Origin of the sequence: Streptomyces sp. NPDC026092 (assembly GCF_040638605.1) — a bacterium.
Lineage (GTDB): Bacteria > Actinomycetota > Actinomycetes > Streptomycetales > Streptomycetaceae > Streptomyces.
On sequence record NZ_JBEZYN010000004.1, the window covers coordinates 112,599 to 226,848 of the forward strand.

Consider the following 114,250-nt stretch of genomic DNA (forward strand, 5'->3'; position numbering starts at 1 on the left):
ACGGCTCGGCCCCTTCGGCTGGATGACCGCCTGCGCGGCCTCGGCAGCCGTTCTGGAGCCGGCGCTGGGGCTGCCGTTCGCGCAGACCCCTCTGCTGATCGCGGCCTTCCTCCTCGGGCTCGTCACCCAAGGCGCCAAGATCGCCACGGACACGGTCGTCCAGATGTCCGTCGACGACGCCTACCGCGGTCGGGTCTTCGCTCTCTACGACACGCTCTTCAACGTCGCCTTCGTGGGCGCGGCCGCCGTAGCGGCACTCATGCTGCCCCCCGACGGCCGGTCGGTCCCCGTCGTCGTGATGGTCGCCGTGGTGTACGCCTCGATCGCTCTGATGCTGGGCCGCCGACTGAAGAAGGGGTGATGTTTCACGTGAAACATCACCCCTCCCTCGCTCGGCCTCGTCGATGTTTCACGTGAAACATCGACGGCGCGACTCAGCTCTGAGTCGCCCACCACTCCTTGAGCGCCGCGACGGCCGCCTCGTGCTCCATCGGCCCGTTCTCCAGACGCAGCTCCAGCAGGAACTTGTACGCCTGCCCGACAGCCGGGCCGGGACGGATACCGAGGATCTCCTGAATCTGGTTGCCGTCCAGGTCGGGGCGGATCGAGTCCAGCTCCTCCTGCTCCTGGAGCTGCGCGATCCGCTCTTCCAGTCCGTCATAGGCACGCGACAGCGCACCCGCCTTGCGCTTGTTCCGCGTGGTGCAGTCCGAGCGGGTCAGCTTGTGGAGACGCGAGAGAAGAGGGCCGGCGTCCCGCACATAGCGGCGGACAGCGGAGTCGGTCCACTCGCCGGTCCCGTATCCGTGGAAGCGCAGGTGCAGCTCCACCAGGCGCGAAACGTCCTTGATCATCTCGTTCGAGTACTTCAGGGCCGTCATGCGCTTCTTCGTCATCTTCGCTCCGACCACCTCGTGGTGGTGGAACGAGACACGGCCGTCCTTCTCGAAGCGACGAGTACGCGGCTTGCCGATGTCGTGCAGGAGCGCGGCAAGGCGCAGCACCAGGTCCGGCCCGTCCTCCTCCAGGTCGATCGCCTGGTCGAGGACGGTCAGGGAGTGCTCGTAGACGTCCTTGTGCCGGTGGTGCTCGTCACTCTCGAGCCGCAGCCCCGGCAGTTCCGGCAGCACGTAGGCAGCGAGGCCGGTGTCGACGAGCAGGCCCAGTCCCTTGCGGGGGTGGGCGGAGAGCAGCAGCTTGTTGAGTTCCTCACGGATCCGCTCGGCCGAGACGATCTCCAGCCGGCCGGCCATCTCCGTCATCGCGGTGACGACCTCGGGGGCCACCTCGAAGTCGAGCTGGGCCGCGAAGCGGGCGGCGCGCATCATGCGCAGCGGGTCGTCCGAGAACGACTCCTCGGGCGTCCCAGGGGTACGCAGGACCCGTGCGGCGAGGTCGTCGAGGCCGCCGTGCGGGTCGATGAAGTCCTTCTCCGGCAGGGCCACGGCCATGGCGTTGACGGTGAAGTCACGCCGGACGAGGTCTTCCTCGATGGAGTCGCCGTAGGACACCTCGGGCTTGCGCGAGGTGCGGTCGTACGCCTCCGAGCGGTACGTCGTCACCTCGATCTGGTAGCCGCTCTTCTGGCAGCCGACCGTACCGAAGGCGATCCCGACCTCCCAGACCGCGTCGGCCCAGGGGCGGACGATCTTGAGGACGTCCTCCGGCCGGGCGTCCGTCGTGAAGTCGAGATCATTGCCGAGCCGTCCGAGCAACGCGTCCCGCACCGAGCCGCCGACCAGCGCGAGGCTGAACCCTGCCTCCTGGAATCGGACGGCGAGGTCGTCGGCGACAGGGGAGACGCGCAGCAGTTCACTGACCGCGCGGCGTTGCACCTGGCTCAGTGCAGTCGGGGTGTCTTCGTTGGCGTTCGGCACAACAGAAAAGGGTACGTGCCCCGGCCCAGGGCAGCGTCCCCGTTTTCCCACGGACCGACCGCCTTGTCCCCATCGGCTGGAGCAGTCCCCGGCACTTGCCCCCGGCGTGCCTCGTTACCATGCCTGGACACAGCAACGGGGAACCACCGACACCACTGATACGACGAGGACGGGCGAACGCGTGGCCGAGGCGGCAGACATCCAGGGGACCCTTCCCTCACCTGCCCGTCGGTGGCTGCGGCGGACGGCGTCCTTCCTTGCCGGGGCACCGCTGCTCGCCGGGCTCCTTCAGGGTGCCGTCGCCCCGCCGGCCGTCGCCGCCGAGGACGCCACCGGCTCACGAACCGTCGATGTGTCTCTCGACACGCTCTCCCCGACCGCACCGGTGGAGGGTGACACGGTCACGCTCTCCGGGACGGTCACCAACGAGGGCAAGCAGACCGTGACCGACGCCACGGTGAACGTGCGGGTCGGCCCCCGGATGACCAGCCGGAGCGAGATCGAGCAGGTCTCCGGCCGTACCGGCTACCGGCCCGGGAGCGACCCCGCCGCCCTCGGCGGTGCCTACACGGTCAAGATCCCCCGGCTGGCGGCCGGGCTCAGCAAGGAGTTCAAGCTCTCCGTCCCCGTCGACAAGCTCGGCCTCGACGACGACGGCGTCTACCAGCTGGGCGTCTCCCTCTCCGGTCAGACCTCCTCACAGCCCGGGCAGCACGTGCTCGGTATCGAACGCACCTTCCTGCCCTACCAGCCCGAGGCCACCGAGAAGAAGACCCAGCTCACCTACCTCTGGCCGCTGATCTCCTCGGCCCATGTGTCGGCCGAGACCGGCACTGACGACCAGCAGACGCCGGTCTTCGAGAACGACGATCTGGCCGCCGAGCTCGCCCCCGGTGGACGCCTGGACCACATGGTCACGCTGGGCAAGGAACTCCCCGTGACCTGGGTGATCGACCCAGACCTACTGGCCACAGTCGACGCCATGACGAAGAGCTACGAGGTCAAGAACGGCACGGCCACGGTGCCCGGCAAGAACCAGGCCGTCGCCAAGCGGTGGCTGGACGCGCTGCAGAAGGCCGTCGTGGGACGCAAGGTCGTCGCCCTGCCGTTCGCCGACCCGGACATCGCCTCGCTCGCCCACCGCGGCAAGGACGTCCCCGGCTCGCTGAGCCACCTCCAGCCGGCGACGGAGCTGGCCGGGACGACGGTGGAGACCGTCCTCCACGTCAAGCCGTCCACCGACTTCTCCTGGCCCGTGGACGGGGCCGTCGACCCCTCGATCATGGATGTCGCGACCTCGGCAGGCGCCCACAAGGTGATCGCCCGCAGCGACAGCTTCCAGGACGACCTCCCGTACACACCGACGGCGGCCCGCCCCATCGGCGGTGGCACCACGGCCGTCGTCAGCGACGCCTACCTCTCGACGGCCTTCGAGGGCGACATGCTCCCCGCCGGGAACGCCACCCTCGCCGTCCAGGAGTTCCTCGCCCAGTCGCTCGCGGTCACCCTGGAACAGCCCGAGCAGCAGCGCAGCATCGTGGTCGCCCCCCAGCGGATCCCGACCACGTCGCAGGCGCAGACCATGGCGACCGCGCTGCGCGGACTGGCGGCCAAGCGCTGGACGGAGCCCCTCGATCTGATCGCGGCAGCCTCGGTCAAGCCGGACCCCGATGCCAGCACCAAGGTGCCGAGCACGTCCCGCTATCCGCAGCAGCTGCGGAAGCAGGAGCTTCCCGTCGAGGCCTTCCGCGACATGAAGGACACCCGGGCGGATCTGGACGACTTCAAGGTCATCCTCACCCAGCCCGACCGCGTGGTGACCCCCTTCGGCAACGCGATCAGCCGCGAGATGTCCACCTCCTGGCGTGGCCAGGCCCCCGCGGCCTCGCTGTACCGGATCAGGGTGCACGAGTACCTCGAGAGCCTCACGCGCGAGGTGCAGCTGGTCGAGAAGTCGGACCTCACGCTCTCCGGCCGCAGCGCCACCATCCCGGTGACCGTCCAGAACAAGCTGCTGCAGGGCGTGGACGACCTCGTGCTGAGGCTGACGTCCGAGAACAAGGCCCGCCTGAAGTTCGAAGGCGGCAAGGAGGTCTCCGAGCTCCCGGTCAAGATCGGCGCCGGGCACAGCCAGTCCGTGAAGTTCGACGCCTCGGCCAACGCCAACGGGCCGGTGCCCATGACGGCCCAGCTGTTCACCAAGGACGGCACGCCGTACGGCCAGCCCATGCGGTTCACCGTGAAGGTCTCCGAGATCACCCCGACCGTGATGCTCGTCATCGCCGGCGGAGTGCTGCTCCTGGTCCTCGCCGGAGCCAGGATGTACACCCAGCGCAAGCGCGCGGCCGCGAAGAACACCGAAGCGGAGGCCGCGGAGGAGGACGATCCCGGGCAGCCGAGTGACCCGGCGCCGGACACCGCCCACGAAAGCGGCGACCCGTCCGGCCCGGGTGAGAAAGTGGACCGTTGAGCGATGTCGTGGCCGGTCGGCCGGGGACGATGAGGTGGGGTAACCATGAACGCGCCGTACGACGGTGACCGCGGGCAGGGCCTGGGTGGCACCGAGCCGTCCGGTGGAACGCCCGCGGCGGCCCCAGGACCCGGCCAGACGCCGGTTCCGCCACCGCAGCAGCCCGCCTCCGACCCGCATGCCCAGAACCCGTACGCCCAGGACCCCTACGTCCAGGACGCCTACGCCCACGATCCCTTCCAGGCACGGGACCTGTCGGCACAGGACCCGGTGACCGAGGCGCTCTACGACCGCGCCGCGCACCCCCCGCCTCCGCCGGGCACCTACCAGGAGCCGCAGCCGCTCTACCAGCAGCCCGCGGCGCCCCTGCACGCCCCGGACCCTCGGGTGTGGGCGCAGACCCCGGCCCCCGAGCCGGACGGCCCCTCGCGTCATCTGCCCTACGGGGACGACGCCCGCACGGTCCAGTTCACCGGCGTGGACGACCTCGTGACCCGGGCCGGCGACGACAAGCCCGAACCGGACGCCTTCGCCCACCTCTACCGGGACCAGCAGACGCCCGGCCAGGTTCCCCCGCCCGCTCCGGAGCCGAACCCGATGCCCGCCCCCGCCCCGAAGAAGTCAGGCCGTGCCTCCGGGCTGCTGAAGTCCAGCGCGGTGATGGCGGCCGGCACCCTCGTCTCCCGCCTCACCGGCTTCGTCCGCAGCCTGGTCATCACCGGCGCGCTCGGCGCCGCGCTGCTCGGTGACACCTTCACCATCGCCTACACGCTGCCGACGATGATCTACATCCTCACCGTCGGCGGCGGCCTCAACTCGGTCTTCGTCCCGCAGCTCGTCCGCTCGATGAAGAACGACGAGGACGGCGGCGAGGCCTACGCAAACCGGCTGCTGACCCTGGTCATGGTGGCACTCGGCGCGATCGTGGTCGTCGCGGTCTTCGCCGCCCCGCTGTTGATCCGGCTGATGTCGAACACCATCGCCGACAACGCAGCGGCCAACAGCGTCGCGGTGACCTTCGCCCGCTACTGCCTGCCCACGATCTTCTTCATGGGCGTGCATGTGGTGATGGGTCAGATCCTCAACGCCCGGGGCAAGTTCGGCGCGATGATGTGGACCCCGGTCCTCAACAACATCGTCATGATCGTCACCTTCGGCCTGTTCATCTGGGTCTACGGCACCTCCGCCGAATCCCAGATGGGTGTGCAGACCATCCCGGACGACGGCATCCGTCTGCTCGGCATCGGTACCCTGCTCGGCCTGGTCGTCCAGGCCCTGGCGATGATCCCCTACCTCCGCGAGACGGGCTTCCGCTTCCGCCCGCGCTTCGACTGGAAGGGCCACGGCCTCGGCAAGACGGTCAAACTCGCCAAGTGGACCGTGCTGTTCGTGCTCGCCAACCAGGCGGGTGTCCTGGTCGTCACCCAGCTCGCCACGGCCGCCGGTGAGGCGTCCGGCAAGAACGGCGCCGGCTTCCTCGCGTACTCCAACGCCCAGTTGATCTGGGGCATGCCGCAGGCCATCATCACCGTCTCGGTCATGGCCGCCCTGCTGCCCCGCATCTCCCGCGCCGCACACGACAACGACCCCGGCGCCGTGCGCGACGACATCTCGCAGGGTCTGCGGAACTCCGCCGTGGCGATCGTCCCGGTCGCCTTCGCGTTCCTGGCGCTCGGCGTGCCGATGTGCACCCTGCTCTACGCCTCCAGCGGCGTCCAGGCCGCCCAGGGCATGGGCTTCATCCTGATGGCCTTCGGCCTCGGCCTCATCCCGTACTCGGTCCAGTACGTCGTCCTGCGCGGCTTCTACGCCTACGAGGACACCCGGACGCCGTTCTACAACACGGTCATCGTCGCCGCCGTCAACGCGGCTGCCTCGGCGGCCTGTTACTTCGTGCTCCCGGCCCAGTGGGCCGTCGTCGGCATGGCCGCCTCCTACGGTCTGGCCTACGCGGTCGGTGTCGGCGTCGCCTGGCGCCGGCTGCGCAACCGGCTCGGCGGCGACCTGGACGGCGCCCACATCATGCGGACCTACGCCCGTCTCTGCCTTGCCTCGCTGCCTGCCGCGATCGTGGCCGGCGCCGTCGGTTTCGGTCTGTTGAAGCTCCTCGGCGAGGGTGCTCTCGGCTCGCTCGTGGCCCTGCTCGTCGGCGGCGTCGTCCTGCTCGGCGTCTTCTTCGTGGCCGCCAAGCGCATGCGGATCGCGGAGCTGAACTCCATGGTCGGTATGGTCCGTGGGCGCCTCGGACGGTAGGAATCCGTCCCCGCACAACCATCGTCGGCCGCCGCGTGTCGTGCATAGCGGCCGACTGTGGGCACAATTGGCATGGCTGCTGGATGTGGCGCAACGGATGGGGAGGCAGGAACGACGGTGGCGGAACGTAGCACGGCTGCCGTCGACGTGGCCGACAACAGCGGTGACGACCCGCTGACCGCCAAGGCGGACACGGCCGCGAGCGACGGGGTGGCGGAAGCGCAGGACACGGCGGAGCAGTCCGCCGAGGTCGCAGAGGACAAGGCCGCGAAGCGGCAGAACGGCGAACAGCCCTCCATCGAGACTCCCGAACTGCACAGCGGGCACAAACTGGCCAGGCGGTACCGGCTGGAGGAGTGCGTCACTCGTCTGGACGGTTTCAGCAGTTGGCGTGCCGTCGACGAGAAACTTCGGCGTGCCGTCGGCGTCCACCTGTTGCCGGCCGACCACCCCAGGGCCCGTTCGGTCCTCGCGGCGGCCCGCTCGGCGGCGCTGCTCGGCGACCCCCGGTTCGTCCAGGTCCTCGACGCCGTCGAGGAGAACGACCTCGTGTACGTGGTGCACGAGTGGCTTCCCGACTCCACCGAGCTGACGACGCTGCTCGCCGCCGGCCCGCTGGAGCCGCACGACGCGTACCAGCTCGTCAGCCAGGTCTCCCAGGCCATGGCCGCCGCGCACCGCGAAGGCCTGGCCCATCTCCGACTGACGCCCAGCGCTGTCCTGCGCAGTTCCACGGGCCAGTACCGGATTCGCGGCCTGGCCGTGAACGCCGCGCTGCGGGGCATCAGCGCCGAGCGCCCTCAGCGCACGGACACCGAGGCGATCGGCGCCCTGCTCTACGCGGCGCTGACCCAGCGCTGGCCGTACGACAGCGACGCCTACGGCCTCTCCGGCCTCCCCAAGGGTGTAGGGCTGCTCGCTCCCGACCAGGTGCGGGCCGGGGTCCACCGCGGTCTGTCCGAGATCGCGATGCGCGCTCTGGCCAACGACGGGGCCACCGCCTCACGGCAGGAGCCGCCCTGCACCACCCCGGACGAGCTCGCCAAGGCCGTGGCCGGGATGCCCCGCATCCGCCCGCCGGAGCCCGAGTTCCCCACCCCGCCCGACTATCAGCGCACCACCTACCAGCAGGGCACCTACGGGCGCCCGCAGCCCCGCCCGGGCGCCCCGGCGACGCAGCCCGTGATGGTTCCTCCGGCGCCGCTGGAGAGCCGCACCGGCCGGGCCCTGAAGTGGGCCGTGTCGGCGCTCCTGATCGCCGCCCTGGGCCTGGGCAGCTGGCAGATCGCGGACCGGCTGCTCGACCAGGGCAAGAACAACAAGGAAACCCCGCAGACCACTCAGCCGCAGGACACGGAGGACGAGAAGCAGCCCGAGACGGGCAAGCCAGTCACGATCGCCGGTGCGAGCGACTTCGACCCGCAGGGCGACGGCGCCGAGACCCCGTCGGAGATAGGGAATGCCTTCGACGGCAGCCCCACCACCTCCTGGCAGACGTCCATCTACTACGGGTACTCGAACTTCGGCAGACTGAAGGAAGGCGTGGGCCTCGTCCTGGACCTCGGCAGGGTCCAGGAGATCTCCCAGGTGGAGGTGACCTTCGAAGGGAAGACCTCCGTCGAGCTGCGGACAGCGCCCGAGAACGCCTCGTCCCAGCCCACGTCGGCCTCGGCCTTCACCACCGTGACCTCAGGCTCCGGTGAGCAGGTCGCACTCAAGGCCGACAAGCCCGTGAAGACGCGCTACGTTCTGGTCTGGCTGACCGACCTGCCCGGCAGCGGCCAGGGCTACCGCGGCAAGATCTCGGACATCAAGATCACCAGCTGACGGCATCGGGGGAGGGGGCTCACCGTTGGAAGAAGCCATAGGCAGCGGCATCAGCGACCAGGATCTCCTGGCACGCCATGTCGCCGGCGATCCCGACGCCTTCGGTGAGCTCGTACGGCGCCACCGCGATCGGTTGTGGGCGGTGGCCCTGCGGACCCTGGGGGACCGCGAGGAGGCCGCTGACGCCCTCCAGGACGCCCTTGTGTCGGCCTTCCGGGCCGCCCATACCTTCCGGGGTCAGTCGGCCGTCACGACCTGGCTGCACCGGATCACGGTGAACGCCTGTCTCGACCGTGCCCGCAAGGCCGCCTCCCGCAAGACCTCCCCCATGGACGACACCGCGCGGTTCGAGCAGCTCCTCGAACCCGCCGAGTCGGCCGAGGCCCCCGCCGAGCGCCAGGACCTCCACCGAGAGCTGCTGGCCGCCCTCGCCACTCTCCCCGCGGACCAACGGGCCGCCCTGGTCCTCGTGGACATGCAGGGCTACCCGGTGGCCGAAGCCGCGCGCATCCTCGACGTCCCCACCGGGACGGTGAAGAGCCGCTGTTCACGCGGACGGGCGAGGCTGCTCCCGATGCTCAGCCATCTGCGCGCCGACACCGTGGGTAACGAGGGCCCCGACCGGGGAAGGAACCGGACGCCGGGGACATCCGTCCCACCGGTGTCGGGGCCATCGGATACCGGACCGAATGGGCCGGCTGCTGTGAAGGGCGGAGGTGGGCGCGCGTGACTGCCACGACCGGCAAGGCCGACACAACACAGCACCCGGACGTCTCGGAGATCTCCGACCTGGCCGAGGGACTGCTCTCCCCGTCCCGTACGGCAGCTGTCCGTCGGCACATTGAAGGCTGCTCCCTCTGCGCGGACGTCCGGACCTCCTTGGCGGAGATCCGCGGGCTGCTCGGAACCCTTCCCGGCCCGCCACGGATCCCCGCGGACATCGCCGGTCGTATCGATGCCGCGCTGGCCGCCGAGGCGCTGCTGAACGCCACCGCCCCCGAAATCGACCCGCATGTTTCACGTGAAACAGCGAGCGTCCACTCCGCAGCCCCTCCTCCCACGGTCACGGAGCCCACGCCGGCCGCACGGCGTCCTGGCGGCCACCCTCGCGCCACCACCGGTCCCGGCCGCCCGCGACCCCGGCGTCGCCGGATCGCGGCGCTCGGTGCCGTCCTCGGCGCCGCAGCCCTCGGCATGAGCCTCTTCTTCATCCAAGGCGGCATGCAGACGCTCGGCGGGGACAACGCCGCCGACAAGACCAGCACCGCCGCGAGCGGCGTCGCCCCCGACCACTTCGATGGCCGGCCGATGGAAGCCCAGGTTCAGGAACTGCTCCGGCCGGACACCCTCAAGGCTCCCGGGGAGACCCAGCCGGAGTCGCTCTCCGCCGAGGGTGGTGACACCCCGCAGCAACGGAATGTGGCCGAGCCCCTGCCCGAGTGCGTCAAGGCCGGTACGGGCCGCCCCGAGGCCGTGCTCGCCTTCCAGCGCGGTGACTACAAGGGAACGCCGGCCTATCTCCTGCTGCTGCCGCAGGGAACCGACGCCACTCACGTGCAGGCCTACGTCCTCGACGCCTCCTGCGCCGACAGTGGCGGACAGGGCAAGGCCGAGGTTCTGCTGACGCACACCTACCCGCGCTCCTGACTCCGCGCCGTGCCGCGCGGCGCTCTCGGGAATGCTGGCCCCGTAGGATCCGTTGGGTGGGGTGAGAGTCACCGATCTGGCCGCCCCGTAGGCAGTAGGCAGTCTGCAGAGACGAGGAAGAAACCCGTGAGCGACGTCCGTAACGTGATCATCATCGGCTCCGGGCCCGCGGGTTACACCGCTGCGCTCTACACAGCGCGTGCGTCGCTGAAGCCCCTGGTCTTCGAGGGTGCCGTCACCGCTGGTGGCGCCCTGATGAACACGACCGACGTGGAAAACTTCCCCGGCTTCCGTGACGGCATCATGGGCCCCGACCTGATGGACAACATGCGCGCCCAGGCCGAGCGCTTCGGCGCGGAGCTGGTCCCGGACGACATCGTCGCCGTGGACCTGACCGGCGAGATCAAGACCGTCACCGACACCGCCGGCACGGTGCACCAGGCGAAGGCCGTCATCGTCACGACCGGCTCCCAGCACCGCAAGCTCGGTCTCCCGCGTGAGGACGTGCTCTCCGGTCGCGGCGTCTCCTGGTGCGCGACCTGCGACGGGTTCTTCTTCAAGGACCAGGACATCGCCGTCGTCGGTGGTGGCGACACCGCGATGGAGGAGGCGACCTTCCTGTCGCGCTTCGCCAAGTCGGTCACGATCGTCCACCGCCGGGACTCCCTGCGCGCCTCCAAGGCGATGCAGGACCGTGCGTTCGCCGACCCGAAGATCAAGTTCGCCTGGGACAGCGAGGTCGCCGAGATCCACGGCGACCAGAAGCTCTCCGGTCTGACCCTGCGCAACACCAAGACGGGCGAGACCAGCGAGCTGGCGGCCACCGGTCTGTTCATCGCCGTGGGCCACGACCCCCGTACGGAGCTCTTCAAGGGCCAGCTCGAGCTGGACGACGAGGGCTACCTCAAGGTCGATGCCCCGTCGACGCGGACGAACCTCTCCGGTGTCTTCGGAGCTGGTGACGTCGTCGACCACACCTACCGCCAGGCGATCACCGCCGCCGGCACCGGTTGCTCCGCCGCGCTCGACGCCGAGCGCTTCCTCGCGGCCCTCGCCGACAGCGAGAAGCTCGCCGAGACCCCTGCGGTCTGACCCCACCACTCACACCCCGCATAGTTAAGGGAGGTTGCCGTGGCCGGCACCTTGAAGAATGTGACCGACGCCGACTTCGACGAGGTCGTCCTCAACAGCGACAAGCCCGTCCTGGTGGACTTCTGGGCTGCGTGGTGCGGGCCGTGCCGCCAGATCGCCCCGTCGCTGGAGGCCATCGCGGCCGAGCACGGCGAGATCGAGGTCGTGAAGCTCAACATCGACGAGAACCCGGGTACGGCCGCCAAGTACGGCGTCATGTCCATCCCGACGCTCAACGTCTACCAGGGTGGCGAGGTCGTGAAGACGATCGTCGGCGCGAAGCCGAAGGCCGCGATCCTCCGCGACCTTGAAGGCTTCGTCAAGGAATCCGCCTGACATCCCTGTTTCACGTGAAACACGAACGGCCCGCCTCCGGACTTCGGAGGCGGGCCGTTCGTCGTCCACCACAACAGAACTACAGGGGCCGCAGCGCCGGCTCCTTCTGGACGGCGCCCAGGAGCCGGTCGAGCGCAAGCTCCACGTCTTCCTTCCACGACAGCGTCGTCCGGAGCTCCAGCCTCAGCCGTGGATGGGTGGGGTGCGGCCGTACGGTCTTGAACCCGACCGCCGTGAGATGGTCGGCCGGCAGCACACAGGCCGGCTCCTTCCAGCGGGCGTCCCCGAAGGCCTCGATCGCTCGGAAGCCGCGCCGCAGAAGATCCTTGGCGACGGTCTGCACCATCATCCGGCCGAGCCCCTGCCCCTGATAGCCCGGCATGATCCAGGCCGTCATCAACTGAACCGAGTCTGCGGAGACCGGGCTCGTGGGAAACGCCATGGAGCGTGGCACATAGGCGGGTGGCGCGTAGAGAACGAAGCCGACGGGCACCTCGTCGACATAGACCACGCGCCCGCAGGATCCCCACTCGAGCAGAACGGCGGAGATCCACGCCTCCTTCTCCAGCTCCGGGCGGCCGGCTTTCACCGCGGCCTCGCCGCTCACCGGGTCGAGCTCCCAGAACACGCAGGAACGACATCGCTTGGGGAGGTCCGGAAGGTTGTCGAGAGTGAGCGGTACAAGCCGACGCCCCACGGCTGTTGCCTCGCTTCCCACGGCCATCGCAGCACGGATACGCGCTCCCAGAATCGTATCGATGGGGCGATCAGGGCGATACCGCTCGCAGGCAAAGGGCGGGCCGTGTCCCGGTTCTCACCGGATCACGGCCCGCCCTGAAGTCGCGGAGACACCGACCGAGGGTCAGCTCTCGCTGTCGTCCTCGCTCTGCTCAGAGTTCCCCTGATCCATCACGCGCCCCTCACCGGGCGCCAGGGTTCCGAGGATCCGGTCCAGATCCTCTATCGAGGCGAACTCGACGACGATCTTGCCTTTCTTCTGCCCCAGGTCGACCTTCACGCGGGTCTCGAAGCGATCCGAGAGCCGCGAGGCCAGGTCCGTGAGCGCCGGCGAGACGCGTGCTCCGGCCCGCGGCCCCTTCGGCTTGACCGAGGAGCTGGGCTCCGAGCCCATCAGCGTCACGATCTCTTCGACCGCGCGCACCGAGAGCCCCTCGGCCACGATCCGGTACGCCAGCTTGTCCTGTGCCTCCGGGTCCTCCACGGAGAGCAGGGCACGCGCATGACCGGCGGAGAGCACACCTGCGGCGACACGACGCTGGACCGGCGGCGACAGACGCAGCAGACGCAGCGTGTTGGAGACCTGCGGGCGCGAGCGCCCGATGCGATCCGCCAGCTGGTCGTGCGTGCAGTTGAAGTCCTTGAGCAGCTGGTCGTAGGCGGCGGCCTCTTCCAGCGGGTTCAGCTGCGCCCGGTGGAGGTTCTCCAGGAGCGCGTCCAGGAGAAGCTTCTCGTCCTCCGTGGCCCGGACGATGGCGGGGATCCGCTCCAGACCGGCCTCACGGCAGGCCCTCCAACGACGCTCACCCATGATGAGCTCGTAGCGCTCGGCACCCAGCTGGCGTACGACGACCGGCTGCAGCAGACCGACCTCCTTGATGGAGGTGACCAGCTCCGCCAGCGCGTCCTCGTCGAAGACCTCACGCGGCTGCTTCGGGTTGGGCGTGATGAAGTCCAGCGGCAGCTCGGCGAAGTGCGCGCCGGCGGGGGACTCCGTCTCCACCACCACATCGACCTCGGGCTCCGGCACCACGGAGTCCGGGGACTGCGGGCTCTGCGGAAGGGTCGTCACCTTCGCAGCGGCCACTCCCCGGTCCGAGGTGTGGGCCGGGATGGCGCCGGGCGGAGTGGACCCCGCCCCCACGCCGACAGCGGGTGGCTGCCGCTCCTGGGGAGCAGCGGGGATCAGCGCACCGAGCCCACGCCCCAACCCCCTACGTCGATCGCTCACTGGATCCCCTCCGAGATGCTGTGCTGGTTGTTCTGAAGGCCCACAGGGGCGTGCTGCGGGTCGTAGTGGATGCCGACGCCCCGCAGCGCGATCTCACGGGCCGCCTCCAGATAGGAGAGCGAACCGCTGGAGCCCGGATCGTACGTGAGGACCGTCTGGCCGTAGCTCGGCGCCTCCGAGATCCGCACGGACCTCGGGATGCTGGTCCGCAGCACCTCCTCGGCGAAGTGGCTGCGCACCTCGTCGGCGACCTGAGAGGCAAGCCTGGTCCGGCCGTCGTACATGGTGAGCAGGATCGTCGAGACATGCAGCGCAGGGTTGAGGTGCCCGCGCACCAGGTCGACGTTCCGCAGGAGCTGCCCCAGGCCCTCCAGCGCGTAGTACTCGCACTGGATCGGGATCAGCACCTCGGCACCCGCCACCATGGCGTTGACCGTGAGCAGACCCAGCGAGGGCGGGCAATCGATCAGGATGTAGTCCAGCGGCTGCTCGTATGCCTGGATCGCTCGCTGAAGCCGGCTCTCCCGCGCCACCAGCGACACGAGCTCGATCTCCGCACCGGCGAGATCGATGGTGGCCGGCGCGCAGAAGAGGCCTTCGACGTCCTGGACGGGCTGGACCACGTCGGAGAGCGGCTTGCTCTCCACGAGGACGTCGTAGATCGAGGGAACTTCGGCGTGGTGGTCGATTCCGAGGGCCGTCGAGGCGTTGCCCTGCGGGTCGAGGTCGATGACCAGGACTCGGGCGCCGTGGAGCGCCAGGGAAGCGGCAAGGTTGACCGTCGTGGTCGTCTTGCCCACTCCGCCCTTCTGGTTCGCCACCACCATCACGCGTGTCTGGGCGGGCCGGGGAAGACCCTCACCGGCACGCCCGAGCGCCTCTACTGCCAGTTGGGCAGCACGACCAATGGGGGTGTCGTCCATCGGGGGCGGTGTTTCACGTGAAACATCCTCCCCCGCCGATTCGGTTCGGGGACCGGGGACCGGATCGGTCATCGGTCCCGCGATGTTGGCGTTGGACCGCAAGGATTCACTCTCCTCGGCTTCAGGCTCGCGATGAACAGAGCCTGCCATGCTTTCGGGGTCGTGAACCAGCGAGGCCCGTGGTTCTGTGGATGAATCCACCTCTGTGGACAATCCCGCCCCCCTCGCGAGGGGTTTCGCGAGAGGTTTGCGGTCCCGGGGCGTGGCAGCCGCGCGGCCGCGGCTGATGATCCCCTGCAGCAGTGAGCGACGTTTCACGTGAAACACGATGCACTCGCTGCCGACGCAGGACCGCTCGACACTCCGAAATACGTACGTATGGCAGCTTGTACGGATCAACGGCGCAGCGTTGACGCTTCATATCCGCCGCGTTGACGACTCAGCGGCGGCGACGGGTCCTGCTCGGACGGGCAGCCTTGGCGCGCTTGGCGGCGAACCTCACACCGCCCGGGCTCTCGCCGACCTCCACCCGTACGACGGTCGACAGCGGGTCCACGATGCCCTCGCCGACCTGGAGCACGGAGGTACCCACCACACCGAGCTTGGAGAGCGCGGCACGGGCGCCGTCGATCTCCTCCTCGGCCGTGTCGCCCTTGAGGGCCAGCATCTCCCCGTACGGACGGAGCAGCGGGACGCCCCAGCCGGCCAGCCGGTCCAGCGGTGCCACGGCACGCGCCGTCACCACATGCACCGGAGGGACCTTTCCGAGCATCTCCTCGGCGCGGCCCCGGACCACGGTCACATGGTCCAGGCCCAGCAGCTCCACGACCTCCTGGAGGAAGTTCGTACGGCGGAGCAGCGGCTCCAGGAGCGTGATTTTCAAGTCCGGGCGCACCAGGGCAAGAGGGATGCCCGGCAGTCCGGCCCCCGAGCCGACATCGCAGACGGTGACGCCCTCGGGCACCACCTCGGAGAGCACCGCGCAGTTCAGCAGGTGCCGCTCCCACAGACGGGGAACCTCACGGGGGCCGATCAGCCCCCGCTTGACGCCGGCGTCCGCGAGAAGCTCCGCGTACCGGACGGCCTCCGGGAAGTACTCACCGAATACCGTCCGCGCCTGTTCGGGCGCAGGGGGGAGTTCCGCTGCCTCCGTCACGGGAACCGTCCTTCCGCACCGCACCCGTGGGTGCGCGCGCACTGTGGTGGCTGACTATCAGGCTGACAAGATCGGCCCCGCCTGCGAGCAGACGGGGCCGACACTGCGAGAGGGATCAGGCAGGGAGTACGACGACGAAGCGCTGCGGCTCCTCGCCCTCGGACTCGCTGCGCAGACCGGCGGCGGCGACCGCGTCGTGCACGACCTTGCGCTCGAACGGGGTCATCGGGTCCAGCTTGACCGGGGCCCCGGTCGACTTCACCTCGGACGCGGCCTTGGCGCCGATCTCGGCGAGCTCGGCGCGCTTCTTGGCGCGGAACCCGGCGATGTCGAGCATCAGGCGGCTGCGGTCGCCGGTCTCCCGGTGCACGGCCAGCCGGGTCAGCTCCTGGAGCGCCTCCAGCACCTCGCCGTCACGGCCGACGAGCTTCTGCAGTTCGCGGGCGCTCGAGTCACTGATGATCGAGACCGCCGCCCGGTCCGCCTCGACGTCCATGTCGATGTCGCCATCCAGGTCGGCGATGTCGAGCAGACCCTCGAGGTAGTCGGCCGCGATCTCACCCTCCTGCTCCAGGCGGGTCAGGGTGTCGCCACCCTCGGCGGCGGAGATGGTGTCTTCCGTCACGGATGGACTCCTTCTACTTCTTGGACGACGGGTGCTTCGGGCGCTGCTGGCCCTTGCGCTGACCGGACTTGGCCTGACGGGAACCCCCGGAGTTGGCCCTCGGGCGCGCGGGCTTGTCGCCCTGCTCCGAGTCCTTGGTCACGTCCTGGGACGCGTCCTTGGCCTCATCCTGCGGCTTCTTCTCCAGCGAGGGCTTGGGCTTCTCGTCCGAGACCTCGGACTCAGCCGTGTCCTCGGACGCGTCCTTGACCGCGGAGTGCTGGGCCGCGGCCTGCCGCTTCGCCTTGGTCTGGCGCTTGGGCTGCTGACGCTTGGCCGCCGTACCGCCGCCCTCCACCTCGGCCGCGACCGTGTCGCTCTTGATCACGGTGCCGTCGGCCTGGGCGGCGAAGCCGGCCTTGGCGAGACCGGAGAAGAAGCGGCGCTCGTTCTCGTTGCGGTCGGAGCCCTTGGCGACGATGGCCTTGACGACGCTCTTCCGGCGACGGCCGCGCACCTCACCGTGTGCCCCGACGCTCTTCAGCAGGCGCTGCAGGTAGGCGTCCTGGGCCTTGCTTCCCGGGGTGGGGTTCTGGTTGATCACGTACATCTGCTGGCCCATGGTCCACACGTTGGTGGTCAGCCAGTAGACGAGGACACCGACGGGGAAGTTGATGCCCATGACGGCGAAGATCAACGGGAAGATGTACATGAGCATCTTCTGCTGCTGCATGTACGGCGTCTTCACCGAGAGGTCGACGTTCTTCATCATCAGCTGGCGCTGCGTGTAGAACTGCGAGGCCGACATCAGGACGATCATGACCGCGGTGACGATGCGGACCGAGGTCAGCGAGGCGTCGAGAGCGGCGACGTCGGCGGCGCTGTCCGTGAAGGTGGACGCCAGCGGGGCGCCAAAGATGTGCGCCTGCCGCGCGCTGTCGAGCAGCGACTGGTTGATGACGCCGATCGTCTTGCCCTCGGCGATGTGCGAGAGCACCGCGTACAGAGCGAAGAAGAACGGGGACTGCGCCAGGATGGGAAGGCACGAGGAGAGCGGGTTGGTACCCGTCTCCTTGTACAGCTTCATCATCTCTTCGGACTGACGCTGCTTGTCGCTCTTGTAGCGCTCCTGGATCGCCTTCATCTTCGGCTGGAGCGCCTGCATGTTCCGCGTCGACTTGATCTGCTTCACGAAGAGCGGGATCAGACAGATACGGATCAGCACCACGAGGGACACGATCGACAGGCCCCAGGCCCAGCCCGTGTCAGGGCCGAAGATCGCCCCGTACAGCTTGTGGAACTGGACGATCACCCATGAGACAGGGGTGGTGATGAAGCTGAAAAAATTGGCAATCGTGTCCACTAATCAGGCTCCTTGAGCATTGGGCGGGGTCTCTGCGGCCGGGCTCGTCTCGGCGGGGGACCCGCCCTTGTCGCCACGCAGTGCGTTCCGCAGCAGTTCATGCCAGCGCGGACGCTTGCGCGCGGGTACGTGGTCCACACCGCCGGGCGACCACGGGTTGCACCGCAGAATGCGCCAGGCGGTCAGGGCTGTGCCCTTGATCGCGCCATGCCGGTCGATGGCCGTGAATCCATAGTGGGAACACGACGGGTAGTACCTGCAGACGGGCCCGAGAAGCGGGCTGATCGTCCACTGGTACAGCTTGATGAGAGCCAGCAGCGGGTACTTCATCGCGCGCCCCCTCCCAGGAGCCGCTGAAGAGCGGCGTCGAGGTCTCGGGCCAGCTGTGCGTGATCGGCGTCACCGGCTCCGGGCAACGCCCGTACGACCACCAGGCTACCGGGGGGCAGCTCGGACAGTCGTTCGCGGACAAGATGGCGCAGGCGTCGCTTCACCTGGTTGCGTACCACCGCACCGCCGACGGCCTTGCTCACGACGAAACCCGCACGCGTCTGGGAAGCGCTCTCCCCAGGCGCGTGCGGGTCCGTTGCACCGCTGCGTAGGTGGACGACGAGGAGCGGGCGACCGGCCCGGCGACCTCGGCGTACCGCGGTTGCGAAGTCCTCGCGCCGCCTCAGCCGATTCTCGGTAGGCAGCACGTCATGACCTGTTAAAGCAGATCAGGCGGACAGGCTCGAGCGACCCTTGGAACGGCGGTTCGCCAGGATGGCGCGACCGGCGCGCGTACGCATCCGCAGGCGGAAGCCGTGGGTCTTGGCGCGACGACGGTTGTTCGGCTGGAAGGTGCGCTTGCTCACTCGGGGGCTCCAGAAATGATTCGTTGATGGCGGGACATCGCCTGGCTGTCACCGTGCGCCCACGAGTAGCTCGCAATACGCCCGAGTGCACCGCTTCACGATCACAGACCGTGATCTTTGCCCATCGGAGGCAGGCGGCAGCAGCCATCGACAACTCGACCACGTTACGGTACGCGCGGCTACGCCATCCGGTCAAACCGACCGGTCACCGGGGTCCATTGTGCACAGGCTGTGGACAACGACTTGAACGAGGTCAGCCGCCACGACTACCGTGGCTGGACCCTTCTCAATCTTTTTTCCGTTCTGTCCTTACCTGTCCTGATGGACTTCGACCAACCGTCCCGAGAACCACACATTCGTGGGACCTGCGAGGAAGCGTGCCCTGTGGCTGACGTACCTGCCGATCTTGCCGCAGTGTGGCCACGCGTGCTCGAGCAACTCCTCGGCGAAGGCCAGCAGGGCATCGAGCCCAAGGACAAGCAGTGGATCGAGCGCTGCCAGCCTCTCGCACTGGTGGCCGACACCGCACTCCTCGCCGTCCCCAACGAATGGGGCAAGCGAGTCCTCGAAGGCCGGCTTGCGCCGCTCATCAGCGAGACGCTCAGCCATGAGTGCGGCCGCCCGATCCGGATCGCGATCACCGTCGACGACTCCGTCGGCGAGCCGACCCCGCCGGCGCCCCCGATCCAGCAGCCGCGCTACGACGAGCGGCCGCCGACGGACTCGTACGACAAGTACGACGGCTACGGGCACCGCCCGATGCCGGACGACGGGCTGCCCACCGCCCGGCCGGCCTACCCGGACTACCAGCAGCAGCGCCCCGACCCGGGCGCCTGGCCGCGCACCCAGGACGACCTCTCCTGGCAGCAGCCGCGCCTCGGGGGCTACCAGGAGCGCGACCCGTACACCGGCCCGCGCCCGCAGCAGCCGCAGCAGCCCCGCTACGACGAGCGGCCGTCCGCCTACGACCAGCCGCAGCGGCCCGAGCGGGGCGAGCTGCCCGACACGCAGCGGCCGGGCACCGGTCACGGCCCGCGACCGGGTGGCCCCGGCGGCCCCGGTGGGCACGGTGGTCCGGTCCCGGGTCACACCGGAGGCGGCACCGGGTCCGCGCCCGGCCAGGGCTCCGGCGCGCCCGGCGAACAGCACGCGCGGCTGAACCCGAAGTACCTCTTCGACACCTTCGTCATCGGTTCCTCGAACCGCTTCGCGCACGCCGCCGCGGTCGCGGTGGCCGAGGCGCCGGCGAAGGCCTACAACCCGCTCTTCATCTACGGCGAGTCGGGCCTCGGCAAGACCCACCTGCTGCACGCCATCGGGCACTACGCGCGGAGCCTCTACCCGGGCACGCGTGTGCGGTACGTGAGCTCGGAGGAGTTCACCAACGAGTTCATCAACTCGATCCGCGACGGCAAGGGCGACACCTTCCGCAAGCGCTACCGCGACGTGGACATCCTGCTCGTCGACGACATCCAGTTCCTCGCGAGCAAGGAGTCGACGCAGGAGGAGTTCTTCCATACGTTCAACACGCTCCACAACGCGAACAAGCAGATCGTGCTCTCCTCGGACCGGCCGCCCAAGCAGCTGATGACCCTGGAGGACCGGCTCCGCAACCGCTTCGAGTGGGGCCTGACCACCGATGTGCAGCCGCCCGAGCTGGAGACGCGGATCGCGATCCTCCGCAAGAAGGCGGTGCAGGAGCAGCTCAACGCCCCGCCGGAGGTACTGGAATTCATCGCCTCCCGGATCTCGCGGAACATCCGTGAGTTGGAGGGCGCGCTGATCCGGGTGACGGCCTTCGCGAGCCTCAACCGGCAGCCGGTGGACCTCGGGCTCACCGAGATCGTCCTCAAGGACCTGATCCCCGGCGGCGAGGACTCGGCGCCCGAGATCACGGCCGGCGCGATCATGGCGGCCACCGCCGACTACTTCGGCCTGACGGTCGAGGACCTCTGTGGATCCTCGCGCAGTCGCGTCCTGGTGACGGCCCGGCAGATCGCCATGTACCTGTGCCGCGAGCTGACCGACCTGTCCCTGCCGAAGATCGGCGCGCAGTTCGGCGGCCGCGACCACACGACCGTGATGCACGCGGACCGGAAGATCCGCGCGCTGATGGCCGAGCGCCGCTCCATCTACAACCAGGTCACCGAGCTCACCAACCGCATCAAGAACGGCTGAGAGAGACGCTCCGCAGCTTCTGAGGGCGCCCCGGGAACGCTTCCGGGGCGCCCTTCGCCGTCTCCGCGGACGGTCCGGCCCGTCGTCCACACGCCTGTGCACGGCCGCGCTGTTCGATTCCGCCGCAGCGGTGGCGCGTTCTCCACAGATTGCGGGATGATCTTCCGTCCACAGGGTGGGGACTCAGGAGTTATCCGAATAGCGTCCACAGGCACGTCGGCCATCAGGGCAACACCCCAGGTCAGAGGGGTGTGGATTTGTTGGCAACCTTGATCCACAGCTTGTGGATGAATTTTTCGTCCACAGGGCCTCCTGTCGGTTGTCCACGGGCAACCCACAGGGCCGGGTCCGTTGCCCACAGGTTCTCCACACCGCTGTCCACTGTTCGGCAACGAAACGCCCGGCGTCACCGCGTCGAGTGAAAGCGGTCACACCAAGGAGGACGGTTGGGCTGTGGGGAACGTGGGTAAAGCTGGGGACAGCGCTGGGGAGAAGTCCCCGTGGCCTGTGTACCGGGTGTGCAGAACTTTCGGGTGTCCACAGAACACCCCGGTTGTCCACCGGCTCCACCCACAGGGGCAGTGGACAAAAAACCGCGGCTGACCTGCGAAGACGACGTTATCCACGGTTTCCACAGGCCCTACTACTACTGCCCCCTAGAGTTAGCCCGGAATCCGCTTCGAAGTGGGTCCTGTGCACAACTCGGCGCCGGAGCCTCCTCGACCTCTTGTCGCGACTTGACCCCGAGCCGCACCGAGTGTCGGCGGCGTACGTCAGACTGGGTCCCGCAGTCGACGAAGAGCCAGCAACAGCAGGAGGCGGTTCCGGTGAAGATCCGGGTGGAGCGCGATGTACTCGCGGAGGCGGTGGCCTGGGTGGCCCGCAGCCTTCCGGCCCGTCCGCCGGCGCCCGTACTCGCGGGCCTTCTGCTGAAGGCCGAGGACGGCGCGCTGAGCTTCTCGAGCTTCGACTACGAGGTCTCGGCCCGTGTCTCCGTCGAGGCGGAGGTCGAGGAGGACGGCACCGTCCTGGTCTCCGGCCGGCTGCTCGCCGACATCTGCCGCGCCCTCCCCAACCGTCCCGTCGAGATCTCCACAGACGGTGTACGGGCGACCGTGGTCTGCGGCTCCTCCCGCTTCACCCTCCACACCCTGCCTGTGGAGGAGTACCCGGCCCTGCCGGAGATGCCCACCGCGACCGGCACCGTGCCCGGTGAGGTCTTCGCCTCCGCCGCCGCGCAGGTCGCCATCGCCGCCGGCCGCGACGACACGCTGCCCGTGCTCACCGGTGTGCGCATCGAGATCGAGGGCGACACGGTCACCCTGGCCTCCACCGACCGCTACCGCTTCGCGGTCCGCGAGTTCCTGTGGAAGCCGGAGTCCCCCGACGCCTCCGCGGTCGCCCTGGTGCCCGCGAAGACCCTCCTGGACACCGCCAAGGCGCTCACCAGCGGCGACACCGTCACGCTTGCGCTCTCGGGCTCCGGCCAGGGCGAGGGCCTCATCGGCTTCGAGGGTGCGGGCCGCCGCACCACCACCCGGCTGCTCGAAGGCGACCTGCCGAAGTACCGGACGCTCTTCCCGACCGAGTTCAACTCGATCGCGGTGATCGAGACCGCCCCGTTCGTCGAGGCCGTCAAGCGTGTGGCCCTGGTGGCCGAGCGCAACACCCCGGTCCGGCTCAGCTTCGAGCAGGGTGTGCTGATCCTGGAGGCCGGCTCCAGCGACGACGCACAGGCTGTGGAGCGTGTGGACGCGCAGCTGGACGGCGACGACATCTCGATCGCCTTCAACCCGACGTTCCTGCTGGACGGTCTGAGCGCGATCGACTCCCCGGTCGCCCAGCTCTCCTTCACCACCTCCACCAAGCCCGCGCTGCTGAGCGGCAAGCCGGCCGTGGACGCGGAGGCGGACGAGGCGTACAAGTACCTGATCATGCCGGTGCGGCTCTCTGGATGACCCTTGGGGACGGCTGTCGACTGAGCGGCTGACCCCACAGGTGTGCACCCGGGTCCGGGCGTAGGCTCGGACCCGGGTAAACCGCACACGACGCTTAAGGAATCTCTGATGGAGCTCGGTCTCGTCGGTCTCGGCAAGATGGGCGGCAACATGCGTGAGCGCATCCGCCGCGCAGGTCACACCGTCATCGGATACGACCGCAACCCGGACCTCGCCGATGTCCACAGCCTCGAAGAGCTTGTGGGCAAGCTGAAGGGTCCGCGCGTCGTGTGGGTCATGGTCCCGGCCGGTGCCGCGACCCAGTCCACCGTCGACGAGCTGGCGAACCTGCTCTCCCCCGGCGACATCGTCGTGGACGGCGGAAACTCCCGCTGGACCGACGACGAGAAGCACGCCGAGGAGCTCGCCGCCAAGGGCATCGGGTTCGTCGACTGCGGCGTCTCCGGCGGTGTGTGGGGCCTGGAGAACGGCTACGCGCTGATGTACGGCGGCTCCGCCGAGGACGTGGCGAAGGTCCAGCCGATCTTCGACGCCCTGAAGCCCGAGGGCGAGTTCGGCTCGGTCCACGCGGGCAAGGTCGGCGCCGGCCACTTCGCGAAGATGGTCCACAACGGCATCGAGTACGCGATGATGCAGGCGTACGCCGAGGGCTGGGAGCTCCTGGAGAAGGTCGACTCCGTCACCGACGTGCGCGAGGTCTTCCGCTCCTGGCAGGAGGGCACGGTCATCCGTTCCTGGCTGCTCGACCTCGCGGTCAACGCGCTGGACGAGGACGAGCACCTGGACCAGCTCCGTGGCTTCGCGCAGGACTCCGGCGAGGGCCGCTGGACGGTGGAGGCCGCGATCGACAACGCGGTTCCGCTGCCCGCGATCACCGCCTCGCTGTTCGCGCGGTTCGCGTCCCGTCAGGACGACTCCCCGCAGATGAAGATGATCGCCGCGCTGCGCAACCAGTTCGGTGGCCACGCGGTCGAGTCCAAGAAGTAATCCACAGGCTGTGCACCCCTCGGTGCACAGCAGCCGGGGGAAGGTCGGCGCACACCATGCATGTCACGCATCTGTCGCTGGCCGACTTCCGCTCCTACGCCCGGGTCGAGGTCCCGCTCGACCCGGGCGTCACCGCTTTCGTGGGCGCCAACGGCCAGGGGAAGACCAACCTGGTCGAGGCCGTCGGCTATCTCGCCACCCTCGGCAGCCACCGCGTCGCCTCGGACGCCCCGCTCGTACGGATGGGGGCGGACCGGGCGATCATTCGTGCCGCCGTCACCCAGGGCGAGCGCTCCCAGCTGGTCGAGCTGGAGCTGAACCCGGGGCGCGCGAACCGCGCCCGTATCAACAGGTCCTCGCAGGTCAAACCGCGTGACGTGCTGGGGATCGTACGGACCGTGCTCTTCGCGCCGGAGGACCTGGCCCTGGTGAAGGGCGACCCCGGCGAGCGCCGGCGCTTCCTCGACGAGCTGATCACGGCGCGCGCGCCGCGCATGGCGGGCGTGCGCTCCGACTACGAGCGGGTGCTCAAGCAGCGCAACACCCTGCTGAAGTCCGCGGCCATGGCGCGCCGCCACGGCGGTCGTGGCATGGACCTGTCGACGCTCGACGTCTGGGACCAGCATCTGGCCCGGGCGGGCGCCGAGCTGCTCGCGCAGCGGCTGGATCTGATCGGTGTCCTGCAGCCGCTCGCCGACAAGGCGTACGAGCAGCTGGCACCGGGCGGCGGACCGATTCTGCTGGAGTACCGGCCGTCCGCGCCGGGCCCCGGGCACACCCGCGAGGAGCTCTACGAGCAGCTGATCGCCGCGCTCGCGGAGGTCCGCAAGCAGGAGATCGAGCGCGGGGTCACGCTGGTCGGGCCGCACCGGGACGAACTGCTGCTCAAGCTGGGCGACCTGCCGGCGAAGGGATACGCGAGCCACGGGGAGTCCTGGTCGTACGCGCTGGCGCTGCGACTCGCCTCGTACGACCTGCTGCGGGCGGAGGGCAACGAGCCGGTCCTGGTCCTCGACGACGTCTTCGCCGAGCTGGACGCGCGCCGCCGGGAGCGGCTGGCCGAGCTGGTGGCCCCGGGCGAGCAGGTCCTGGTGACGGCGGCGGTGGACGACGACGTGCCGGGCGTGCTCGCGGGGGTTCGGTACGCGGTCGCGGGGGGTTCGGTGGACAGGCTGTGAGGAGCGTGCGCGCGTGAGCGAGAACCAGCTTCCCCAGGGCGGTCAGGACCCCCAGGCCGCCAAGGCGGCCCCCGAGTCCTCGGGTGTCGACCTGGCCCGCGTCGCGCTGCGCGCCGCCAAGGAGCAGGCGAAGGCGCGGGGCGCCGCGGCCCAGCAGAAGAAGCAGGCGCGGCGCGGTGGCGGCCTGCGCTCGGGCGCGCACGCCGACGGGCGGGATCCGGTCGGCCTGGGCGCCGCGATCAACCGGCTCATCACCGAGCGCGGCTGGGAGACGCCGGCGGCGGTGGGCGGCGTCATGGGGCGCTGGCCGCAGATCGTCGGCGAGGACCTGGCGAAGCACTGTGTGCCGCTGCGGTACGACGACGCTCCGGAGGAGCGGGTGCTGACCGTTCAGTGCGACTCGACGGCGTGGGCGACGCAGCTGCGGCTGTTGGCGCCGAGGCTGGTGGCGCGGTTGAACGAGGACCTGGGGCACGGGACGGTACGGGTCATCAAGGTGCTGGGGCCGGGTTCCGGGCCGCGACGGGGGTACGGGCCGCTGCGGGCGCCCGGGTCCGTGGGGCCCGGGGACACATACGGCTGACGGAGCCGCGGGCCTCGGGCGCCCGTGGTGCCCCGTGGTGCGGGGCCATGGCGCGGTGAGCGCGTCCGTGGGGCTGTGCCCACCCGTTCCGCCCTGCGGAACGATTGCCCACAGCCACGCCCCCACAGCGCCCGGACGTCACCGCCCACAGCCTGGCACGCCCCTTCCACAGCCACGCCCCCACAGCGCCCGGACGTCACCCCCCACAGCGGGTCCCACCACCATGCCCACACCCGGTCACCGCTCGAAGCGCTAGGTGGCCGTCAGAGCCCTTTGGAGCCCCTCCCCGGATATGGGGAGTCGTCTCGCTCCCGCGCAGGGCGGCACATGCGGACTCAGGTACCGGCAAACCCCCATTCATGTCGGCGCTACCGGTAGACTGGTGGGTAATCCCGCCACCCTGCGGAACAAGTCGAACGACGCAGCCGCTCCCGTATGCCCGGAGAACGGCTTGTGCTGTGCCAGAAAGGGCGCTTCGTGGCCGATTCCGGCAACCCCAACGAGAACACTCCGTCCGCCAACGCTGCGTCGTACGACGCCAGCGCGATCACCGTCCTCGAGGGTCTGGACGCGGTCCGCAAGCGACCCGGCATGTACATCGGCTCGACCGGTGAGCGCGGACTCCACCACCTCGTGCAGGAGGTCGTCGACAACTCCGTCGACGAGGCCCTCGCCGGGCACGCGGACACGATCGACGTCACGATCCTGGCCGACGGCGGCGTGCGCGTCGTCGACAACGGCCGCGGTATCCCCGTCGACATGCACCCTGTGGAGAAGAAGCCGGCCGTCGAGGTCGTGCTGACGGTCCTGCACGCGGGCGGCAAGTTCGGCGGCGGTGGCTACGCAGTCTCCGGCGGTCTCCACGGTGTCGGTGTCTCCGTGGTCAACGCGCTGTCCACCAAGGTCTCCGTGGAGATCAAGCGGGACGGCTACCGCTGGACGCAGGACTACAAGCTCGGTGTGCCCACCGCGCCCCTCGCCAAGCACGAGGAGGTCTCGGACTCCGGTACGACCGTGACGTTCTGGGCCGACCCGGACGTCTTCGAGACCACCGAGTACTCCTTCGAGACCCTCGCTCGCCGCTTCCAGGAGATGGCCTTCCTCAACAAGGGCCTCACCCTGAACCTGACGGACGAGCGCGAGTCCGCGAAGGCCACCGTCGGCGCCGACGACCCGGACGCGGAGGCCGCCGAGCCGACCGCGCGCACGGTGACGTACCACTACGAGGGCGGCATCGTCGACTTCGTGAAGTACCTCAACTCGCGCAAGGGCGAGCTGATCCACCCGACCGTCATCGACGTCGAGGCCGAGGACAAGGAGCGCATGCTCTCGGTCGAGATCGCGATGCAGTGGAACTCGCAGTACAGCGAGGGTGTGTACTCCTTCGCCAACACGATCCACACGCACGAGGGCGGTACGCACGAAGAGGGCTTCCGCGCCGCGCTGACGGGTCTGGTGAACCGGTACGCGCGCGACAAGAAGCTGCTGCGCGAGAAGGACGACAACCTCACCGGTGAGGACATCCGCGAGGGTCTGACGGCGATCATCTCGGTCAAGCTGGGCGAGCCGCAGTTCGAGGGCCAGACCAAGACCAAGCTGGGCAACACGGAGGCCAAGACCTTCGTCCAGAAGATCGTCCACGAGCACCTCAACGACTGGTTCGACCGCAACCCGGTCGAGGCCGCGGACATCATCCGCAAGTCGATCCAGGCGGCCACCGCGCGCGTGGCGGCCCGCAAGGCGCGCGACCTGACCCGCCGCAAGGGTCTGCTGGAGTCGGCGTCCCTCCCGGGCAAGCTGAGCGACTGCCAGTCGAACGACCCCACCAAGTGCGAGATCTTCATCGTCGAGGGTGACTCCGCCGGCGGCTCGGCCAAGTCCGGCCGCAACCCGATGTACCAGGCCATCCTGCCGATCCGCGGCAAGATCCTGAACGTCGAGAAGGCGCGCATCGACAAGATCCTGCAGAACACCGAGGTCCAGGCGCTGATCTCGGCCTTCGGCACCGGAGTCCACGAGGACTTCGACATCGAGAAGCTCCGCTATCACAAGATCATCCTGATGGCGGACGCCGACGTCGACGGCCAGCACATCAACACCCTGCTGCTGACCTTCCTCTTCCGCTTCATGCGTCCGCTGGTCGAGGCCGGTCACGTCTACCTCTCCCGCCCGCCGCTCTACAAGATCAAGTGGGGCCGGGAGGACTTCGAGTACGCGTACTCGGACCGTGAGCGCGACGCCCTGGTCGAGCTGGGCAAGCAGAACGGCAAGCGGATCAAGGAAGACTCGATCCAGCGCTTCAAGGGTCTGGGCGAGATGAACGCCGAGGAGCTGCGCGTCACCACGATGGACCAGGACCACCGTGTCCTCGGCCAGGTGACGCTGGACGACGCGGCCCAGGCGGACGACCTGTTCTCGGTGCTGATGGGTGAGGACGTCGAGGCCCGGCGCTCCTTCATCCAGCGCAACGCCAAGGACGTTCGCTTCCTCGACATCTGAGTCGGTCTCAGCTGACCGTACGAAAGGACTGACGACCAGCAATGGCCGACGAGAACCCCCCTGTGACCACCGACGAAGAAGAGATGCAGGTGCTGCGGATCGAGCCCGTCGGGCTCGAGACCGAGATGCAGCGCTCGTACCTCGACTACGCGATGTCCGTCATCGTGTCGCGTGCGCTGCCCGACGTCCGGGACGGCCTCAAGCCCGTCCACCGTCGCGTGCTGTACGCGATGTACGACGGCGGCTACCGGCCCGAGAAGGGCTTCTACAAGTGCGCCCGCGTCGTCGGTGACGTCATGGGTACGTACCACCCGCACGGCGACTCCTCCATCTACGACGCGCTCGTCCGCCTCGCCCAGCCCTGGTCGATGCGGATGCCGCTGGTGGACTCCAACGGCAACTTCGGTTCTCCGGGCAACGACCCGGCCGCCGCCATGCGGTACACCGAGTGCAAGATGATGCCGCTGGCCATGGAGATGCTCCGGGACATCGACGAGGAGACCGTCGACTTCCAGGACAACTACGACGGCCGCAACCAGGAGCCGACGGTCCTGCCGGCGCGCTTCCCGAACCTGCTGGTCAACGGCTCCGCGGGCATCGCGGTCGGCATGGCGACCAACATCCCGCCGCACAACCTGCGTGAGGTCGCGGCCGGCGCCCAGTGGGCACTCGAGCACCCCGAGGCCACCCACGAGGAGCTCCTCGACGCGCTCATCGAGCGGATCAAGGGCCCGGACTTCCCGACCGGCGCGCTGGTCGTGGGCCGCAAGGGCATCGAGGAGGCGTACCGCACCGGTCGCGGCTCCATCACGATGCGCGCGGTCGTCGAGGTCGAGGAGATCCAGAACCGCCAGTGCCTGGTGGTCACGGAGCTTCCGTACCAGACCAACCCGGACAACCTCGCGCAGAAGATCGCCGACCTGGTGAAGGACGGCAAGATCGGCGGCATCGCCGACGTCCGCGACGAGACCTCGTCCCGTACCGGCCAGCGCCTCGTCATCGTGCTCAAGCGCGACGCCGTCGCCAAGGTCGTGCTCAACAACCTCTACAAGCACACCGACCTGCAGACGAACTTCGGCGCGAACATGCTGGCGCTCGTCGACGGTGTGCCGCGCACGCTCTCGCTCGACGCGTTCATCCGCCACTGGGTGACGCACCAGATCGAGGTCATCGTGCGCCGGACCCGCTTCCGGCTGCGCAAGGCCGAGGAGCGCGCCCACATCCTGCGCGGTCTGCTCAAGGCGCTGGACGCGATCGACGAGGTCATCGCGCTCATCCGGCGCAGCGACACCGTCGAGGTCGCGCGCGAGGGCCTGATGGGCCTGCTGCAGATCGACGAGATCCAGGCCAACGCCATCCTCGAGATGCAGCTGCGCCGGCTCGCCGCCCTGGAGCGCCAGAAGATCGTCGCCGAGCACGACGAGCTCCAGGCGAAGATCAACGAGTACAACGCGATCCTCGCCTCCGAGGAGCGTCAGCGGCAGATCGTCAGCGAGGAGCTGGCGCTGCTCGTCGAGAAGTTCGGCGACGACCGCCGCTCCAAGCTGGTGCCCTTCGACGGTGACATGTCCATCGAGGACCTGATCGCCGAGGAGGACATCGTCGTCACCATCACGCGTGGCGGCTATGTGAAGCGGACCAAGACCGAGGACTACCGCTCCCAGAAGCGCGGCGGCAAGGGCGTGCGCGGTACGAAGCTGAAGCAGGACGACATCGTCGACCACTTCTTCGTCTCCACGACCCACCACTGGCTGCTCTTCTTCACCAACAAGGGCCGGGTCTACCGGGCGAAGGCGTACGAGCTCCCGGACGCCGGCCGGGACGCGCGCGGCCAGCACGTCGCCAACCTGCTGGCCTTCCAGCCGGACGAGCAGATCGCCGAGATCCTCGCGATCCGCGACTACGAGGCCGCGCCGTACCTGGTGCTCGCCACGAAGGCCGGTCTGGTGAAGAAGACCGCGCTGAAGGACTACGACTCCCCGCGTGCCGGCGGCGTCATCGCGATCAACCTCCGTGAGGCGGAGGACGGCAGCGACGACGAGCTGATCGGCGCCGAGCTGGTCTCGGCGGAGGACGACCTGCTGCTCATCAGCAAGAAGGCGCAGTCGATCCGCTTCACCGCGACCGACGACGCGCTGCGTCCGATGGGACGAGCCACCTCGGGCGTCAAGGGGATGAGTTTCCGCGAGGGCGACGAGCTGCTCTCGATGAATGTCGTCCGGCCCGGTACGTTCGTCTTCACCGCCACCGACGGTGGGTACGCGAAGCGGACCAACGTCGACGAATACCGCGTCCAGGGTCGCGGTGGCCTCGGAATCAAGGCCGCCAAGATCGTGGAGGACCGCGGTTCGCTCGTGGGCGCGCTGGTGGTCGAGGAGACGGATGAGATCCTCGCCATCACGCTGTCCGGCGGTGTGATTCGTACGCGAGTCAACGAAGTCAGGGAGACCGGCCGTGACACCATGGGCGTCCAGCTGATCAACCTGGGGAAGCGGGATGCCGTCGTCGGCATCGCGCGCAACGCCGAGGCGGGCAGCGAGGTCGACGAGGTCGATGCCGAGGCCGAGATCGGCGAAGGCGTCGAGGTCGCGACCGCGGCCGAGGCCGAGGCAGCCGAGGGCAACGAGTCCTCGGCCGGGGAGCACGAGGAGTAGAGCGTGAGTGGAGCCACGGGCGCCGGTTCGGCCGGAGCTTCCGCTGGGGCCGGAGCGAACGGTGCCCGTGGCTCCGCCACGGACTCCCAGGGGGTTGCGGTGACGGACACCCGAGGGCCCAAGCCCTCGTACGAGACGTACAACGGGCCGCTGCCCGGCGAACGCGCGGGCGCGCAGCAGCCGAGCGGGCCGTACCACCCGCCGCAGGCGTACGGCGCGCAGGCGCCGGGCACCGGCGGTGGCGGTACGACGGCGGCCGGCGTGGCAGACGGCGGCACGGGAGGCGGGGTGGCAGGCGGCGTGATCGGCGGCGTGTCGGGCGGTGTGGGCGGTCAGAACACGGGCGCCGTGCGCCGGCCGCGCACCGGGGCGCGTACGACGCCCCGTACGCGCAAGGCGCGGCTGCGGGTGGCCAAGGCCGACCCGTGGTCGGTGATGAAGGTGAGCTTCCTGCTCTCCATCGCGCTCGGCGTCTGCACGGTCGTGGCCGCTTCGGTGCTGTGGATGGTCATGGACGCCATGGGCGTCTTCTCGACCGTCGGCGGCACGATCAGCGAGGCGACGGGCTCGAACGAGTCCAACGGCTTCGACCTGCAGTCGTTCCTGTCGCTGCCGCGCGTGCTGATGTTCACGTCGGTCATCGCCGTGATCGACGTGGTCCTGATGACCGCCCTGGCGACGCTGGGCGCGTTCATCTACAACCTGTCGGCCGGATTCGTGGGCGGTGTGGAGCTGACGCTCGCCGAGGACGAGTAGCGCCGGGACGGGGGCCGGGGAACCGATTTTGGGACTGGCCCCCACGTGCGCTAATCTTCAGGAGTCAGCGCGCGGGACACACTCCGCAGAGCGCGGCGGGGCTATAGCTCAGTTGGTTAGAGCGCATCCCTGATAAGGATGAGGCCACAGGTTCAAATCCTGTTAGCCCCACAGCGACGATCGGCCCGAACGGTTCACCCGTTCGGGCCGATTGCTTTTGGTGAGACCTGCCCGGCCGAGGTCACCGATCGGTATCGGTCGGTGTGTAGAGTGGGCGTCAGAAGTCTCCTACGTCAACGAAAGACGAGGTCGCGCGGTGAAGAAGCTTCTCCTGGTCGCACTGGCCGCCATCGGCGGGCTCCTCGTGTACCGCCAGATCCAGGCGGATCGCGCCGAGCAGGATCTGTGGACGGAGGCGACCGACTCCGTGCCCGCGGGTTCGGGTGTCTGAGTCGCACACAGTCTGAGGGCGAAGCCCCGGCCGCGTTCGAGCGGCCGGGGCTTCGCGCTGTTTCGGGCACGGTCGGCGGTGCCTGTCCCACCGCTGTCGCCGGCGCCCGCGCGCTGTTTCAGGACCGTGACGGCAAGCCCCTTGAGTTCACCTGAGCAAATCACTACGTTGCTAGAGCAAAGTTGATTGATCGCGGTCAAGGGGGATGGCGTGAGAGCGCTGAGCGTACGAAGGACTGTGGCGGTCGGCTGGGTGGTGGGGGCGTTGCTCGCCCTGCTGATCGCGCCGGCATCGGGAGCGGCCGCGGCCGACGGGGAGGCCGGCGGGGCCGGGAGCCTCGTGATGGTGCTGGATTCCTCGGGCTCCATGGGCGACGACGACGGCTCCGGGCGTACGCGGATGGAGGCGGCCCGCACCGCCGTCGGCACCGTCGTCGACGGCCTCCCCGACGGCCACCCCACCGGCCTGCGGGTCTACGGCGCCGACCGGCTCCGGGGCTGCACGGACACCCGGCTCGTCCGCCCGGTCGCACCGCTGGACCGGGCGGGTCTCAAGGCCGCCGTCGCGGCCCTGAAGCCCACCGGGGACACGCCCATCGGGCTCTCTCTCCAGAAGGCCGCCCAGGACCTGCCCCGGCCCGCCGACGGGGCTGTCGGGGCGGGCCGCACGATCCTGCTGATCTCCGACGGCGAGGACAACTGCGGTGACCCCGCGCCCTGCGCGGTGGCCGCACAGCTCGCCAAGGGCGGGATCGGGCTGCGGATCGACACCGTCGGCTTCCAGGTGAAGGGCGCGGCGCGCGAGCAGCTGGAGTGCATCGCCGAGGCGGGGAACGGCCGTTACTACGACGCGCCCGACGCCGACGCACTGGCCCGGCAGCTCCAGCGGGCCGCGCAGCTCTCGGCCGACGGCTACCGGCTGCGGGGCGAGCGGATCACCGGCACCGTGACGAGCGACCGGGCGCCCGCGCTCGTACCGGGGCAGTACCTGGACACCATCGGACCGGGTGAGAAGCGGTACTACGCGGCCGACCTGGACGACGTGTCCACGGTGGACTTCTCGGCGACGGCCGTGCCGCAGGCGGGCGCGGCCGTGGACACGGTCGACGCGTTGGCCACCAGCCTCGTGTACGCCTCCGCCGGCGGCGAGGGCGCCTGCGCGACCAACAGCGAGATGTTCCACCAGAACGAGGGCGCGGTGCCGCTGACCTCGGCCGTCGCCCGCGTACCGACCGAGAAGCGGTACTCGACCTGCGACAGGGCGGGCCGCTACTGGTTCGTGGTCGAGCGCCGCAGCAAGCCCGCCTCGGACGCGGCCCGCTGGCCGCTGGAGCTGCTCCTCGGCGTCGAGGCGCCGCTGCCCGCAGGGGCGGTCCCGGCGCAGTCCCGGCCGGAGTACGGAAGCGGCGGCAAGGACGCCGTCCTGCCCACCGGCGACCCCCGCGAGGTCAGGGGCGGCACCGGCTTCAACGACGCCCGTGAGCTGGGGCGGGGCGTGTGGCGGGACCGTCTGCTGCCCTCCCAGACGCTCTGGTACAAGGTGCCGGTGGGCTGGGGACAACAGCTCCGTTACGGCGTCGAGTTCGCCAACGAACCGACCGTCGACGGCTCCGCGTCGGTGAACTCGTACGGCGGCACGCAGGTCTACACCCCGGCCCGGCACCCGGTCGGCGGCGGTACGGGCGAGTTCAGCTCCCGGACCACGTACAACGGCCGTCCTGCCGCACTCGGTATGGGGACGGTGCCGGTCGCCTGGACCAACCGGTACGAGCACCACCCCAACGTCGTTCCCGTGCACACCACGGGCGGCTTCTACATCGCCGTGAACCTGGGCGCGCGGGCGGCGGAGATCGCCGAGAACCCGCGGATCGCGATGGTCCTGCGGATCGCGGTCCTCGGCGAGGAACTGTCGGGGCCCGAACACGGCGCGGCGCCGGTGGCCGCGGCGGGAATGCCCGACAAGCGGGGCGAAAGCTCCGTGCGCGCAGACAGCGGAGGGACGGGCGGGGCAGGATGGACCGTCACCCGGGCTGCCGCGGCGGGCGGCGCGGCCGTCGTCCTGATCGCGGGGGCGGTGTTCCTCGTGAGGCGGATACGGGGCGGCGGGAGCGGGACAGCGACGGACACGAGGAGAGGCGCGTGAAGACGCAGCGCGTGAGGGTGGGTGCGGGCCGGGGCCTGGTGGGGGCGGTGTGCGCGGCCGTGTTCACGGCGGCGGTGCTGCCCTCGGGGACCGCGTGGGCGGCCGGGGACGGCCCGTACGGCTTCGACGGCGGTGCCCAGCCGATCAAGGGCGCCGCCACCAGCCTGGACGCACGGCAGTTGAAGGCGGGCCAGAGCTACCGGGACAGCATCAAGAAGGACGGCAAGCTCTACTACCGGGTCGACCTCGACGACAAGCAGAACGCGTACGTCTCGGTGGTCGCGGTGCCCAAGCCCGGCGGCAAGGCGGAGTACGGCGACGGGGTCAAGGTGACCCTGCAGGACGGCTCAGGCGCGCAGTGCGGCTACCAGGACTCCTCCTTCGAGTCGGCCGCGTTCCCCCGGCCCATCACCGCGTACGCCCACCGCACGATCGAGCCCGACAGCTCCACCTGCCAGCAGGCGGGCGCCTACTACGTGCTGGTCGAGCGGACCTCGAAGGCCGTCTCCACGCCCGACGACTGGGAACTGGAGATCCGGTACGTCCCCGAGCCGGGCGTGAAGCAGACCGGCCCCACCGAACTGCCCGAGAACTGGCCCTCCTCCACGCCGGCGCCGCCGGCCGGCGGGCCCCAGAAGCGGCAGGGCGGGGCGGGCTTCCACGGCGCCACCTCGCTGCGGCAGGGCGAGTGGCGCGCCGACATCAAGCCCGGGCAGACGCTGTTCTACCGGGTGCCCGTCGACTGGGGGCAGCAGGTCTTCGCCAGCGCGGAGCTGGGCAGCAGCCCCACCGGCGCCACCGGGTACGTCCCGAACGCGCTGGTGCTCTCGCTCGACAACCCGGCGCGCGGCCATGTCGACCAGGACACCGTCAGCTACGACGGCAAGCCGGCGACGGTGGCGCTCGACCCGCACCGGCCGGTCGCCTTCGAGAACCGTTACTCCTCCAACAGCTACACCAACGCCCTGCGCTTCGCGGGCTGGTACCACCTGACGGCGACGCTCTCCCCGGAGATCGTCAAGGAGTACGGGGACAAGCCGGTGCCGCTGACGCTGCGGGTGAACGTCACCGGCACGGCGAAGCCGGGGCCCGCGTACGACGGGGACGCCGGGCCCTTCAAGGTCACCGACGACGACCGGGACGCGGCCGCCAACGGCGCGAGCGGGGCCGAGGCGCAGCGGGACGAGAGCATGGTCCTGGTCGCGGCGGCCGGGCTCGGCGCGGGCACGGTGCTGCTCGTGGGGCTCGGTGTGTGGACCCTTGCGGGGCGGCGCCGGGCGGCGAGGGACGCGGCGGGGCAGGGCGGTCCGCAGGGCGGTCCGCCGGGTGGTCCGCCGCAGTTCGGGCCGCCCGCGGCCTGGTAGGCGGGCGCGGCCGGTAGGGCGGGCGGGGGCCGGTCAGGCCTGGGTCAGCGCCCAGATGCCGACGGCGAAGCAGACCAGCGCGAGGAACAGCACCGGGACCGCGACCTTCGGGGGCGGTCCCGGTCGCTTTGCCGGGACGGGAGCCGAAGCCGGCCGCGGGGTGGGAACCTGTCCGGCCTGAGCGGTGTATTGAACAGTAGAAGCGTGGGGGAACGGCACCGCGGCCGTCGGGGTTCGAGCGAAGTCCGGGGCGGCGGCGGGAAGGGGGGAGGCCGCGTGCGCGGAGGATGTGGGGACCGGCTGTGGGGGCGGCGGGGGCAGATGGAAGCTGCCCGTCTCGGAGGGGCTCGGCAGGGGCGGCTGTGGTTGTTGTGGCTGTGCCTGGTCCTGGAGAGGGGGCTGCGGCTGTGGCGGTACGTCCACGGGGGCGGCCTGCGTCTGGGCGGCCTGGGACTCGGCGGTCGGGGACTGGGTGGCCGTGGTCTGGGCGGTCGGGGTCTCGGGGCCGTGGGGGCCGAAGCCCGTGGGCAGGGGGCCGATCTGGTCGAAGACCTCGACCGGCTCCTCCTCCTTGCTGGACTCGGGCAGCATCTCGACGGCCGTGGTCAGCGCCTTGCGCACGCCCGTGGCCGTCTTGAAGCGGGCCTCCGGATCCGGCTGGAGCAGGCCGGCCAGGACCTGCCACAGCGGCTCGGGGATCCCCGCCGGGGCTCCCGGTGTCCCGTGCGCCATGAAGTACTCGATCAGGGCGCGGGAGTCGGGCTTCTGGCCCTGGAGCAGATAGAGCGCGACCAGGCCGACGGCGAAGAGGTCGGCCGGGAAGTCCGGCTCGGCGCCGAGCATCTGCTCGGGCGCGAAGTAACCGGGCGTCCCCACCACGTAGTTGGTCTCCGTGAGGCGGGGCTCGCCCTTGCGCATCGAGATGCCGAAGTCGGACAGCCGCAGATGCGGCCGCCCGGTTCCGGTGACGTCGAGCAGGATGTTCGCCGGCTTGATGTCGCGGTGCACGACCCCCTCCGCGTGCACCGCGGCAAGTCCGGCGAGCAGTTGGTCCAGCAGGGTGCAGACGAAGCGCGGCGGCAGCGGACCGTAGTCGCCGATGACATGGGCCAGAGACCCGCCGGCCACCAGGTCCATGGTGAACAGCACCTTGTCGTCGTCGGCGGCCCAGCTGGCCGGGGCGAGGACGTGCGGGTGGTCGATCCGGAGCGCCTGCTCGCGGACGAAGCGGAGCAGCGTGTGGGCGTCGCTCTGCTGGAGCACCTTGGCCGCCACATAGCGGCGGCGCCGGTGGTCCCATGCCCGCCAGACCGCTCCTACACCACCCCGTCCGATCGGGTCGACCAGTTCGTACCGACCAGCGAAGACCTCACCCATCGCGCTGCGCCCGCTCCCCGTCGTGCCTCGTCGGCCCGGTATCAACTGCCGGACCGGCTGCTCTGCGTCAGTTCTGGTGCGACTCGTAGTGGGCGACCGCGTCGGCGGTGCGCCCGGCGCCGTACACCCGGAGGAACTCTGCCAGTTCGGGGTGGGCGGGGGCGAGAGAGTCGGCCGCATCGATGATGTCGCCGGCCGCCGCGACCGAGCGCAGCAGCGACTGGATCTCGCGGACCACCCGGCGCACGGTCGGCGCGCCCGAGCTGGTCGTGGTCTGGCTGGTGCCGGTGAGCACGGAGCCGCCCTGGGACTTCTTGATCTCGTCCATGCGGTCGGTGGCCTCGGCCGCGCTGACACTGCCGTCGGCGACCTGGCCGGCGAGCTCCTGCAGGGCCTGGACGCGCTGGACGACGGCCGGGTTGCCGATCTTGGCGCGCTGGCCGCTCATGAGTTGGGAGAGCATGGGTGCCGAGAGGCCGAGTACAGCCGCGAGCCGGGCCTGGTTGAGTCCGAGATCGTCGATCAGCCGACGGAAGAGCGCCCCCAGCGGCTCTCCGTACCAACTGCGCTGAAGCTCGCGGGCTCTAGCCGTGGCTTCTTGCTGCACTGCGTCCATTACTTCTCCCCATCCCTTAGGTTCGCCACTGCGAACCTCGATCAGCATCTTACGGAGCGTGGTCGCCGACCGGGAGTCCCAATCCTTTTGCGGGAATGAGGGGGTGACCCGGTACTCTGTTCTCGTTCCGGGGCCTTAGCTCAGTTGGTAGAGCGCTGTCTTTGCATGGCAGATGTCAGGGGTTCGACTCCCCTAGGCTCCACTTCTCACACCCCTCCTGAACTGCGGAAACGCGGTCCGGGAGGGGTGTTTTGCATGTGGCCGCGACCCTCCTCGCAGGGGTGTGCTGCATCGGCCCCGACGGCCGGCCATGTCACGGTCCACGTCCGCTGCGACCGGAGCGGGGAACCGCACATCCGGCCCTCCGCGGCCCCTCGCCGACGTAGTGGAGGAGGAAGAGGCGCGCCCCCCGCCGGCAGCAACCGACCCCAAGTGGCCCACGATCAGCGGCCCCCATTGGACCTGCCCGGCTGGGCCACCGGACCGTAACGTCGTGTCCATGGCGAACACCAACTCCCCGGTACAGCGGGCCTCCAGGGCTCCTCGCGCGCTGCTCCTCGCCCAGCTGAGCAACGCGATCGGCGACGGCGCCTTCTACGTCACCTCCGCCCTCTACTTCAGCCAGATCGTCGGCCTGTCCGCCGCCCGGATCGGCATCGGCCTCACCCTCGCCTGGGCCGTCGGCTCGGTCGCCGGAGTCTGGCTGGGGCACCTCGCCGACCGGCGCGGGCCCCGCACGACCGCCGTCCTGCTCGCCCTCGCCACGGCGGCGGCCGTCGGCTCGTTCCTCTTCATCCGCTCCTTCGTGCCGTTCCTGGTCGCCGCCGCCGTGTACGCCACCGCCCAGAGCGGCCTCGCCGCCGCCCGCCAGGCGCTGCTCGCAGGCCTCGTCGAGCCCGCGGCCCGTACGGAGGTACTGGCCAGGCTGCAGTCCACCCTCAACGCGGGGCTCGCCGTCGGCGCGGGCCTCGGCGGGCTCGCCCTGCACGCCGGCACCCGTACCGCGTACCTCTCCGTCTTCGCCCTGGACGCGGTCGGCTTCCTGGTCTGCGCCCTGCTGCTGCGCGGACTGCCCGCCGTCGCCCCCGCCCCGCCGGCCGCCGCCGGCGAGCCGCGCCTCGCGGTGCTCCGCGACCGCCCGTACGCGCTGCTCACCCTCCTCAACGCGCTGATGCTGCTGCGGCTGCCGCTGCTCAGCCTCGCCCTGCCGCTGTGGATCGTGCAGCGCACCTCCGCGCCCGGCTGGATCGTCTCGGCGCTGTTCGTCCTCAACACCGGGGTCGTGATGCTCTTCCAGGTGCGGACGGCACGGAAGGTCACCGGCCTTGCCCAGGCCACGCGCGCGGTGGGCCTGGCCGGGGTGGTCATGCTCGCCTCGTGCGCCGTGTTCGCGGTGACGGCCGCAGGGCTCGGACCGTGGACGACGGTCGCCGTCCTCGTCGTCGGCGCGGCGCTGCAGGTGGTCGCCGAGATGCGCCACTCCGCGGGCTCCTGGCAGATCGGCTTCGCCCTCGCGCCCGCCGGCCGGATCGGCCAGTACCAGGGCTTCTACGGAACCGGTGTCCCCGTCGCCCGCACCCTCGGCCCGTTCCTGGTCACGGCGCTCCTGGTCACCTGGGGCGCGCCCGGCTGGCTGGTGCTCGGCGGGATCTTCCTGCTGGCCGGAGCGGTCACCGGGCCCGCCGTGCGCTGGGCGGAGCGGGCCCGCACGCAGGCGCCTGCCGGGCGCGGCACGGCGGAACTGCTCGGCGTGCGTTGAGCCGGACGTGTGGTGTTCATCGGAAGAACTGCGCGGCGACGGCGTCGCTCCGGGCAATCCGGAGCCGCGTCCCCATCATGAGGAATGTACGAAAAGCGCGCAATTCGAAATGAACCATCCGAGAACCTGACGAACAGCACGAACGTCACCACGAACATCTCGAGCACCACACGACGAAAGCGAGGGGCCATGGCCACCGCCAAGGTCAAGCAGTTCTGGACCGCCTTCATCTCCGTACTCTTCGCCCTGCTCGCCTCCGTCGGCCTGGCGTCCACCGCCACCGCCGCGCAGGCTCCCGCCGTCCAGCAGCCGGAGGAGCCGGCCGCCGCGCCCGCCCCCGCAGCCGGAGCGCGCACCACAACCGCCGTACCGGCGCAGAGGTCGGCCTATTCGTGGCCCACCACGGTCCGCGAGCGCTCGCTGCCGCCCACGATCAAGCAGCGCATCGGCGCCGAGGCCCACAACTCCTCTCCCTCCGTACGCCACCTGCGCGGCGACGCCCCGACCGACACGACGCTCGCCGACCAGACGGAGCTGTCGGGCCTGGCGCTCGCCGCGGCGGCGTAGGCGCGGGGAGTCGAGTGGTTCACTCCTCCCCACGTCCACCGCCGCACGCCACCCGAACGTTCCGAAAGCCTGAACGTTCCGAAGGCCCGAACGCGGAGGCAGCCCACGGTCAGCGACGCTCGTCGCGCTCCGTGTCCCCCTCCACCTCGGCCTCGGCCTCGGCTTCGGCCTGTGCTTCGGCCTCCTTGGCCTCCACCTCAGGATCGAGAGCTCCTCGGGACGACGGTTCCGAGAGACCCTCATCGACCTCGGTGGGAGCGGGCGGTTCGACCAGCCAGTCAGGGTTGGCCTGCTTGTCCCACCACTTCCACGCACAGAAGACGCCGGCGGCCACCACGCCCAGGACGACCAGTCCCTTGGCGAGACGTCCGGCCCTGGCACGGCGCTCGTGCTTGCGCACGAGCCTCTCGATCTCCTTCGGTGTCACCTGACCGCGCAGCGCGGCCCAGGCGGCCACCGAGCGCGATCCGGCCTCGTCGAGAACGGGACCGGTAGCGGCGACCGCGTGCTCCACACGTGGTTTGGTGTAGTCGGCCGCCTGACGGGCGGCCTTGCGGGTCACCAGCGCGGCGCGTTGCGCGGCGTCGTCGACCCGCGGCGGTACATGCGGTGCGACATGGGAGTCGTACTGCACACGAGCTTGTACGCGGGCCTGATGAGCGGCCTTCGAGACTTTCGGCGCGAGCCGGACACGTGCGTCGTGCGCATAGCGCGCGGCCTGGTCCTTGGCCGTGCCGGCGTACTGAGCGGCCTGCTCCTTGGCCGACTCCGCATAGGGCGCCACCACTTCCGCGGCGTGCAGGTAGCTTTCCTTGGCCGAATCGGCCGCGGCGCGCACGCTGTCCATCCGGGTCACGGGATCCTCCTACTCGGTGGTGGTGTCGGTTTTTCGCCTTTCCACCCTTTTCGAAATCATGCCTGCCGGATCGCGGTCCGGCATGTGGGGCTGGCATCCGGGGCATACCCCGACCACCCACGACGCTTCCGTGCTTCCGTGCGAGGATGCGATGCGCGTCAAGTGGGCAGACTTACGGGAAGGCGGACCGTGGCCGAGCAGCTCTACGCCACTCTGAGGACCAGTCGGGGTGACATCGAGATCCGGCTGCTGCCGGAGCACGCCCCCAACACGGTCAGGAACTTCACCGAACTCGCCCGGGGCGAGCGGGAGTGGACGCACCCGGCGACCGGCAGAGTGGTCGCGGACCCGCTGTACGACGGCACCGTCTTCCACCAGGTCATCGAGGGTTTCATGATCCAGGGCGGGGACCCGCTGGGGAACGGCACCGGCGGTCCCGGCTACGAGTTCGCCGACGAGTTCCACCCCGAGCTCTGGTTCGACCGGCCCTATCTGCTGGCCATGGCCAACGCGGGCCCCGGCACCAACGGCTCGCAGTTCTTCATCACCGTCGGCGCGACGACCTGGCTGAACCACAAGCGCACGATCTTCGGCGAGGTCGTCGGCGCGAAGAGCCGGAACGTCGTCGACGTGATCTCCTCGGTGCCGGTCAACCCGAACACCAAGCGGCCGCTGAACGACGTGGTCCTGGAGTCGGTCCTCATCGAGACCCGCTGACCCACTGACCTGGGCAGCGACCCCGCCCTCGTTCAGGGAACCTTTCCGCCCCGTCCGTCCGTACAGGAAAGGCGGGGCGCTTCCTCGCCGCGCCGCCCCCATCTCCTCGGGAGGGACCTCCATGGAGCCGCAGTCCGGCCTGCCGCGCTGTTACCGCCACCCTGACGTCGAGACAGGCATCCGCTGCACCCGCTGCGACAAGCCGATCTGCCCGCAGTGCATGGTCTCGGCGTCCGTCGGCTTCCAGTGCCCGGACTGTGTGCGCAACGGCTCCGGCACGGGCCACGCGCCCGACGCCAACCAGCCCCGTACGCTCGCCGGCGGCCGGGTCGCCTCGGACGGGCGGCTCGTCACCAAGATCCTCATCGCGATCAACCTGGCCCTCTTCCTCGCCGTCCAGGCGGCCGGCGACCGGGTCGTGGACGAGCTGGCGCTGATCGGCTACGCGTACAGCCCGCCGCTCGGCGAGGTCGTCGGGGTCGCGGACGGCGAGTGGTACCGGCTGCTGACCTCGACCTTCCTCCACCAGGAGGTCGCGCACTTCGTCTTCAACATGCTGGGACTCTGGGTGATCGGCGGCATCGTCGAACCGGAGCTCGGCCGGATCCGGTACGCCGCGCTCTGTCTGCTCTCCGGACTCTCCGGCTCCGCCCTCGCCTATGTGATCGCGCCGTCGAACCAGCCCTCCCTGGGCGCCTCCGGCGTCGTCTTCGGCCTGATCGGCGCCTGGGCGGTGCTCACCCGGCGGCAGCGGTACGACATGCGGCCGGTGGCCCTCTTCGTCGCCCTCTCGCTGCTGCTCACCTTCACGCGACCCGGGATCTCCTGGGAGGCGCACATCGGCGGCCTCGTCGGCGGCGCGCTCGTGACCTACGGTCTGCTGCACGCCCCGAAGGACCGGCGGAACCTCGTGCAGTACGGGGCCTGTGGACTGGTGCTCCTGATCGATCTGGGCATGGTCCTGGTCCGCTCGGCCGTGCTCACCTGAGCGACGAGGGCTGTGGACGAGCTTCTCGCAAAGCTTTCCCCAGAGTTATCCACAGTGCGTGGTGGATCTTGTGCACCTCGTGGAGAACGACCGCGCCCCCCGCTCCTGAGCTGGTCTTTTCCAGCGGGAGCGAGGGGCGTGTCAGGTGCGGGGCGGCGCTGCCGCAGTCACACCGGCGTCAACCCGGCCTGAGTTATCCACAGATCTTCGTAAGTTATCCAGTGCTGTGCACAACGCTGTGGATAAGTTCAGGGCAAGGCTTGACGGGCGCGTCGGGCGCCCGCTACTTCCACTGCGTGGAGACGCCGAAACCGGCCGCGATGAAGCCGAAGCCCACCACGATGTTCCAGTTGTTGAGGGACTTCACCGGCAGCGAGCCGTCGGTGACGTAGAAGACGACGATCCACACGAGCCCGATCAGGAACAGCGCCAGCATCACCGGTGCCACCCAGCTGCGGTTGGTCAGCTTGATGTTGGTGGCCTGCTTGGCGGGCGGGGGCGTGAAGTCGGCCTTCTTGCGGATACGTGACTTCGGCACGAGGGACTCTCCTGTCGATGCGCTGCGTGACCGCGCAGGGAACTGTGGCTGGCGCCGGGGTGGGACGGCTGGGTGACGTAGGAGACCACTGCGTCCCCCGGGCGTCCGTTAGCGTAGTGCTTCCACGGCACCGAAGGGGATCAGGGTACGTTGAGCAATTCTGCCGACTCTTCCTCCGGGCCGGGCCGACCCACCAGGTGGCGCCCCGTCCGAGTGCTGACCGCTGCCGTCTTCGCCCTTGCCGGGCTGATCTTCGTGACCAGCTTCAACACTGCCAAGGGTACGAACATCCGGACGGACGCCTCGCTCCTCAGGCTCTCCGACCTGATCCAGGAACGCAGCCACAAGAACGCCGGCCTGGACGAGTCCACCGCCGCCCTGCGCGACCAGGTCGACTCCCTCGCCGCCCGCGACGACGGCTCCACGAGCGCCGAGGACGCCCGGCTGCGGGCCCTGGAGAACGCGGCGGGGACCACGGAGACCTCGGGCCCCGGCCTCACCGTCACCCTGAACGACGCCCCGCCGAACGCCCAGGCCGCTCCCGGCTACCCCGAGCCGGGCGCCAACGACCTCGTCATCCACCAGCAGGACCTCCAGGCGGTCGTGAACGCGCTCTGGCAGGGCGGCGCCCAGGGCATCAAGGTCATGGACCAGCGGCTCATCTCCACCAGCGCCGTCCGCTGCGTGGGCAACACCCTGATCCTCCAGGGCCGGGTCTACTCACCGCCGTACAAGATCACCGCAGTGGGTGACCGGGGAAAGCTCGCCAAGTCGCTCGCCGACTCGCCGGCCGTGCAGAACTACCGGCTGTACGTGAAGGCCTACGGGCTCGGCTGGAAAGTGGACGAGCACAAGGCGGTGACTCTTCCCGGCTACTCGGGCACAGTGGATCTCCACTACGCGAAGCCTGTGAGCTGACTGCGCTGACTGCGGGGAGGTCCGGCCGGTGGCGCTGCGACTGATCGTCCGGACGTTCAGCGAGCTGTGCCTCACCGTCGGGACCGTGATCGTCCTCTTCGTGGTGTACGTCATGTTCTGGACCGGCGTACAGGCCGAGAGCGCGACGGCCGGGCAGATCGACAGCCTGGAGCGGGAGTGGGTGGACCGGCCGGTCGCCGAGACCGTCACCGCGGCGCCGCCCCCCGAGCCGTACCGGGCCGGCCGGGGCATCGCCGTCATGTACGTCCCGCGGCTCGGCAAGGACTGGGAGTGGCCCGTCCTGGAGGGAACCTCCCCCGGAGTCCTCAAGAAGGGCCTCGGCCACTACGCCGCCACCGCCCGCCTCGGCCGGACCGGCAACTTCTCCGTGGCGGGCCACCGGCGCACGTACGGAGATCCGTTCAAGGACTTCCCCCGGCTGCGGCCGGGTGACGCGGTCGTCCTGACCGACGGCACCACCTGGTACACGTACCGGATCGAGCGCGCCCCGTACCGCACCGTCCCCACCGACGTCGGCGTGATCGACCCCGTGCCGCGCAAGTCAGGTTTCGACGGTCCGGGCCGCTATCTCACCCTCACCACCTGCGAGCCGGAGTGGGGCAGCAGCCACCGGCTGATCGTCTGGGCGCACCTGGACGCCACCCAGCCTGTGACGCAGGGCAAGCCACCGGCTTTGGCGGGCTGACCCCTCAACGATCCATCGCCCCGTACTCTGGTGCCCGTAACGAACGGAAGGGGCAGCGGACGTCATGTACGGCTGGATCTGGCGGCATCTGCCGGGCAACGCGTGGGTACGGGCCCTCATCTCACTCGTTCTCGTCCTGGGGGTCGTCTACGCCCTCTTCCAGTACGTGTTCCCCTGGGCGGAGCCTCTGCTTCCGTTCAACGATGTGACGGTGGACGGCCAGTGAGCGCGCGGATTCTCGTCGTCGACAACTACGACAGCTTCGTCTTCAACCTCGTTCAGTACCTGTACCAGCTCGGCGCCGAGTGCGAAGTGCTGCGCAACGACGAGGTCGAGCTGAGCCACGCCCAGGACGGCTTCGACGGCGTCCTGCTCTCGCCCGGCCCTGGCGCGCCCGAACAGGCCGGTGTCTGTGTCGACATGGTGCGCCACTGCGCCGAGACCGGGGTGCCCGTCTTCGGCGTCTGCCTGGGCATGCAGTCGATGGCCGTGGCGTACGGCGGTGTCGTGGACCGCGCCCCCGAACTGCTGCACGGCAAGACCTCGCTCGTCACGCACGAGGGCCAGGGCGTCTTCGCGGGCCTGCCGTCGCCGTTCACGGCGACCCGGTACCACTCGCTGGCCGCCGAACCCGCGACGCTGCCGGCCGAGCTCGAGGTCACGGCCCGCACGGAGGACGGCATCATCATGGGCCTGCGCCACCGCGAACGGGACGTCGAGGGCGTCCAGTTCCACCCCGAGTCGGTGCTCACGGAGCACGGCCACCTGATGCTCGCCAACTGGCTGGAGCGGTGCGGCGACAAGGGGGCGGTGGGCCGGTCGGCGGGGCTCGCGCCGGTGGTGGGCAAGGCCGTCGCGTGACGACGGGGTCGCCGTGGTTCCGGGCGACGAACGTGCCGGAGAACGAGCAGGAGCCCGTGCCTCCGCAGCCGGAGGCGATACCGGCGTACGAGCAGTCGGCGTACCCGTACCAGCAGCAGTACCCGTACCAGCAGCAGTACCCGGATCAGCAGCCGTACCCGGACGCGCAGGAGTATCCGGACGCGCAGGAGTACCCGGATCAGCAGCCGTACGCGTACGAGCCGATACCGGAGCCCGTGCCGACGAGCCCGGCCCCCGTCTCGGAGACTCCGTACGAGGCACCGGAGGAGCCCTACGAGGCCGCCTACGAGCCTCGGGACGAGACGATGGGTCTGCGGACCGTGGAGCCCGCCGGAACGCCTGAGACGGCCGTGACGCCGCTTGCCGGCCCCGGCAGGGCGGAACGCAGGCGCGCGGCCAAGGGCAAGGGCCGTAGGGGCGGCGGTCCGGCGTCCGAGCCGGACTCCGAGACGCCCGCCGCTCCGATGTCCCGCGTCGAGGCGCGGCGCGCGGCGCGGGCGGCGAAGGAGAGCGTCGGCGTCGTCGCCAGCCGGGTCGTGGGCGAGCTGTTCATCACCTTCGGCGTCGTGATGCTGCTCTTCGTCACGTACCAGCTGTGGTGGACGAACGTCCGGGCCGATCAGCAGGCGAACCAGGCCAAGGGACAGATCGAGGACGCCTGGTCCAAGGGCAGGGCGCCGGGCGCGTTCGAGCCCGGACAGGGCTTCGCCATCATGTACATCCCCAAACTGGACGTGGTCGTCCCCGTCGCCGAGGGCATCAGCAAGCCCAAGGTCCTGGACCGGGGCATGGTCGGCCACTACAGCGAGGGCACCCTGAAGACGGCGATGCCCGGCGACAGGCAGGGCAACTTCGCGGTGGCGGGGCACCGCAACACCCACGGCGAACCCTTCCGGTACATCAACCAGTTGGAGCCCGGGGACCCGATCGTCGTGGAGACGCAGGACGCGTACTACACGTACGAGATGGCGAGCATCCTGCCGCAGACGGCGCCGTCGAACGTCTCGGTGATCGACCCGGTGCCGAAGCAGTCCGGCTTCAAGCAGCCCGGTCGCTACATCACGCTGACGACCTGTACGCCCGAATTCACCAGTACGTACCGGATGATCGTGTGGGGCAAGATGGTCGAGGAACGCCCGCGCAGCAAGGGAAAGCCGGACGCGCTCCTAGGCTGAGAGCCGACGGACTTACGACCCCACACCTCAGGACGGGACGACGCAGTGTCACGTGCGCGCAACCGGATCGCCGGAGCCATCAGTGTCTTCGGTGAACTCCTCATCACCGCGGGCCTGGTGCTCGGTCTCTTCGTCGTCTACTCGCTGTGGTGGACGAACGTCCTCGCCGACCGCGCCGCCGACAAGGACGGCACCCAGGTCCGCGACAACTGGGCGGCCGGCCCCGGCGCCCTGGACACCAAGGACGGCATCGGCTTCCTGCACGTCCCGAAGATGGGCGGCGGCGAGATACTCGTGAAGAAGGGCACCGACAGCAAGACGCTGAACAACGGTGTCGCCGGGTACTACACCGACCCCGTGAAGTCGGCCCTCCCGCAGGACAAGCAGGGCAACTTCACGCTGGCCGCGCACCGCGACGGGCACGGGGCGAAGTTCCACAACATCCACAAGTTGAAGAACGGCGACTCGATCGTCTTCGAGTCCAAGGACACGTGGTTCGTCTACAAGGTCTACAAGAGCCTGCCGGAGACGACGAAGTACAACGTGGACGTCCTCCAGCCGGTCCCGAAGGAATCGGGCAAGGCGAAGCCGGGCCGCTACATCACGCTGACGACCTGCACACCGATGTACACCTCGGACTTCCGCTACATCGTCTGGGGCGAACTGGTCCGCACGGAGAAGGTCGACGCGGACCGCACCCCGCCGGCGGAGCTTCGCTGACGGGACCGCATGCGTTCCGGGTACGCGGAGAGCCCCGGCATCCTTCCGGATGCCGGGGCTCTCTCGTGCGCTGGTGCGTCGGTGGGGCTGCTAGTCGAAGAAGCCGCCGCCGTTGTTGCCACCGTTGTTGTTACCGCCACCGCCCGTCGAGAAGACGGTGATCGTCTGGCCGGTGGTGACCTGGCTGCCCTCCGGCGGGTTCGTGCCGAAGACCCTGGCGTCACCCTTGTCCGAGCCCTGCTGCTGCACGACCAGGCCGAGAGCCTCCAGCTGCGCCTTCACCTCGTCGAACGTCCTGCCCGTCAGACCCGTCGGGATCGTCGTCGCCGTCTGCTGCGGGCCCTTGGAGACCTTCAGCGTGATCTGGACGTTCTTCGGCTGGTCGGTGTTGCCGCTCGGGGTCATCCCGGTGACCGTGCCGGCCGGCTGCTGCGAGTCCTCGTCCTGGCGGGCGACGTTCTCGAAGCCGAGCGTCTTGAGGTCCTGGACGGCCTGGTCGTAGCTCCGACCCGTGACGTCCGGCAGCTGCGACTTCTCCTGCTTCGCGACCGTGATCGTGACCTCGGAGTTCTGCTCCGCCTTGGCGCCGCCGTCCGGGCTCTGCTTCAGGACCTTGCCCGGGTCCTCGTCGGACTCCTCCTGCTTGACGACGACCTTGAAGCCCTTGTCCTTCAGGAGCTGCTCAGCGCTCTCCTGGGACTTCTCGAGAACGTCCGGGACCTCGATCTGCGGCGCGCCCTCGGAGACGACGACCGAGATCGTCTCGCCGACGGTCATCTTCGCCGTGCCGTCCGCCACGGGCGTCTGGCTGCAGATCTTGCCCTTCGGCTGCTCGCACCGCTCGGTGCTCGCCTGGGCGACCTTGACCTGGGCGTTCTTCGCCGAGGACTCGGCCTCCTGGAGGGTGTGGCCGACCAGGGACGGGATCGTCACCTGCTGCGGGTCTTCCTTGGTGTCGAAGATCGAGCGACCGATGAGGATCGCGCCGACCAGGACCAGGATGCCCGCGAGCACCAGCAGGATCGTCGAGGTGTTCGACTTCTTCTGGCGACGGCGGTCCGGGCGGTCGTCGTAGCCGTAGCCACCGTCGTCCGGGTTGATCGGCGGAAGCATGGAGGTCTGGCCGGCCGGGTCGGCCTGGCGCAGGGCGGTCGTCGGCTGGTCCTCCGGGGCGTAGCCGCCGTAGCCGTTGCCGTAACCGCCGCCGTACGCCGCCGCGCCCATCGCCGCCGCGGCCGCGACGGGCTGGCCGTCGAGGCAGGCCTCGATGTCGGCGCGCATCTCGTCGGCGGACTGGTAGCGGTAGTCGGGGTCCTTGACCAGCGCCTTCAGGACGATGGCGTCCATGTTGGGCGTGATCTCGGGGTCGAAGTTGCTCGGCGGCTGCGGCTCTTCCCGTACGTGCTGGTAGGCGACCGCGACCGGGGAGTCGCCGATGAACGGCGGCCGGACGGTCAGGAGCTCGTACAGCAGGCAGCCGGTGGAGTACAGGTCGGAGCGGGCGTCGACCTGCTCGCCCTTGGCCTGCTCCGGGGAGAGGTACTGGGCCGTGCCGATGACCGCGGCGGTCTGCGTCATGGTCATGCCCGCGTCGCCCATGGCGCGCGCGATGCCGAAGTCCATGACCTTGACCTGGCCGGTGCGCGTCAGCATGACGTTCGCCGGCTTGATGTCACGGTGCACGATGCCGGCGCGGTGCGAGTACTCCAGCGCCTGGAGGATGCCGACCGTCATCTCGAGCGTGCGCTCGGGCAGCAGTTTGCGCCCGGAGTGCAGCAGCTCGCGGAGGGTCGAGCCGTCGACGTACTCCATCACGATGTACGGGATGGAGACCCCGTCGACGTAGTCCTCGCCGGTGTCGTAGACCGCGACGATCGCCGGGTGGTTGAGCGAGGCGGCCGACTGGGCCTCACGGCGGAACCGGGCCTGGAAGGACGGGTCGCGGGCGAGGTCGGCCCGCAGCGTCTTCACGGCGACGGTGCGGCCGAGCCGGGTGTCGTGGGCGAGGTAGACCTCTGCCATGCCACCACGGCCGAGCACCGAGCCCAGCTCGTACCGGCCGCCGAGGCGACGCGGCTCTTCCATAACTGATCCAGCCCTCTCCGTCTGTCCCGACCGCACCCGTGTGTGGTCCGGCGGTGTGCTGTTCGCGCAAAGGCTACCGGCCACGAGAAGGGGATCCGCCCGTGGCCGCATCCTGATACCTGACCGGTACCTGGCCGGTGCCAGGCCGCAAGGTCAGCTCCTGCTCTTCAGTACCGCCTTCATCACGTCCCTGGCGATCGGGCCGGCGAGACCGCCACCGGAGATGTCCTCGCGGTTCGTGCCTGCGGAGTCCTCGACGATGACCGCGACCGCGACCGGGGAGCCCTGGTCGGTCTTGGCGTAGGAGATGAACCAGGCGTAGGGGCGCTTGGCGTTCTTCTCGCCGTGCTGGGCCGTACCCGTCTTGCCGCCGACCTTCACGCCGTTCATATTGACGTCGGCCTTGCCGCCGGTGCCCTCGCTGACGACGGTCTCCATCATCTGCTGGAGCTTCTGCGCGGTCTCCGCGGAGACCGGGCGGCTCATCTCCTCCGGCTCGTTCTGCTTGATGACGTCGACGTTCGGGGACTCCAGCTTGTCGATCATGTACGGCTTCATCAGCTTGCCGTCGTTGGCGATCGCGGCGGTGACCATGGCCATCTGGAGCGGCGAGGTCGCGGTGTTGAACTGGCCGATCGAGGACAGCGCGTTACCGGGACGGTCGGCCTTCTTGTCGTAGACCGAGGCGGCCGAGCGGACCGGAGTGAACTGCTCGGCGTTGAAACCGAACTTCTCGGCCATTTCGACCATCTTGTCCCGGCCGACCTCGTCGCCGAGCTTCGCGAAGACCGAGTTGCAGGAGACCTTCATGGCCTGGTTCAGGCTGGCGTTCTCACACCCGGACGCGTGGTTCTTCATCGGCACGCGGGTGGTCGGCAGGTTGTACGGCTCCGGCGTGGTCGTCTGCGCGTTGATGTCCGTGACCTTGCCGTTCTCCAGCGCCGCGGCCGCCGTGACGACCTTGAAGACGGAGCCGGGCGGGTAGATCTCGCGCAGCGCGCGGTTCAGCTTCGGCTTGTTCTTGTCCTCCTCCAGCGCGACCCACGCCTTCTCGTCCTTCGCGGAGTAGCCGGCGAAGGTCGAGGGGTCGTACGAGGGGGTGGAGGCGAGCGCGAGGATCTTGCCGGTCTTCGGCTCGATCGCGACGACGGCGCCCGTCTTGTTGCCGAGGCCCTCGAAGGCGGCCTTCTGGGCGGCGCCGTTCAGCGTCGTGACGACGTTGCCGCCCTTCTTCTTGCCACCCGTGAACATCGACAGGGTGCGGTCGAAGAAGAGCCGGTCGTCGTTGCCGGTGAGGATGCCGTCCTCGATCTTCTCGATCTGGTTGGCGTCGTACGCCTGCGAGGCGTAGCCGGTCACCGGTGCCCACATCGGGCCGTCGGTGTAGGTGCGCTTGAAGCGGTAGTACGGGTCCTGGGAGTCGACCGAGCCCGTGATCGGCTTGCCGTCCACGATGATGTTGCCGCGCTCGTTGGCGTACCGCTCGATCTGCACCCGCTTGTTGCTCGGGTGCGCGTTCAGCTCGTCCGCGCGGACGTACTGCAGCCAGTTGTCCCGGATCAGCAGGGCGAGGACCAGCAGGCCGCAGAAGATCGCGACCCGGCGCAGGGGCTTGTTCACGGACGGACCACCTGGGTCATCTCGGCGTCGGGGGACGGTGCGGGGGCGGGCGCCGGGCGGCGCGCGGTGTCGCTGATCCGGATCAGGATGCCGATCAGGGCCCAGTTGGCGATCACGGAGGATCCGCCGTACGCGAGGAACGGCATCGTCATACCGGTCAGCGGGATGAGCCCCATCACACCGCCGGCGACGACGAAGATCTGCAGCGCGAACGCGCCGGAGAGGCCCATCGCGAGCAGCTTGCCGAACGGGTCGCGGGCCGCCAGGGCGGTGCGGACACCGCGCTCGATGATCAGGCCGTAGAAGAGCAGGAAGACCATCACGCCGGTCAGGCCGAGCTCTTCGCCGACGGTCGCGAAGATGAAGTCGGAGTTGGCGGCGAAGCCGATGAGGTCGGAGTTGCCCTGGCCGAGGCCGGTGCCGAGGATGCCGCCGGAGCCGAAGGACATCAGCACCTGCGTCATCTGGTCGCAGGCCGCGACCTCCTTGGCGCAGGCGAAGGGGTCCGCCCAGGCGTCCACACGGGCCTGGACGTGTCCGGCGAACGAGGCCACACCGACGGCACCGGCGACGGACATCGCCAGACCCATGACGATCCAGCTGGTCCGCTCCGTCGCCACGTACAGCATGATCACGAACATGCCGAAGAACAGCAGCGACGTACCGAGGTCGTTCTCGAAGATCAGGATGAGGAGGCTGACGGCCCAGATCGTCAGGATCGGGCCGAGGTCACGGCCACGGGGCAGGTAGAGGCCCATGAAGCGGCGACTGGCGAGAGCCAGCGCATCGCGTTTCACCATGAGATAGCCGGAGAAGAACACCGCCAGGACGATCTTGGCGAACTCACCGGGCTGGATGGAGAATCCGCCGACCCTGATCCAGATCTTGGCGCCGAAGACGTCCGCGCCGAGGCCCGGCACCAGCGGCAGCAGCAGCAGGACGAGCGCCGCGACCATCGAGATGTACGTGTAGCGCTGCAGGACCCGGTGGTCCTTCAGGAGCATCAGCACACCCACGAACATGGCGATGGCGATCGCCGAGTACAGCATCTGGTTCGGGGCGTCCGGGCTGAACGTCTTGTACCGCGCGATGATGCGCGGCGACTGGTCGAGGCGCCAGATCAGCACCAGGCCCATGCCGTTCAGCAGCGTCGCGAGCGGCAGCAGCAGCGGGTCCGCGTAGGGCGCGAACTTGCGCACCACGAGGTGCGCGACGGTGGCGAGCAGGCCGAGGCCGAGGCCGTAGCCGAGCATGCCGGACGGCACCTCGCCGTCGATCGCCAGACCGACGTTGAGGTACGCGAAGACCGGGATGACGACGGCGAACGCGAGCAGCGCGAGCTCGGTGTTCCGGCGGCTCGGCGCCTCGATCGCGCCGATGGTGGTCGTGTTGGTGACAACGCTCATGGTGGTGAAAGGCCCCCTACGGGTGCTTACTGCTTGCCGCAGTTCGAGGCCAGCTTCTGCTCGTCCGCCGTGAGGGTCGGGCCCGGGGAGGGAGCGGCTGTGCTGGGCTTGGAGTCGGGGGACGAGCCGTCGGCGGGCGGCTTGCTCGCCTGGTCGGCGGCCTTCTCGGCGGCCTCACGGCGCTGCTCGGTCTTCTTGCACGCCGAGGCCTGCGCGGCGAGCTCCGCGATCTTCGTCTCGGCCTTGCCGAGGCTGCCGCCCGCGATGGTCTCCTCGACCTGCTTGCGCTGGTACTCCGGCAGGTACTTGAGTTCGATCTCGGGGTGGTCCTTCTCCACCTCCGACAGCGAGACCCACGCCAGGTCCTGGCTGATGCCCTGGTACAGCGCGACGTGCTGGTCCTTGGAACCGACGTAGTACTGCGTCTGCGTCCAGCGCCAGCCGCCGTACAGACCGCCGCCGACGACGCCGACCGCGAGGCCCAGGAAGAAGATCCGCTTCAGCCACTTCAGGCCGGTCCGCGGCTTCTCGAACTTCTCGAAGTCCTCGTCCGTGTACGTCCCGAAGGAGCCCTGCGGCGGCATCCCGCCGTAGCCGTGGTCGTCGCCGCTGCCGGGCGGGCCGAAGCCCTGGGGCGGCTGCCCGCCGGAGGGCTGCTGGTGCGGCGCCGTGCGGCCCAGGCCGGAGGCCCGGCCGGCCGGGGTCTGCATCGCCCCGCCGTCGGCCTGCTGCACCTGGTTCTCGGCGACCGCGCCGACGATGACCGGGGTGTCGCTGAGCTGACCGGCGAGGGTGTCGCCGCCGTCGACGTCGAGGACGTCGGCGACGATCACGGTGATGTTGTCGGGGCCGCCGCCGCGCAGCGCGAGCTGGATCAGCTCCTGCACGGTCTCCTGCGGGCCCTGGTAGCTGGCGAGGGTGTCCTCCATCGTCTGGTGAGAGACGACTCCGGACAGCCCGTCGGAGCAGATCAGATACCGGTCGCCGGCCCGGACCTCACGGATCGACAGATCCGGCTCGACATGGTCACCGCTGCCGAGCGCACGCATCAGGAGCGAGCGCTGCGGGTGGGTCGTGGCCTCTTCCTCGGTGATCCGGCCCTCGTCGACGAGCCGCTGCACCCACGTGTGGTCCTGGGTGATCTGCGTGAGCACCCCTTCCCGCAGCAGGTACGCCCGGGAGTCGCCGACGTGCACGAGGCCGAGGCGCTGGCCCGTCCACAGCAGGGCGGTGAGCGTGGTGCCCATGCCCTCCAGCTGGGGGTCCTCCTCGACCATCATCCGCAGCTGGTCGTTGGCGCGCTGCACCGCGGCGCCGAGCGACGTGAGGATGTCGGAGCTCGGGACGTCGTCGTCGAGGGTGACCAGGGTCGAGATCACCTCGGAGGAGGCGACCTCGCCGGCGGCCTGGCCGCCCATGCCGTCGGCGATGGCGAGCAGCCGCGGACCGGCGTAGCCGGAGTCCTCGTTGCCCTCGCGGATCATGCCCTTGTGCGACCCGGCGGCGAAGCGCAGTGACAGGCTCATGCGCACCTGCCCTGTCGGCGTCGCCTCGGGGTACAGCCGGTCTCGAGCCACACTGCCCACCCTCCGGTCGGGAGCCGGTACGCGGTACGGACCCGACGGTCCGCCGCGCGGTCCGTCGTGGGGACCGCCCCGGCCCGCTCGCTCCGCTCGCACTCATACATGACGTAGCACTACTTCCGCAGCTCGATGACGGTCTTGCCGATGCGGATCGGCGCGCCCAGCGGAATCGGCGTGGCGGTGGTGAGCCGGTTCCGGTCGAGATACGTGCCGTTGGTGGACCCGAGATCCTCGACGATCCACTGGCCGTCCCGGTCCGGGTAGATCCTCGCGTGCCTGCTGGAGGCGTAGTCGTCGTCCAGCACGATCGTCGAGTCGTGGGCGCGGCCCAGCGTGATGGTCTGCCCCTGCAGGGCGACCGTCGTGCCGGTCAGCGTCCCCTCGGAGACGACGAGTTTGGTCGGGGCGCCGCGGCGCTGTCGGCCGCCACCCCCGCTCTGCTGGCCACGCTGCTGCGGCGGCTGGGCCGCCTGGCGCGTGTTCTGCTGCGGACGGGCGTCCTGGCGGCGCGAACCGCGCTGCGTGACACGCGTGCCGAACAGGTCGCTCCGAATGACCTGGACGGCCACGATCACGAACAGCCACAGAACGGCCAGGAAACCCAGCCGCATGACCGTCAGGGTCAGCTCTGACATTGCCCCCGCTTCACCCTTCGGCTTGCCGGTAAACGATGGTGGTGCTGCCCACGACGATCCGCGAGCCGTCGCGGAGCGTAGCGCGGGTGGTGTGCTGCCCGTCCACCACGATGCCGTTGGTGGATCCGAGATCCTGGATCGTCGAGGGCGTTCCGGTCCGGATCTCGCAGTGCCGGCGGGAGACGCCGGGATCGTCGATCCTCACGTCCGCGTCGGTGCTGCGGCCAAGGACCAGAGTCGGGCGGGAGATCTGATGGCGGGTGCCGTTGATCTCGATCCACCGGCGCACCTGGGCGCCGGAGGAAGGCATGGGGCCGGGGCCACCGGCCGTGGGACGGCCGGCGGACGCCTGGCCGGGTGCGTGACCCGGAGCGTGCCCTGCCTGGCCGGGCGCGTGGCCGGGGCGCTGGGCGCCGCCCGCGCCCGGCGGCGGGGCCGCGGGCATCGGCGGAGCGCCGGCCGGGGGGTAGCCGTAGCCGCCCGGTGCCTGGCCGCCCTGCTGGGGGCCCGCGGCGGGCGCCTGCTGCTGTGACGAACTCGACGCGAGCGTGCGGCTGCGCACGCGGTACAGACCGGTGTCGAGGTCGTCGGCCTTCTCCAGGTGGACCTTGATCGGGCCCATGAAGGTGTACCGCTGCTGCTTGGCGTAGTCGCGGACCAGGCCGGCGAGCTCGTCGCCGAGCTGGCCCGAGTACGGGCTGAGACGCTCGAAGTCGGGCGTGCTCAGCTCGACGATGAAGTCGTTGGGGACGACGGTCCGCTCGCGGTTCCAGATCGTCGCGTTGTTGTCGCACTCGCGCTGGAGAGCGCCCGCGATCTCGACGGGCTGGACCTCGGACTTGAAGACCTTGGCGAAGGTGCCGTTGACCAGACCTTCGAGCCGCTGTTCGAAACGCTTCAGGACTCCCATGGGGCACCTCCTCCGTCGTTGTCGTCCTGGTACTGCTTACTGATCGTATCCACGCGTCGGGAAATCGGCTGGTTCCCCTTCTCTGCCCTGTGGACGAGTGTCACCTCTCACAGGCTTTCCCCACGGATCGTAGAGGCGGCCCCTGGACAGTGTCCCGCACCCGGCGAGCGAGCAGGAGGAGTGGGGCCGCGCGGTGGGTGCGGTCCGTCCCGTTCCTCCCGTTACCCGTCCACTCTTCGTCTCTTCTTCTCCCCGCCCTGGGGCGTCCGTCTTCTCCTCGCCCCGGGCTGCCCGTCGCTTCCTCCTTCTCCCGCCGGCTTCTCTCGGCCGGTCTGCCCGCCGGGCCTCCCGTGGGGTCCGTCGGCCCGTCTCCCACTGTCCCTGTTCGCTCGGGCGGGGGGTCAAACAACGGATGTGAATCCACCGTCCGCGACGTGCTAATCTTCAGATGTCGCCAGGCGATCGCACCGAAAACAGCGGTGAGGGAGCCCGGAGCACACCCAATGCGCGGGTGGCGGAATAGGCAGACGCGCTGGATTCAGGTTCCAGTGCCCGCAAGGGCGTGGGGGTTCAACTCCCCCCTCGCGCACCAGTACGGAAGCCCCGTAGGTCATCGACCTACGGGGCTTCCGCGTTGTCGCATCGCGCGGTGTGAGGTATGCGACGTTCGTCGATGCGGGGCGCGACGAAAGAGGGCCGCGGGCGGCACGGGCCGCTGCCTAAGGTGCGAGCGTGGACGCGACTTCGAAGATCAGGGCGAAGACCAGGGCGGGGGCCGGCGCCGCGTGGGACTGGTTCGCGGCGCCCGGGATGTGGTCGAGGCGCAGGACCGCCGGCGAGGTGGTGCTCGCCCTCGTGATGGGGCTGCTCGCCGCCGGGACCGAGGAACTGCTGGGCGGCGAGGGATGGCGGCTGGCGTGGGTGGGCCTGGGGGCCGCCGTGCTGTCGCTGCTGCGCCGAAGGCTGCCCGGGACTGTGCTCATCGTCACCGCGGCCCTGGCACCCGTCGTGCCCGGCTACCTCGTCCTGCTGATACTCGTCGGCTGGTCCTCGGGCCGGTACATCGCCGGCGCCGGGCGGGCGCTGATCGCCTACACCGTCGCGTACGTACTGAACATCTCGACGAGCCTGATCGACATCTGGGACCTGCACCGGACGCTGACCGTCGTCTTCATGTCGACGCTCTACTTCCTCGCGACGACCCTGGCGCCCGGCCTCGCCAACCGGTACTGGACACAGCGCAGGACCCTGCTGCACGCCCTGCAGGAGGGCAACGCCCAGCTGCTGCGCGAGCGCGCCATGGTGGTCGGGCAGGCGCGGCTCCTCGAACGGCAGCGGATCGCCCAGGACATGCACGACAGCCTCGGGCACCAGCTCGCGCTGATCGCGGTCCACACCGGCGCCCTGGAGGTCGACCGGGAGCTGACCGACCGCCAGCGGGAGGCCGTGGGCGTGCTGCGCAACGCGTCGGTGACCGCGATGCACGAGCTGCGTGAGGTCGTCGGCATCCTGCGCGACGGCGTCCACGCCGGTGCGGAGACCGCGGCCCTGCCCGCGGGGGCGGGCGACAGCTCGGGACGGGCGGCACGGGGGACCGCCGGTATCGAGGGGCTCGTCGAGACGGCCCGGGCCGCGGGGAACCGGGTGGAGCTGCGGTGGAGCGGGGACCACCGGCCGCTGCCGCCGGCCGCGGACCACGCCGCGTACCGGATCGTGCAGGAGGCGCTGACCAACGCCTACAAGCACGCGCCGGGCGCGCTCATCGACGTGGAACTGCGGTACGAGCCGGACTCCCTGGTCGTGGAGATCGTCAACGAGTCGGCCGAGAAGGCCCCGGAGGACGTGGTCAGCGGCGGCCAGGGGCTGACCGGGCTGCACGAGCGGGCCCGGCTCGTCGGCGGCATCGTCCACGCGGGGCCGGCGGACGGCGGGGGGTTCCGGGTCGCCGGGATGCTGCCCTATGGGGTGGTGGAAGCAGCGCCTTTGGTCGATGCGGCCGACGACTTCCGGCAGCAGTCGCCGTATCTCCGCGTGGGCCACCGTGGTGCCGTCCAGGTCGGACAGGCCGACTGGACCTTCACGGAACGGGAGCTGGCGATGGCGGTGCACGGGGGAAGGAACAGGAGCACGGGCAGCGGGGTCGCGCTGGGATGCGGCATCGCGTTCGCGGCCCTGGTGCTGCTGCTCGTCGCGGGCGGCTTCGGCCTCTACTTCCTGGTCGGATCGCTGGAGAAGGGCATGATCGACCCGGCCGAGTACGACGCGATAAAGGTCGGGGCGGCGGAGAAGGACGTCCGCGACCAGCTGCCGTCCGGCGACACCATCACGACCACCGGCCTGCACGGCAAGGGACCCGAGGAGCCCGAGGGATCGAAGTGCCTGGTGCTCATGTCGTCGGAGGTGGGGGAACAGGTGGAGACCGAGCCGGTTTTCCGGTTCTGCTTCAAGGACGGCAAGCTGATCGAGAAGAAGTCGTACGAGGTCAAGCGCTAACGCTGACCCGCCCGAACCGGTAGCCGTTGGGGAGTAGCTGTGGCAGGGCAGCGCATCAGGGTCGTGGTCGCCGACGACGAGCCGCTGATCAGGGCCGGGATCAGGATGATCCTCACCTCGGACGAGGACATCGAGGTGGTCGCGGAGGCGGCGAACGGCCGGGAGGCCATCGAGCACGTGCGCGCGCACGCGGCCGACGTGGTGCTGCTCGACATCCAGATGCCCGTGCTCGACGGACTGTCCGCACTGCCGGAGCTGCGCCGGGTGGCGCCCTCGACGCGGGTCATCGTGCTGACGACCTTCGGCGAGCGGGAGAACGTGCTGCGGGCCCTGGAGCACGGGGGCGCCGGGTTCCTGCTCAAGGACACGGCACCGGCCGAGCTGATCCGCGCCGTACGGGCCGCGGCGGCGGGTGACGCGTATCTCTCGCCCGCCGCCACCCGGCACGTGGTGGAACAGCTGGCCTCGGGCCGTGAGGTGGCGCGCGCCGAGCAGGCCAGGGGGCGGGTGGCGGCGCTCAGCGAGAAGGAGCGCGAGGTCCTCGCGCTTCTCGGCGAGGGGCTGTCCAACGCGGACGCGGGACGGCGCCTGCACATGAGCGAGGCCACCGTGAAGACGTACGTCAGCCGGATCCTGGCGAAGCTGGGCTGCGAGAACCGCGTCCAGGCGGCGCTGCTGGCGCGCGACGCCGGGCTTTAGGGGCTGGGTCTGGGGGGCTGGGGCCTAGGCGCCGGGCTCTTGGCGCCGGGCTTCAGCGGCCTGCGGTGCCGGCGGCGTTGTAGCGGAGGAGGTACGAGGCGAAGCGGGCGAGGTCCTCGGCCGGCCAGTCCTTCAGGCGCTCCTGGTAGGCGGCGTGCCGGCTCGCCTGGGTGGCGGCCAGGACGCGGCTGCCCGCCTCGGTGGGATGGAGGACCTGGACCCGGTGGTCGTCCGGGTCAGGCCGGCGCTCGACCAGGCCGAGCTTCTCCAGGCCGCCGATCTGGCGGCTGACGGTCGACTTGTCCAGCAGGTAGTGGGCGGCGAGGTCGGTGGCCCGGCAGCCCTGCTGGTCGTCGATGTGGGCGAGCAGGGTGTACGAGACGAGCGGCAGATCCGGGTGGAGCCGGGCGGCCGCGGCGCGGGCGCGGCGGGCGAAGGCCGTGAGCTCGCGCTGGATGGTGTCGACGGAGGCCTCGCGCGGGTCGTCGCCGTCGGTCATGGTGCGCTCCGGGGATCGTTCACAGCTTCTGCCAGGGGTTCAGTTGTAGAGTACAACCGCCATTTAGGTGTACGATGCACGCGTTATTCAGTTGTAAAAGCCAACCATGGAGGTGCTCGGTGTCCGCAGGACTCCCATCCGCGCCCGGGACTGCGTCCGCGCCCGCGGGATCGGCGCCGGCGGGCGCGCTGCGCCATGTGCTCGGACATCTGCTCACCCCGCTGCTGATGTGCGTCGGCATGGGCCTCGCCTACCTCGGCGCGTTCCACGCCCCCCAGCCCCACGACCTGCGCGTCGACGTCGTCGGATCGGGACCCAGCGCCCAGGTCCTCGCCCAGACCCTCCACGACAAGGGCGACGGCGCCCTCGACGTCCGTACCGTCCCTGACCGCGAGACCGCCGTCACCGCACTGCGCGAGCAGACCTCCTTCGGCGCCTACCTCCCCGGTGACCGCCCCGAACTGCTCGTCGCCTCCGCATCCTCCGACACCAGCGCCATGGCCGTCGAGAAGGTCTTCACCAAGGTCGCCGCCGGACAGGACGCACCCCTGAAGGTCACCGACGCCGCCCCCGTCTCCGACGGCGACCCCACCGGACAGGGCGTCTTCTTCCTCCTGGTGGCGCTCAGCATCGGCTCGTACGCCTCCGTCGCCGTCATCGGCGGCGCCGGAGCCGTCCTGCCCCTGCGCATCCGCGCCCTGCTCGCCGCCGGCATGTCCCTCGCCGTCAGCCTCGTCGGCACGGTCTTCGCCGGACCGATGTTCCACCTCGTCGACCGCGGGCTCGGCGGAGTCTGGGCGATGTCCTGGCTCTACTCGGCCGGCATCCTGCTGATCGGCGTCGGACTCCACACCTTCCTGCGCCGCTGGACCACCCTCGGCGTGATGGTCCTGTTCGTCATGCTCAACTTCACCAGCTCCGGCGGGATCTACCGCCCCGAGCTGCAGCCCGGATTCTTCGGCGCCCTGCACGCCTTCTGGAACGGCGCCGGCTTCGTCGAGGGCGTCCGCAGCCACGTCTACTTCGACGGCCACGCCCTGGGCGGACACCTCCTCACCCTCGCGCTCTGGCTCCTCGCCGGAGTCGCCGTCATGGCGTGCGCGGGTCTGGCCGAAGCGCGCCGCCGCCCGGCCGCACCCGCCGTGCCTGCGGCACCCGCCGCGGCCGAGGAGGAGATGGAGGAGACGGTCGGGGTCTGAGGAAGATCTACGGGCCGAGGAAGACCTGAGGGACCGAGGAAGACCTACGGGCCCGAAGCAGATCCACGGGCCCGAGGGAGATCCACGGGCCGAAGAAGATCTTCGGGCCCGAAGACGTCCAGGTGATCGGTTGTCCACAGGCCGTTGTCCACAGGGGAAGACGGTTCGTCGAACCCGGCGGTACCGTCATCCCGTTGATGTTGAACGCAAGGACAGCACGAAAGTCGGGGGAGGACGTCCCATGGGCGAGATCCGGGCAGCGGTACCGGGACAGCGAGACACGGACGGCGGGCGCGTTCCGCACGTGCCGGGGTTCGCCCTGCGATCCGCCGCGGGGGTCACCGACTCCCCGAAGGAACAGGGCAAGGCCCTGCGCACACGCGTCCCCCGCACCAGCCACGACACGTTCGTCCTCTCCTCCGACCGGCCCGACGCCGTCAGCGCCGTCGAGGACTCCAGCCGCGACCGCGTGCCGGAACTGGCACCCATACGGGTCGGCCGCATGGCCGCCAGCCCGTTCGCGTTCCTGCGCGGCTCCGCCGGACTCATGGCCCACGACCTGGCCGGCTCCCCCGTCACCGGAGTCGCCGCCCAGATCTGCGGCGACGCGCACGCGGCCAACTTCGGCCTCTACGGCGACGCCCGCGGCCGTCTCGTCATCGACCTCAACGACTTCGACGAGACCGTCGTCGGCCCCTGGGAATGGGACCTCAAGCGACTCGCCACCTCACTCGTGCTCGCCGGACGGGAAGCGGGCGCGAGCGAGGACACCTGCCGCGCCGCCGCCTTCGACACCGTCGGCGCCTACCGGCGGACCATGCGCCTGCTGGCCAAGCTCCCCGCCCTCGACGCCTGGAACGCCATCGCCGACGAGGAACTCGTCTCCCACACCGACGCCCGCGACCTGCTCGGCACCCTCGAACGCGTCTCGGCCAAGGCCCGCAACAACACCAGCGCACGCTTCGCCGCCAAGTCGACCGAGTCCGTGACCGACGCCGACGGCGGAGGCCGGCGGTTCGTCGAGGCCCTGCCGGTACTGCGGCGGGTCCCGGACGAGGAGGCGGCGGCCGTCGCCGCCGCGCTCGGCTCCTACCTGGAGACCGTCTCCGAGGACCGGCTCCCCCTGCTCGCGCGGTACGCCGTCCACGACGTGGCCTTCCGCGTCGTCGGCACCGGCAGCGTCGGCACCCGCTCCTACGTGGTGCTGCTGCTCGACCACCGGGGCGAGCCGCTCGTCCTCCAGGTGAAGGAGGCCCGGCCGTCCGCGCTGCTGCCGCACCTGCCGGCCGTCGGCTTCACCGTCCCGGACGCGGGACACGAAGGACGGCGCGTGGTGCTCGGACAGAAGCGGATGCAGGTCGTCAGCGACATCCTGCTCGGCTGGACCACGGTGCAGGGGCGACCGTTCCAGGTGCGCCAGTTCCGCAACCGCAAGGGCAGCGTCGACCCGGCCGCGCTCACCCCCGACCAGGTCGACGACTACGGCCGCATGACCGGCGCGCTCCTGGCCCGCGCCCACGCCCACAGCGCCGACCCGCGCCTGATAGCCGGCTACTGCGGCAAGAGCGAGGAGCTCGACGAGTCCGTCGCGTCCTTCGCCGTCGCCTACGCCGACCGCACCACGGCGGACCACACCGACCTGGTGACGGCGGTACGCGACGGCCGGATCGCGGCCGAACTCGGAGTGTGACGGCCCACGCCTGCCCGAATCACGGGCTGCCACGGGCCACGGGGGACCGGGGGGACGGGGCGGGGGGAGGGAGGGGGGGGAGGGGCCCCCGGGGATCGTAGGCTGGTGGGGTGACGGACCGGAGCGAGGACGTGGGCGTGGACCAGGACGTGGATCCGGCCGCAGGCGCGGGTACGGGCGAGGGCCCGGACCTGGGCGCGGGCGCCGGTGCGAGTGAAGGCGCGGACCTGGGTGCCGGTGCGGGCGAGGGCTCGGACTCCGGTGTCGGTGTCGGTGTGGGCGAGGGTTCGGACCTCGGTGCCGGTGCGGGCCAACGCTCTGACCTCGGTGCCGGTGCGGGCGAGGGCTCGGACTCGGGTGCCGGGGTTGGTGCCGGTGTGGGTGAGAGTGCTGGGGCCGAGGCCGGTGTCGGCGGAGAGTCCGGTGCTGAGCGGCCCGAGGCTCGGTTGGCGAAGGCTGTTCGGGTGGCCGAGCAGGCGTTGATCGAGTTCGAGATCGCGGTGGAGACCTTCCGCGTCGAGGTCGACAACTTCTCCCGGCTGCATCACCAGAAGCTCGGGCCGATGTACGCGCGGCTCGACGAGCTGGACGCGCAGATCGCCGAGGCGCACGCTGCGCGGACCGGGGATCCCGAGGATCTGCGGCGGGCGCAGGAGGCGCGGGCCGTCGTCATGCCGATGCCCGGTGTCGACGAGCTCTTCCACGACTGGATCGACTCCGACGGGCTCTCCCCCGAGGCCGCCGCGATGCTGACCGAGCAGCCCGTGCAGCCGCCGAAGCGGGTCCGGCCCGGTGAGGAGGCCCGGAAGCTGTATCGCGAGCTGGCCCGGCAGGCCCACCCGGACCTGGCACGTGAGGAGGACGAGCGCCGGCGGCGTGAGGAGTTCATCACCCGGGTCAACGCGGCCTACGCGCGCGGTGACGTGGCGCTGCTGCGCGAGCTGTCCGCCGAGTGGGCGGCCGGTCCGGTGCCCGAGCCGGAGCAGCTCAGCGAGAGCGAGGAGCTGTACGCGCGCCTCGAGTGGCTGTCGCACCGCAAGGAGTTGCTGACCCTGGTCGCCCGGGAGCTGGAGGACAGCGCGATCGGCGCGATGCTGCGGATGGCGCCCGACGACCCCGATCGGCTTCTCGAGGAGATCGCCGAGCAGCTGCTGGCGCAGGTCTCCGCGCGGGAGGCCGAGCTTGCCGCGTTGGTGCGGCAGGTGCAGTAGGTTTCCAACGGGCTCGATCCCTTCGAGCCGTTCGTACGAGAGAAGGCCTGTCCCATGAATTTCGCCCCGCTCCCCTCGGTGGACGTGGCTTCCGTGCCGGCCGACGCCCTGGTGCTGGACGTCCGTGAGGACGACGAGTGGGTGGCCGGTCATGCCGAGGGTGCTCTGCATGTGCCGATGAGCGACTTCGTAGCCCGCTTCGGCGAGGTGACCGAGGCCGTGGCAGATGGGCGTCGGGCGTATGTGATGTGCCGGGTGGGCGGCCGGTCGGCGCAGGTCACGCAGTATCTGGTGCAGCAGGGGATCGACGCGGTGAACGTCGACGGCGGCATGATCGCCTGGGACGCGGCCGGTCGGCCGGTGGTGGCGAAGGACGGCGCCCCGGGCTTCGTGGCCTGATCTCTTCTGTTCTGGCCCGGGGCGGTCGTCCTGGTTCGGTTAGCCGAGAGGGTGGGCGGCCAGGAGGTCGCCCAGGGCCTCTTCGTGTGCGGCGGCCGGGCCGAGGGCGAGTTCGAGCTGTTTGGCCCAGGCGTGGTAGCGGTGCAGCGGGTAGTCGGTGTCGGCGCCGAAGCCGCCGTGGAGGTGCTGGGCGGTCTGCACCACGCGGCGTACGCCTTCCGAGGCCCAGATCTTGGCGACGGCGATGTCCGCGGCGGCCGGTAGCGGGCCGCCCGCTCCGCTGCTGATGCGCCAGGCGGCCTGCCAGAGGGTGACTTCCATGGCGCGCAGGTCGATGTAGCGGTCGGCGGCCTGGACGGCGACGGCTTGGAAGGTGGCCACGGGGTGGCCGAACTGTTCGCGCTTGCCGGTGTAGTGGCTCGTCATCGTGAGGACGTTTTCGCCGAGGCCGAGGGCGAGGGCGCAGGTGCCGGTGGCGAGGACGCCGCGGAGCCAGTCCCAGGCGCCGGTGGTGTCGATGACGTCGGCGCTGTCGAGGCGTACGGAGTCCAGGTGCAGTTCGGCGAGGAGTTCGCCGCTGGTCGAGAACTGTGCGGCCAGGGTGAGTCCGGGCTGGGTGCGGGGGACGAGGGCGAGGACGGTCTGTCCTTCGGCGGTGTGGGCGGGGACGGCGATGCGGTCGGCGCCGTGGGCCCAGGGGACGGCGCTCTGGAGGCCGTCGAGGATCCAGTCGGTGCCGTCGCGGCGGGCGGTGACGGCGAGTTCGGCGGGGTCGTGGCCGGTGTGCCCGTTGGAGGCGGCGGTGAGGACGAGTTCGCCGCGGCCGACGCGGGGGAGGAGTGCGGCGGCGGTGCGCGGGTCCGCGTAGCGTTCGACGGTCATGGCGACCGCGCTGGTCTCCAGGAGGGGGACGCGGGCGAGGACGCGGGCCGATTCGCGCAGGACGAGGCAGAGGGCGATGGTGTCGAGGCCCGCGCCGTTGTGTTCGGCGCCGAGGGTGAGGCTGAGCAGGTCGGCTGCGGCGAGGCGGGACCAGAGTGGCCGGTCGAGGTCGTCGGCGACGGCTCCTGGGGTGAGCGCGGGGCTCGGTACGGAGTCGGGGCTGACGCCGGAGAAGACCGCTTTGGCCGCCTCGACGGCCGCCTGCTGTTCCTCGGTGAAGGTGAAGTCCACGGCCATGCCCTCCCGTTGCCTGCTCTGACGGATCGTCAAGATAGAACAGGTTCTAGGGGAAGGGAATGGGCGCGGGGGGACGGTCAGCGGTCGAAGTCCAGCTCCACTTCGGCGGTGGCCGGGTGGGACTGGCAGGCCAGGACGTATCCGGCCTCGGTCTCCTCCGGTTCCAGGGCGAAGTTGCGGTCCATGCGGACCTCGCCTTCGACGAGGAAGGCGCGGCAGGTGCCGCACACGCCGCCCTTGCAGGCGTAGGGCGCGTCGGCGCGGGCGCGGAGCACCGTTTCGAGGAGCGTCTCGCCCTCCTGGACGGGCCAGTTGCCGGAGCGGCCGTGCAGGGTGGCCGTCAGGGTGGCGTGGACGGGTGCCGTGCTGCTGGGTGCCACGGCGGGGGCCGAGCCGTCGTCGACGTGGAAGATCTCCTGGTGGATCCGGGAGCGTTCGACGCCGAGTCCGCGCAGGGCGCGTTCGGTGGCCGTGACGAGGCCGAAGGGGCCGCACAGGAACCAGCCGTCGATCTCGTCGACGGGCAGCAGCGCGGGGAGCAGGCCGGTCAGCCGTTCCTGGTCGAGGCGCCCGGACGGGAGGCCCGCCTGCTGCTCCTCGCGGGAGAGGACGGTGACGAGCTGGAAGCGGTCGGGGAAGCGGTCCTTGAGGTCGGCGACGTCGTCGAGAAACATCGTGGAGGACGCAGTGCGGTCGCTCCGGACGAGGCAGAAGCGGGCGTCCGGCTGCTGGGCGAGGAGCGTGGCCGCGATCGACAGGACCGGGGTGATGCCGCTGCCGCCGACGACGGCGGCGAAGTGGCCGGGGCGGGGCGTGAGGGTGAAGCGGCCCATGGGCTCCATGACGTCGACGGTGTCGCCGACGGCCAGTTCCTTCAGGGCGTAGGTGGAGAACTCTCCGCCGTCGACGAGCCGGATGCCGACGCGCAGGACGGGGTCCTGGCCGGTGGGGGCCGCGGGTGCGCAGATCGAGTACGTACGGCGGATCTCCTCGCCGTCGCGCGCGGTGCGGCGCAGGGCGAGGTGCTGGCCGGGGGTGTGGCGGTAGGCGTCACGCAGCTCGGCCGGGACGGCGAAGGTGACGGCCACCGAGTCGTCCGTGAGCTGCTCGACCTCGCTCACCCGGAGCGGGTGGAACGCGGCCCGTCCGGCCCCTGAGGACACCATCTACAACTCCTTGAAGTGGTCGAACGGTTCGCGGCAGGCCGTGCAGCGGCGCAGTGCCTTGCACGCGGTGGAGGAGAAGCGGCTGAGTAGCTCGGTCTCGGTGGAGCCGCAGTGCGGGCAGCGGATCGCCAGCGTCAGCGGCACGGGGCCGCCGGCCGGGCCCTGGGGGCGGGGCGGGGCGATGCCGAACTCGGCGAGCTTGCGGCGCCCTTCGTCGCTGATGTCGTCGGTGGACCAGGCGGGTGCGAGGACGGTGACGACGGAGACGTCGGGGATGCCGTGCTCGTGCAGGGCGTGCTCGATGTCGGAGGACATCGCCTCGATGGCGGGGCAGCCGGTGTACGTCGGGGTCAGCTCGACCTCGACGCGGCCGGGGCCGAGGATCTGGACGCCGCGCAGGACGCCGAGCTCCCCGAGGGTGAGGACGGGCAGCTCGGGGTCGGGGACGGAGCCGGCGATCCGGCTCAGCTCCCGCTCCAGGTCGGTCGTCTCGCGGCCGCCGGTCATGGTGGTCACCATGTCGCCCCCGGGTGGCTGCGGTGCAGGTGCTGCATCTCGGCCAGCATCCGTCCGAAGGGTTCGGTGTGCAGGCCCTGCCGGCCGGCTCCCGCGCGCCAGCCGCCGGTGTCGGGGCCGGTCGGGACGGTGAGCGTGGCCTTCGTGAGGACGGCGGTGACGGAGTCCAGCCAGGCGGCCCGCAGGGCCTCGTGGTCCACGTCGAGGCCGGTGACGGGCTGGAACAGCTCACCGGTGTAGCGCCAGAGGGCGTCGCAGGCGCGCTGCATGCGGTCGTGGCTCTCGGGGGTGCCGTCGCCGAGGCGGAGGGTCCAGTGCTCGGCGTGGTCCTGGTGGTAGGCGACTTCCTTGACGGCCTTCGCCGCGAGCCCGCTCAGGGGACCGTCGCCGGCCGCCAACTGGCCGTAGAGGAGCCGCTGGTAGGTGGAGAAGTAGAGCTGGCGGGCGATGGTGTGGGCGAAGTCGCCGTTGGGCTGTTCGACGAGCTGGGTGTTGGTGAAGGCGCGTTCCTCGCGGAGGTAGGCGAGTTCGTCCTCGTCCCCGACGAGGGAGAGCAGGACGCGTGCCTGGCCGAGCAGGTCGAGCGCGATGTTCGCGAGGGCGACCTCTTCCTCCAGGACGGGGGCGTCGCCCGCCCACTCCCCCAGTCGGTGGGAGAGCACCAGGGCGTCGTCACCGAGCGCCAGGGCCGCCTCGGCGATCCCGGTGGTGGTGCCAGTGGTGTCGGTGGTCTCGCTCACAGGTGCTTCACCCCCTCGGGGATCTCGTAGAAGGTCGGGTGGCGGTAGGGCTTGTCCGCCGACGGTTCGAAGAAGGGGTCCTTCTCGTCGGGCGAGGAGGCGGTGATCGCGGTGGAGGGCACCACCCAGATCGAGACGCCTTCGCTGCGGCGGGTGTACAGGTCGCGGGCGTTGCGCAGGGCCATTTCGGCGTCCGGTGCGTGCAGGCTGCCGGCGTGGGTGTGGGACAGTCCGCGGCGCGAGCGCACGAACACCTCCCACAGGGGCCATCCGTCGGTGGTCATGCCCGTGCCTCCCCGTGCTTTCCGGCGTATGCCGCCGCTGCTTCTCTGACCCAGGCCCCGTCCTCGTGGGCCCGGCGGCGCCGGTCGAGCCGTTGATCGTTGCAGGGGCCGTTGCCCTTGAGGACGTCCTGGAACTCGGCCCAGTCGATGGGGCCGAAGTCGTAGTGCCCGCGCTCCTCGTTCCACCGCAGGTCCGGGTCCGGGAGGGTGAGTCCGAGGGCCTCGGCCTGGGGGACGGCGATGTCCACGAACCGCTGGCGCAGCTCGTCGTTGGAGTGCCGCTTGATCTTCCAGGCCATGGACTGGGCGGAGTGCGCCGATGCGTCGTCCGGCGGGCCGAACATCATCAGCGAGGGCCACCACCAGCGGTTCACCGCGTCCTGCGCCATGGCGTGCTGGGCCTCGGTGCCCCGGGAGAGGGCGAGGAGGGCTTCGTACCCCTGCCGCTGGTGGAAGGACTCCTCCTTGCAGATACGGACCATCGCGCGGGCGTACGGGCCGTACGAGCAGCGGCAGAGCGGGACCTGGTTGGTGATCGCGGCGCCGTCCACGAGCCAGCCGATGGCGCCGACGTCGGCCCAGGTCAGCGTCGGGTAGTTGAAGATCGAGGAGTACCTCTGGCGGCCGGCGTGGAGCTTGTCGAGGAGCTCGTCACGGCTGGTGCCGAGGGTCTCCGCCGCGCTGTACAGATACAGCCCGTGGCCTGCCTCGTCCTGGACCTTGGCCATGAGGATCGCCTTGCGGCGCAGCGAGGGCGCGCGGGTGATCCAGTTGGCCTCGGGCTGCATGCCGATGATCTCGGAGTGGGCGTGCTGGGCCATCTGGCGGACGAGGGACGCCCGATAGGCGTCCGGCATCCAGTCGCGCGGCTCGATGCGCTCGTCGGCGGCGACGGCGGCGTCGAACACCGCCTCGTAGGCCGCCTGCGCCGCTGCCTCCGACGCGGCGGTGTCCGAGCCCTTGTCCGGCGCGCCCTGTGCGGCCGCCCGTGTCTTCTGTGCGTCCGCGGTCACTGCGGTCGCTGCCGTCCCTGCGGTCATCGGACCCCCTACCGACCGATCGTTCGGTTGAATGACTTCAATGGTCGGTCGGCGGCCCGTATGGTGTCAACCCTGTGGATGACCGAGGGCGGACGGATCGGGATCGGGGCGGGGATGGAAGCGCAGGTCGACGCGGAGGACGCGGGCGTACAAGAGGAGCAGCCGCCGCCCGGGCCGGAGTCGCCGGAGGTGCGCGGCCAGGGCGTCGGGATCGCCTCGCTCTCGCTCCCGTACCAGGTGGTCGCGGCCGTCGTGCTCGCCGGTGTCGCGGTCTTCGCCGCCGTCCACCTCGCGATGGTGTTCCTGCACGTCGCGCCGTCGAACACGCTGACCAAGCAGCACGGTGACGCGGTCGACGAGTGGATCTACCCCGAGTTCGAGCAGAACTGGAAGCTCTTCGCCCCCAATCCGCTCCAGCAGAACGTCTCGGTCGAGGTCCGTGCCGAGGTCGAGGGCGCCGACGGCGCATCCCGCACCACCGGCTGGATCGATCTGACCGCGCAGGACGCGGAGGCGATCCGGGGCAACCTCGTGCCCAGCCACACCGAACAGAACGAGCTCCGCCGGGCGTGGGACTTCTATACGAACACCCACGGCGACGACCACCGGCCCAACGGTCTGCGCGGCCGGCTCTCCGAGGAGTACGTGCGCCGGATCGTCATGCTCCGGCTCGACGGGGAGGACCTCGGCGGAAAGGTGGAGCGGATCCAGCTCCGCTCCGTGACGCGCCTCGTGCCCGCCCCGGCGTGGAGCACCGAGAAGTCGAACACGGACCCCTCCCACCGGGAGTTTCCGTGGTGGAGGGTGACCGCCGCCGATCTGCCGGGCGGGGCACGGGACGACCGCACGGAGGCGGGCCGGTGAACCGATCATCCACACCACTGAACACCGCGAAGGCCGCCGCGACCCGTGAGCCGTTCGACCGGCGGCTCGCGCGGGGCATCCAGCGGGTCACGGCCTCGGCCCTCGGCCCGTACCAGACCGCGATCGTCCGCATCGGCATCTCGCTCACCTGGCTGCTCTTCCTGCTGCGCGAACTGCCCCACCGCCATGAGCTCTACGGTCCCGAAGGACCCTGGGCCTGGGACATGGGCCGCCGGCTGATCGGCCTGAACGAAGCGTTCACCGTGCTCATGTGGTCGGACAGCAGGTTCTGGTTCGAGACCGTCTACGTGCTCGCCGTCCTCTCCGCCCTTCTGATGCTGCTCGGCTGGCGCACCCGCGCCATGTCGGTGGTCTTCATGGTCGGTGTGCTGTCCCTGCAGAATCGCTCCGTCTTCGTCGGCGACGGCGGGGACAACGTCATCCACCTCACCGCGATCTACCTCGTCCTGACCCGCTGCGGTCAGGTCTGGTCCCTCGACGCACGTCGGGCCGCTCGCGAGGCCCGTGAGGCGGAGGCGGGGAAGGCGCCCCGGCGCGATGTCGTCGGGCCGCTGCTGTGGACCGTGCTCGGCGGCCTGCTGCTCGCCACGACCTACTACTCCGACACCAACGGCTCGGCCTGGCTCCTTGTGATGCTGTGGGTGCTGTGGCTCGGGCAGGCGCTGTGGTGGCTGGTGTGCCGTTACGCGCCGGGCGAGCCGCGCACCCTGCTCGACGTCCTCGCCAACCTCACCCACAACGCCGCTCTCGTCGTGATCATGGCCGAGGTCTGTCTGATCTACGCGACGGCCGGCTGGTACAAGATCCAGGGTTCGCGCTGGCAGGACGGCACCGCGCTCTACTACCCGCTCCAGCTGGACTACTTCTCGCCCTGGCCCGTCCTGTCCGATCTGCTCGGAGCCAGCGGCGTGATGGTGATGGTGCTGACCTACGGCACCGTCCTGATCCAGGTCGCCTTCCCCTTCGCCCTGTTCAACCGCAAGGTCAAGAACGTCCTGCTCGTCGCGATGATGCTGGAGCACGCCGGCATCGCCGTGCTCCTCGGGCTCCCGCTCTTCTCGCTGGCGATGATCTCGGCCGACGCGGTGTTCCTGCCGACGGCGTTCCTGGTCTGGCTGGGCGCGCGGGTGGGGCGCGGCAGGGACCGGCTGCTGTCCCGGCCGCGCGGCACGGTGCCCGACCAGCGCCGTACGGACGAGGAGGCCACCCCCCGTACCCTCGTGGGGTGAGCACCGCTGAACAGTCCGAGCCGATCCAGTACGACGACGGGTACGCCCCCGAGGTCGGCGTGGGGCCGCATCCGCTGCCCTGGCCGGACGGCGAGCGCTACGACCCGGAGCTGCTCGCCGGCGGGGACCGGCGCAATGTCGTCGACCGGTACCGGTACTGGACGCGGGAGGCGATCGTCGCCGACCTGGACACCCGGCGGCACGACTTCCATGTCGCGGTCGAGAACTGGGGCCACGACTTCAACATCGGGTCGGTGGTACGGACCGCCAACGCCTTCCTGGCGAAGGAGATCCACATCGTCGGCCGGCGGCGCTGGAACCGGCGCGGGGCCATGGTCACCGACCGCTATCAGCACGTCCGCCACCACCCGGATACCGAGTCGCTGACGGCGTGGGCGAAGGCGGAGGGCGTGCCGATCATCGGCATCGACAACCTGCCGGGCGCCGTGCCGCTGGAGCGGACCGTACTGCCGCGGCGCTGTGTGCTGCTCTTCGGGCAGGAGGGTCCGGGCCTCACCGAGGAGGCCCGGAACCACGCGGAGATGGTCTGCTCGATCGCCCAGTTCGGTTCGACCCGGTCGATCAACGCGGGCGCCGCCGCGGCGATCGCGATGCACGCGTGGGTGCAGCGGTACGCGGAGATCACCCCGGGCGGATGACCGATGGGCTTCGCGGAGGCCCCGTGAGGCCCCCGCGACTGCCCCGGTCACGCCTGCCGGCGGACCTCCACCACGCGGAAGCGGTTGGCGACGAACGCTCCGTCGCACAGGGCCGCGTTCGCCGCCGGGTTCCCGCCCGAGCCGTGGAAGTCGGAGAACGCCGCCGTCTGGTTGACGTACACCCCGCCCGTCAGGTTCAGGGAGAGCTGGGCCGCCTCGTCGAGGCAGACCTCCTCGATCGCGCGCTCGGTGTCGGGTGACGTCGTGTACGCCCCGACCGTCATCGCGCCCTTCTCGCGGACCGTGCGCCGCAGCAGCTCCAGCGCGTCGGCCGTCGAGTCGACGGAGACGGCGAAGGAGACCGGGCCGAAGCACTCGGAGAAGTAGGCCGCCTCCGGGTCCGGCTTCGAGCCGTCCAGCTTGACGATCACCGGCGTACGGACGACGGCGTCCGGGAAGTCCGGGTTCGCCACCTCGCGGGAGGCCAGCGCCACCTCACCGAGGCCCGCGGCGGCCTCCAGACGCGCCTTCACGTCCGGGTTGACCAGGGCGCCGAGCAGGGCGTTCGCCCGGGCGTCGTCGCCGAGGAGACCGCCGACGGCCGCCGACAGGTCGGCGACGACCTCGTCGTACGACTTGGGTCCCGCGTCGGTGGTGATGCCGTCGCGGGGGATCAGCAGGTTCTGCGGGGTGGTGCACATCTGGCCGCTGTACAGGGACAGCGAGAACGCCAGGTTGGAGAGCATCCCCTTGTAGTCGTCGGTGGAGTCGACGACTACCGTGTTGACGCCGGCCTTCTCCGTGTAGACCTGCGCCTGGCGGGCGTTGGCCTCCAGCCAGTCGCCGAAGGCGGTGGAGCCGGTGTAGTCGATGATCCGGATCTCGGGGCGGACCGCCAGGGTCTTGGCGATGCCCTCGCCCGGCCGCTCGACGGCCAGCGCGACCAGGTTCGGGTCGAAGCCGGCCTCGGCGAGGACCTCGCGGGCGACGCGGACGGTCAGCGCCAGTGGGAGGACGGCGCGCGGGTGCGGCTTGACCAGGACCGGGTTGCCGGTGGCCAGCGAGGCGAAGAGGCCCGAGTAGCCGTTCCAGGTGGGGAAGGTGTTGCAGCCGATGACGAGCGCGATGCCGCGGGCGACGGGCGTGAACGCCTTGGTCAGCTCCAGCGGGTCCCGCTTGCCCTGCGGCTTGGACCAGTCGGCGCGGCCGCCGGGGGTCCGGGTCTGCTCCGCGTACGCGTACGCCACGGCCTCCAGGCCGCGGTCCTGGGCGTGCGGGCCGCCGGCCTGGAACGCCATCATGAAGGCCTGGCCGCTGGTGTGCATGACGGCGTGCGCGAACTCGTGGGTGCGGGCGGAGATCCGGGCGAGGATCTCCAGACAGACCAGGGCGCGGACCTCGGCGCCGGCCTCGCGCCAGGCGGCCATGCCGGCGCGCATCGCGGGCAGCAGGACGTCGATGTCGGCGTGCGGGTACTCGATGCCGAGCGCCGGGCCGTACGGCGAGGTCTCGGCGCCGGTCCAGTCGTCCGTGCCGGGCTGGTCCAGCTCGAAGCGGGTGTTCAGCAGGGCCTTGTACGCCTCGAGACCACCGGCGGCGTCCAGCGAGCCGTTCTCGCCGTAGGCCTTGGGGTGCTCGGGGTGCGGTGACCAGTAGGCACGGGTGCGGATCGTGTCCAGTGCCTGGTCGAGTGTGGACCGGTGCTTCTGGGCCAGAGCGTCGGTGGTCAGCTGAGCGGCGGCCATGGCGGGACCAACTCCTCGTCGAGCTAGATCGGTTCGGCGCGTGTGACGCCTGCGCGGTGCCTTCCGCGACGGGTGGTCGTGGAAGACGGGTGGGCAGGGAGGAACGGACAGAGTTAGAGTAACCGAACGATCGGTCGGGACAAGGGGGTCTGTCGAAGCTGTGGACAACCCATCGGGGAGGATCAGCCGTATGACCGCCAATGTGAGCGACTCGGCGTCGGACGCCGCCCCGGCCACGGCCCCGGATTCCGCCGCCGAAGCCCTCGACCGGAGCCGTACCGTCGCCGTGGTCGGCACGGGGACCATGGGCCAGGGCATCGCGCAGGTCGCCCTGGTCGCCGGGCATCCCGTACGGCTCTACGACAGCGCCCCCGGCCGGGCCGAGGAGGCCGTGACCGCGCTCGCCGCCCGCCTGGACCGGCTGGTCGAGAAGGGCCGCCTGGACAAGGCCGGACGCGACGCCGCCGTGGCCCGGCTGCACGCCGCGGCCGAGCTGACCGAGCTGGCCGACGCGGCGCTCGTCGTCGAGGCGATCGTCGAACATCTCCCGGTCAAGCAGCGGCTCTTCGCCGACCTGGAGAAGATCGTCGGCGACGACACCCTCCTCGCCACCAACACCTCCTCCCTCTCCGTCACCGCGATCGCGGGAGGGCTGCGGCTGCCCGGCCGGTTCGTCGGACTGCACTTCTTCAACCCGGCGCCGCTGCTGCCGCTCGTCGAGGTCGTCAGCGGCTTCGCCACCGACGCCTCGGCCGGCACGCGCGCGTACGAGACCGCCAAGAGCTGGGGCAAGACCCCGGTGCGCTGCGCCGACACCCCCGGCTTCATCGTCAACCGGATCGCCCGGCCCTTCTACGCCGAGGCGCTGCGGGTGTACGAGGAGGGCGCGGCCGACCCCGCCACCATCGACGCGGCCCTGCGCGAGAGCGGCGGCTTCCGGATGGGCCCCTTCGAGCTGACCGACCTCATCGGCCAGGACGTCAACGAGGCCGTCACCCGGTCCGTCTGGGACTCCTTCTTCCAGGACCCCAAGTTCACGCCCTCGCTCGCCCAGCGGCGTCTGGTCGAGTCCGCGCGGCTCGGCCGCAAGTCGGGGCAGGGCTGGTTCCCGTACGGGGACGGCGCGACGGCCCCCGAGCCGCACACCGCGCCGCCCGCCGACCGGCCGGCCTCGGTCACGGTCCAGGGGGACCTGTACCAGGCGCGGGCGCTGGTGGGTCTCTTCGAGGAGTCAGGGATCACGGTCGAGCGCGCCGACGACGCCGTGCCCGGCTACCCGGGCTGGATCGAACTGCCCAGCGGGACCCGGCTCTTCCTCGCCGACGGCACCGCAGCCGACGACGCCGAGATGCCGGTCATCCACATCGACCTGGCCCTGGACTTCGCCACCTGCGAGCGGATCGTCCTCGCGCCCGCGGCGACCGTGGACGACGCCTCCCTGCAGGAGGCGATCGGTCTCTTCCAAGCGGCCGGCAAGAAGGTCAGCGTCATCGGTGACGTGCCCGGCCTGATCGTCGCCCGTACGGTCGCGATGCTCGCCGACTTCGCCTACGACGCCGCCACGCGCGCGGTGGCCGACGCCGACGACATCGACACCGCGATGCGGCTCGGCGTGAACTACCCGCGCGGGCCGCTGGCCTGGGCCGAGGAGCTGGGCGCGGGCTGGGTCCTGGGGACGCTCTCCAACCTCCACGAGGAGTACCCGACGGGCCGCTACGCCCCCTCACAGGCGCTGCGCCGCCGCGTCGCCGCGGAGCAGGCGGCCGCGGACCGCGCGGCGGAAGAACAGGCGGCCGCCGAGCGGGCGGCGGACACGGCCGGCGAGGAGGCCACGGCATGACGACCGCGAAGCGGGACACCTACACCCCCGAGACGCTGCTCTCCGTCGCCGTACGGGTCTTCAACGAGCGCGGCTACGACGGCACGTCCATGGAGCACCTCTCCAAGGCCGCCGGGATCTCCAAGTCCTCGATCTACCACCATGTCGCCGGCAAGGAGGAGCTGCTGCGCAGGGCTGTCAGCCGTGCGCTCGACGGGCTCTTCGGGATCCTCGGCGAGCCCGGCGCGGGGCGCGGCCGGGCGATCGAGCGGGTCGAGTACGTCACCCGGCGCACCGTCGAGGTGCTGATAGCGGAGCTGCCGTACGTGACGCTGCTGCTGCGGGTCCGGGGCAACACCGACACCGAGCGCTGGGCCATGGAGCGGCGCAGGGAGTTCGACCACAAGGTGGCCGACCTGCTGAAGGCGGCGGTCGCCGACGGGGACCTGCGGGCCGATGTGGACATCAAGCTCGCCACCCGGCTGCTCTTCGGCATGATCAACTCGCTGGTGGAGTGGTACCGGCCGCTGCCGGGCGCCCACGCCGAGCGGGACCAGCTCGCCGACACCGTCGTGCACCTGGCCTTCGACGGGCTGCGGACGGCCCGCTGAGGCCCGTCCCAGGGCACTTTCGCGGGCCAGGCCGGGTCCTCCGGTCCGGGCCCGCATGTCCGGGCCCGTGTCCGGGCCTGCCGGTCCGGGCCGTCAGTGGTCCGGATCGAGGTCCGTCTCCTCGAAGACCAGCAGCGTGCGCGTGGAGAGCACCTCCGGGATCGCCTGGAGCCGGGTGAGCACCAGCTCGCGCAGCGTCCGGTTGTCCGGCGTGTGCACGAGCAGCAGGACGTCGAAGTCTCCGCTGACCAGGGCGATGTGTGCGGCGCCCGGCAGCGCCTGGAGCTGCTCGCGCACGGTGCGCCAGGAGTTCTGGACGATTCTCAGCGTGATGTACGCCGAGGCGCCGTGCCCGGCGCGCTCGTGGTTGACCCGGGCGCTGAAGCCGCGGATCACGCCGTCGTCGATCAGCCGGTTGATCCGCGCGTAGGCGTTGGCCCGGGACACGTGGACCCGTTCGGCCACGGAGCGTATCGACGCGCGACCGTCCGTCTGCAGGATGCGCAGGATGTCCCGGTCGATCGCGTCGAGCGGGCGGGCCGGCGGGCCCTGCGGCACTCCGGCCGGGCTCGGGGGCAGGGCCTGCTCCCAGCCGTCGGCCATTTGTTCATCCGCCACGTCCCCCCACCTCTCATCCATGGACGACATGTCTCCATCCCAGGCTGTGGAGAACCGATTGTCCACAGGCTGAGGGCGCCTGTAGCCAAAATGGATCCACGACCGAACAATCGGTAGGTGAGGCGCACCACATTCGCGCCACCCGCCTTCGGGTCTTATGCCCGCTCCCACGAGGAGGTGGACTCGTTGCAACAGCGCAGTTCGACAGTCCAAGAGCCGCCCGGTGCCGCGACCGCCTACCGGCCGACCCCGCCGCCGGCGTGGAAGCCGCGCACCGACCCCGCCCCGCTGCTGCCCGACGCCGAGCCCTATCGGGTCCTCGGCACGGACGCGGCCGCCCAGGCCGACCCCGAGCTGCTGCGGCGGCTCTACGCGGAGCTGGTCCGCGGCCGTCGGTACAACGCGCAGGCCACGGCGCTCACCAAGCAGGGCCGCCTGGCCGTCTACCCGTCGACCACCGGGCAGGAGGCCGCCGAGGTCGCGGCCGCGCTGTCCCTGGAGGACCGGGACTGGCTCTTCCCGTCGTACCGCGACACCCTCGCGGCCGTCGCCCGCGGTCTGGACCCGGTCCAGGCGCTGACGCTGCTGCGCGGCGACTGGCACACCGGGTACGACCCGCGTGAGCACCGCGTCGCGCCCTTGTCCACGCCGCTCGCCACCCAGCTCCCGCACGCGGTGGGCCTGGCCCACGCGGCCCGCCTCAAGGGCGACGACGTGGTCGCCCTCGCCATGGTCGGCGACGGCGGCACCAGCGAGGGCGACTTCCACGAGGCGCTGAACTTCGCGGCCGTCTGGCAGGCCCCGGTGGTCTTCCTCGTGCAGAACAACGGCTTCGCGATCTCCGTGCCCCTCGCCAAGCAGACGGCGGCCCCCTCGCTGGCCCACAAGGCCGTCGGGTACGGCATGCCGGGTCGGCTCGTCGACGGCAACGACGCCGTCGCCGTCCACCAGGTGCTGACCGAGGCCGTGGCACGCGCGCGGCGGGGCGGCGGACCGACCCTGGTCGAGGCCGTGACGTACCGCATCGACGCCCACACCAACGCCGACGACGCGACCCGCTACCGCGGGGACAGCGAGGTCGAGGCCTGGCGGGCGCACGACCCGATCCTGCTCCTGGAGCGGGAGCTGACGGAGCGTGGCCTGCTCGACGAGGACGGCAAGCGGGCGGCGGCCGAGGCCGCCGAGACGATGGCGGCGGAGCTGCGCGAGCGGATGAACGCCGAGCCGGTCCTGGACCCGATGGATCTGTTCGCGCACGTCTACGCCGAGCAGACGGCACAACTGCGCGAGCAGGCGGCGCAGCTGCGGGCCGAGCTCGACGCCGAGAGCGAGGCGTGATGACCACCGCGCAGCAGACGCCGGAGAAGAAGGCGGTGGCCAAGCCCGCCACCATGGCGCAGGCGCTCCAGCGGGCGATGCGGGACGCGATGGCCGAGGACCCGACCGTCCATGTCATGGGCGAGGACGTCGGCACGCTCGGCGGCGTCTTCCGGGTCACCGACGGGCTCGCCAAGGAGTTCGGCGAGGACCGCTGCACCGACACCCCGCTGGCCGAGGCCGGCATCCTCGGCACGGCCGTCGGCATGGCGATGTACGGGCTGCGGCCGGTCGTCGAGATGCAGTTCGACGCCTTCGCCTACCCGGCGTTCGAGCAGCTGATCAGCCACGTGTCCCGGATGCGGAACCGCACCCGGGGCGCGATGCCGATGCCGCTGGTGATCCGGGTGCCGTACGGCGGCGGGATCGGCGGTGTGGAGCACCACAGCGACTCCTCCGAGGCGTACTACATGGCGACGCCGGGGCTCCATGTCGTCACCCCGGCCACCGTCGAGGACGCGTACGGGTTGCTGCGGGCGGCGATCGCCTCCGACGACCCGGTCGTCTTCCTGGAGCCCAAGCGGCTCTACTGGTCGAAGGCCGACTGGCGGCCCGAGGCACCGACTCCGGTGGAGCCGATCGGCAAGGCCGTGGTGCGCCGCGCGGGGCGCAGCGCGACGCTGATCACGTACGGGCCGTCCGTGCCGGTCTGCCTGGAGGCCGCGGAGGCGGCCCAGGCCGAGGGCTGGGACCTGGAGGTGGTCGATCTGCGCTCGCTGGTGCCGTTCGACGAGGAGACCGTCTGCGCGTCGGTGCGGCGCACCGGACGGGCCGTCGTCGTCCACGAGTCGGCCGGGTTCGGCGGGCCGGGCGGGGAGATCGCGGCGCGCGTGAGCGAGCGCTGCTTCCACCACCTGGAGGCGCCGGTCCTGCGGGTCGCCGGGTTCGACATCCCGTACCCGCCGCCGATGCTGGAGCGGCACCACCTGCCGGGCGTGGACCGGATTCTCGACGCGGTGGCGCGGCTGCAGTGGGAGGCGGGCAACTGATGGCCCAGGTTCTCGAGTTCAAGTTGCCCGACCTCGGTGAGGGGCTGACCGAGGCGGAGATCGTCCGCTGGCTGGTGAACGTCGGCGACGTCGTCGCCATCGACCAGCCGGTCGTGGAGGTCGAGACCGCCAAGGCCATGGTCGAGGTGCCGTGCCCGTACGGCGGTGTGGTGACCGCCCGCTTCGGCGACGAGGGCACGGAGCTGCCGGTCGGCGCGCCGCTGATTACGGTCGCGGTCGGCGGAACGCCGGGCGAGGTGCCGACGGCACCGTCCGCCGCGGTCGCGGGCGGTCCCTCGGCGGAGGCGGCCGCCTCCGCCGAGTCCTCGGAGTACTCCGGCAACGTGCTCGTCGGATACGGCACGGCGGGACCGGCGGCCAGGCGTCGCCGGGTGCGGCGCGAGAGCCCCGCGGCTCCGGCTGCCGCGGCTCCGGCCGTCGCTCCGGTCCAGATCCCCGTGTCGGTTCCGGCTGCGGCTCCCGTGGTGTCCGACGGGCCCGTGCCGGTGATCTCGCCGCTCGTGCGGAAGCTGGCCCGGGACAAGGGCCTCGATCTGCGGGAGGTACGGGGGTCGGGCCCGGCCGGTCTGATCCTGCGGGCCGACGTGGAGTCCGCCCTGGCCGCCGCCGAGACGGCCGCCGCGCGTCCCGCTCCGGTCGTGGCCGGCTCGGCCGGCGCGGCCGTCGGCGAGAGGGTGCCGCTGCGCGGGGTCCGGGGCGCCGTCGCCGACAAGCTCTCCCGCAGCCGTACGGAGATCCCGGACGCCACCTGCTGGGTGGACGCGGACGCGACCGAGCTCATGGCCGCGCGGGCCGCGATGAACGCGGCCGGTGGCCCGAAGATCTCGCTCCTCGCGCTGCTCGCCCGCATCTGCACCCACGCGCTCGCCCGCTTCCCGGAGCTGAACTCCACGGTGGACACGGCCGCGCGGGAGATCGTCCGGCTGCCGTCCGTGCACCTCGGGTTCGCGGCGCAGACCGAGCGCGGTCTGGTCGTTCCGGTGGTCCGGGACGCGGGCACGCGGACGGCCGAGTCGCTGACGGAGGAGTTCGCGCGGCTGACGGAGTCGGCGCGGAAGGGGACGCTGACACCGGCGGACCTGACCGGCGGGACGTTCACGCTGAACAACTACGGGGTGTTCGGGGTCGACGGGTCGACGCCGATCATCAACCACCCGGAGGCGGCGATGCTCGGGGTGGGCCGGATCATCCCCAAGCCGTGGGTCCACGACGGTGAGCTGGCCGTCCGCCAGGTCGTCCAGCTGTCGCTGACCTTCGACCACCGGGTCTGCGACGGAGGCACGGCGGGCGGCTTCCTCCGCTACGTCGCGGACTGCGTCGAACACCCCGCGGTGCTGCTGCGCACGCTCTGACCCGGCACCGACCCCAGGAGCCCCCGGCCGTCGTCACGATGTTCTCTTCCCCTGAGACGGCCGGGGGCTCTTGGGGCGGGTGCGGCTCATACTGCTGGGGTGACGACCTTGTATGACGCCGTCGTGCTCGCGGGCGGGGCGGCCAAGCGGCTGGGCGGTGTGGACAAGCCCGCCGTGCGGGTCGGCGGGCGGGCCCTGCTCGACCGCGTGCTCGCCGGCTGCCGGGGCGCCGGGCGCACCGTCGTCGTCGGAGACCGGCGGCCGACCGTGCGGCCCGTGGTGTGGGCCAGGGAGGAGCCGCCCGGCGGGGGACCGCTGGCCGCGCTCGACTCCGGGGTGCGCGAGGTCGCGGCCGACGCCGTGCTCGTTCTCTCCGCCGACCTGCCGTTCCTCGACGAGGGGACCGGCATCCGGCTCCTGAACGCCCTGACCGCCGCGTCCGGGGCCGGTGCGTCCGAGGCCGCCGCGCCCGACGCCGCCGCCCCCGCCCCCGACGCCGCCGCGCCCGACGCCGCCCTCCTCGTCGATGCCGACGGCCGTGACCAGCCGCTCGTCGCCGTCTACCGCACCGACGTCCTCCGCCGCGAGCTCGCTCGCCTCGCCACCGAGCACGGCGGCCTCTCCGGGCTCCCGCTGCGTCTGCTCACCGAGGGACTGCGGATCGTCCGGGTCACCGCGGGCCCCCTCGCCTCCTTCGACTGCGACACCTGGGAGGACATCGCCGCGGCCCGGGCCAGGATCAGGGAGCATGGGAACGTGCTGGACGAATGGATCACCGCAGTCAAGGCCGAACTGGGCATCGAGATCGACGTCGACACCGGCGTCCTGCTCGATCTGGCCCGGGACGCCGCCCACGGGGTCGCCCGCCCCGCCGCGCCGCTGACCACCTTCCTGGTCGGGTACGCGGCGGCGAAGGCGGCCGCCGAGGGCGCCGACGGCCCGGAGGCCGTCGCCGAGGCGTCCCGCAAGGCCGCCGCCCTCGCCAACCGCTGGGCCGCCGAGGCGGAGCGGGACACGGACGGATGACGCACCACGACGACGCCGACGACGACGGCGTCGATGAGGTCCTCGCCCTCGTTGCTTCGCAGCGCGGCACCGAGCACCGGCCCGCCGCCGCTGCCGCCGGCCCCACCTCCACCCCCGACGACCCCCACCACGCCACCGCCTGGCCCGCCGCGCGCGCCGTCGCCGCCCGTGCCGGGGCCACCGTGGGCGCCGCGCGCCCACCCCTCCGTACGCCGCTCGACCAGGCCCTGGGCCGGGTGCTTGCCGAGCCGCTCCTCGCGCTCACCGATCTGCCCTCCTTCGACACCTCGGCCATGGACGGCTGGGCGGTCGCCGGTCCCGGCCCCTGGGAGATCCGCGCCCAGGGAGCCGTGCTCGCCGGCCACGCCCCCGCCGCGCCGCTGGACGACGGCACCGCCGTTCGGATCGCCACCGGGGCCCGCGTACCGCCCGAGACCACGGCGGTCATCCGCAGCGAGCACGCCCGCACCGATACGAGCGGGCATCTGCACGCCCGGCGCGAGGTCGTGCCCGGTCAGGACATCCGCCCCCGGGGCCAGGAGTGCGGCGCCGGTGACCGGCTGCTGCCCGCCGGGACCCGGGTGACCCCGGCCGTCCTCGGCCTCGCGGCCGCCGCCGGGTACGACGAGCTGCCCACCCCGGCCCGCCCCCGCGTGGAGGTCCTCGTCCTCGGCGACGAGCTGCTGACGGCGGGACTCCCCCACGACGGGCTGATCCGGGACGCCCTCGGCCCCATGCTCGGCCCCTGGCTGACCGCGCTGGGCGCCGAGACGCTGGCCACCCGATGGATCGGCGACGACGAGTCCGCCCTCGCGGCGGCCGTCACCGGCTCCCCAGCCGACCTGGTGATCACCACCGGCGGCACGGCCTCGGGCCCCGTCGACCATGTCCACCCCGTGCTGGCCAAAGCCGGGGCGACCCTGCTCGTCGACGGGGTGAAGGTCCGGCCCGGTCACCCGATGCTGCTCGCGCGCCTCGACGCCGACCGCCATCTCGTCGGGCTGCCCGGGAACCCGCTGGCCGCCGTCTCGGGCCTGCTCACCCTGGCCGAGCCGCTGCTCCGCGCCCTCGCGGGGACCCCGCTCCCGGCGCCGTACAGCGTCCCCATGGCGGACGAGGTGCAGGGCCACCCCCACGACACCCGGCTTGTCCCGGTCGTCTACCGCGACGACCGGATCGTTCCGCTGCGGTACCACGGGCCCGCGATGCTCCGGGGGATCGCGGCGGCGGACGGGATGGCCGTCGTCCCGCCCGGCGGCGCGCGGCCCGGCGACGCGCTGGAGATCCTCGACCTCCCCTGGCCGGGCTCGCTCGCCGAACCCGTCCCCAGCATCACCACCGCACGGCAGGAGGGTGTTTCACGTGAAACTTCCCAGCCGTGACGTCATGGCGCGCGACGCGGACGAGAAGGCGGCCCCCACCCGCATCCGGATGCCCCGCCGCGTCGTCGAGAAGCCCATACGCCAGGTGGCCAAACGCCTGCTCATGGCGCTTGGCGTGCTCGCCCTCACCACGGTCATCGTCTACATCGACCGCGACGGCTACCACGACAACGCCAACGGGACGCTCGACTTCCTCGACTGCGCCTACTACGCGACCGTCACCCTCTCCACCACCGGATACGGCGACATCGTCCCGTACAGCGATACCGCGCGGCTCGTCAACATCCTGGTGATCACGCCACTGCGCGTGCTGTTCCTGATCATCCTGGTCGGCACCACTCTCGAGGTCCTCACGGAGCGGACCCGGGAGGAGTGGCGGCTGAACCGCTGGAGGTCCACCTTGCGTGACCACACCGTCGTCGTCGGATTCGGTACCAAGGGTCGCTCGGCGATCCAGACCCTCTGCGCGACGGGCCTGCGGAAGGAACAGATCGTCATCGTCGATCCCTCCACCAAGGTGATCGAGACCGCGAACGCGGACGGCTTCGTCGGAGTGGTCGGTGACGCGACCCGCAGCGATGTGCTGCTCCGCGCCGAGGTGCAGAAGGCGCGTCAGATCGTCATCGCCACCCAGCGCGACGACACCGCCGTCCTGGTGGCGCTCACCGCCCGACAGCTCAACAGGGGCGCGAAGATCGTCGCCGCCGTGCGCGAGGAGGAGAACGCGCCGCTGCTGCGCCAGTCGGGTGCGGACGCCGTGATCACCAGCGCCAGCGCGGCCGGTCGCCTGCTCGGGCTCTCCGTGCTGAGCCCCAGCGCCGGTGCGGTGATGGAGGACCTGATCCAGCAGGGCTCGGGGCTCGATCTGGTGGAGCGGCCGGTCACCAAGGCCGAGGCGGGCAAGAGCGTGCGGGAGACCGAGGACCTGGTGGTCAGCGTGTTGCGCGGGCACCGGCTGCTCGGTTACGACGATCCGGCGGCCAGCCCGCTGCAGTTGACGGACCGTGTGATCACCATCGTGCGCGCCGCTCCCGTCACCCCGTTGTCGTCGCCGTCCGAGTAGCCTCGCCGCCATGCATGCGATCACGATTCCGGAACCCGGCGGCCCCGAGGCCCTCGTCTGGGCCGAGGTGCCCGATCCCGTGCCCGCCGAGGGCGAGGTCCTCGTCGAGGTGGTGGCGAGCGCCGTCAACCGTGCCGATCTGCTCCAGCGCCAGGGCTTCTACGACCCGCCGCCGGGCACATCTCCGTACCCCGGTCTGGAGTGTTCGGGCCGGATCGCCGCGCTGGGCCCGGGGGTCTCCGGCTGGAAGGTCGGCCAGGAGGTGTGCGCGCTGCTCGTCGGCGGTGGTTACGCGGAGAAGGTCGTCGTCCCCGTCGGCCAGCTGCTGCCCGTGCCGGAGGGCATGGACCTGGTGACGGCGGCGGCGCTGCCCGAGGTGACCTGCACGGTCTGGTCGAACGTCTTCATGGTCGCCCATCTGCGGCCTGCCGAGACGCTGTTGGTGCACGGCGGGGCGAGCGGCATCGGCACGATGGCGATCCAGCTCGCCAAGGCCGTCGGCGCGAAGGTCGCGGTCACGGCCGGCGGTCCGGACAAGCTCGCGCGCTGCGCCGAGCTGGGCGCGGACATCCTGATCGACTACCGCGAGCAGGACTTCGTCGAGGAGCTCCGCAAGGCCACGGACGGCGCGGGTGCGGACGTGATCCTGGACATCCTCGGAGCGAAGTATCTGGAGCGCAACGTGAACGCGCTCGCGGTCAACGGCCGGCTGGCCGTCATCGGTCTGCAGGGCGGTGTGAAGGGCGAGTTGAACCTCGCAGCGCTGCTCTCCAAGCGGGCCGCGATCACGGCGACGACGCTGCGCGCCCGCCCGCTGCACGAGAAGGCGGCCATCGTCGCCGCGGTGCGGGAGCACGTCTGGCCGCTGGTCGAGTCGGGCACGGTACGCGCGGTGGTCGACCGTACGGTCGAGATGCCGGACGCCGCCGAGGCGCATCGCGCCCTGGACTCCGGCACCCACGTCGGCAAGGTCCTGCTCGTGGCTCCCCGGACGGCCTGAGGACGCGCGCACCAGGCCCGCCCGAACGCGCAAGGGCCCGGCACGCCCTGAGGTGTGCCGGGCCCTCACGCGACTCCGGAGCGACTCCAAGCAGGCCCCGGAGCCCTAGCGGCCTCGAAGTCCTACAAGTAAGGCCCCGACCGGACGGCGTGGCCCCGGCCGTGGTCGTCGTCCTCGTCGACCGGCACACCCGGAGGCAGCGCACGCCGCATCTGCTCCAGTTGGGCGCGGGCGGCCATCTGCTGGGCGAACAGCGCCGTCTGGATCCCGTGGAAGAGGCCTTCGAGCCAGCCCACCAACTGGGCCTGCGCGATCCGTAGTTCCGCCTCGGAGGGGATCGCCTCGTCGGTGAACGGCAGCGAGAGCCGCTCCAGTTCCTCGACCAGTTCGGGCGCGAGCCCGTCCTCCAGCTCCTTCACGGAGCTCGCGTGGATGTCCTTGAGCCTGACCCGGCTCGCCTCGTCGAGGGGAGCCGCGCGTACTTCCTCCAGGAGCTGCTTGATCATGCTGCCGATGCGCATGACCTTCGCAGGCTGCTCGACCATTTCTGTCACCGGGACCTCGCGGGATTCGTCGTCACCCTGAGCGCCGCCGAGTGCCATCCCGTCCTGTCCCACGATGAGGACCTGGGGAGTCTCCTGCGACCGTTCATTCCTCGGCATCTCCATGCCGCCATTCTCTCGCACACGTGCCTCATCACACGGTGTGCCCCTGGAGGAGGGTGATCCACCCTTCTCCAGGGGCACAGGACGGCAACGACCGATCACGGACCGTCCAGAGGCCGATCAGGTACCGATCAAGGACCGATCAGGCGGCTTCGCGGCGGGCCAGGGCCCCACGCGAGCGGGTCACCAGGGCCGCGAGGAGCGCGGCGCCCAGCGGTACCAGGATCAGCATCGCGCCGAGCGTCTCCCAGGGGACGACGATCGGGACGTACGGCACGTCCTGCGAGCCGCCCCAGCCCTGGTCGAGGGACTCCTGGTAGAAGCGCAGCTCCTGGCGTTCCTCGGTGAGCCGCAGGCCCATCGCCGGCAGCACACCGGCCGCCGATCCGAGGATCACGCCCATCGCGGCGACCACCCCGCACTGGAAGCCGCTGAGCGTGCGGCGGACCCGCGGGGGCGCGCCGACTGCGGACAGCGTCTTCAGATCGGCCTCGGCGTCGGCCTGCGCGAGGCCGGTGGCGATACCGGCCGCGCCGATGGTGACGAGTCCGGCGAAGACGGTCAGCGCGAGGAGCACGATGCTCGTGTTGCTGACGAATCCTTCCTCCACGTGGAGAGCGACATCGCTGCCGATCTTGGCGAGCTCCCCGTCGAGCTTCTGACGCTGCTCGGCGCTGGGCATCGCGTCGGTGGAGAAGACCGAGCCGAACGGCAGCGCGGTGAAGCCGGCGGCCTTGGCGGCCTCGGGGCTGATGAGCGCCCGCACGCCGTAGGCGTTCTGCCCGGTCACCAGGTGGGCGGGGAGGCTCTTGATCTCGCCGGGGAGCGGCTTGCGCTCCTGATCGGCCTGGTTCGCCTTCTTGTTGTCGGCGATCACCCTGATGCCGATCTTGTCGCCCTTGTCGATCGGGGCCTTGGCGAAGGAGACGATCTTCCCCTCGGCGAGGGCCTTCTGGGCGCCCGCGTCCGTGATCCCGAGGATCTTCAGGAGCGAGGCGTCACCGACGACCAGGCCACCCTCGACGTAGGCGCCGCCGGGCAGGTCACCGCCGCTGTTCTCCGTGCAGCGCCAGTCCTCGGCGAGCTTGCGGCGCTGCTCCTTGGTGAACTTCTCGGAGGGGTCCGAGCCGTCCTCGGAGGCCCACAGCGGACACTCGTTGGCCTTCGGGATCACCAGCTCGAAGCGGCCGCAGCCCGGGGCCTCGCTGTACGGGGCACAGCCCGGCTTGCCGACCACGATGCGCTGGACGTCCGCGCGGGTGTCGACCGGCATCAGCCGCTGGATGGCGTCCCGCACCTGCGGAACGTCACGGCCGCCCTCCTCCATCACGAGCGCGGAGACCGCGCCGTGCGGCAGCTTCGCCTCGTAGCCGGCCGCGTCCTGGGCCTCGCGGCTGGCCGCGTAGGTGGAGATGGCGACCGTTCCGGCGACCGCGGCGAGCACGGCGGCGACGGCGGGTGCCGTACGGCCCCGGTTGCGCACTGCGTCCCGCAGGGCGAGGCGCGGCGAGAGCGGCAGCCAGCGGCCGGTGCGGCCGAAGAGGCCCACCAGGGCCGGGGTCATGGCGACCACGCCCAGCTCGGCGAGGGCGCTGCCGCCCGCGACGACGATGAACTGGTCGGAGATCACCGAGCCGTACAGCGCGATCGTGCCGCCCAGGAGCAGGGCGCCCAGACCGATGAGCGGCAGGACGCGGCTGCCGCGGCGGACACCGCGACGCCCGGTGAGCGAGGCGAGGACGGTCTGCCGGGACGCGGTGACGGCCGGGACGATCGCGGCCATCAGACCGGTCAGCACGGCGATGAACGCGATGCCGAGCAGCTCCAGCGGACGCACGTCGAAGGAGCCGAACCGCTGGTTCATGGCGGTTTCGAGGAACGGCTGCAGCGCGAACGTCAGGATGAGCGCGAGAACCGTACCGAGGACGGCAGCCGCGACGCCGATGACGAGACCGCCGCTCAGCACGATCGCGCGGATGTGGTGACGGTCGCCGCCGTTGGCACCGACGAGCCCGAGCTGACGGCGCGAGCGGCGGGCGCCCACGGCGAACGCGGGCCCGGCAAGGAGGCAGATCTCCAGCATGGCGAGGCCGACGACCGTGCCCGCCGCGGCGAGCTCGGCGGCCTGGGCGGCCGCGCTGTCCTCGAAGGTGCCCCAGCCCTCCTTCTGGTAGAGCGGGACATCGGCCTTGGCGGGCGGGTCCAGGAGCACCGCGCGCGAGACGACGGCGACGCCCTTGGCGTTGATCTGCTGGACGGTGTTCCACGTGAAACCACCGGGAGCCTTCACCAGATACGTGACGGAGGCGCCGCCCGTGTCCAGCCCGCTCGCCGCGACGACCTTGGCGTACGCGTCGAGGAACGCGCCCGGCAGGGCGTTGATCTGGTCGGCCTTCAGATCGTTGGGGAGCTCGTACGAGCCGACGATCCGGAACGTACGGGTGTCACCGCGGGCGGAGAGCGTGGAGCCGATGCTCAGCCCGCTGGTCTCCAGGAAGTGCGTGGTCGCGGCGACCTCGTCGGCCTTCTCCGGGAAGCGGCCGTCCTGGAGGGCCATGATGCCGCGGGCGAGCGGGTCGCCGGCCTTCAGCTCACGGACCTCGCTCTGGAGGAGCCCGTGGGCGGTGGTCAGCTTGGCGCTGCCGGAGCTGTCGGTCAGGACCGTGGAGCCGGCCGGGAAGGTCTTGGTGACGTCGGTCGGACCGGTCGGCCAGGCCTGGTCGCCGTAGTCCTTGGCCGGCACGTTCGTGTCGCCGTTCGGATCCTGGAAGATCGGCACACCGTTGACCTGGGCGTCGGAGAAGCGCGCGTCGGCGGCGCCTATCTTCCGGTTCAGGCTCTCCTCGGTGGAGAGCTCCGAGCTGCGCAGGGTCAGATCGGCGGCGCTGACGCCGAGGATGGGCAGGGCGATCATCGCGAGGACGAGGAAGCTGCGTCCCTTGGAGCGCCAGGCGTCACGGCGCGCGATGCGGATCGCGGCGCGCCAGGAGTGGAGCCACTTGTTCACCGTTCGGCCGCCTGGCCGGAGAGGAGCGAGTCGGCCTCGCTGCGCACGGTCTGGTCGACGACGGCGCCGTCCCGCAGGAAGACGACCCGGTCGGCCCAGGCGGCGAACCGCGGCTCGTGGGTGACCAGGACGCCCGCGGCCCCGGCGTCGCAGCGCGAGCGCAGCAGGGCGAGGACGGACTCGCCGGTCTCGGAGTCCAGGGCGCCGGTGGGCTCGTCCGCGAGGACCAGGCGCCGGTCGCCGACGAGGGCACGGGCGATGGCCACGCGCTGCTGCTGGCCGCCGGACATCTCGTCGGGGAAGCGGTCGGCGAGGTGGCCGAGGTCCATCTCCTCCAGCGCGGCCAGCGCCTCGACGCGGGCCTTGCGGGCGGCGACACCGTCCAGTTCGCGGGGCAGGGCGACGTTCTCGGCGGCGGTGAGCGCCGGGATGAGGTTGTAGTCCTGGAAGACGTACCCGATGCTGCGGCGGCGCAGGGCCGCGAGGGCCTTGCGGTCGGCGGTGGTGATGTCGGTGTTCTCGACGATCACCTTGCCGGAAGTGGGGTTGTCGAGGCCGCCCGCGATGGTGAGCAGGGTCGACTTGCCGGAGCCGGACGGGCCCATGACGGCGACGAGTTCACCCGGGTAGACGGCCAGGTCGATGCCGCGCAGGGCGTGCACCTCGGTGGCGCCGGAGCCGTGGACGCGGGTCAGGTTCTGGAGTTGCAGCACGGGCTGCGCACTGGACATGGAGGGGTCCCCCTTGGGCGTACGGACGCGGTGCGGCGTCGCGTACGGAGCGGATGGAGAGGTGGTGCCAGAAGGTTCTGGGTGGAGTGGTGCGGGTGCGGCGCCGCGTGTGCGGGACAGGCGTCGCGGATCGTGCGGTACGGCGCCGGGTGGCGCGGGACCGGGGCCGGGTGGCCGTGGTGTCAGCGCAGCCGCGCCGGGCGGTGCGTGTCGTCGGCGGCCGGTGCGGCCGCCTCGGGAGGCCGGGGGTCCCCCGCGCCGACGGCGGACGTCGAGAGCCGGATCAGCCGGGCCTCGCAGTGGTCCAGCCAGCGGGCCTCGGCCTCGGTCTGGAAGATGAGCTGCTCCAGGACGAGGAGCCAGGCCACGTCGTCCCGTTCACGGGACTCGCCCGTCTCGAGCGCGGTGAGCGCCTGCGCCTTGAGCCGGGTGTAGTCCTGCATCGCCTTCACGGTGTGCCGGCGCTGCGACTGGATGACGGCCCGGATGTCGACCCCGGGCGCTCCGACGGCCATGGCGAGCTTGATGGCGAGCTCGTCGCGGGCCGGGCTGGTGCGGTCCACGGGCTTCTCGAACCACTGCCGCAGCTCTTCACGACCGCCGTCGGTGATCGCGTAGAGCGCGTGGCCGGCCTCGTCCTCGCCGTCCTGGGCGACCATGCCGTCCCGTTCGAGACGGTTCAGGGTCGTGTAGACCTGGCCGACGTTGAGCGGCCAGGTGGAGCCCGTGCGGGACTCGAACTCCGTACGGAGCTGCGAGCCGTAGCGAGGCCCGCGTTCGAGGAGGGCGAGAAGCCCGTGGCGGATCGACATACTCAGTATGTATACCGGGTATGCCGACGCGGACAAGCGACCTGAGACGGAGCTTCCGCGTCCGTCTCAAGGGGGACACGCGGGGTCCCGCGGGGGACCGGGCCTCTCAGCGGCGCCGCATCCGGAGGCCGAGGAAACCGATTCCGAGCCCCATCAGCGCGAGCCCGGCGCCCAGGGTGACCACGGGAATCTGCCGGTCGGAGGCGGTGGGGGCGGTCTGGTTGCCGAGCCGGGGCGCGGCGGCGGGCACGGTCGCGGGCGGCGAAACGGAACCCGTGGGGTCCGTCTCCGGTACCGGTTCGAGGCCCTCGTCCGCGGCGTCCGTCCCCTCGGGCGGCTCCTCCGGGGGCTCCTCGGCTGTTTCGGATTTGGTACGAGAGGGGTCCGCGGACGGGTCGGTCGACGCGTCGCCGGGTCCATCCGTGGCGCTCGGCTTCGGCTTGGCGGGGGGCCGGCCGGGCCGCGGGCGGCCCTCCCCGGCGGGCCGCCCGGCCCATGAGCCGGACGGGGTGGGCCCGGGCGCCGCGGAGGCCGACGCGGACGGAGACGCCGAAGCCGGGGGCGCGGCGGGCGGGCGGGAGGCCCCAGGCGTGGGCCGCCCCGTCGGGGCGGCGGTGTCGGCCGGGGAGCGGGAGGGCGTGGCCGGCGCGGTGGACTTCGCGGACTTGGCCGGCTTCGACGGCCCGGCAGTCCTGGGCGCGGCCGTCGCATGCGCCGAACCCGCAGAGGCCGCCGCCGAGCCGGCCGAGCCGGCTGCCGAACCAGCAGAGCCGGCCGCCGAACCCGCCGAACCCGCCGAAGCCGAGCCCGCCGGAGCGGGCCCGGGTCGCTCGTACCCGTACGCCACCGGGACGGCGCCGACCAGCAGCCAGCACGCCATCACAGGGCCGAGCGCCCGCCACCGCAGTGCCCGCGTCCGCGTGCCGCGGAGTCCTGGAATCACCGGGTGACCCCCTCCCGTACCGAGCCGCCGAGGTATCCAACTCAGCGTCACATGACGGGACAATTCCGGCATCCGGGCGCCCGCGCGCGGATGACCCGCGGATCACTCCACGAACAAACGGACGACGAACCCGGGCGACGAAGCCAAGCTACGAACCCGGGCTACGAACCCGGACCACGAACCCGGCCCTACTGCCCCGGGTTCCCCGTGGAGATCTCCAGGGTGAACTCGGCGTCGCTCTTCGACGCGTCCCCGCCCGCCGGCGGGTACTGGCTGAGCACCGTGCCCTCGCCGTACGTCGCCTCGTCCACCGGGGTCTGCTTCGTCAGCTTCCACCCGGCGGCCTGGATGCAGTCCTTGACCGACTGAATGTTCTTGTACGTGAAGTCCGGGATCTCGAACTTCTCCGGGTCGTCGCTCGACTCCCTCGGCTCGGTGCACTTCTTCACGTCGATGGTCTTCGTCAGGTCAGGACCCTTGTGCCCCGGCGCGACCGACTGGCTCTGGCTCGGGTCGCCACCCGCGCCGTCGTTCGCGTCGTCCTTGTTGAGGTTGATCACGGTGATGACACCGCCGATGACCAGCAGCGCGGCGACGGCCGCGCCCACGATCATCGGCGTGCTCCGCCGCGACCCGCCGGCGGTACCGGAGACGGAGGTGGCGCCGCCGGAGACCGGGGGCTGCGGCGACATCGTGTACGGGCCGGGGGCAGGCGTCTGGTACGCCGGGGCCGGCGGCGGGGTCGGCGCCTGCTGCGGGTACCCGTAGGAGGGCGCCGGCGTCGGCGGACCGTACGGACCGGGCTGGGGCGCCGGCGTGGGCTGCTGGTACGGGTACTGGACCCCGTGCGTCGACGGCGGCGGCGTCTGGCCGACCGGCGGGAAGACCGCCGAGCCGACACCCGCGCCGCTGCTGACCGGACCGCCCGCCACGATCACCGGCGCGCTCGTCTGCCCCGCCGAGAGCACCCGCAGGCACTCGTCCTGCATCGCGGCCGCGCTCGGGAAACGCTCGTTCGGGTTCTTCTTCAGCGCGCGGGCGACGAGCGCGTCCATCGCCGGGGTCACCGAGCGGTTGATGGACGACGGGGCGACCGGCTCCTCCTGGACATGCGCGTACGCGATGGCCAGCGGCGAGTCCGCGTCGAACGGCAGACGGCCCGTGAGCAGCTGGAACAGCATGATGCCGACCGAGTACAGGTCGGAGCGGGCGTCCACCGCGCGGCCCAGGGCCTGCTCGGGGGAGAGGTACTGCGGCGTGCCGACGACCATGCCCGTCTGCGTCATGGAGGTGACACCGGACTGCATGGCGCGCGCGATGCCGAAGTCCATCACCTTGACCACGCCGCGCTTGGTCATCATCACGTTGCCGGGCTTGATGTCCCGGTGGACCAGGCCCATCTCGTGGCTGGTGTCCAGGGCGGCGAGGACGTCCGCCGTCACCTTGAGGGCCTTGTCGGCGGGCATCGCGCCGAACTGCCGTACGTCGGAGGCGAGGACCGAGCCGAGCGGCTGGCCCTCCACGTACTCCATGACGATGTACGGCATGACCGAGCCGTCGAGGGTGTCCTCGCCGGTGTCGAAGACCGAGACGATGTTCGTGTGCGAAAGCTTCGCGACCGCCTGCGCCTCGCGCCGGAACCGCTCGCGGAACGACTGTTCCCGGCCGAGTTCGGTGTGCAGGGTCTTGATGGCGACCTGCCGGTCGAGTGCGCTGTCGTACGCGAGGTAGACGGAGGCCATGCCGCCCTCGCCGAGCAGGTCGCGAAGCTGGTACCGGCCGTTCGCAACCGAACCGCCCGCATAGCGGCCCTGGGCGCCGTCCTGGCTCATTCGTGCTCCCCCTACGCGCGCGTGGCGGCGCTGATCGTTAATTTCCCGGCCAAGTCTGCCCGAGGGCACCGACACGTCAAGCCGGGTGCCCGTTCCGTGACCCTCCGCGCAAGAAGCGTCTCGGAAGCGTTACACGAACCGGCCGCAATTTGCATGGGTGTACACGCGGGAGGTTGGATGGCCGGTCCACTCGGACCGTGGTGTCGGACGAAGCCTGTAGCGTGACGACGGAACGGCTCCACACGACTGACAGACGACGGCGAGGACTGATGGCACCCGAATCCGAAGCAGGCGGCGGCGGCCTGTCGGGCGCCGCCGCGGAGTCCTGGGGCGTCGGCGGAGTGGTCGGTGACGGACGGTACCGGCTGACCCACCGCCTCGGGCGCGGCGGCATGGCGGAGGTGTTCGCGGCCGAGGACGTGCGCCTGGGCCGCACCGTGGCCGTCAAGCTGCTCCGCTCCGACCTCGCCGAGGACCCGGTCTCCAAGGCCCGCTTCACGCGCGAGGCGCAGTCGGTCGCCGGCCTCAACCACCACGCGATCGTCGCGGTGTACGACTCCGGCGAGGACCTCGTCGGCGGTCACTCCGTGCCGTACATCGTGATGGAGCTGGTCGAGGGCCGCACCATCCGCGACCTGCTGATCAGCGCCGAGGCGCCGGGCCCCGAGCAGGCCCTGATCATCGTCTCCGGTGTCCTGGAGGCGCTCGCCTACTCGCACCAGCACGGCATCGTGCACCGCGACATCAAGCCGGCGAACGTGATCATCACGCACGGCGGCGCGGTGAAGGTCATGGACTTCGGCATCGCCCGCGCCCTGCACGGCGCGCAGTCGACGATGACCCAGACCGGCATGGTCATGGGCACGCCGCAGTACCTCTCCCCCGAGCAGGCCCTCGGCAAGGCCGTGGACCACCGCTCCGACCTGTACGCCACCGGCTGTCTGCTGTACGAACTCCTCGCGCTGCGGCCCCCGTTCACCGGTGAGACCCCGCTCTCGGTGGTCTACCAGCACGTCCAGGACATCCCGGTCCCGCCGTCAGAGGTCGCCCACCCCTCGCCGCCGGAGCTCGACGGGCTCGTGATGCGCTCGCTGGCGAAGGACCCGGACGACCGGTTCCAGAGCGCCGAGGAGATGCGCGGGCTCATCCAGTACGGCCTGCAGATGCTCCAGCAGGCGGGCGGCCACACGGGTACGTGGAGCACCGGCCCGGTGGAGATGCACGAGGGCGGTCACACCCCGGTCGGCGGCGTCGCGGCGACGACGGCGATGGGGCACCCGATGCACCACGAGACCGCGCAGCGCCCGCTCCTGCCCCCGATGAACCCGGACGACGGCGGATACGACGGCGGCCACGGCGGCTACGGCCAGGACGGGTACGGCGGGAAGCGCGGGAAGGGCGGCCGCGGCAAGGTGCTGCTGTTCCTGTCGCTCGCGATGATCGCGATCGTGGCGGGTGTCGTGTACGCGCTCGACAAGGCCGGTCAGGCGGACAGCGACAAGCCGACGACGCCGATCACGCAGTCGCCGACCCCGTCCGCGGAGTCGCCGACGCCGTCGGAGGAGCAGAGCCAGGACACCCAGGAGCCGGACACGACGTCGAGCGGCGGCAACGAGCAGCCGTGGACGAAGCCTCCGACCACTCCGCGGACGACGCCGCCGACGACGCCCCAGACGACCCCGCCGACGACGAAGCCGACGCCGACGGACGACGGTTCGGACGACGGCGGCAACACGGGCGACCCGACGGGCGACCCGACCGGCACGCCGTCGGGCGACCCCACGGACCCGCCGGACAACACCGTGCAGGGGAGCACCGGGCAGCCCGCGACACGCGGCACCGGCTTGACCCCGTAGGACAGGCCGGAGTCACCCCGCGAACGCGTCGCGTACCGCCTCGTACTCGCGGGTCCACCACACCGCCAGGGCCGACACCGCAGGAAACTGTGGGTCGGCCCTTCGGTCGTTGAGCTGGTAGCGCCAGCGCAGTATCCAGAAGTCGTTGAGCCGCTCCCACCACACCCGGTGCACCGCCGACGCCAGCTCCGCCGCGTCCGCGCCGGCCGCCCGGCGGTAGGCCCGCGCGTACGCCCGTACCTTCCCGAGCGCCAGCTCGCCCGCCGGTCGTACGAAGAAGATGGCGGCGGCCCTGACGGCCTCCTCGGCCCGGGGCTGGACGCCGAGGCGGTCCCAGTCGACGATCGCGGCCGGTTCGGCGCCCCGGTAGAGCAGGTTCAGCGGGTGGAAGTCGCCGTGCACCCAGCCGGCCGACGCGGCGGGCGGCGGGCGGCGGTGGGCGTGCTCGGCGAGCAGCCACCGGCGTTCGAGCAGCCGGTGCTCGGCGAGCGCGTCGAAGCCGGTGCGGGGCCGGTGGGCGCGGGCGAGGCGCAGGAGCTCGTCGATGACGCGGAGGGTGTCCTCGGGGCGGGCGCTCTCGTGCCCGGCGCCGGGCGGCGGCGACTCCATCACCTGCTCCAGGCAGGTGTGGACGTGCCCGAGGAGCGCGCCGAGGCGCCGCGAACCGCCCGTGGAGAGCTGGGCGCCGTCGCGGTGGCGGCCGTCGACCCAGGGGTGCAGGGCGTAGCAGCGGCCGCCGATGACGGCGACCGTGCGGCCTGCGGAGTCGGCGAGCGGCGGGGCGACGGGCAGGCCGAGGGCGTGCAGGCGCTGGGTCGCGCGGTGCTGGCGGCTGATGGTGTCCCGGTCGGCGGTCGGGGCGTCGAGGTGCTGCTTGAGGAAGTAGGCGCCGCGGGTGGTGAAGAGGCGGTAGCCCCGATTCAGCAGGCCCTGGGTGACGGGCTCGCAGGAGAGCGGCTCACCGGCCTCCCGGTAGCGCCGCAGCAGGTCACGGACGGGCGGGGCGGGGGTGGCGGCGCCGCGGGGCGTCAGGACGGCCTCGCCGCCCCGCTGGGCGAGCATGGAGGCGCCGACGACGGGCGCGAACGGGGCGTCGCCGGAGAGGGTGGCGAACGGGGAGGCGTCGGAGTGGGCGGCGAACGCGGAGGCGCCGGAGAGGGCGGCGAACGGGGCGTCGCCGACACGCGGGGCGAGCACGGAATGGCTGCCGCGCGGGGTGAGCGGGACGGGGGCCGGCGGGGAGGCGCCGACGGGCGGAGCGAGCGGAACGGCGCCGACGGGCGGAGCGAGGGTTTCAGATGAGCGCGGCACCCCCCAAATGTTAGATCACGCTACGTGCTGAAGATGTCGCTCCGTGGTGTAGTCCAGCTGGTGCACGGTCACGAACTGCGGCTCGATCCGCAGGTAGATCGGCTCGAAGGGGTCACCGTCCACCACCTGCGGGCTCGCGCCGAACGCGGCGAGCTGCTCCTCGGTCGGTTCCACGACCTCGGCGTAACCCGTGAACTGCACGGACCAGAGGTTCTCGGCGCCGGAGTTGAAGTTGTCCGCGCCGTAGGCGACGACGCTGCCCGCGCAGGCCCGGTGGTAGCCGAGGCCCCGGTGCATGCGGATCAGTACACAGCCGTCGGCCACGATGTGCCGGGCGGGGGCGACGAACGGCATCGCGCGCATGCTCGTCGCCACCCGGCCGTACGAGACGCGGTTCAGCAGCTCGATGGCGCGGATCTCCTCGGTGGACATGGCTTCCACTCTCCGCCACCGGCACCGCACCGGGAAAGGGGCGCCTGCCCCGGTTCACCGGGGACGTAGGTCCCGAATCGGGGCCCGCACCGGGTCAGGCCGAACGGGTGACCCCGCGAGGGGGCCACCGGCGGCGCTCAGTGCCGTTCGGCCTGCATGCGGGCCACGTACGCCGCGGCCTGCGAACGGCGCTCCATGCCCAGCTTCGACAGCAGGCTGGAGACGTAGTTCTTGATGGTCTTCTCTGCCAGGTGGAGCCGTTCGCCGATGGCCCGGTTGGTCAGGCCCTCGCCGATCAGATCCAGGATCTTGCGCTCCTGTTCGGTCAGATTGGCGAGCTTGTCGTCACCCTTGGGGTTGTTTCCGTCCCGCAGTCGCTCCAGGACGCGGGCGGTCGCGACCGGATCGAGCAGCGACTTGCCCGCCGCCACGTCCCGTACCGCCGAAAGCAGTTCGTTCCCGCGAATGGCCTTGAGGACATAACCCGAGGCCCCGGCCATGATCGCGTCGAAAAGTGCCTCGTCGTCGGCGTACGAGGTGAGCATCAGGCACTTGATGTCCTCGTTCTGCGAACGCACCTCGCGGCAGACCTCGACGCCGCTGCCGTCCGGCAGCCGCACGTCGAGCACGGCCACGTCGGGCCGGGTCGCGGGGATCCTGACGAGGGCGTCGGCCGCCGTGCCCGCCTCCCCGACCACCTCGATGTCGTCCTCCACGGAGAGCAGCTCGTGGACGCCGCGCCGGACGACTTCGTGGTCGTCCAGCAGAAATACCCGGATTTTTCCATCTTCGCGCACCCACCCAGTCTCACATATTGGCTCTTCCCGTGCCCGGGGTGTGCGGGATAACGTGCCGGTGTTCCGGCGGCCTGCGAGGCTGTTGCCAGTGCGCTGACCAGCTACTGTTCCCACATTTCTCGATTTACTTGGAAATCCAAGCAAAATCGCAGGTCAAATGGGGTTTCGCAGTAATGCGAAGCAGTGGGTAACGTGCCTATGACAGGGCGCTCGCCGGGGCACCTGTCACGCCTGACCCGGCCGAGTCGCACCCACCCCGTGCGCGCGTCCGGACAAGGCGAGCCGCACTGGCCTTTCCCGGCAACCCCGGGGGCCGGACCGACGGAGGAGTACGCACGTGACCGTGGAGAGCACTGCCGCGCGCAAGACGACGCGACGCAGCAGCGGCACCAAGCGCACGGCCGGCGCCAGCGCCGCCAGCGCCAAGAAGTCCCAGACTTCCGAGCCCGAGCTCGTACAGCTGCTGACGCCCGAAGGGGAGCGCGTCCAGCACCCCGAGTACGACATCGACCTGAGCGCCGACGAGCTGCGCGGCCTCTACCGCGACATGGTGCTCACCCGCCGCTTCGACGCCGAGGCCACCGCCCTGCAGCGCCAGGGCGAGCTGGGCCTGTGGGCCTCGCTGCTCGGCCAGGAGGCCGCGCAGATCGGCTCCGGCCGCGCGCTCCGCGACGACGACTACGTCTTCCCGACGTACCGGGAGCACGGAGTCGCCTGGTGCCGCGGTGTCGACCCGACGAACCTGCTCGGCATGTTCCGCGGTGTGAACCACGGTGGCTGGGACCCCAACACCAACAACTTCCACCTGTACACGATCGTCATCGGCTCGCAGACCCTGCACGCCACCGGCTACGCCATGGGCGTCGCCAAGGACGGCGCGGACTCGGCCGTGATCGCGTACTTCGGTGACGGCGCGTCCAGTCAGGGTGACGTCGCCGAGTCCTTCACCTTCTCCGCGGTCTACAACGCGCCCGTCGTGTTCTTCTGCCAGAACAACCAGTGGGCGATCTCCGAGCCCACCGAGAAGCAGACCCGTGTGCCGCTCTACCAGCGCGCGCAGGGCTTCGGCTTCCCCGGTGTCCGGGTCGACGGCAACGACGTCCTCGCCTGCCTGGCCGTCACCCGCTCGGCTCTCGAGCGCGCCCGCCGGGGCGAGGGCCCGACCCTCGTCGAGGCGTTCACCTACCGCATGGGCGCCCACACCACCTCCGACGACCCGACCAAGTACCGCGCCGACGAGGAGCGCGAGGCCTGGGAGGCGAAGGACCCGATCCTGCGGCTCAAGGCCTACCTGGAGCGCGAGGGTCACGCCGACGCGGCCTTCTTCGAGGCCCTGGAGACGGAGAGCGAGACGCTCGGCAAGCGCGTCCGCGAGGGTGTCCGCTCGATGCCCGACCCGGACCACATGGCGATCTTTGAGAATGTCTACGCCGACGGCCACGCGCTCGTCGACGAGGAGCGCGCGCAGTTCGCCGCCTACCAGGCGTCGTTCGCGGACGGAGGGGCCGAGTAATCATGGCTGTTCAGAAGCTTCCCCTGGCCAAGGCGATCAACGAATCGCTCCGCACGGCCCTGGAGAACGACCCCAAGGTCCTCATCATGGGCGAGGACGTCGGCAAGCTCGGCGGCGTCTTCCGGGTCACCGACGGTCTGCAGAAGGACTTCGGCGAGGACCGGGTCATCGACACCCCGCTCGCCGAGTCCGGCATCGTCGGCACCGCGATCGGGCTGGCCCTGCGCGGCTACCGGCCCGTCGTCGAGATCCAGTTCGACGGTTTCGTCTTCCCCGCGTACGACCAGATCGTCACGCAGCTCGCCAAGATGCACGCCCGCGCGCTCGGCAAGATCAAGCTGCCGGTCGTCATCCGGATCCCGTACGGCGGTGGCATCGGCGCCGTCGAGCACCACTCGGAGTCCCCCGAGGCGCTCTTCGCGCACGTCGCCGGCCTCAAGGTCGTCTCGCCGTCCACCTCGTCGGACGCGTACTGGATGCTCCAGCAGGCCATCCAGAGCGACGACCCGGTCATCTTCTTCGAGCCCAAGCGCCGCTACTGGGACAAGAGCGAGGTCGACACCGACGCGATCCCGGGCGAGCTGCACAAGGCCCGGGTCGCCCGCGAGGGCACGGACCTCACGCTCGCCGCGTACGGCCCGATGGTGAAGGTCTGCCTGGAGGCCGCCGCGGCCGCCCAGGAGGAGGGCAAGTCGGTCGAGGTCCTGGACCTGCGCTCGATGTCCCCGATCGACTTCGACACCATCCAGACCTCGGTCGAGAAGACCCGCCGCCTGGTCGTGGTCCACGAGGCCCCGGTCTTCTACGGCTCGGGCGCGGAGATCGCCGCCCGGATCACCGAGCGCTGCTTCTACCACCTGGAGGCCCCCGTCCTGCGGGTCGGCGGCTACCACGCGCCGTATCCGCCGGCGCGCCTGGAGGAGGAGTACCTGCCGGGTCTGGACCGCGTGCTCGACGCCGTCGACCGCTCGCTGGCGTACTGACGGGCTGAGGAGAGCATCGTGACGATCCGCGAATTCAAGATGCCCGACGTGGGCGAGGGCCTCACCGAGGCCGAGATCCTCAAGTGGTACGTCCAGCCGGGCGACACGGTCGCCGACGGTCAGGTCGTGTGCGAGGTCGAGACGGCGAAGGCGGCCGTCGAGCTGCCGATCCCGTTCGACGGCACGGTCCACGAACTGCGCTTCCCCGAGGGCACGACGGTCGACGTCGGCCAGGTCATCATCTCGGTGAACGTGGGCGGAGAGGCGCCCGCCGCCGCCCCGGTGGCGGCGGAGGCCCCGGCTCCCGTCGTGGAAGCACCGGCTCCCGTCGCCGAGGACGAGGAGCCGCAGGGCCGGCAGCCGGTCCTGGTCGGCTACGGCGTGGCCGCGAGCTCGACCAAGCGCCGGGCGCGCAAGGGCGCGCCCGTGCCCGCGCAGGCCGCCGCCGCGATCCAGGGCGAGCTCAACGGGCACGGCGGCTCCACCGCGACCGCCACCCGCCCGCTGGCCAAGCCCCCGGTGCGGAAGCTGGCCAAGGACCTGGGCGTGGACCTGGCGACGGTCACCCCGACCGGCCCGGACGGGATCATCACCCGCGAGGACGTCCACGCGGCGGCCGCCCCGGCGACGGCCCCGGCGGCAGCCCCTGCGGCGCCGGCCGTGACCCCGGCGGTCCAGGCCCCGGTGGCGGCCCCGGCTCCCGTGGCCGTGCCCGTCGAGGTGGGCGCCCGGGAGACGCGTACGCCCATCAAGGGCGTACGGAAGGCCACGGCGGCGGCGATGGTCGGCTCGGCCTTCACCGCGCCGCACGTCACCGAGTTCGTGACCTTCGACATCACGCGCACCATGAAGCTGGTCGAGGAGCTCAAGTCCGACAAGGACATGGCGGGCCTGCGGGTCAACCCGCTGCTCCTCATCGCCAAGGCCGTCCTGGTCGCCGTCCGGCGCAACCCGGAGATCAACGCGGCCTGGGACGAGGCGAACCAGGAGATCGTGCTCAAGCACTACGTCAACCTGGGCATCGCCGCGGCCACCCCGCGCGGTCTGATCGTGCCGAACATCAAGGACGCGCACGCCCAGACCCTGCCCGAGCTGTCGACGTCCCTGAGCGAGCTGGTCGCCACCGCCCGCGACGGCAAGACGACCCCGGCGGCGATGCAGGGCGGCACGTTCACCATCACCAACGTCGGCGTCTTCGGCGTCGACACCGGTACGCCCATCCTGAACCCGGGCGAGTCCGCGATCCTCGCGGTCGGCGCGATCAAGCTCCAGCCCTGGGTCCACAAGGGCAAGGTGAAGCCGCGTCAGGTCACCACGCTGGCCCTCTCCTTCGACCACCGTCTGGTCGACGGCGAACTGGGCTCCAAGTTCCTCGCGGACATCGCGGCGATCCTGGAGCAGCCGAAGAGGCTCATCACCTGGGCGTAAGAGTTCAGTTGGGATGTTTCACGTGAAACGCCCGGTCGGGGACGATGCGGTCCCCCGGCCGGGCGTTTCGTGCATCCGTACGACGACGCCCTGCGCTACCTGCTGACCGCGCGTCGCGGGACGGCCCTGAGGCCGAGTGCGAAGCCGAGCGCGAACCGGCTCGAGCAGCCGTACTCCTGCATGAGCTGATGCACCCGTCGCTGGACGGTTCGTTTGCTCAGGGCAAGAGTGCGGGAGATGCGATCGTCGCTCCACCCCCGTACGAGCAACGCGACGATGTACTGGTTGTCCACGGTGTCGTGCACGCCTAGTGTCCTCCTGCTTCCGCAGCCCCCGGGTCTTGGCGATGACGGCCACGGTAACCGCTTCCACGTGCCCTTCTGTACAGGTTCTTTCGGCCACCTGTCCTAATCGGTTGTGACTGGCGGGAAGACGACAGGTTGCCCCCACTTGGCTCTCAGGGAGCGGGAGTTCGCCGTTAGCGTTCGGAATCGCAAGGCAGTTCCACCCCATTCGTCCAACGGAGGAAAGACCTTGAAGATTCGATTCGCCGCACTGGCCGCCGTCACAGGCATCTCCAGCGTCCTCGCCCTCTCCGCGCCCGCGCTGGCCGCGCAGCCCGCGGAGACCGACATACAGGTGGCGCAGCCCGCCGACGCCTCCGCGGCTGCCGACTACACGCTCTGCGCGACCATCTACACCAACGGCACGGCCGCGGGGCGGGGCTGTTTCTCCTCGTACGGGGACAAGTTCACGATGGACGACTACAAGGCCGACGGCCTGCGGGTCGTCGCCGAGTGGTACACCGACTACGGACGCAGCGGCGAGTGCCACTACACCGCGGGCGCCGACGCCGACCCGGGCGTGTGCAACTACGACATGCGCGAGGACGGCAAGGTCAACTTCCGTGTGGCGGTCCGCAACGGCGCCGACGCCGCGAACTCGGCGGCCACCAGCTGGTCCGGCTACGTCCCGATCGGCGGCTGACGGCTTCGGAGCCCTCGCGCCGGACAGGCCCGTCCGCATCGCGGACGGGCCTGCCTGTTGCACCCCTGTTGTATCTATGCTGTGCGCATGCCATCAGCGCCTCCCGCGGCCGACCGCGTCTACATGCACGTCAAGCAGGCCGTCCTCGACCGCCGCTACGAGGGAGGGACGCTGCTCACCGAGGGCGAACTCGCCCAGGCCGTCGGGGTCTCCCGCACCCCCGTACGGGAAGCGCTGCTGAAGCTGGAGATGGAAGGGCTGCTCAAGCTCTACCCCAAGAAGGGCGCCCTGGTCCTCGCGGTCTCCGCGCAGGAGATCGCCGATGTCGTCGAGACCCGGCTGCTCGTCGAGGAGTTCGCCGTCCGCCGGGCCGTCCCCGCCTCCGCCGCGCTCGTCGAGCGGCTCGAAGAGCTCCTGGAGGAGCAGAAGCGGCGCGCCGAGGCCGGGGACCTCGCCGAGGTCGCCGCCACCGACCGCTGCTTCCACGCGGAGATCGTCAAGTACGCCGGCAACCAGATCCTCGCCCGCCTCTACGACCAGCTGCGGGACCGTCAGCTGCGGATGGGCGTCGCCGTCATGCAGTCCCAGCCCGACCGGATCGCCAAGAACATCACCGAGCACGCCGAGATCCTGGAGCGGATCAAGGCCGGTGACACGGAGGGCGCGGCCCACTGCGTCCGCCAGCACCTGAGCTGGGTCAAGGTCCTGGTCCGGGGTGAGGCGAGGTGAGCCGCGACGGACACGGTTCCGCCGTCACCCTCCCCGGCGACCCGCCCGGCGGCCGGCGCGCCGCCCTCGTCTGGGGCGTCGGCGTCGGCGTCTACTTCGTCGCCGTCATCTTCCGTACGTCCCTGGGCGTCGCCGGACTCGACGCCGCCGACCGCTTCGACGTCAACGCCTCCGCGCTCTCCACCTTCTCCATACTCCAGCTGCTGGTCTACGCGGGCATGCAGATACCCGTCGGCCTGATGGTCGACCGGCTCGGCACCAAGAAGGTGCTGACCATCGGCGTCGTGCTCTTCACCGTCGGCCAGCTGGGCTTCGCGCTCTCCCCCTCGTACGGCACCGCACTCGCCGCCCGCGCGCTGCTCGGCTGCGGAGACGCGATGACCTTCATCAGCGTGCTGCGGCTCGGCACCCGCTGGTTCCCCGCCCGGCGCGGCCCGCTCATCGCCCAGGTCGCCGCGCTCTTCGGGATGGCCGGCAACCTCGTCTCGACGATCTTCATCGCCCGCGCCCTGCACGACCTCGGCTGGACGACCACGTTCGTCGGCAGCTCGATCGCGGGCGTCGTCGTCCTCGTCCTGCTGCTGCTCTTCCTCAAGGACCACCCCGAGGGCCACGAACCGCCGCCCGCGCCGCACGCCGGGGCCGCGTTCGTCCGCCGCCAGATCACCGAGTCCTGGCGGGAGCCCGGCACCCGGCTCGGCATGTGGGTGCACTTCACGACCCAGTTCCCGGCGATGGTGTTCCTGCTCCTGTGGGGCCTGCCGTTCCTGGTCGAGGCCCAGGGCCTCTCCCGGGGCGTCGCCGGGGAACTGCTGACGCTGGTCGTGCTCTCCAACATGGTGGTGGGCCTCGCGTACGGGCAGATCATCGCCCGGCACCACACCGCCCGCGCCCCGCTCGCCCTCGGCACGGTCGCGGCGACCGCGCTGCTGTGGGGCGCCACCCTCGCGTACCCCGCCGACCGGGCGCCGATGTGGCTCCTGATCACCCTCTGCGCGGTCCTCGGCGCCTGCGGACCCGCCTCGATGATCGGCTTCGACTTCGCCCGCCCGGCGAACCCGCCGGAGCGTCAGGGAACGGCCTCCGGAATCGTCAACATGGGTGGTTTCACCGCCTCGATGACGACGCTGCTCGCGGTCGGCATCCTCCTCGACGCCACCGGCGACAACTACCGGATCGCCTTCGCGTCGGTCTTCGTCCTGGAGGCGCTGGGCGTCGTACAGATCCTGCGGCTGAAGGCCCGTACGGCCCGGCGGGAGAAGGAACGCCTGGTGGCGAGCCGCGTCGAGGCGGTCCACGTACCGGCGTAGACGGTCCTGCTCGCGGCTCAGGGAGCCGTACGTCAGGGAGTGACGGCGAAGTTGTCCAGGATGGCCTGGGCCAGCTCCGTGTCGCCCTCGATCTTGATCCGGTCGGCGACGGCCGCCGGCCGGACCCGGCCGCAGGCGAGGCGTACGTACGTCTCCCAGTCGAGCGCCAGCGTCACCGCCGGGCCGAGCGACGGCGCGCCGTCGACCGAGCCGCGGCCCTCCGCGTCCACCCGGACCGTCCGCAGGAACTCCACCGGCCCGTGCACGTCGACGACGACCGCCGAGTTCGGGGGCGCGCCCGCGTCCTTCGCGACGACCTTGGCCAGCCCCACGAGCAGGTTGTCCCGGACCACGAGCGCGCCGGGGGAGTCCAGGTTGCCCGGCCTGCCGAGGGCGGTCCGCAGGTCCTGCTCGTGCACCCAGACGTCGAAGGCGCGCATCCGGTAGGCCACTTCCAGGGTCTGCTCGGCGCCGAGGGGGGCGCGGATCAGGTGGTCGGGCTGCCGGTTCTCGTTGCGGAGCTGGCGGGCGCGGCGGATCAGGATGTACTCGAGCTCCGAGGTCATCTCGGGGCCGGTGTGGTGCCGGCGCACATCGACCTGCATCTCCATGTAGCGGGAGAACTCACCGCGTACGTGGTAGAGATCGCGGGGCAGCGAGTGGATGGGGCGCGGGTCGCCCAGCATCTCGCACTCCATGCCGATCACATGGGACACGATGTCGCGCACCGACCAGCCCGGGCACGGTGTCGCGCGGTTCCATTCGCCTTCCACGAGCGGCTGCACCAACTCGGCTATCGCTTCGATGGAGTGGGTCCAGGCGTCGGCGTAGGTCTGGAGGCTGGGATGGACGGTCACGGGACCCCTCGGCGGTTCTGCGGTGCACGGGCTGACGATCGAGCGGACAGGCGGGCTGGAGACTGCGTGGGAGGCTCGGACGCTAAGTTACGCTGCCCGAAGGCACCCCGGCAGTGCTTTCGTGTGACGATCGTAGGCCTGTGTTGACGGTTCGAATGCCAGGACGGTGGTAGTGTGCGCGCCTCCCTCATCCAGATCGCAGTAGACCCGGACGAACCGGTCGTTTCGCGCCGTGCGCGCGTGGCCGAGCTGGTACGGGCGGAGCGCGGCGCCGCGGATCTCGTGGTCCTGCCGGAGCTGTGGCCGATGGGCGCGTTCGCCTACGAGCTGTTCGCGGCGGAGTCGGAACCGCTGCGCGGACCGACGTACGAGGCGATGGCGGCGGCCGCGCGCGACGCGGGGGTCTGGCTGCACGCGGGCTCGATCGTCGAGGCGGCGGCGGGCGCCCTCTACAACACCTCGCTGATCTTCTCCCCGACCGGGGACCTGGCCGCTCACTACCGCAAGATCCACCGCTTCGGCTTCGACAAGGGCGAGGCCGTGATGATGGCGGCGGGCGAGGACCTGGTGACGTTCACGGTCCCGGACGCGGACCCGGCTGCGGACCTCACCCTCGGCGTGGCCACCTGCTACGACCTGCGCTTCCCGGAGCTGTTCCGGGGCCTGGTGGACGCGGGTGCCCAGGCCTTCGTCGTCCCGGCGGGCTGGCCGGCCCGCCGCCGCGCCCACTGGACGCTCCTCGCGCAGGCGCGGGCGGTGGAGAACCAGGCGTACATGCTGGCCTGCGGCACGGCCGGCACCCACGCGGGCGTGGAACAGGCGGGCCACTCGATCGTCGTGGACCCCTGGGGCGAGGTTCTCGCGGAGGCGGGCCCGGACGAGGAGATCCTGCGCGTGGAGCTGGACGTGGCGCGGGTGACGACGACGAGGGACCAGTTCCCGGCGCTCAAGGACAGGGTGCTGGGGCGCTAGGCAGTGTCAGGGGGAGCACGGCTCGTAGAGCACGTCGGTTCTGAGGATTGTTTTCGTCCCCTCAAGAAGTGGGGCCGAGTCGTGAAGCGTCCGATGCCAGAAGAGGAGCGCATCGCCCGGTTCGGGGCGGTGGGCGCTCAATATCTCCTCAGGCTCTGCCAGCCGGGGCCAGTCCGAGAAGTCGCGTTGCGCAAAGGGAAGTTCGTTCTGCTTGTCGGCGATGAACCGCGTTTCTCCGCCCACTGCCTCGTACGACAGGTAGACGACGACCGTCAGGTGGGTTCGCGTTCCGTCGGGGGCGAAATAGGGCGAATCGTAGTGCGGGACAAGAAATCCGCCGTGTTCGTACCTGACGAAGCGCATGCGCGGATTGACGAACGCCGGCTTCCAGGACCTTCCGTCTGAATCCGTCGGATCGTCCGGTCCTACTTCGAACGACAGAAACGTCCGCAGTCTGCGGTAGAACTCTGCCGCCAAGACTTCGGATTCGGCCGTGGCACGGAGCGAGCCGACCGGATCTCCCTCTGTGTAGTTGGCGGCGATGCCGTCCAGACCCACCGGCGCAAAGCGCTGGGCAGCGAGTTCGGTCGCGAATGCCTCCACTTCAGCCGGAGAGAGGAAATGGCGAATCACCCTGGCATCGACGTGTGGGATCTCCGCCTCGGTCGGGGTCCATGATTCATCGGCGGATATTCGGCTCAGCATTTCTTCGGAGAGGTCGAAGGGATTTACCGGAATTCCGAACATGCTCACTTATCCGTCCTGAGGTCATTGTCGATGCCACCGCGGCCGCAACTCTTCGAGGGTTTGCAGTGCAGGCGGGCGGCCGGTGCGCGCGTCGGCGTGGCTCCAGGCTCGTGCTCGACGTCACGGCCGTGCGCGCGTCGGCGGATCGAGGCCCCTGGAGTCAACACCCGCAGGGAGCGGGGCCGCTGAGCGATTATCGTCACAGTGACGAGATTAGACGGGGGTGAACCCACAAAGCAAGCAGGACGCCCCCGACGCGGCGGACGGGAGCGGGAGGCGGGCCGCAGGTGGAGGGGCGATCGCGACCAGGTTCGGCAAGCTCGCCGACCGCTACCGCGCCGGAGTCGTCCTGGCCTCGCTGATCCTCCGGCTCCGCGAGCCGGCCAGGTGATCACTTGTCAGACACTGCCTAGTCCTCCCGCTCCCGCTCGGCCATCCGGATCACGCACACCGCGACGGCGATGAGGAGAGCCGTGTCGGTGTCCTCGCGGACGACGTTCACGGCGTACGTGTCACGGACGCGGAACCACTGCCGGGAGATGTGGGCGAGGAGCTCGCCGTCGTACTCGACGGTGAACTCGCGGTCCAGGATCCGCCCGCTGACGTCCAGCTCGGTGCCTTCGACGAGGGTGACCCGGTAGTGGTTGCGGAGCAGCGAGAGCCGCTTCCTGCGGATGGTGGCGAGCGGCCGCTCGTCCCGCTCGATGGTCATCGCGTCCCGCAGGCTGAACATCTTCTGCCGCAGCGTGACCAGCACCTGCCCGAGCGGATCCTTCAGCTCCAGCGTGTCCCGCAGCCGCAGGGCCTTCCCGTCGACGAGGAAGGCGTGCCGACCGCGCTCGTCCTCGATCCAGTAGTCGTCGCCGATCGCGAAGATTTTGTCCCGTACGAGATATTTCATGCCGGGATGCGTTCCCAAATCGGAGGCGCTTCACTCCGTCCCGCCCCTACCGTGGGGCGCCATGAGCAACATATGGGTGGGGCGGAAGGTGCGCCTGCGGGGTGTCGAGTCGGAGGACTGGGAAGGCTTCCGCGCGCTGGCCGAGGACACCGTCGACGTACGCAACGCGGACCTCGTCGAGCCCCCGCGCTCGGCGGAGGGCTTCCGCGCCTGGACCGCCGAACGAGCCGGCCGCGAACCGGGCGGCGAGGCCTTCCGCCTGGTCGTCGAGACCCTGACCGACGGGACCTTCGCCGGATCCGTGACGGTCGGCGACACCGACACCCGCGCGGGCCGCTTCAAGACGGGCATCGAGATCACCCGCGAACACCGCGGCAAGGGCTACGCCAGGGAGGCCGTCGCGCTCACCCTCACGTACATGTTCGCCGAACGCCGCTTCCACAAGTGCGAGGTCGAGATCCACGCCTTCAACGACGCCTCCCTCGCCCTCCACCGCTCCCTCGGCTTCGTCGAGGAGGGCCGCCTCCGCCAGCACGAATTCTTCGCGGGCGCCTACCACGACCTCGTCATGATGGGCATCACGGCCGACGAACACTGGTCCACCCACCCCCGGCCACCCGTGCGCTGACGCCGACCTCCCTGGTTCGGCGTCAGTCGCCGACCTGGTGCTCCACGCGCTGGCGGATGTACTCGTCCGGATGGGACCGGGCCGTCGCCACCGCCGCGTCCACCAGGTCGTGCAGCTCCGGCGGGTACGCCGACTTCCGCAGCGGCAGCCCGGGGAGGAGGCAGCGCCGCACGTCCAGGTCCTCGTTGGCCACGAACTCGCGCAGGGCGGTCCCGTACCAGTCGTCCGCGACATGATCGGGCTTCGCCCGGCCTGCGGCGCCGGGGTCCTGCGCCCGTACGTGGGGCATCCGCGGCGGCAGGGCCGACCAGTACCAGGCCCGCGCGGCGCCCGCCCGCTGCGGGTTCGTACCGGTCCGCAGGTACCCGAGGAGGGCGGACTGGACGCGCCCCTGCCCGAACGCGTTCAGCGCCGGCTCGACGAACTGACGGTTGAAGCTCGGATCGGGGTCATGGACGGCGGCCTTGATCAGCGCGTCGAAGGCCTCCTCGGAAAGGTTCATGCCCCGGAGGCAGGCCTCACGCAGAGCCGTCCGGGCCCGGCGCTCCCGGGCGCGTCGTTCACCGGGCTCCTCGTCATCGGCGATGCCGAGCCCGACGACGCGGATGACGTCCTCCAGACACCCGGCGAACAGGGCCCGCCCGTCATCCGGACGGCTCGGCAGTGCCGCGAACGTCTTCACCGGCTCTGCCGCCGTCCCGCCGGCGCCTGTCTCGTGTCCCTCTGCAGTCACCCTTGCCCCCTGCCACATGCGCGTGATCCGCCCTTCACGCCCGGATGGCAAGCTTGAACCATGAACGATGCCGCCCCGGCGCCCACCCCCGCGCCCGAGCCCCGCCGCCGTGCCCGTGTCCGTGCCCCCGAGCTGATCGGCAAGGGCGGTTGGATCAACACCGGCGGGAAGGACCTGAAGCTCGCCGACTTCCGAGGTCGCACATTGATCCTCGATTTTTGGACCTTCTGCTGCATCAACTGCCTGCACGTCCTCGACGAACTCCGTGACCTGGAGGAGAAGCACCGCGACACGCTGGTGATCGTCGGGGTGCACTCGCCGAAGTTCGTGCACGAGGCCGAGCATCAGGCCGTCGTCGATGCCGTCGAGCGGTACGAGGTGCACCACCCCGTGCTCGACGATCCGGAGCTCGCGACCTGGAAGCAGTACGCCGTGCGGGCGTGGCCGACGCTTGTCGTCATCGATCCCGAGGGGTACGTCGTCGCCCAGCACGCGGGTGAGGGGCATGCCAACGCGATCCGTACGCTCGTCGAGGAGCTGGAGGCCGAGCACGCGGCCAAGGGGACGCTGCGGCGCGGGGACGGGCCGTACGTGCAGCCCGAGCCGGTCGCTACCGATCTGCGGTTTCCCGGGAAGGCCGTGCTGCTCGAAAGCGGGAACTTCCTTGTTTCCGACACCACCCGGCATCAGCTCGTCGAGCTCGAGGCCGACGGGGAGACCGTCGTGCGGCGGATCGGGGACGGGGAGTTCCGCGAGCCGCAGGGGCTCGCGCTGCTGCCCGACGGCAAGGTCGTCGTCGCCGACACCGTGAACCACGCGCTGCGTACGTACGACCCCGCGACCGGTCTGATCGAGCGGATCGCCGGTACCGGCAAGCAGTGGTGGCAGGGGTCGCCGACCTCCGGGTCCGCCCTCGACGTGGACCTCTCCTCGCCGTGGGACGTCGCCTGGTGGCAGGGCAAGGTGTGGATCGCGATGGCCGGCGTCCACCAGGTGTGGACGTACGACCCGGAGACCGGCACGGTCCAGGTCGCGGCCGGCACGACCAACGAGGGGCTCGTCGACGGACCCGCCGACGAGGCCTGGTTCGCGCAGCCCTCGGGGCTCGCGGCCACCGAGGACCGGCTGTGGATCGCCGACTCCGAGACCAGCGCCGTCCGCTGGATCGACACCGACGGCGCCGTCCACACCGCCGTCGGCACCGGGCTCTTCGACTTCGGCCACCGCGACGGCGCCGCCGACCAGGCCCTCCTCCAGCACCCGCTCGGCGTGACCGCCCTCCCCGACGGATCGGTCGCGATCGCGGACACGTACAACCACGCCCTGCGCCGCTTCGACCCCGCGACCGGCGAGGTCACGACGCTGGCCACCGATCTGCGCGAGCCGAGCGACGCCGTGCTCGTCGGCGACGAGATCGTGGTCGTCGAGTCCGCCCGGCACCGGCTCACCCGGCTGCGGCTGCCCGAGGAGGCCGTCCAGGTCGAGGCGGTCGCCCACCGCACGCAGCGCGAGGCCACCGAGGTCGCCCCGGGCCGCCTCCGGCTCGACGTGGTCTTCCAGGCGCCGACCGGCCAGAAGCTGGACGAGCGTTACGGCCCCTCCACCCGGCTCCTCGTCTCCTCGACGCCGCCCGAGCTGCTGCTCGACGGCGAGGGCACGGGCACGGACCTCTTCCGGGAGCTCGAACTGAACCCGGCCCTGACCGAGGGCGTCCTGCACGTCTCCGCGATGGCCGCCTCCTGCGACGACGACCCGGCCAACGAGTACCCGGCCTGCCATGTGCACCAGCAGGACTGGGGGGTTCCGGTGAAGGTCACCGAAGCCGGCGCATCGAGGCTGCCGCTCATCCTCGCCGGGATGGACGCCTCCTAGGGCCTGTCCGGCGGCCCGCCCAACGTCTCCTAGTGCACCAGCCCCTGGTTCTTGGACGGGCGGCCCGCCGCCCCGTCCAGGCACCCGGAGACCCAGGCGGCGGGGTCGTGCACGGCCCGGTCGCCGCCCACCCCCGTGCGCTCCATGCTCGCGCACTCACCGTTCAGCAACGCGCGGGCGCGCTCGCCGGTCGGGTCCGCCTTCCGGATGCGGACGGCCTGCAGATAGCCGCCCTCGTAGGCGATGTCGGTACCCCAGGGCGGGCGTTCGTTGTACTCGGCGATGACGAGGCCCGCCGCAGCCGTGCCGACCAGCACGGCCACGACGAGGCAGCCGATGAACTTCCCCCGGGGTGGGCCCTCATGACGATCCATGAGGCCGACGTTGTCAGGAGGGACCTTTCCCGGATGTTTCGTACGGCGGCTCAGTAGCCGCGGTCGCGCTGTTCCTGTTCGACGACCGTCGGTGCGGCCGGGGGAACGACGATCCGTCGGCGCCGGGCGATGCTGGTGAAGGTCACCAGGCCGATGAGACCGACCACCATCATGATCAGTCCCACCAGGTCGAGATTGACGCCTTCGAGCTGCCAGTCCGTGGCGAACGTGAGGATCGCGCCGACAGCGATGAGGATGATGCATCCTCCGAGTCCCATGAATCCCACCTCCTGAGGCGGTAGTTGGGATCGGGTACCCGGGATGCGGCCGGTCATCCCTCCAGGAACGCCACCAGCGCGTTCGCCAGCAGGTACGGGTCCTCCGCGCCGCACAGCTCGCGCGCGCTGTGCATCGAGAGGCAGGCCACGCCGATGTCGACCGTGCTGATGCCGTGGCGGGCCGCCGTGATCGGGCCGATCGTCGTGCCGCACGGCATGTCGTTGTTGGAGACGAAGGTCTGCCACGGCACGCCGGCCTTCTCGCAGGCCGCCGCCCAGACCGCCCGGCCGCCGCCGTCCGTGGCGTACCGCTGGTTGACGTTGACCTTGAGGATCGGGCCGCCGTTGGGGCGCGGGTGGTGCGTCGGGTCGTGGCGCTCCGCGTAGTTGGGGTGGACGGCGTGGCCGACGTCGGAGGAGAGGCAGATGGAGGCGGCGAAGGCGCGGGCGCGGTCCTCGTACGCGCCGCCCCGGGCGTAGATCGAGCGCTCCAGGACGTTGCCGAGGAGGGGGCCCTGGGCGCCGGTGTCGGCCTCGGAGCCGTTCTCCTCGTGGTCGAAGGCGGCGAGCACCGGGATGTACGGGAGGTCGGCGCGGCCCGCGACGGCGGCCAGGGCGGCGACGCCCGCGTGGACCGAGATCAGGTTGTCCATGCGCGGGCCCGCGACGAGTTCGCGGTCGCGGCCCAGGTAGGAGGGGGCCTCGATGGCGTGGACCATCAGGTCCCAGCCGGCGACGTCCTCGGCGTCGACGCCCGCCTCCTCGGCGACGAAGCGGATCAGGTCGCCCTCGTGGACCTCGCCGAGGCCCCAGATCGGCTGCATGTGGCGCTGCCGCTCCAGCTTGAGGCCCTCGTTGGCCTGCCGGTCGAGGTGGATGGCGAGCTGCGGGACGCGGAGCACGGCGCGGTCCACGTTCACCAGGTGGTGGCTGCCGTCCCGCAGGGTGAGCCGGCCGGCGAGGCCCAGGTCGCGGTCGAGCCAGGTGTTGAGGAGCGTCCCGCCGTAGATCTCGACGGAGACCTGGCGCCAGCCGCGCGTCCCCATGTCGGGGTGCGGCTTCACGCGCAGGTTGGGGGAGTCGGTGTGGGCGCCGACGATCCGGTACGGGGTGTGGGGGGACGCGCCCTCCGGTACGTACCAGGCGATGAGAGCGCCGCCGCGGATCACGTACTTGCCGCCGGTTGTGCCGTCCCAGGCGGCGGTCTCCTCGACCTGGCGGAAGCCGGCCTTCTCCAGTCGCTCGGCGGCGTTCGCCACGGCGTGGTACGGCGACGGGGAAGCCGCCAGGAACGTCATGAGGTCGTCGGTGTGGCCGCGGTCGAAGCGGGCGGTGCTCGTCATGGGTTCACCTTACGCACGCCCCGGAATACGGCGCCGGGGCCCCGATAGACGGAACGAACCCCTCCTGCGGGGTGACTCGTTCCAGTAAAGCGGAACGGCCCACTCCCCTCCCCGGGAGCGAGCCGTTCCTCATTGGACGCGGTGCGTGTCTAGGTGACTAGAACGCGGCCTCGTCCAGGTCCATCAGCGAGCCGTCGACCGCCTCGGCGAGCGCGCGCTCGGCGCCCACGCCCGGCAGGACGTTCGCGGCGAAGAACTTCGCGGCCGCGATCTTGCCGGCGTAGAAGGCCTGGTCCTTGGCGGAGGCGCCGGCGGCCAGCTTCTCGGCGGCGACCGCCGCGCCCTTCAGGAGCAGGTAGCCGACGACGACGTCGCCGGAGGCCATCAGCAGGCGGGTCGTGTTGAGGCCGACCTTGTAGATGTTCTTGACGTCCTCGCCGGTCGCGGTGAGGTCGGTGAGCATCTTGCCGACGATGCCCTCCAGGTCCACGGCCGCCTTGGCGAGCGCGTCGCGGGCGCCGGCCAGCTCCTCGCCGCCGGTGCCGACCGCCAGGAACTTCTTGATCTCCTCGGCCAGCGTGTTCAGGGACGCGCCCTGGTCGCGGACGATCTTGCGGAAGAAGAAGTCCTGGCCCTGGATGGCCGTGGTGCCCTCGTAGAGGGTGTCGATCTTGGCGTCCCGGATGTACTGCTCGATCGGGTACTCCTGCAGGAAGCCGGAGCCGCCGAAGGTCTGGAGCGACTGCGCGAGCTGCTCGTAGCCCTTCTCGGAGCCGTAGCCCTTCACGATCGGCAGCAGCAGGTCGTTCAGGCCGTGGAGCGCCTTGGCGTCCTCGCCCGCGGCCTCCTTGAGCTGGATCTCGTCCTGCACGGCGGCCGTGTGGAGCACGAGGGAGCGCATGCCCTCGGCGTACGCCTTCTGCGTCATCAGCGAGCGGCGGACGTCCGGGTGGTGCGTGATGGTGACCTTGGGCGCGGCCTTGTCCATGAAGTTCGCCAGGTCGGTGCCCTGGACGCGCTCCTTGGCGTACTCCAGGGCGTTGAGGTAGCCCGTGGAGAGGGTGGAGATCGCCTTCGTGCCGACCATCATGCGGGCGAACTCGATGATGAGGAACATCTGGCGGATGCCGTCGTGCTTGTCGCCGATCAGCCAGCCCTTGGCGGGGTGCTGGTCGCCGAAGGTCATCTCGCACGTGTTGGAGGCCTTGAGGCCCATCTTGTGCTCGACGTTCGTCGCGTACACGCCGTTGCGCTCGCCCAGCTCGCCGGTCTCCCAGTCGAACAGGTACTTCGGCACGAGGAAGAGCGAGAGGCCCTTGGTGCCGGGGCCGGCACCCTCGGGGCGGGCGAGGACGTAGTGGAGGATGTTCTCCGACATGTCGTGCTCACCGGACGTGATGAAGCGCTTCACGCCCTCGATGTGCCAGGAGCCGTCCTCCTGCTGGACCGCCTTCGTGCGGCCGGCGCCGACGTCCGAGCCCGCGTCGGGCTCGGTGAGGACCATGGTGGAGCCCCACTGCTTCTCGACGGCGATCTGCGCGACCTTCTTCTGCGCCTCGTTGCCCTCGTTGTGCAGGATGCCGGCGAAGGCCGGGCCGGAGGAGTACATCCACACGGCCGGGTTCGCGCCGAGGATCAGCTCCGCGTAGGCCCAGATCAGGGAGCGCGGGGAGGTCGTGCCGCCGATCTCCTCGGGCAGGCCGAGACGCCAGTACTCGGAGTCCATGAAGGCCTGGTACGACTTCTTGAAGCTCGCCGGGACGGGCGCGGTGTTGGTCTCGGGGTCGAAGACCGGCGGGTTCCGGTCGGCGTCGGCGAAGGACTCGGCCAGCTCGTTCTCGGAGAGGCGGGTCAGCTCCTCCAGGACGCTCTTGGCGGTCTCGACGTCCATCTCCTCGAACGGACCGGTGCCGTACACCTTGTCGCGCCCGAGCACCTCGAAGAGGTTGAACTCGATGTCGCGGAGATTCGACTTGTAGTGCCCCATGGCGACGGCTCCGTAAGGATCGGGGAGGCAGGTTCCTCGTACACGTGCGGCGAGTACCAGCGAGTAGCTAATGCTCTCTCCGATGATGCTACCCACCGGTAATAAGAAGC

Annotated in this window: 105 protein-coding genes, 3 tRNA genes and 1 pseudogene (1 of these 109 running past the window's edge); 62 read left to right on the top strand and 47 right to left on the bottom strand. The window is 70.7% G+C overall.

All coding sequences use genetic code 11. From position 1 onward, the window contains the following. Positions 1-361: the 3' end of an MFS transporter gene (locus AB0F56_RS07780; RefSeq protein ID WP_362005341.1), read on the top strand. It extends 899 nt beyond the left edge of the window; the window shows 361 of its 1,260 coding nt (coding positions 900-1,260); its start codon lies off the left edge, out of view; its stop codon occupies positions 359-361. A gap of 73 nt (positions 362-434) precedes the next feature. On the opposite strand, the gene AB0F56_RS07785 is transcribed toward AB0F56_RS07780, so the two are convergent. Continuing rightward, the gene (locus tag AB0F56_RS07785) at positions 435-1,877 is read right to left on the bottom strand and encodes a CCA tRNA nucleotidyltransferase (protein ID WP_362005344.1); all 1,443 of its coding nucleotides are present in this window, start codon (positions 1,875-1,877) and stop codon (positions 435-437) included. A gap of 181 nt (positions 1,878-2,058) precedes the next feature. On the opposite strand from AB0F56_RS07785, the gene AB0F56_RS07790 reads away from it, so the two are divergent. From AB0F56_RS07790 to trxA, 7 genes are all read left to right on the top strand, one after another. After that, entirely contained in the window at positions 2,059-4,347 is a 2,289-nt protein-coding gene (locus tag AB0F56_RS07790) for a DUF6049 family protein (RefSeq protein ID WP_362005346.1), read from the top strand. A 45-nt stretch (positions 4,348-4,392) separates the two neighbouring features. After that, a complete protein-coding gene (gene murJ / locus AB0F56_RS07795; RefSeq protein WP_362005349.1) occupies positions 4,393-6,600 on the top strand; it encodes a murein biosynthesis integral membrane protein MurJ in 2,208 nt (735 codons plus the stop codon). A gap of 117 nt (positions 6,601-6,717) precedes the next feature. Next, positions 6,718-8,427, top strand: coding sequence for a protein kinase family protein (locus AB0F56_RS07800; protein WP_362005352.1), 1,710 nt, complete (start codon positions 6,718-6,720; stop codon positions 8,425-8,427). 25 nt (positions 8,428-8,452) lie between these two features. After that, positions 8,453-9,157 carry an RNA polymerase sigma factor SigM gene (gene sigM, locus AB0F56_RS07805; protein ID WP_362005355.1) on the top strand — a complete coding sequence of 235 codons (705 nt, stop codon included), beginning with the start codon at positions 8,453-8,455 and terminating at the stop codon, positions 9,155-9,157. Continuing rightward, complete coding sequence (locus tag AB0F56_RS07810) at positions 9,154-10,074, top strand: zf-HC2 domain-containing protein (protein WP_362005358.1); 921 nt, start codon at positions 9,154-9,156, stop codon at positions 10,072-10,074. The genes sigM and AB0F56_RS07810 overlap by 4 nt, the downstream gene beginning before the upstream one ends. Before the next feature lie 126 nt (positions 10,075-10,200). Next, positions 10,201-11,166, top strand: coding sequence for a thioredoxin-disulfide reductase (trxB, locus tag AB0F56_RS07815; protein ID WP_362005360.1), 966 nt, complete (start codon positions 10,201-10,203; stop codon positions 11,164-11,166). A gap of 39 nt (positions 11,167-11,205) precedes the next feature. Continuing rightward, a complete protein-coding gene (gene trxA, locus AB0F56_RS07820) occupies positions 11,206-11,541 on the top strand; it encodes a thioredoxin (RefSeq protein ID WP_362005363.1) in 336 nt (111 codons plus the stop codon). A gap of 79 nt (positions 11,542-11,620) precedes the next feature. Here trxA and AB0F56_RS07825 read toward each other — a convergent pair whose 3' ends face one another. The 9 genes from AB0F56_RS07825 to rpmH form a co-directional block, all read right to left on the bottom strand. Further along, entirely contained in the window at positions 11,621-12,238 is a 618-nt protein-coding gene (locus tag AB0F56_RS07825; protein ID WP_362005366.1) for a GNAT family N-acetyltransferase, read from the bottom strand. Positions 12,239-12,403: 165 nt separating this feature from the next. After that, positions 12,404-13,510, bottom strand: a complete 1,107-nt coding sequence (locus AB0F56_RS07830; RefSeq protein ID WP_362005368.1) for a ParB/RepB/Spo0J family partition protein — start codon at positions 13,508-13,510, stop codon at positions 12,404-12,406. Then, positions 13,507-14,583 carry a ParA family protein gene (locus AB0F56_RS07835; RefSeq protein ID WP_362006119.1) on the bottom strand — a complete coding sequence of 359 codons (1,077 nt, stop codon included), beginning with the start codon at positions 14,581-14,583 and terminating at the stop codon, positions 13,507-13,509. Before AB0F56_RS07835 ends, AB0F56_RS07830 begins: the two co-directional genes overlap by 4 nt. A 289-nt stretch (positions 14,584-14,872) precedes the next feature. Then, positions 14,873-15,589 carry a 16S rRNA (guanine(527)-N(7))-methyltransferase RsmG gene (gene rsmG, locus AB0F56_RS07840; protein ID WP_362005370.1) on the bottom strand — a complete coding sequence of 239 codons (717 nt, stop codon included), beginning with the start codon at positions 15,587-15,589 and terminating at the stop codon, positions 14,873-14,875. Positions 15,590-15,704: 115 nt separating this feature from the next. Further along, positions 15,705-16,214, bottom strand: coding sequence for a R3H domain-containing nucleic acid-binding protein (locus AB0F56_RS07845; RefSeq protein WP_362005373.1), 510 nt, complete (start codon positions 16,212-16,214; stop codon positions 15,705-15,707). Between the two features lie 13 nt (positions 16,215-16,227). Next, positions 16,228-17,556: a membrane protein insertase YidC gene (yidC, locus tag AB0F56_RS07850; RefSeq protein ID WP_362005375.1), complete on the bottom strand. Its 1,329-nt coding sequence runs from the start codon at positions 17,554-17,556 to the stop codon at positions 16,228-16,230. A gap of 3 nt (positions 17,557-17,559) precedes the next feature. After that, positions 17,560-17,886 carry a membrane protein insertion efficiency factor YidD gene (yidD, locus tag AB0F56_RS07855; RefSeq protein WP_362005377.1) on the bottom strand — a complete coding sequence of 109 codons (327 nt, stop codon included), beginning with the start codon at positions 17,884-17,886 and terminating at the stop codon, positions 17,560-17,562. Next, positions 17,883-18,254 (bottom strand): ribonuclease P protein component, encoded by a 372-nt coding sequence (rnpA, locus tag AB0F56_RS07860; RefSeq protein ID WP_362005379.1) that lies wholly within the window; start codon positions 18,252-18,254, stop codon positions 17,883-17,885. Before rnpA ends, yidD begins: the two co-directional genes overlap by 4 nt. A 21-nt stretch (positions 18,255-18,275) precedes the next feature. Beyond that, positions 18,276-18,413, bottom strand: coding sequence for a 50S ribosomal protein L34 (rpmH, locus tag AB0F56_RS07865; RefSeq protein ID WP_060891143.1), 138 nt, complete (start codon positions 18,411-18,413; stop codon positions 18,276-18,278). 384 nt (positions 18,414-18,797) lie between these two features. Between rpmH and dnaA the strand changes: the two genes are divergently transcribed. From dnaA to AB0F56_RS07925, 12 genes are all read left to right on the top strand, one after another. Then, a complete protein-coding gene (dnaA, locus tag AB0F56_RS07870) occupies positions 18,798-20,591 on the top strand; it encodes a chromosomal replication initiator protein DnaA (RefSeq protein WP_362005381.1) in 1,794 nt (597 codons plus the stop codon). Positions 20,592-21,418: 827 nt separating this feature from the next. Then, positions 21,419-22,549: a DNA polymerase III subunit beta gene (gene dnaN, locus AB0F56_RS07875; protein WP_362005384.1), complete on the top strand. Its 1,131-nt coding sequence runs from the start codon at positions 21,419-21,421 to the stop codon at positions 22,547-22,549. 108 nt (positions 22,550-22,657) lie between these two features. Beyond that, a complete protein-coding gene (gnd, locus tag AB0F56_RS07880; RefSeq protein ID WP_362005387.1) occupies positions 22,658-23,536 on the top strand; it encodes a phosphogluconate dehydrogenase (NAD(+)-dependent, decarboxylating) in 879 nt (292 codons plus the stop codon). A 56-nt stretch (positions 23,537-23,592) separates the two neighbouring features. Further along, positions 23,593-24,714: a DNA replication/repair protein RecF gene (gene recF / locus AB0F56_RS07885; RefSeq protein WP_362005390.1), complete on the top strand. Its 1,122-nt coding sequence runs from the start codon at positions 23,593-23,595 to the stop codon at positions 24,712-24,714. Between the two features lie 13 nt (positions 24,715-24,727). Beyond that, positions 24,728-25,297: a DciA family protein gene (locus tag AB0F56_RS07890; RefSeq protein WP_362005393.1), complete on the top strand. Its 570-nt coding sequence runs from the start codon at positions 24,728-24,730 to the stop codon at positions 25,295-25,297. Between the two features lie 453 nt (positions 25,298-25,750). After that, entirely contained in the window at positions 25,751-27,796 is a 2,046-nt protein-coding gene (gyrB, locus tag AB0F56_RS07895) for a DNA topoisomerase (ATP-hydrolyzing) subunit B (RefSeq protein ID WP_362005396.1), read from the top strand. Between the two features lie 41 nt (positions 27,797-27,837). Then, the gene (gyrA, locus tag AB0F56_RS07900; protein ID WP_362005399.1) at positions 27,838-30,450 is read left to right on the top strand and encodes a DNA gyrase subunit A; all 2,613 of its coding nucleotides are present in this window, start codon (positions 27,838-27,840) and stop codon (positions 30,448-30,450) included. A gap of 99 nt (positions 30,451-30,549) precedes the next feature. Next, positions 30,550-31,206 (top strand): DUF3566 domain-containing protein, encoded by a 657-nt coding sequence (locus tag AB0F56_RS07905; RefSeq protein ID WP_362005402.1) that lies wholly within the window; start codon positions 30,550-30,552, stop codon positions 31,204-31,206. A gap of 97 nt (positions 31,207-31,303) precedes the next feature. Beyond that, a tRNA-Ile gene (locus tag AB0F56_RS07910) sits at positions 31,304-31,377 on the top strand. A 145-nt stretch (positions 31,378-31,522) separates the two neighbouring features. Next, positions 31,523-31,657 carry a DLW-39 family protein gene (locus AB0F56_RS07915; RefSeq protein WP_003958712.1) on the top strand — a complete coding sequence of 45 codons (135 nt, stop codon included), beginning with the start codon at positions 31,523-31,525 and terminating at the stop codon, positions 31,655-31,657. Positions 31,658-31,933: 276 nt separating this feature from the next. Next, on the top strand, positions 31,934-33,799 hold the full coding sequence (locus AB0F56_RS07920) for a VWA domain-containing protein (protein ID WP_362006121.1): 1,866 nt from the start codon (positions 31,934-31,936) through the stop codon (positions 33,797-33,799). Further along, the gene (locus AB0F56_RS07925) at positions 33,796-35,163 is read left to right on the top strand and encodes a hypothetical protein (protein ID WP_362005405.1); all 1,368 of its coding nucleotides are present in this window, start codon (positions 33,796-33,798) and stop codon (positions 35,161-35,163) included. Before AB0F56_RS07920 ends, AB0F56_RS07925 begins: the two co-directional genes overlap by 4 nt. A gap of 33 nt (positions 35,164-35,196) precedes the next feature. Here AB0F56_RS07925 and AB0F56_RS07930 read toward each other — a convergent pair whose 3' ends face one another. After that, positions 35,197-36,540, bottom strand: coding sequence for a serine/threonine-protein kinase (locus tag AB0F56_RS07930; RefSeq protein WP_362005408.1), 1,344 nt, complete (start codon positions 36,538-36,540; stop codon positions 35,197-35,199). 67 nt (positions 36,541-36,607) lie between these two features. Continuing rightward, entirely contained in the window at positions 36,608-37,156 is a 549-nt protein-coding gene (locus AB0F56_RS07935; RefSeq protein ID WP_362005411.1) for a DNA-binding protein, read from the bottom strand. A 129-nt stretch (positions 37,157-37,285) separates the two neighbouring features. On the opposite strand from AB0F56_RS07935, the gene AB0F56_RS07940 reads away from it, so the two are divergent. From AB0F56_RS07940 to AB0F56_RS07950, 3 genes are all read left to right on the top strand, one after another. After that, positions 37,286-37,358 (top strand) — tRNA-Ala (locus AB0F56_RS07940). 297 nt (positions 37,359-37,655) lie between these two features. Beyond that, complete coding sequence (locus AB0F56_RS07945; RefSeq protein WP_362005414.1) at positions 37,656-38,915, top strand: MFS transporter; 1,260 nt, start codon at positions 37,656-37,658, stop codon at positions 38,913-38,915. A 189-nt stretch (positions 38,916-39,104) separates the two neighbouring features. Beyond that, positions 39,105-39,482 carry a DUF6344 domain-containing protein gene (locus AB0F56_RS07950; protein ID WP_362005417.1) on the top strand — a complete coding sequence of 126 codons (378 nt, stop codon included), beginning with the start codon at positions 39,105-39,107 and terminating at the stop codon, positions 39,480-39,482. A gap of 109 nt (positions 39,483-39,591) precedes the next feature. Here the strand turns inward: AB0F56_RS07950 and AB0F56_RS07955 are convergent, their stop codons facing one another. Next, on the bottom strand, positions 39,592-40,338 hold the full coding sequence (locus AB0F56_RS07955) for a DUF5324 family protein (protein ID WP_362005420.1): 747 nt from the start codon (positions 40,336-40,338) through the stop codon (positions 39,592-39,594). 189 nt (positions 40,339-40,527) lie between these two features. On the opposite strand from AB0F56_RS07955, the gene AB0F56_RS07960 reads away from it, so the two are divergent. Together AB0F56_RS07960 and AB0F56_RS07965 are read left to right on the top strand one after the other, a co-directional pair. Continuing rightward, a complete protein-coding gene (locus tag AB0F56_RS07960) occupies positions 40,528-41,055 on the top strand; it encodes a peptidylprolyl isomerase (RefSeq protein WP_362005422.1) in 528 nt (175 codons plus the stop codon). A gap of 121 nt (positions 41,056-41,176) precedes the next feature. Continuing rightward, complete coding sequence (locus AB0F56_RS07965) at positions 41,177-42,043, top strand: rhomboid family intramembrane serine protease (RefSeq protein ID WP_362005425.1); 867 nt, start codon at positions 41,177-41,179, stop codon at positions 42,041-42,043. Between the two features lie 283 nt (positions 42,044-42,326). Here AB0F56_RS07965 and crgA read toward each other — a convergent pair whose 3' ends face one another. Continuing rightward, positions 42,327-42,581, bottom strand: coding sequence for a cell division protein CrgA (crgA, locus tag AB0F56_RS07970; protein ID WP_362005428.1), 255 nt, complete (start codon positions 42,579-42,581; stop codon positions 42,327-42,329). Between the two features lie 150 nt (positions 42,582-42,731). Here crgA and AB0F56_RS07975 point away from each other — a divergent pair, with 150 nt between their 5' ends. The 6 genes from AB0F56_RS07975 to AB0F56_RS08000 all read left to right on the top strand — a co-directional run bounded on the left by AB0F56_RS07975 (position 42,732) and on the right by AB0F56_RS08000 (position 46,982). Beyond that, complete coding sequence (locus AB0F56_RS07975) at positions 42,732-43,499, top strand: DUF881 domain-containing protein (RefSeq protein ID WP_362005430.1); 768 nt, start codon at positions 42,732-42,734, stop codon at positions 43,497-43,499. Positions 43,500-43,527: 28 nt separating this feature from the next. Continuing rightward, a complete protein-coding gene (locus AB0F56_RS07980) occupies positions 43,528-44,205 on the top strand; it encodes a class E sortase (RefSeq protein WP_362005433.1) in 678 nt (225 codons plus the stop codon). A 64-nt stretch (positions 44,206-44,269) separates the two neighbouring features. Next, complete coding sequence (locus AB0F56_RS07985; protein ID WP_362005436.1) at positions 44,270-44,431, top strand: hypothetical protein; 162 nt, start codon at positions 44,270-44,272, stop codon at positions 44,429-44,431. Beyond that, positions 44,428-45,066 (top strand): aminodeoxychorismate/anthranilate synthase component II, encoded by a 639-nt coding sequence (locus AB0F56_RS07990; protein ID WP_362005439.1) that lies wholly within the window; start codon positions 44,428-44,430, stop codon positions 45,064-45,066. The genes AB0F56_RS07985 and AB0F56_RS07990 overlap by 4 nt, the downstream gene beginning before the upstream one ends. Beyond that, complete coding sequence (locus tag AB0F56_RS07995) at positions 45,063-46,262, top strand: class E sortase (RefSeq protein WP_362005441.1); 1,200 nt, start codon at positions 45,063-45,065, stop codon at positions 46,260-46,262. Before AB0F56_RS07990 ends, AB0F56_RS07995 begins: the two co-directional genes overlap by 4 nt. Positions 46,263-46,307: 45 nt before the next feature. Next, positions 46,308-46,982: a class E sortase gene (locus AB0F56_RS08000; RefSeq protein WP_362005443.1), complete on the top strand. Its 675-nt coding sequence runs from the start codon at positions 46,308-46,310 to the stop codon at positions 46,980-46,982. A gap of 90 nt (positions 46,983-47,072) precedes the next feature. Here AB0F56_RS08000 and pknB read toward each other — a convergent pair whose 3' ends face one another. The 6 genes from pknB to AB0F56_RS08030 form a co-directional block, all read right to left on the bottom strand. Continuing rightward, on the bottom strand, positions 47,073-49,067 hold the full coding sequence (gene pknB, locus AB0F56_RS08005) for a Stk1 family PASTA domain-containing Ser/Thr kinase (protein WP_362005446.1): 1,995 nt from the start codon (positions 49,065-49,067) through the stop codon (positions 47,073-47,075). Positions 49,068-49,220: 153 nt separating this feature from the next. Further along, positions 49,221-50,687, bottom strand: a complete 1,467-nt coding sequence (locus AB0F56_RS08010; protein WP_362005449.1) for a penicillin-binding transpeptidase domain-containing protein — start codon at positions 50,685-50,687, stop codon at positions 49,221-49,223. Next, positions 50,684-52,093: an FtsW/RodA/SpoVE family cell cycle protein gene (locus AB0F56_RS08015; protein ID WP_362005452.1), complete on the bottom strand. Its 1,410-nt coding sequence runs from the start codon at positions 52,091-52,093 to the stop codon at positions 50,684-50,686. The genes AB0F56_RS08010 and AB0F56_RS08015 overlap by 4 nt, the downstream gene beginning before the upstream one ends. Before the next feature lie 26 nt (positions 52,094-52,119). Next, positions 52,120-53,619, bottom strand: coding sequence for a Stp1/IreP family PP2C-type Ser/Thr phosphatase (locus tag AB0F56_RS08020; protein WP_362005455.1), 1,500 nt, complete (start codon positions 53,617-53,619; stop codon positions 52,120-52,122). A 170-nt stretch (positions 53,620-53,789) separates the two neighbouring features. Beyond that, positions 53,790-54,311, bottom strand: coding sequence for an FHA domain-containing protein (locus tag AB0F56_RS08025; protein ID WP_362005457.1), 522 nt, complete (start codon positions 54,309-54,311; stop codon positions 53,790-53,792). A gap of 10 nt (positions 54,312-54,321) precedes the next feature. Further along, entirely contained in the window at positions 54,322-55,221 is a 900-nt protein-coding gene (locus tag AB0F56_RS08030) for a DUF3662 and FHA domain-containing protein (RefSeq protein ID WP_362005460.1), read from the bottom strand. A 505-nt stretch (positions 55,222-55,726) separates the two neighbouring features. Here AB0F56_RS08030 and AB0F56_RS08035 point away from each other — a divergent pair. From AB0F56_RS08035 to AB0F56_RS08045, 3 genes are all read left to right on the top strand, one after another. After that, positions 55,727-55,813: transfer RNA gene (locus AB0F56_RS08035), tRNA-Leu, on the top strand. A 218-nt stretch (positions 55,814-56,031) separates the two neighbouring features. Further along, the gene (locus AB0F56_RS08040) at positions 56,032-57,714 is read left to right on the top strand and encodes a histidine kinase (protein WP_362006123.1); all 1,683 of its coding nucleotides are present in this window, start codon (positions 56,032-56,034) and stop codon (positions 57,712-57,714) included. 39 nt (positions 57,715-57,753) lie between these two features. Beyond that, positions 57,754-58,413 (top strand): response regulator transcription factor, encoded by a 660-nt coding sequence (locus AB0F56_RS08045; protein WP_362005462.1) that lies wholly within the window; start codon positions 57,754-57,756, stop codon positions 58,411-58,413. A gap of 52 nt (positions 58,414-58,465) precedes the next feature. On the opposite strand, the gene AB0F56_RS08050 is transcribed toward AB0F56_RS08045, so the two are convergent. Continuing rightward, positions 58,466-58,912: a MarR family winged helix-turn-helix transcriptional regulator gene (locus tag AB0F56_RS08050; protein WP_362005465.1), complete on the bottom strand. Its 447-nt coding sequence runs from the start codon at positions 58,910-58,912 to the stop codon at positions 58,466-58,468. A 119-nt stretch (positions 58,913-59,031) separates the two neighbouring features. Between AB0F56_RS08050 and AB0F56_RS08055 the strand changes: the two genes are divergently transcribed. From AB0F56_RS08055 to AB0F56_RS08070, 4 genes are all read left to right on the top strand, one after another. Continuing rightward, entirely contained in the window at positions 59,032-60,111 is a 1,080-nt protein-coding gene (locus tag AB0F56_RS08055; RefSeq protein WP_362005467.1) for a hypothetical protein, read from the top strand. A 241-nt stretch (positions 60,112-60,352) separates the two neighbouring features. Continuing rightward, on the top strand, positions 60,353-61,801 hold the full coding sequence (locus AB0F56_RS08060) for a DUF2252 domain-containing protein (protein WP_362005470.1): 1,449 nt from the start codon (positions 60,353-60,355) through the stop codon (positions 61,799-61,801). A 377-nt stretch (positions 61,802-62,178) separates the two neighbouring features. Further along, positions 62,179-63,012, top strand: a complete 834-nt coding sequence (locus tag AB0F56_RS08065) for a hypothetical protein (protein ID WP_362006125.1) — start codon at positions 62,179-62,181, stop codon at positions 63,010-63,012. Positions 63,013-63,066: 54 nt separating this feature from the next. Beyond that, the gene (locus AB0F56_RS08070) at positions 63,067-63,411 is read left to right on the top strand and encodes a rhodanese-like domain-containing protein (protein ID WP_362005473.1); all 345 of its coding nucleotides are present in this window, start codon (positions 63,067-63,069) and stop codon (positions 63,409-63,411) included. A gap of 39 nt (positions 63,412-63,450) precedes the next feature. Here AB0F56_RS08070 and AB0F56_RS08075 read toward each other — a convergent pair whose 3' ends face one another. The 6 genes from AB0F56_RS08075 to paaA form a co-directional block, all read right to left on the bottom strand. After that, entirely contained in the window at positions 63,451-64,584 is a 1,134-nt protein-coding gene (locus AB0F56_RS08075; RefSeq protein ID WP_362006127.1) for an acyl-CoA dehydrogenase family protein, read from the bottom strand. Between the two features lie 83 nt (positions 64,585-64,667). Continuing rightward, positions 64,668-65,756, bottom strand: coding sequence for a 2Fe-2S iron-sulfur cluster-binding protein (locus tag AB0F56_RS08080; protein ID WP_362005474.1), 1,089 nt, complete (start codon positions 65,754-65,756; stop codon positions 64,668-64,670). Further along, the gene (paaD, locus tag AB0F56_RS08085; protein ID WP_362005476.1) at positions 65,757-66,275 is read right to left on the bottom strand and encodes a 1,2-phenylacetyl-CoA epoxidase subunit PaaD; all 519 of its coding nucleotides are present in this window, start codon (positions 66,273-66,275) and stop codon (positions 65,757-65,759) included. Continuing rightward, entirely contained in the window at positions 66,269-67,012 is a 744-nt protein-coding gene (paaC, locus tag AB0F56_RS08090) for a 1,2-phenylacetyl-CoA epoxidase subunit PaaC (RefSeq protein ID WP_362005479.1), read from the bottom strand. The genes paaD and paaC overlap by 7 nt, the downstream gene beginning before the upstream one ends. Beyond that, a complete protein-coding gene (gene paaB / locus AB0F56_RS08095; protein WP_362005482.1) occupies positions 67,009-67,296 on the bottom strand; it encodes a 1,2-phenylacetyl-CoA epoxidase subunit PaaB in 288 nt (95 codons plus the stop codon). Before paaB ends, paaC begins: the two co-directional genes overlap by 4 nt. Continuing rightward, complete coding sequence (gene paaA / locus AB0F56_RS08100; RefSeq protein ID WP_362005485.1) at positions 67,293-68,336, bottom strand: 1,2-phenylacetyl-CoA epoxidase subunit PaaA; 1,044 nt, start codon at positions 68,334-68,336, stop codon at positions 67,293-67,295. Before paaA ends, paaB begins: the two co-directional genes overlap by 4 nt. Before the next feature lie 78 nt (positions 68,337-68,414). Between paaA and AB0F56_RS08105 the strand changes: the two genes are divergently transcribed. The 3 genes from AB0F56_RS08105 to AB0F56_RS08115 are packed head-to-tail and all read left to right on the top strand — an operon-like array spanning position 68,415 to position 71,109. Further along, positions 68,415-69,200, top strand: a complete 786-nt coding sequence (locus AB0F56_RS08105; protein ID WP_362005488.1) for a DUF5819 family protein — start codon at positions 68,415-68,417, stop codon at positions 69,198-69,200. Between the two features lie 17 nt (positions 69,201-69,217). Continuing rightward, positions 69,218-70,450 carry an HTTM domain-containing protein gene (locus AB0F56_RS08110; protein WP_362006129.1) on the top strand — a complete coding sequence of 411 codons (1,233 nt, stop codon included), beginning with the start codon at positions 69,218-69,220 and terminating at the stop codon, positions 70,448-70,450. Continuing rightward, positions 70,447-71,109 carry a TrmH family RNA methyltransferase gene (locus AB0F56_RS08115; protein ID WP_362005491.1) on the top strand — a complete coding sequence of 221 codons (663 nt, stop codon included), beginning with the start codon at positions 70,447-70,449 and terminating at the stop codon, positions 71,107-71,109. The genes AB0F56_RS08110 and AB0F56_RS08115 overlap by 4 nt, the downstream gene beginning before the upstream one ends. Positions 71,110-71,156: 47 nt before the next feature. Here AB0F56_RS08115 and paaN read toward each other — a convergent pair whose 3' ends face one another. Continuing rightward, positions 71,157-72,854, bottom strand: coding sequence for a phenylacetic acid degradation protein PaaN (paaN, locus tag AB0F56_RS08120; RefSeq protein WP_362005494.1), 1,698 nt, complete (start codon positions 72,852-72,854; stop codon positions 71,157-71,159). A 190-nt stretch (positions 72,855-73,044) separates the two neighbouring features. On the opposite strand from paaN, the gene AB0F56_RS08125 reads away from it, so the two are divergent. After that, the gene (locus AB0F56_RS08125; RefSeq protein WP_362005497.1) at positions 73,045-74,694 is read left to right on the top strand and encodes a 3-hydroxyacyl-CoA dehydrogenase; all 1,650 of its coding nucleotides are present in this window, start codon (positions 73,045-73,047) and stop codon (positions 74,692-74,694) included. Further along, positions 74,691-75,284 (top strand): TetR/AcrR family transcriptional regulator, encoded by a 594-nt coding sequence (locus tag AB0F56_RS08130; protein ID WP_362005499.1) that lies wholly within the window; start codon positions 74,691-74,693, stop codon positions 75,282-75,284. The genes AB0F56_RS08125 and AB0F56_RS08130 overlap by 4 nt, the downstream gene beginning before the upstream one ends. Before the next feature lie 93 nt (positions 75,285-75,377). Here AB0F56_RS08130 and AB0F56_RS08135 read toward each other — a convergent pair whose 3' ends face one another. Further along, positions 75,378-75,887: an Lrp/AsnC family transcriptional regulator gene (locus AB0F56_RS08135; protein ID WP_362006132.1), complete on the bottom strand. Its 510-nt coding sequence runs from the start codon at positions 75,885-75,887 to the stop codon at positions 75,378-75,380. Positions 75,888-76,079: 192 nt separating this feature from the next. Here AB0F56_RS08135 and pdhA (AB0F56_RS08140) point away from each other — a divergent pair, with 192 nt between their 5' ends. The 7 genes from pdhA (AB0F56_RS08140) to AB0F56_RS08170 all read left to right on the top strand — a co-directional run bounded on the left by pdhA (AB0F56_RS08140) (position 76,080) and on the right by AB0F56_RS08170 (position 84,112). Further along, complete coding sequence (gene pdhA, locus AB0F56_RS08140) at positions 76,080-77,240, top strand: pyruvate dehydrogenase (acetyl-transferring) E1 component subunit alpha (RefSeq protein WP_362006135.1); 1,161 nt, start codon at positions 76,080-76,082, stop codon at positions 77,238-77,240. Beyond that, positions 77,240-78,268, top strand: coding sequence for an alpha-ketoacid dehydrogenase subunit beta (locus AB0F56_RS08145; protein ID WP_362005501.1), 1,029 nt, complete (start codon positions 77,240-77,242; stop codon positions 78,266-78,268). Before pdhA (AB0F56_RS08140) ends, AB0F56_RS08145 begins: the two co-directional genes overlap by 1 nt. Continuing rightward, positions 78,268-79,641 carry a dihydrolipoamide acetyltransferase family protein gene (locus tag AB0F56_RS08150; protein WP_362005503.1) on the top strand — a complete coding sequence of 458 codons (1,374 nt, stop codon included), beginning with the start codon at positions 78,268-78,270 and terminating at the stop codon, positions 79,639-79,641. Before AB0F56_RS08145 ends, AB0F56_RS08150 begins: the two co-directional genes overlap by 1 nt. Before the next feature lie 99 nt (positions 79,642-79,740). Continuing rightward, positions 79,741-80,667, top strand: a complete 927-nt coding sequence (locus AB0F56_RS08155) for a DUF6457 domain-containing protein (protein WP_362005506.1) — start codon at positions 79,741-79,743, stop codon at positions 80,665-80,667. Beyond that, positions 80,664-82,049, top strand: coding sequence for a molybdopterin molybdotransferase MoeA (locus AB0F56_RS08160; RefSeq protein WP_362005509.1), 1,386 nt, complete (start codon positions 80,664-80,666; stop codon positions 82,047-82,049). The genes AB0F56_RS08155 and AB0F56_RS08160 overlap by 4 nt, the downstream gene beginning before the upstream one ends. A 4-nt stretch (positions 82,050-82,053) precedes the next feature. After that, a complete protein-coding gene (locus AB0F56_RS08165) occupies positions 82,054-83,112 on the top strand; it encodes a potassium channel family protein (protein ID WP_362006137.1) in 1,059 nt (352 codons plus the stop codon). A gap of 10 nt (positions 83,113-83,122) precedes the next feature. Next, the gene (locus tag AB0F56_RS08170; protein ID WP_362005510.1) at positions 83,123-84,112 is read left to right on the top strand and encodes an NAD(P)H-quinone oxidoreductase; all 990 of its coding nucleotides are present in this window, start codon (positions 83,123-83,125) and stop codon (positions 84,110-84,112) included. A 122-nt stretch (positions 84,113-84,234) separates the two neighbouring features. Here the strand turns inward: AB0F56_RS08170 and AB0F56_RS08175 are convergent, their stop codons facing one another. The 5 genes from AB0F56_RS08175 to AB0F56_RS08195 all read right to left on the bottom strand — a co-directional run bounded on the left by AB0F56_RS08175 (position 84,235) and on the right by AB0F56_RS08195 (position 89,577). Next, on the bottom strand, positions 84,235-84,780 hold the full coding sequence (locus AB0F56_RS08175) for a bacterial proteasome activator family protein (RefSeq protein WP_362005513.1): 546 nt from the start codon (positions 84,778-84,780) through the stop codon (positions 84,235-84,237). Positions 84,781-84,919: 139 nt separating this feature from the next. Next, positions 84,920-87,784, bottom strand: coding sequence for an ABC transporter permease (locus AB0F56_RS08180; RefSeq protein WP_362005516.1), 2,865 nt, complete (start codon positions 87,782-87,784; stop codon positions 84,920-84,922). Then, positions 87,781-88,515, bottom strand: coding sequence for an ABC transporter ATP-binding protein (locus AB0F56_RS08185; protein WP_362005518.1), 735 nt, complete (start codon positions 88,513-88,515; stop codon positions 87,781-87,783). The genes AB0F56_RS08180 and AB0F56_RS08185 overlap by 4 nt, the downstream gene beginning before the upstream one ends. Positions 88,516-88,697: 182 nt before the next feature. Further along, positions 88,698-89,327 (bottom strand): PadR family transcriptional regulator, encoded by a 630-nt coding sequence (locus AB0F56_RS08190; RefSeq protein WP_362005519.1) that lies wholly within the window; start codon positions 89,325-89,327, stop codon positions 88,698-88,700. A 106-nt stretch (positions 89,328-89,433) separates the two neighbouring features. Beyond that, the gene (locus AB0F56_RS08195) at positions 89,434-89,577 is read right to left on the bottom strand and encodes a hypothetical protein (protein WP_362005522.1); all 144 of its coding nucleotides are present in this window, start codon (positions 89,575-89,577) and stop codon (positions 89,434-89,436) included. 340 nt (positions 89,578-89,917) lie between these two features. Between AB0F56_RS08195 and AB0F56_RS08200 the strand changes: the two genes are divergently transcribed. Continuing rightward, a complete protein-coding gene (locus AB0F56_RS08200; protein WP_362005524.1) occupies positions 89,918-90,277 on the top strand; it encodes a hypothetical protein in 360 nt (119 codons plus the stop codon). Between the two features lie 181 nt (positions 90,278-90,458). Here the strand turns inward: AB0F56_RS08200 and AB0F56_RS08205 are convergent, their stop codons facing one another. Then, positions 90,459-92,102, bottom strand: coding sequence for a protein kinase (locus AB0F56_RS08205; protein ID WP_362005526.1), 1,644 nt, complete (start codon positions 92,100-92,102; stop codon positions 90,459-90,461). Between the two features lie 269 nt (positions 92,103-92,371). Between AB0F56_RS08205 and AB0F56_RS08210 the strand changes: the two genes are divergently transcribed. After that, complete coding sequence (locus tag AB0F56_RS08210; protein WP_362005529.1) at positions 92,372-93,958, top strand: protein kinase; 1,587 nt, start codon at positions 92,372-92,374, stop codon at positions 93,956-93,958. A gap of 12 nt (positions 93,959-93,970) precedes the next feature. On the opposite strand, the gene AB0F56_RS08215 is transcribed toward AB0F56_RS08210, so the two are convergent. The 3 genes from AB0F56_RS08215 to AB0F56_RS08225 all read right to left on the bottom strand — a co-directional run bounded on the left by AB0F56_RS08215 (position 93,971) and on the right by AB0F56_RS08225 (position 96,498). Continuing rightward, entirely contained in the window at positions 93,971-95,020 is a 1,050-nt protein-coding gene (locus AB0F56_RS08215; protein WP_362006139.1) for a phosphotransferase, read from the bottom strand. A gap of 264 nt (positions 95,021-95,284) precedes the next feature. Further along, a complete protein-coding gene (locus tag AB0F56_RS08220) occupies positions 95,285-95,701 on the bottom strand; it encodes a pyridoxamine 5'-phosphate oxidase family protein (RefSeq protein ID WP_362005532.1) in 417 nt (138 codons plus the stop codon). Between the two features lie 137 nt (positions 95,702-95,838). Further along, positions 95,839-96,498, bottom strand: a complete 660-nt coding sequence (locus AB0F56_RS08225; protein ID WP_361960018.1) for a response regulator transcription factor — start codon at positions 96,496-96,498, stop codon at positions 95,839-95,841. 337 nt (positions 96,499-96,835) lie between these two features. Between AB0F56_RS08225 and pdhA (AB0F56_RS08230) the strand changes: the two genes are divergently transcribed. The 3 genes from pdhA (AB0F56_RS08230) to AB0F56_RS08240 are packed head-to-tail and all read left to right on the top strand — an operon-like array spanning position 96,836 to position 100,422. Next, positions 96,836-98,011, top strand: a complete 1,176-nt coding sequence (pdhA, locus tag AB0F56_RS08230) for a pyruvate dehydrogenase (acetyl-transferring) E1 component subunit alpha (RefSeq protein WP_362005535.1) — start codon at positions 96,836-96,838, stop codon at positions 98,009-98,011. A gap of 2 nt (positions 98,012-98,013) precedes the next feature. Continuing rightward, positions 98,014-98,994 (top strand): alpha-ketoacid dehydrogenase subunit beta, encoded by a 981-nt coding sequence (locus AB0F56_RS08235; RefSeq protein ID WP_362005538.1) that lies wholly within the window; start codon positions 98,014-98,016, stop codon positions 98,992-98,994. A 39-nt stretch (positions 98,995-99,033) separates the two neighbouring features. Then, positions 99,034-100,422, top strand: coding sequence for a dihydrolipoamide acetyltransferase family protein (locus AB0F56_RS08240; RefSeq protein ID WP_362006142.1), 1,389 nt, complete (start codon positions 99,034-99,036; stop codon positions 100,420-100,422). 95 nt (positions 100,423-100,517) lie between these two features. Here AB0F56_RS08240 and AB0F56_RS08245 read toward each other — a convergent pair whose 3' ends face one another. Further along, entirely contained in the window at positions 100,518-100,727 is a 210-nt protein-coding gene (locus AB0F56_RS08245; RefSeq protein ID WP_362005540.1) for a helix-turn-helix domain-containing protein, read from the bottom strand. A gap of 229 nt (positions 100,728-100,956) precedes the next feature. On the opposite strand from AB0F56_RS08245, the gene AB0F56_RS08250 reads away from it, so the two are divergent. The 3 genes from AB0F56_RS08250 (at position 100,957) to AB0F56_RS08260 (ending at position 103,448) form a co-directional block, all read left to right on the top strand. Beyond that, complete coding sequence (locus AB0F56_RS08250) at positions 100,957-101,409, top strand: hypothetical protein (RefSeq protein ID WP_362005543.1); 453 nt, start codon at positions 100,957-100,959, stop codon at positions 101,407-101,409. Between the two features lie 87 nt (positions 101,410-101,496). Continuing rightward, positions 101,497-102,138, top strand: a complete 642-nt coding sequence (locus AB0F56_RS08255) for a GntR family transcriptional regulator (protein ID WP_362005545.1) — start codon at positions 101,497-101,499, stop codon at positions 102,136-102,138. Continuing rightward, on the top strand, positions 102,135-103,448 hold the full coding sequence (locus AB0F56_RS08260; RefSeq protein ID WP_362005547.1) for an MFS transporter: 1,314 nt from the start codon (positions 102,135-102,137) through the stop codon (positions 103,446-103,448). The genes AB0F56_RS08255 and AB0F56_RS08260 overlap by 4 nt, the downstream gene beginning before the upstream one ends. Before the next feature lie 32 nt (positions 103,449-103,480). Here the strand turns inward: AB0F56_RS08260 and AB0F56_RS08265 are convergent, their stop codons facing one another. After that, the gene (locus AB0F56_RS08265; protein ID WP_362005550.1) at positions 103,481-104,305 is read right to left on the bottom strand and encodes a maleylpyruvate isomerase family mycothiol-dependent enzyme; all 825 of its coding nucleotides are present in this window, start codon (positions 104,303-104,305) and stop codon (positions 103,481-103,483) included. Positions 104,306-104,479: 174 nt separating this feature from the next. Here AB0F56_RS08265 and AB0F56_RS08270 point away from each other — a divergent pair, with 174 nt between their 5' ends. Then, on the top strand, positions 104,480-105,277 hold the full coding sequence (locus tag AB0F56_RS08270; RefSeq protein WP_362005553.1) for a carbon-nitrogen family hydrolase: 798 nt from the start codon (positions 104,480-104,482) through the stop codon (positions 105,275-105,277). A gap of 6 nt (positions 105,278-105,283) precedes the next feature. Here AB0F56_RS08270 and AB0F56_RS08275 read toward each other — a convergent pair whose 3' ends face one another. Next, positions 105,284-106,024: a 2OG-Fe(II) oxygenase gene (locus AB0F56_RS08275; RefSeq protein WP_362006145.1), complete on the bottom strand. Its 741-nt coding sequence runs from the start codon at positions 106,022-106,024 to the stop codon at positions 105,284-105,286. Positions 106,025-106,319: 295 nt separating this feature from the next. On the opposite strand from AB0F56_RS08275, the pseudogene AB0F56_RS08280 reads away from it, so the two are divergent. Then, positions 106,320-106,415, top strand: a pseudogene (locus AB0F56_RS08280) (IS5/IS1182 family transposase); the annotation flags it as partial. Positions 106,416-106,433: 18 nt separating this feature from the next. Here AB0F56_RS08280 and AB0F56_RS08285 read toward each other — a convergent pair. Next, on the bottom strand, positions 106,434-106,925 hold the full coding sequence (locus AB0F56_RS08285; RefSeq protein WP_362005556.1) for an LURP-one-related family protein: 492 nt from the start codon (positions 106,923-106,925) through the stop codon (positions 106,434-106,436). A 61-nt stretch (positions 106,926-106,986) separates the two neighbouring features. Here AB0F56_RS08285 and AB0F56_RS08290 point away from each other — a divergent pair, with 61 nt between their 5' ends. Further along, the gene (locus AB0F56_RS08290) at positions 106,987-107,553 is read left to right on the top strand and encodes a GNAT family protein (RefSeq protein WP_362005559.1); all 567 of its coding nucleotides are present in this window, start codon (positions 106,987-106,989) and stop codon (positions 107,551-107,553) included. Positions 107,554-107,575: 22 nt separating this feature from the next. Here the strand turns inward: AB0F56_RS08290 and AB0F56_RS08295 are convergent, their stop codons facing one another. Continuing rightward, positions 107,576-108,286, bottom strand: a complete 711-nt coding sequence (locus AB0F56_RS08295; RefSeq protein ID WP_362005561.1) for a hypothetical protein — start codon at positions 108,284-108,286, stop codon at positions 107,576-107,578. 60 nt (positions 108,287-108,346) lie between these two features. Between AB0F56_RS08295 and AB0F56_RS08300 the strand changes: the two genes are divergently transcribed. After that, a complete protein-coding gene (locus AB0F56_RS08300) occupies positions 108,347-110,158 on the top strand; it encodes an NHL domain-containing thioredoxin family protein (RefSeq protein ID WP_362005563.1) in 1,812 nt (603 codons plus the stop codon). 29 nt (positions 110,159-110,187) lie between these two features. On the opposite strand, the gene AB0F56_RS08305 is transcribed toward AB0F56_RS08300, so the two are convergent. From AB0F56_RS08305 to AB0F56_RS08320, 4 genes are all read right to left on the bottom strand, one after another. After that, positions 110,188-110,532 carry a hypothetical protein gene (locus AB0F56_RS08305; protein ID WP_362005566.1) on the bottom strand — a complete coding sequence of 115 codons (345 nt, stop codon included), beginning with the start codon at positions 110,530-110,532 and terminating at the stop codon, positions 110,188-110,190. 50 nt (positions 110,533-110,582) lie between these two features. Then, on the bottom strand, positions 110,583-110,810 hold the full coding sequence (locus AB0F56_RS08310) for a DUF6458 family protein (RefSeq protein WP_362005569.1): 228 nt from the start codon (positions 110,808-110,810) through the stop codon (positions 110,583-110,585). Between the two features lie 53 nt (positions 110,811-110,863). Beyond that, positions 110,864-112,153 (bottom strand): M18 family aminopeptidase, encoded by a 1,290-nt coding sequence (locus AB0F56_RS08315; RefSeq protein WP_362005571.1) that lies wholly within the window; start codon positions 112,151-112,153, stop codon positions 110,864-110,866. A 157-nt stretch (positions 112,154-112,310) separates the two neighbouring features. After that, a complete protein-coding gene (locus AB0F56_RS08320) occupies positions 112,311-114,140 on the bottom strand; it encodes an acyl-CoA dehydrogenase (protein WP_362005573.1) in 1,830 nt (609 codons plus the stop codon). Between the last annotated feature and the right edge of the window lie 110 nt (positions 114,141-114,250).

What these genes read in the sequence shown, in the direction of transcription:
- AB0F56_RS08220 (WP_362005532.1), bottom strand. Translation starts at nt 95,701, where the DNA reads ATGTCCACCGAGGAGATCCGCGCCATCGAGCTGCTGAACCGCGTCTCG.
- AB0F56_RS08050 (WP_362005465.1), bottom strand. Translation starts at nt 58,912, where the DNA reads ATGACCGACGGCGACGACCCGCGCGAGGCCTCCGTCGACACCATCCAG.
- AB0F56_RS08205 (WP_362005526.1), bottom strand. Translation starts at nt 92,102, where the DNA reads ATGAGCCAGGACGGCGCCCAGGGCCGCTATGCGGGCGGTTCGGTTGCG.
- AB0F56_RS08290 (WP_362005559.1), top strand. Translation starts at nt 106,987, where the DNA reads ATGAGCAACATATGGGTGGGGCGGAAGGTGCGCCTGCGGGGTGTCGAG.
- AB0F56_RS08300 (WP_362005563.1), top strand. Translation starts at nt 108,347, where the DNA reads ATGAACGATGCCGCCCCGGCGCCCACCCCCGCGCCCGAGCCCCGCCGC.
- AB0F56_RS08210 (WP_362005529.1), top strand. Translation starts at nt 92,372, where the DNA reads ATGGCACCCGAATCCGAAGCAGGCGGCGGCGGCCTGTCGGGCGCCGCC.
- AB0F56_RS08060 (WP_362005470.1), top strand. Translation starts at nt 60,353, where the DNA reads ATGGGCGAGATCCGGGCAGCGGTACCGGGACAGCGAGACACGGACGGC.
- AB0F56_RS08275 (WP_362006145.1), bottom strand. Translation starts at nt 106,024, where the DNA reads ATGTTCGGAATTCCGGTAAATCCCTTCGACCTCTCCGAAGAAATGCTG.
- AB0F56_RS08305 (WP_362005566.1), bottom strand. Translation starts at nt 110,532, where the DNA reads ATGGATCGTCATGAGGGCCCACCCCGGGGGAAGTTCATCGGCTGCCTC.
- AB0F56_RS08020 (WP_362005455.1), bottom strand. Translation starts at nt 53,619, where the DNA reads ATGAGCCTGTCACTGCGCTTCGCCGCCGGGTCGCACAAGGGCATGATC.
- AB0F56_RS08175 (WP_362005513.1), bottom strand. Translation starts at nt 84,780, where the DNA reads ATGGAGATGCCGAGGAATGAACGGTCGCAGGAGACTCCCCAGGTCCTC.
- AB0F56_RS08165 (WP_362006137.1), top strand. Translation starts at nt 82,054, where the DNA reads ATGGCGCGCGACGCGGACGAGAAGGCGGCCCCCACCCGCATCCGGATG.
- AB0F56_RS08080 (WP_362005474.1), bottom strand. Translation starts at nt 65,756, where the DNA reads ATGGTGTCCTCAGGGGCCGGACGGGCCGCGTTCCACCCGCTCCGGGTG.
- AB0F56_RS08185 (WP_362005518.1), bottom strand. Translation starts at nt 88,515, where the DNA reads ATGTCCAGTGCGCAGCCCGTGCTGCAACTCCAGAACCTGACCCGCGTC.
- AB0F56_RS07930 (WP_362005408.1), bottom strand. Translation starts at nt 36,540, where the DNA reads ATGGGTGAGGTCTTCGCTGGTCGGTACGAACTGGTCGACCCGATCGGA.
- recF (WP_362005390.1), top strand. Translation starts at nt 23,593, where the DNA reads ATGCATGTCACGCATCTGTCGCTGGCCGACTTCCGCTCCTACGCCCGG.
- paaB (WP_362005482.1), bottom strand. Translation starts at nt 67,296, where the DNA reads ATGACCACCGACGGATGGCCCCTGTGGGAGGTGTTCGTGCGCTCGCGC.
- AB0F56_RS08315 (WP_362005571.1), bottom strand. Translation starts at nt 112,153, where the DNA reads ATGACGAGCACCGCCCGCTTCGACCGCGGCCACACCGACGACCTCATG.
- AB0F56_RS07945 (WP_362005414.1), top strand. Translation starts at nt 37,656, where the DNA reads ATGGCGAACACCAACTCCCCGGTACAGCGGGCCTCCAGGGCTCCTCGC.
- yidD (WP_362005377.1), bottom strand. Translation starts at nt 17,886, where the DNA reads ATGAAGTACCCGCTGCTGGCTCTCATCAAGCTGTACCAGTGGACGATC.
- pknB (WP_362005446.1), bottom strand. Translation starts at nt 49,067, where the DNA reads ATGGAAGAGCCGCGTCGCCTCGGCGGCCGGTACGAGCTGGGCTCGGTG.
- AB0F56_RS08030 (WP_362005460.1), bottom strand. Translation starts at nt 55,221, where the DNA reads ATGGGAGTCCTGAAGCGTTTCGAACAGCGGCTCGAAGGTCTGGTCAAC.
- AB0F56_RS08160 (WP_362005509.1), top strand. Translation starts at nt 80,664, where the DNA reads ATGACGCACCACGACGACGCCGACGACGACGGCGTCGATGAGGTCCTC.
- AB0F56_RS07985 (WP_362005436.1), top strand. Translation starts at nt 44,270, where the DNA reads ATGTACGGCTGGATCTGGCGGCATCTGCCGGGCAACGCGTGGGTACGG.
- gyrA (WP_362005399.1), top strand. Translation starts at nt 27,838, where the DNA reads ATGGCCGACGAGAACCCCCCTGTGACCACCGACGAAGAAGAGATGCAG.
- AB0F56_RS08310 (WP_362005569.1), bottom strand. Translation starts at nt 110,810, where the DNA reads ATGGGACTCGGAGGATGCATCATCCTCATCGCTGTCGGCGCGATCCTC.
- murJ (WP_362005349.1), top strand. Translation starts at nt 4,393, where the DNA reads ATGAACGCGCCGTACGACGGTGACCGCGGGCAGGGCCTGGGTGGCACC.
- AB0F56_RS08215 (WP_362006139.1), bottom strand. Translation starts at nt 95,020, where the DNA reads ATGCTCGCCCAGCGGGGCGGCGAGGCCGTCCTGACGCCCCGCGGCGCC.
- AB0F56_RS08125 (WP_362005497.1), top strand. Translation starts at nt 73,045, where the DNA reads ATGACCGCCAATGTGAGCGACTCGGCGTCGGACGCCGCCCCGGCCACG.
- AB0F56_RS08015 (WP_362005452.1), bottom strand. Translation starts at nt 52,093, where the DNA reads ATGAGCGTTGTCACCAACACGACCACCATCGGCGCGATCGAGGCGCCG.
- AB0F56_RS07835 (WP_362006119.1), bottom strand. Translation starts at nt 14,583, where the DNA reads ATGGCAGGCTCTGTTCATCGCGAGCCTGAAGCCGAGGAGAGTGAATCC.
- AB0F56_RS07965 (WP_362005425.1), top strand. Translation starts at nt 41,177, where the DNA reads ATGGAGCCGCAGTCCGGCCTGCCGCGCTGTTACCGCCACCCTGACGTC.
- AB0F56_RS08130 (WP_362005499.1), top strand. Translation starts at nt 74,691, where the DNA reads ATGACGACCGCGAAGCGGGACACCTACACCCCCGAGACGCTGCTCTCC.
- gnd (WP_362005387.1), top strand. Translation starts at nt 22,658, where the DNA reads ATGGAGCTCGGTCTCGTCGGTCTCGGCAAGATGGGCGGCAACATGCGT.
- AB0F56_RS08150 (WP_362005503.1), top strand. Translation starts at nt 78,268, where the DNA reads ATGGCCCAGGTTCTCGAGTTCAAGTTGCCCGACCTCGGTGAGGGGCTG.
- AB0F56_RS07950 (WP_362005417.1), top strand. Translation starts at nt 39,105, where the DNA reads ATGGCCACCGCCAAGGTCAAGCAGTTCTGGACCGCCTTCATCTCCGTA.
- AB0F56_RS08255 (WP_362005545.1), top strand. Translation starts at nt 101,497, where the DNA reads ATGCCATCAGCGCCTCCCGCGGCCGACCGCGTCTACATGCACGTCAAG.
- AB0F56_RS08040 (WP_362006123.1), top strand. Translation starts at nt 56,032, where the DNA reads ATGTGGTCGAGGCGCAGGACCGCCGGCGAGGTGGTGCTCGCCCTCGTG.
- AB0F56_RS08105 (WP_362005488.1), top strand. Translation starts at nt 68,415, where the DNA reads ATGACCGAGGGCGGACGGATCGGGATCGGGGCGGGGATGGAAGCGCAG.
- paaD (WP_362005476.1), bottom strand. Translation starts at nt 66,275, where the DNA reads ATGGTGACCACCATGACCGGCGGCCGCGAGACGACCGACCTGGAGCGG.
- AB0F56_RS08190 (WP_362005519.1), bottom strand. Translation starts at nt 89,327, where the DNA reads ATGTCGATCCGCCACGGGCTTCTCGCCCTCCTCGAACGCGGGCCTCGC.
- paaA (WP_362005485.1), bottom strand. Translation starts at nt 68,336, where the DNA reads ATGACCGCAGGGACGGCAGCGACCGCAGTGACCGCGGACGCACAGAAG.
- paaN (WP_362005494.1), bottom strand. Translation starts at nt 72,854, where the DNA reads ATGGCCGCCGCTCAGCTGACCACCGACGCTCTGGCCCAGAAGCACCGG.
- AB0F56_RS07935 (WP_362005411.1), bottom strand. Translation starts at nt 37,156, where the DNA reads ATGGACGCAGTGCAGCAAGAAGCCACGGCTAGAGCCCGCGAGCTTCAG.
- AB0F56_RS08170 (WP_362005510.1), top strand. Translation starts at nt 83,123, where the DNA reads ATGCATGCGATCACGATTCCGGAACCCGGCGGCCCCGAGGCCCTCGTC.
- AB0F56_RS08320 (WP_362005573.1), bottom strand. Translation starts at nt 114,140, where the DNA reads ATGGGGCACTACAAGTCGAATCTCCGCGACATCGAGTTCAACCTCTTC.
- AB0F56_RS08235 (WP_362005538.1), top strand. Translation starts at nt 98,014, where the DNA reads ATGGCTGTTCAGAAGCTTCCCCTGGCCAAGGCGATCAACGAATCGCTC.
- AB0F56_RS08240 (WP_362006142.1), top strand. Translation starts at nt 99,034, where the DNA reads ATGCCCGACGTGGGCGAGGGCCTCACCGAGGCCGAGATCCTCAAGTGG.
- AB0F56_RS08025 (WP_362005457.1), bottom strand. Translation starts at nt 54,311, where the DNA reads ATGTCAGAGCTGACCCTGACGGTCATGCGGCTGGGTTTCCTGGCCGTT.
- AB0F56_RS08145 (WP_362005501.1), top strand. Translation starts at nt 77,240, where the DNA reads ATGACCACCGCGCAGCAGACGCCGGAGAAGAAGGCGGTGGCCAAGCCC.
- AB0F56_RS08070 (WP_362005473.1), top strand. Translation starts at nt 63,067, where the DNA reads ATGAATTTCGCCCCGCTCCCCTCGGTGGACGTGGCTTCCGTGCCGGCC.
- AB0F56_RS08285 (WP_362005556.1), bottom strand. Translation starts at nt 106,925, where the DNA reads ATGAAATATCTCGTACGGGACAAAATCTTCGCGATCGGCGACGACTAC.
- AB0F56_RS08135 (WP_362006132.1), bottom strand. Translation starts at nt 75,887, where the DNA reads ATGGCCGACGGCTGGGAGCAGGCCCTGCCCCCGAGCCCGGCCGGAGTG.